General features: G+C 70.5%; 104 protein-coding genes (1 of these 104 running past the window's edge). 54 read left to right on the forward strand and 50 right to left on the reverse strand.

The window, feature by feature from the left end; all coding sequences use genetic code 11:
• Positions 1–149: 149 nt before the first annotated feature.
• Positions 150–1,793 (reverse strand): MFS transporter, encoded by a 1,644-nt coding sequence (locus ACIBK4_RS14890; RefSeq protein ID WP_398995065.1) that lies wholly within the window; start codon positions 1,791–1,793, stop codon positions 150–152.
• 156 nt (positions 1,794–1,949) lie between these two features.
• Here ACIBK4_RS14890 and ACIBK4_RS14895 point away from each other — a divergent pair, with 156 nt between their 5' ends.
• Positions 1,950–2,945: an Lrp/AsnC family transcriptional regulator gene (locus ACIBK4_RS14895; protein ID WP_398995066.1), complete on the forward strand. Its 996-nt coding sequence runs from the start codon at positions 1,950–1,952 to the stop codon at positions 2,943–2,945.
• Positions 2,946–3,048: 103 nt separating this feature from the next.
• Here the strand turns inward: ACIBK4_RS14895 and ACIBK4_RS14900 are convergent, their stop codons facing one another.
• The 3 genes from ACIBK4_RS14900 to ACIBK4_RS14910 form a co-directional block, all read right to left on the reverse strand.
• Entirely contained in the window at positions 3,049–4,389 is a 1,341-nt protein-coding gene (locus ACIBK4_RS14900) for a jacalin-like lectin (protein ID WP_398995067.1), read from the reverse strand.
• Positions 4,390–4,760: 371 nt separating this feature from the next.
• Positions 4,761–5,864, reverse strand: a complete 1,104-nt coding sequence (locus tag ACIBK4_RS14905) for a helix-turn-helix domain-containing protein (protein WP_398995068.1) — start codon at positions 5,862–5,864, stop codon at positions 4,761–4,763.
• Positions 5,865–6,331: 467 nt separating this feature from the next.
• Entirely contained in the window at positions 6,332–7,315 is a 984-nt protein-coding gene (locus ACIBK4_RS14910) for an alpha/beta hydrolase (protein WP_398995070.1), read from the reverse strand.
• Positions 7,316–7,614: 299 nt separating this feature from the next.
• Between ACIBK4_RS14910 and ACIBK4_RS14915 the strand changes: the two genes are divergently transcribed.
• Positions 7,615–8,580 (forward strand): TerC family protein, encoded by a 966-nt coding sequence (locus ACIBK4_RS14915; protein WP_398995071.1) that lies wholly within the window; start codon positions 7,615–7,617, stop codon positions 8,578–8,580.
• A 109-nt stretch (positions 8,581–8,689) separates the two neighbouring features.
• Positions 8,690–9,571 carry an LLM class F420-dependent oxidoreductase gene (locus ACIBK4_RS14920; RefSeq protein ID WP_398995072.1) on the forward strand — a complete coding sequence of 294 codons (882 nt, stop codon included), beginning with the start codon at positions 8,690–8,692 and terminating at the stop codon, positions 9,569–9,571.
• A gap of 105 nt (positions 9,572–9,676) precedes the next feature.
• Here the strand turns inward: ACIBK4_RS14920 and ACIBK4_RS14925 are convergent, their stop codons facing one another.
• On the reverse strand, positions 9,677–10,240 hold the full coding sequence (locus ACIBK4_RS14925) for an NAD(P)H-dependent oxidoreductase (protein ID WP_398995073.1): 564 nt from the start codon (positions 10,238–10,240) through the stop codon (positions 9,677–9,679).
• 103 nt (positions 10,241–10,343) lie between these two features.
• Between ACIBK4_RS14925 and ACIBK4_RS14930 the strand changes: the two genes are divergently transcribed.
• Positions 10,344–11,024 (forward strand): TetR/AcrR family transcriptional regulator, encoded by a 681-nt coding sequence (locus ACIBK4_RS14930; RefSeq protein ID WP_398995074.1) that lies wholly within the window; start codon positions 10,344–10,346, stop codon positions 11,022–11,024.
• A 669-nt stretch (positions 11,025–11,693) separates the two neighbouring features.
• Here ACIBK4_RS14930 and ACIBK4_RS14935 read toward each other — a convergent pair.
• Both ACIBK4_RS14935 and ACIBK4_RS14940 read right to left on the reverse strand, forming a co-directional pair.
• Entirely contained in the window at positions 11,694–12,845 is a 1,152-nt protein-coding gene (locus tag ACIBK4_RS14935; protein ID WP_398995075.1) for an FAD-dependent oxidoreductase, read from the reverse strand.
• A gap of 33 nt (positions 12,846–12,878) precedes the next feature.
• Positions 12,879–13,553, reverse strand: a complete 675-nt coding sequence (locus tag ACIBK4_RS14940; protein WP_398995076.1) for a TetR/AcrR family transcriptional regulator — start codon at positions 13,551–13,553, stop codon at positions 12,879–12,881.
• A gap of 140 nt (positions 13,554–13,693) precedes the next feature.
• Here ACIBK4_RS14940 and ACIBK4_RS14945 point away from each other — a divergent pair, with 140 nt between their 5' ends.
• Together ACIBK4_RS14945 and ACIBK4_RS14950 are read left to right on the forward strand one after the other, a co-directional pair.
• On the forward strand, positions 13,694–14,728 hold the full coding sequence (locus ACIBK4_RS14945; RefSeq protein WP_398995770.1) for a LacI family DNA-binding transcriptional regulator: 1,035 nt from the start codon (positions 13,694–13,696) through the stop codon (positions 14,726–14,728).
• 533 nt (positions 14,729–15,261) lie between these two features.
• The gene (locus tag ACIBK4_RS14950; protein ID WP_398995077.1) at positions 15,262–16,698 is read left to right on the forward strand and encodes a benzaldehyde dehydrogenase; all 1,437 of its coding nucleotides are present in this window, start codon (positions 15,262–15,264) and stop codon (positions 16,696–16,698) included.
• A 43-nt stretch (positions 16,699–16,741) separates the two neighbouring features.
• Here ACIBK4_RS14950 and trxA read toward each other — a convergent pair whose 3' ends face one another.
• On the reverse strand, positions 16,742–17,128 hold the full coding sequence (trxA, locus tag ACIBK4_RS14955) for a thioredoxin (protein WP_366433319.1): 387 nt from the start codon (positions 17,126–17,128) through the stop codon (positions 16,742–16,744).
• Between the two features lie 121 nt (positions 17,129–17,249).
• On the opposite strand from trxA, the gene ACIBK4_RS14960 reads away from it, so the two are divergent.
• Positions 17,250–18,680 (forward strand): dihydrolipoyl dehydrogenase family protein, encoded by a 1,431-nt coding sequence (locus tag ACIBK4_RS14960; protein ID WP_398995078.1) that lies wholly within the window; start codon positions 17,250–17,252, stop codon positions 18,678–18,680.
• Positions 18,681–18,718: 38 nt separating this feature from the next.
• Here the strand turns inward: ACIBK4_RS14960 and ACIBK4_RS14965 are convergent, their stop codons facing one another.
• Entirely contained in the window at positions 18,719–19,363 is a 645-nt protein-coding gene (locus ACIBK4_RS14965; RefSeq protein WP_398995079.1) for a peptide deformylase, read from the reverse strand.
• Between the two features lie 194 nt (positions 19,364–19,557).
• Here ACIBK4_RS14965 and ACIBK4_RS14970 point away from each other — a divergent pair, with 194 nt between their 5' ends.
• The gene (locus tag ACIBK4_RS14970) at positions 19,558–20,949 is read left to right on the forward strand and encodes a PepSY-associated TM helix domain-containing protein (protein ID WP_398995080.1); all 1,392 of its coding nucleotides are present in this window, start codon (positions 19,558–19,560) and stop codon (positions 20,947–20,949) included.
• A 69-nt stretch (positions 20,950–21,018) separates the two neighbouring features.
• On the opposite strand, the gene ACIBK4_RS14975 is transcribed toward ACIBK4_RS14970, so the two are convergent.
• The 3 genes from ACIBK4_RS14975 to ACIBK4_RS14985 form a co-directional block, all read right to left on the reverse strand.
• Positions 21,019–21,366, reverse strand: a complete 348-nt coding sequence (locus tag ACIBK4_RS14975; protein WP_366433315.1) for a tetratricopeptide repeat protein — start codon at positions 21,364–21,366, stop codon at positions 21,019–21,021.
• A gap of 83 nt (positions 21,367–21,449) precedes the next feature.
• A complete protein-coding gene (locus ACIBK4_RS14980) occupies positions 21,450–21,893 on the reverse strand; it encodes a MarR family transcriptional regulator (protein WP_398995081.1) in 444 nt (147 codons plus the stop codon).
• A complete protein-coding gene (locus ACIBK4_RS14985; RefSeq protein WP_398995082.1) occupies positions 21,890–22,372 on the reverse strand; it encodes a MarR family winged helix-turn-helix transcriptional regulator in 483 nt (160 codons plus the stop codon). The genes ACIBK4_RS14980 and ACIBK4_RS14985 overlap by 4 nt, the downstream gene beginning before the upstream one ends.
• 139 nt (positions 22,373–22,511) lie before the next feature.
• On the opposite strand from ACIBK4_RS14985, the gene ACIBK4_RS14990 reads away from it, so the two are divergent.
• The gene (locus tag ACIBK4_RS14990; RefSeq protein WP_393037580.1) at positions 22,512–23,477 is read left to right on the forward strand and encodes a pirin family protein; all 966 of its coding nucleotides are present in this window, start codon (positions 22,512–22,514) and stop codon (positions 23,475–23,477) included.
• Positions 23,478–23,498: 21 nt separating this feature from the next.
• Here the strand turns inward: ACIBK4_RS14990 and ACIBK4_RS14995 are convergent, their stop codons facing one another.
• Positions 23,499–24,308, reverse strand: a complete 810-nt coding sequence (locus ACIBK4_RS14995) for an alpha/beta fold hydrolase (protein WP_398995083.1) — start codon at positions 24,306–24,308, stop codon at positions 23,499–23,501.
• Between the two features lie 186 nt (positions 24,309–24,494).
• On the opposite strand from ACIBK4_RS14995, the gene ACIBK4_RS15000 reads away from it, so the two are divergent.
• The 3 genes from ACIBK4_RS15000 (at position 24,495) to ACIBK4_RS15010 (ending at position 26,787) form a co-directional block, all read left to right on the forward strand.
• On the forward strand, positions 24,495–25,223 hold the full coding sequence (locus ACIBK4_RS15000) for a transcriptional regulator (RefSeq protein WP_398995084.1): 729 nt from the start codon (positions 24,495–24,497) through the stop codon (positions 25,221–25,223).
• A complete protein-coding gene (locus ACIBK4_RS15005; protein ID WP_398995085.1) occupies positions 25,220–26,200 on the forward strand; it encodes a pyridoxal-phosphate dependent enzyme in 981 nt (326 codons plus the stop codon). The genes ACIBK4_RS15000 and ACIBK4_RS15005 overlap by 4 nt, the downstream gene beginning before the upstream one ends.
• Before the next feature lie 227 nt (positions 26,201–26,427).
• Positions 26,428–26,787, forward strand: a complete 360-nt coding sequence (locus ACIBK4_RS15010; RefSeq protein WP_318021902.1) for a cupin domain-containing protein — start codon at positions 26,428–26,430, stop codon at positions 26,785–26,787.
• Between the two features lie 46 nt (positions 26,788–26,833).
• On the opposite strand, the gene ACIBK4_RS15015 is transcribed toward ACIBK4_RS15010, so the two are convergent.
• Positions 26,834–27,805 (reverse strand): pyridoxal-phosphate dependent enzyme, encoded by a 972-nt coding sequence (locus tag ACIBK4_RS15015; RefSeq protein WP_398995087.1) that lies wholly within the window; start codon positions 27,803–27,805, stop codon positions 26,834–26,836.
• Between the two features lie 183 nt (positions 27,806–27,988).
• On the opposite strand from ACIBK4_RS15015, the gene ACIBK4_RS15020 reads away from it, so the two are divergent.
• Positions 27,989–28,690: an SDR family oxidoreductase gene (locus ACIBK4_RS15020; protein ID WP_398995089.1), complete on the forward strand. Its 702-nt coding sequence runs from the start codon at positions 27,989–27,991 to the stop codon at positions 28,688–28,690.
• Between the two features lie 15 nt (positions 28,691–28,705).
• Here ACIBK4_RS15020 and ACIBK4_RS15025 read toward each other — a convergent pair whose 3' ends face one another.
• Positions 28,706–30,064 carry a VWA domain-containing protein gene (locus tag ACIBK4_RS15025; protein ID WP_398995091.1) on the reverse strand — a complete coding sequence of 453 codons (1,359 nt, stop codon included), beginning with the start codon at positions 30,062–30,064 and terminating at the stop codon, positions 28,706–28,708.
• The gene (locus ACIBK4_RS15030; protein WP_398995092.1) at positions 30,061–30,918 is read right to left on the reverse strand and encodes an AAA family ATPase; all 858 of its coding nucleotides are present in this window, start codon (positions 30,916–30,918) and stop codon (positions 30,061–30,063) included. The genes ACIBK4_RS15025 and ACIBK4_RS15030 overlap by 4 nt, the downstream gene beginning before the upstream one ends.
• A gap of 150 nt (positions 30,919–31,068) precedes the next feature.
• On the opposite strand from ACIBK4_RS15030, the gene ACIBK4_RS15035 reads away from it, so the two are divergent.
• Complete coding sequence (locus ACIBK4_RS15035) at positions 31,069–31,638, forward strand: TetR/AcrR family transcriptional regulator (protein WP_398995093.1); 570 nt, start codon at positions 31,069–31,071, stop codon at positions 31,636–31,638.
• Between the two features lie 202 nt (positions 31,639–31,840).
• On the opposite strand, the gene ACIBK4_RS15040 is transcribed toward ACIBK4_RS15035, so the two are convergent.
• Together ACIBK4_RS15040 and ACIBK4_RS15045 are read right to left on the reverse strand one after the other, a co-directional pair.
• A complete protein-coding gene (locus ACIBK4_RS15040; protein WP_398995094.1) occupies positions 31,841–33,151 on the reverse strand; it encodes an FtsX-like permease family protein in 1,311 nt (436 codons plus the stop codon).
• A gap of 3 nt (positions 33,152–33,154) precedes the next feature.
• Complete coding sequence (locus ACIBK4_RS15045) at positions 33,155–33,937, reverse strand: ABC transporter ATP-binding protein (RefSeq protein WP_398995095.1); 783 nt, start codon at positions 33,935–33,937, stop codon at positions 33,155–33,157.
• A gap of 234 nt (positions 33,938–34,171) precedes the next feature.
• Between ACIBK4_RS15045 and ACIBK4_RS15050 the strand changes: the two genes are divergently transcribed.
• From ACIBK4_RS15050 to ACIBK4_RS15075, 6 genes are all read left to right on the forward strand, one after another.
• Complete coding sequence (locus ACIBK4_RS15050) at positions 34,172–34,741, forward strand: DUF4232 domain-containing protein (RefSeq protein WP_398995096.1); 570 nt, start codon at positions 34,172–34,174, stop codon at positions 34,739–34,741.
• Complete coding sequence (locus tag ACIBK4_RS15055; RefSeq protein WP_398995097.1) at positions 34,738–35,106, forward strand: hypothetical protein; 369 nt, start codon at positions 34,738–34,740, stop codon at positions 35,104–35,106. The genes ACIBK4_RS15050 and ACIBK4_RS15055 overlap by 4 nt, the downstream gene beginning before the upstream one ends.
• Before the next feature lie 62 nt (positions 35,107–35,168).
• A complete protein-coding gene (locus tag ACIBK4_RS15060; RefSeq protein WP_398995098.1) occupies positions 35,169–35,849 on the forward strand; it encodes an ABC transporter permease in 681 nt (226 codons plus the stop codon).
• Complete coding sequence (locus ACIBK4_RS15065) at positions 35,846–36,517, forward strand: ABC transporter permease (RefSeq protein ID WP_398995099.1); 672 nt, start codon at positions 35,846–35,848, stop codon at positions 36,515–36,517. Before ACIBK4_RS15060 ends, ACIBK4_RS15065 begins: the two co-directional genes overlap by 4 nt.
• The gene (locus ACIBK4_RS15070) at positions 36,514–37,488 is read left to right on the forward strand and encodes an ABC transporter substrate-binding protein (RefSeq protein ID WP_398995100.1); all 975 of its coding nucleotides are present in this window, start codon (positions 36,514–36,516) and stop codon (positions 37,486–37,488) included. Before ACIBK4_RS15065 ends, ACIBK4_RS15070 begins: the two co-directional genes overlap by 4 nt.
• Positions 37,489–37,527: 39 nt before the next feature.
• On the forward strand, positions 37,528–38,106 hold the full coding sequence (locus ACIBK4_RS15075) for a hypothetical protein (RefSeq protein WP_398995101.1): 579 nt from the start codon (positions 37,528–37,530) through the stop codon (positions 38,104–38,106).
• A gap of 38 nt (positions 38,107–38,144) precedes the next feature.
• Here ACIBK4_RS15075 and ACIBK4_RS15080 read toward each other — a convergent pair whose 3' ends face one another.
• Positions 38,145–39,299, reverse strand: coding sequence for a betaine/proline/choline family ABC transporter ATP-binding protein (locus ACIBK4_RS15080; RefSeq protein WP_398995102.1), 1,155 nt, complete (start codon positions 39,297–39,299; stop codon positions 38,145–38,147).
• A gap of 148 nt (positions 39,300–39,447) precedes the next feature.
• Here ACIBK4_RS15080 and ACIBK4_RS15085 point away from each other — a divergent pair, with 148 nt between their 5' ends.
• Positions 39,448–42,519 carry a family 78 glycoside hydrolase catalytic domain gene (locus ACIBK4_RS15085; RefSeq protein ID WP_398995103.1) on the forward strand — a complete coding sequence of 1,024 codons (3,072 nt, stop codon included), beginning with the start codon at positions 39,448–39,450 and terminating at the stop codon, positions 42,517–42,519.
• Here the strand turns inward: ACIBK4_RS15085 and ACIBK4_RS15090 are convergent.
• The 6 genes from ACIBK4_RS15090 to rhaI all read right to left on the reverse strand — a co-directional run bounded on the left by ACIBK4_RS15090 (position 42,492) and on the right by rhaI (position 50,339).
• Entirely contained in the window at positions 42,492–43,160 is a 669-nt protein-coding gene (locus tag ACIBK4_RS15090) for a lactate utilization protein C (RefSeq protein ID WP_398995104.1), read from the reverse strand. The two genes, ACIBK4_RS15085 and ACIBK4_RS15090, sit on opposite strands and share 28 nt — an antisense overlap.
• Positions 43,157–44,659: a LutB/LldF family L-lactate oxidation iron-sulfur protein gene (locus tag ACIBK4_RS15095; protein WP_398995105.1), complete on the reverse strand. Its 1,503-nt coding sequence runs from the start codon at positions 44,657–44,659 to the stop codon at positions 43,157–43,159. The genes ACIBK4_RS15090 and ACIBK4_RS15095 overlap by 4 nt, the downstream gene beginning before the upstream one ends.
• Positions 44,656–45,447 (reverse strand): (Fe-S)-binding protein, encoded by a 792-nt coding sequence (locus ACIBK4_RS15100; protein ID WP_398995106.1) that lies wholly within the window; start codon positions 45,445–45,447, stop codon positions 44,656–44,658. The genes ACIBK4_RS15095 and ACIBK4_RS15100 overlap by 4 nt, the downstream gene beginning before the upstream one ends.
• 108 nt (positions 45,448–45,555) lie before the next feature.
• Positions 45,556–47,019 carry a rhamnulokinase family protein gene (locus ACIBK4_RS15105; RefSeq protein WP_398995771.1) on the reverse strand — a complete coding sequence of 488 codons (1,464 nt, stop codon included), beginning with the start codon at positions 47,017–47,019 and terminating at the stop codon, positions 45,556–45,558.
• An 8-nt stretch (positions 47,020–47,027) separates the two neighbouring features.
• On the reverse strand, positions 47,028–49,067 hold the full coding sequence (locus ACIBK4_RS15110; RefSeq protein WP_398995107.1) for a bifunctional aldolase/short-chain dehydrogenase: 2,040 nt from the start codon (positions 49,065–49,067) through the stop codon (positions 47,028–47,030).
• Between the two features lie 111 nt (positions 49,068–49,178).
• Positions 49,179–50,339, reverse strand: a complete 1,161-nt coding sequence (rhaI, locus tag ACIBK4_RS15115) for an L-rhamnose isomerase (protein ID WP_398995108.1) — start codon at positions 50,337–50,339, stop codon at positions 49,179–49,181.
• 262 nt (positions 50,340–50,601) lie between these two features.
• Between rhaI and ACIBK4_RS15120 the strand changes: the two genes are divergently transcribed.
• The 9 genes from ACIBK4_RS15120 (at position 50,602) to ACIBK4_RS15160 (ending at position 60,333) form a co-directional block, all read left to right on the forward strand.
• The gene (locus tag ACIBK4_RS15120) at positions 50,602–52,119 is read left to right on the forward strand and encodes a sugar ABC transporter ATP-binding protein (RefSeq protein ID WP_398995110.1); all 1,518 of its coding nucleotides are present in this window, start codon (positions 50,602–50,604) and stop codon (positions 52,117–52,119) included.
• A 43-nt stretch (positions 52,120–52,162) separates the two neighbouring features.
• The gene (locus ACIBK4_RS15125) at positions 52,163–53,203 is read left to right on the forward strand and encodes an ABC transporter permease (RefSeq protein WP_366435264.1); all 1,041 of its coding nucleotides are present in this window, start codon (positions 52,163–52,165) and stop codon (positions 53,201–53,203) included.
• Positions 53,196–54,173: an ABC transporter permease gene (locus ACIBK4_RS15130; RefSeq protein WP_398995111.1), complete on the forward strand. Its 978-nt coding sequence runs from the start codon at positions 53,196–53,198 to the stop codon at positions 54,171–54,173. The genes ACIBK4_RS15125 and ACIBK4_RS15130 overlap by 8 nt, the downstream gene beginning before the upstream one ends.
• 98 nt (positions 54,174–54,271) lie before the next feature.
• Complete coding sequence (gene rhaS, locus ACIBK4_RS15135) at positions 54,272–55,354, forward strand: rhamnose ABC transporter substrate-binding protein (RefSeq protein WP_398995112.1); 1,083 nt, start codon at positions 54,272–54,274, stop codon at positions 55,352–55,354.
• Between the two features lie 17 nt (positions 55,355–55,371).
• On the forward strand, positions 55,372–55,692 hold the full coding sequence (locus ACIBK4_RS15140) for an L-rhamnose mutarotase (protein ID WP_033278944.1): 321 nt from the start codon (positions 55,372–55,374) through the stop codon (positions 55,690–55,692).
• Between the two features lie 19 nt (positions 55,693–55,711).
• Positions 55,712–57,124: a BNR repeat-containing protein gene (locus tag ACIBK4_RS15145; RefSeq protein ID WP_398995113.1), complete on the forward strand. Its 1,413-nt coding sequence runs from the start codon at positions 55,712–55,714 to the stop codon at positions 57,122–57,124.
• A gap of 88 nt (positions 57,125–57,212) precedes the next feature.
• Positions 57,213–58,238 (forward strand): LacI family DNA-binding transcriptional regulator, encoded by a 1,026-nt coding sequence (locus ACIBK4_RS15150; RefSeq protein WP_033278942.1) that lies wholly within the window; start codon positions 57,213–57,215, stop codon positions 58,236–58,238.
• A 111-nt stretch (positions 58,239–58,349) separates the two neighbouring features.
• Positions 58,350–59,654, forward strand: coding sequence for an alpha/beta fold hydrolase (locus ACIBK4_RS15155; protein ID WP_398995114.1), 1,305 nt, complete (start codon positions 58,350–58,352; stop codon positions 59,652–59,654).
• A 67-nt stretch (positions 59,655–59,721) separates the two neighbouring features.
• Entirely contained in the window at positions 59,722–60,333 is a 612-nt protein-coding gene (locus ACIBK4_RS15160; protein WP_398995115.1) for an FxLYD domain-containing protein, read from the forward strand.
• 24 nt (positions 60,334–60,357) lie between these two features.
• On the opposite strand, the gene ACIBK4_RS15165 is transcribed toward ACIBK4_RS15160, so the two are convergent.
• Positions 60,358–62,523, reverse strand: coding sequence for a PI-PLC domain-containing protein (locus ACIBK4_RS15165; protein ID WP_398995116.1), 2,166 nt, complete (start codon positions 62,521–62,523; stop codon positions 60,358–60,360).
• A gap of 106 nt (positions 62,524–62,629) precedes the next feature.
• Here ACIBK4_RS15165 and sigJ point away from each other — a divergent pair, with 106 nt between their 5' ends.
• On the forward strand, positions 62,630–63,535 hold the full coding sequence (gene sigJ, locus ACIBK4_RS15170) for an RNA polymerase sigma factor SigJ (RefSeq protein ID WP_398995118.1): 906 nt from the start codon (positions 62,630–62,632) through the stop codon (positions 63,533–63,535).
• 58 nt (positions 63,536–63,593) lie between these two features.
• Here the strand turns inward: sigJ and lspA are convergent, their stop codons facing one another.
• Positions 63,594–64,130 (reverse strand): signal peptidase II, encoded by a 537-nt coding sequence (gene lspA, locus ACIBK4_RS15175; RefSeq protein ID WP_398995119.1) that lies wholly within the window; start codon positions 64,128–64,130, stop codon positions 63,594–63,596.
• Between the two features lie 117 nt (positions 64,131–64,247).
• Here lspA and ACIBK4_RS15180 point away from each other — a divergent pair, with 117 nt between their 5' ends.
• The gene (locus ACIBK4_RS15180) at positions 64,248–65,078 is read left to right on the forward strand and encodes a pentapeptide repeat-containing protein (protein ID WP_398995120.1); all 831 of its coding nucleotides are present in this window, start codon (positions 64,248–64,250) and stop codon (positions 65,076–65,078) included.
• Here ACIBK4_RS15180 and ACIBK4_RS15185 read toward each other — a convergent pair.
• A complete protein-coding gene (locus ACIBK4_RS15185; RefSeq protein ID WP_398995121.1) occupies positions 65,040–66,566 on the reverse strand; it encodes a cytochrome P450 in 1,527 nt (508 codons plus the stop codon). The two genes, ACIBK4_RS15180 and ACIBK4_RS15185, sit on opposite strands and share 39 nt — an antisense overlap.
• A 108-nt stretch (positions 66,567–66,674) precedes the next feature.
• On the opposite strand from ACIBK4_RS15185, the gene ACIBK4_RS15190 reads away from it, so the two are divergent.
• Positions 66,675–67,283 carry a TetR/AcrR family transcriptional regulator gene (locus ACIBK4_RS15190; RefSeq protein WP_366435276.1) on the forward strand — a complete coding sequence of 203 codons (609 nt, stop codon included), beginning with the start codon at positions 66,675–66,677 and terminating at the stop codon, positions 67,281–67,283.
• Positions 67,284–67,382: 99 nt separating this feature from the next.
• Positions 67,383–68,108: a DUF2470 domain-containing protein gene (locus tag ACIBK4_RS15195; protein ID WP_398995122.1), complete on the forward strand. Its 726-nt coding sequence runs from the start codon at positions 67,383–67,385 to the stop codon at positions 68,106–68,108.
• Here the strand turns inward: ACIBK4_RS15195 and ACIBK4_RS15200 are convergent.
• The 3 genes from ACIBK4_RS15200 to ACIBK4_RS15210 all read right to left on the reverse strand — a co-directional run bounded on the left by ACIBK4_RS15200 (position 68,076) and on the right by ACIBK4_RS15210 (position 71,790).
• Positions 68,076–69,299, reverse strand: coding sequence for a lactonase family protein (locus ACIBK4_RS15200; protein WP_398995123.1), 1,224 nt, complete (start codon positions 69,297–69,299; stop codon positions 68,076–68,078). The genes ACIBK4_RS15195 and ACIBK4_RS15200 overlap by 33 nt on opposite strands.
• Before the next feature lie 137 nt (positions 69,300–69,436).
• Positions 69,437–70,477 carry a hypothetical protein gene (locus tag ACIBK4_RS15205; RefSeq protein ID WP_398995124.1) on the reverse strand — a complete coding sequence of 347 codons (1,041 nt, stop codon included), beginning with the start codon at positions 70,475–70,477 and terminating at the stop codon, positions 69,437–69,439.
• A gap of 59 nt (positions 70,478–70,536) precedes the next feature.
• Positions 70,537–71,790 (reverse strand): aromatic acid exporter family protein, encoded by a 1,254-nt coding sequence (locus tag ACIBK4_RS15210; protein WP_398995125.1) that lies wholly within the window; start codon positions 71,788–71,790, stop codon positions 70,537–70,539.
• Positions 71,791–71,905: 115 nt separating this feature from the next.
• Here ACIBK4_RS15210 and ACIBK4_RS15215 point away from each other — a divergent pair, with 115 nt between their 5' ends.
• Positions 71,906–72,499 carry a TIGR03086 family metal-binding protein gene (locus tag ACIBK4_RS15215; protein ID WP_398995126.1) on the forward strand — a complete coding sequence of 198 codons (594 nt, stop codon included), beginning with the start codon at positions 71,906–71,908 and terminating at the stop codon, positions 72,497–72,499.
• A gap of 7 nt (positions 72,500–72,506) precedes the next feature.
• On the opposite strand, the gene ACIBK4_RS15220 is transcribed toward ACIBK4_RS15215, so the two are convergent.
• Complete coding sequence (locus ACIBK4_RS15220) at positions 72,507–73,073, reverse strand: CGNR zinc finger domain-containing protein (protein WP_398995127.1); 567 nt, start codon at positions 73,071–73,073, stop codon at positions 72,507–72,509.
• Positions 73,074–73,256: 183 nt separating this feature from the next.
• Here ACIBK4_RS15220 and ACIBK4_RS15225 point away from each other — a divergent pair, with 183 nt between their 5' ends.
• Positions 73,257–74,258: a zinc-binding alcohol dehydrogenase family protein gene (locus tag ACIBK4_RS15225; protein ID WP_398995128.1), complete on the forward strand. Its 1,002-nt coding sequence runs from the start codon at positions 73,257–73,259 to the stop codon at positions 74,256–74,258.
• 2 nt (positions 74,259–74,260) lie between these two features.
• Here the strand turns inward: ACIBK4_RS15225 and ACIBK4_RS15230 are convergent, their stop codons facing one another.
• Positions 74,261–74,755, reverse strand: coding sequence for an FBP domain-containing protein (locus ACIBK4_RS15230; RefSeq protein ID WP_398995129.1), 495 nt, complete (start codon positions 74,753–74,755; stop codon positions 74,261–74,263).
• 119 nt (positions 74,756–74,874) lie between these two features.
• Here ACIBK4_RS15230 and ACIBK4_RS15235 point away from each other — a divergent pair, with 119 nt between their 5' ends.
• Positions 74,875–75,825 carry a DUF3626 domain-containing protein gene (locus ACIBK4_RS15235; RefSeq protein ID WP_398995130.1) on the forward strand — a complete coding sequence of 317 codons (951 nt, stop codon included), beginning with the start codon at positions 74,875–74,877 and terminating at the stop codon, positions 75,823–75,825.
• On the opposite strand, the gene ACIBK4_RS15240 is transcribed toward ACIBK4_RS15235, so the two are convergent.
• On the reverse strand, positions 75,756–76,397 hold the full coding sequence (locus tag ACIBK4_RS15240; protein ID WP_398995772.1) for a PAS domain S-box protein: 642 nt from the start codon (positions 76,395–76,397) through the stop codon (positions 75,756–75,758). The genes ACIBK4_RS15235 and ACIBK4_RS15240 overlap by 70 nt on opposite strands.
• Before the next feature lie 92 nt (positions 76,398–76,489).
• On the reverse strand, positions 76,490–76,921 hold the full coding sequence (locus ACIBK4_RS15245) for a DUF6234 family protein (RefSeq protein WP_398995131.1): 432 nt from the start codon (positions 76,919–76,921) through the stop codon (positions 76,490–76,492).
• A gap of 194 nt (positions 76,922–77,115) precedes the next feature.
• Here ACIBK4_RS15245 and ACIBK4_RS15250 point away from each other — a divergent pair, with 194 nt between their 5' ends.
• The 4 genes from ACIBK4_RS15250 (at position 77,116) to ACIBK4_RS15265 (ending at position 83,372) form a co-directional block, all read left to right on the forward strand.
• Entirely contained in the window at positions 77,116–80,292 is a 3,177-nt protein-coding gene (locus tag ACIBK4_RS15250) for a cytochrome P450 (protein ID WP_398995132.1), read from the forward strand.
• A gap of 24 nt (positions 80,293–80,316) precedes the next feature.
• Entirely contained in the window at positions 80,317–81,282 is a 966-nt protein-coding gene (locus ACIBK4_RS15255; protein ID WP_398995133.1) for a phosphotransferase family protein, read from the forward strand.
• Between the two features lie 110 nt (positions 81,283–81,392).
• Positions 81,393–82,682 carry an ROK family transcriptional regulator gene (locus tag ACIBK4_RS15260; RefSeq protein WP_329263081.1) on the forward strand — a complete coding sequence of 430 codons (1,290 nt, stop codon included), beginning with the start codon at positions 81,393–81,395 and terminating at the stop codon, positions 82,680–82,682.
• Between the two features lie 30 nt (positions 82,683–82,712).
• Positions 82,713–83,372, forward strand: a complete 660-nt coding sequence (locus ACIBK4_RS15265; protein ID WP_398995134.1) for a M15 family metallopeptidase — start codon at positions 82,713–82,715, stop codon at positions 83,370–83,372.
• Between the two features lie 14 nt (positions 83,373–83,386).
• On the opposite strand, the gene ACIBK4_RS15270 is transcribed toward ACIBK4_RS15265, so the two are convergent.
• Both ACIBK4_RS15270 and ACIBK4_RS15275 read right to left on the reverse strand, forming a co-directional pair.
• The gene (locus ACIBK4_RS15270) at positions 83,387–84,349 is read right to left on the reverse strand and encodes an SDR family NAD(P)-dependent oxidoreductase (RefSeq protein ID WP_398995135.1); all 963 of its coding nucleotides are present in this window, start codon (positions 84,347–84,349) and stop codon (positions 83,387–83,389) included.
• Positions 84,350–84,666: 317 nt separating this feature from the next.
• Positions 84,667–85,689, reverse strand: a complete 1,023-nt coding sequence (locus ACIBK4_RS15275; RefSeq protein WP_398995136.1) for a PHP domain-containing protein — start codon at positions 85,687–85,689, stop codon at positions 84,667–84,669.
• An 80-nt stretch (positions 85,690–85,769) separates the two neighbouring features.
• On the opposite strand from ACIBK4_RS15275, the gene ACIBK4_RS15280 reads away from it, so the two are divergent.
• A complete protein-coding gene (locus tag ACIBK4_RS15280; protein WP_398995137.1) occupies positions 85,770–86,006 on the forward strand; it encodes a hypothetical protein in 237 nt (78 codons plus the stop codon).
• Between the two features lie 11 nt (positions 86,007–86,017).
• Here ACIBK4_RS15280 and ACIBK4_RS15285 read toward each other — a convergent pair whose 3' ends face one another.
• The 4 genes from ACIBK4_RS15285 to otr(A) form a co-directional block, all read right to left on the reverse strand.
• Positions 86,018–87,259 carry a ricin-type beta-trefoil lectin domain protein gene (locus ACIBK4_RS15285; protein WP_398995138.1) on the reverse strand — a complete coding sequence of 414 codons (1,242 nt, stop codon included), beginning with the start codon at positions 87,257–87,259 and terminating at the stop codon, positions 86,018–86,020.
• 153 nt (positions 87,260–87,412) lie between these two features.
• Positions 87,413–88,009 (reverse strand): VanZ family protein, encoded by a 597-nt coding sequence (locus ACIBK4_RS15290; RefSeq protein ID WP_398995139.1) that lies wholly within the window; start codon positions 88,007–88,009, stop codon positions 87,413–87,415.
• A 40-nt stretch (positions 88,010–88,049) separates the two neighbouring features.
• Complete coding sequence (locus ACIBK4_RS15295; protein ID WP_398995140.1) at positions 88,050–88,712, reverse strand: DUF4230 domain-containing protein; 663 nt, start codon at positions 88,710–88,712, stop codon at positions 88,050–88,052.
• A gap of 288 nt (positions 88,713–89,000) precedes the next feature.
• Entirely contained in the window at positions 89,001–90,860 is a 1,860-nt protein-coding gene (gene otr(A), locus ACIBK4_RS15300) for a tetracycline resistance ribosomal protection protein Otr(A) (protein WP_398995141.1), read from the reverse strand.
• Positions 90,861–91,055: 195 nt separating this feature from the next.
• Here otr(A) and ACIBK4_RS15305 point away from each other — a divergent pair, with 195 nt between their 5' ends.
• The gene (locus ACIBK4_RS15305; RefSeq protein ID WP_398995142.1) at positions 91,056–92,009 is read left to right on the forward strand and encodes a ribose-phosphate diphosphokinase; all 954 of its coding nucleotides are present in this window, start codon (positions 91,056–91,058) and stop codon (positions 92,007–92,009) included.
• A 55-nt stretch (positions 92,010–92,064) separates the two neighbouring features.
• Positions 92,065–93,258, forward strand: coding sequence for an elongation factor Tu (gene tuf, locus ACIBK4_RS15310; RefSeq protein WP_366435298.1), 1,194 nt, complete (start codon positions 92,065–92,067; stop codon positions 93,256–93,258).
• Positions 93,259–93,303: 45 nt separating this feature from the next.
• On the opposite strand, the gene ACIBK4_RS15315 is transcribed toward tuf, so the two are convergent.
• Positions 93,304–93,684 carry an anti-sigma factor antagonist gene (locus ACIBK4_RS15315; protein WP_398995773.1) on the reverse strand — a complete coding sequence of 127 codons (381 nt, stop codon included), beginning with the start codon at positions 93,682–93,684 and terminating at the stop codon, positions 93,304–93,306.
• 223 nt (positions 93,685–93,907) lie between these two features.
• Positions 93,908–94,357 (reverse strand): MarR family winged helix-turn-helix transcriptional regulator, encoded by a 450-nt coding sequence (locus ACIBK4_RS15320; RefSeq protein ID WP_398995143.1) that lies wholly within the window; start codon positions 94,355–94,357, stop codon positions 93,908–93,910.
• Between the two features lie 130 nt (positions 94,358–94,487).
• On the opposite strand from ACIBK4_RS15320, the gene ACIBK4_RS15325 reads away from it, so the two are divergent.
• Positions 94,488–95,942 carry an aldehyde dehydrogenase family protein gene (locus ACIBK4_RS15325; protein ID WP_398995144.1) on the forward strand — a complete coding sequence of 485 codons (1,455 nt, stop codon included), beginning with the start codon at positions 94,488–94,490 and terminating at the stop codon, positions 95,940–95,942.
• Between the two features lie 25 nt (positions 95,943–95,967).
• Positions 95,968–97,074 carry an NAD(P)-dependent alcohol dehydrogenase gene (locus tag ACIBK4_RS15330; RefSeq protein ID WP_398995145.1) on the forward strand — a complete coding sequence of 369 codons (1,107 nt, stop codon included), beginning with the start codon at positions 95,968–95,970 and terminating at the stop codon, positions 97,072–97,074.
• 103 nt (positions 97,075–97,177) lie between these two features.
• Here ACIBK4_RS15330 and ACIBK4_RS15335 read toward each other — a convergent pair whose 3' ends face one another.
• Complete coding sequence (locus ACIBK4_RS15335; RefSeq protein ID WP_398995147.1) at positions 97,178–98,128, reverse strand: NADP-dependent oxidoreductase; 951 nt, start codon at positions 98,126–98,128, stop codon at positions 97,178–97,180.
• Between the two features lie 71 nt (positions 98,129–98,199).
• Here ACIBK4_RS15335 and ACIBK4_RS15340 point away from each other — a divergent pair, with 71 nt between their 5' ends.
• Positions 98,200–99,147, forward strand: a complete 948-nt coding sequence (locus ACIBK4_RS15340; RefSeq protein WP_398995149.1) for a GlxA family transcriptional regulator — start codon at positions 98,200–98,202, stop codon at positions 99,145–99,147.
• Positions 99,148–99,202: 55 nt separating this feature from the next.
• The gene (locus ACIBK4_RS15345; RefSeq protein WP_398995150.1) at positions 99,203–100,030 is read left to right on the forward strand and encodes a hypothetical protein; all 828 of its coding nucleotides are present in this window, start codon (positions 99,203–99,205) and stop codon (positions 100,028–100,030) included.
• Between the two features lie 7 nt (positions 100,031–100,037).
• Here ACIBK4_RS15345 and ACIBK4_RS15350 read toward each other — a convergent pair whose 3' ends face one another.
• Positions 100,038–100,601, reverse strand: coding sequence for a TetR/AcrR family transcriptional regulator (locus ACIBK4_RS15350; RefSeq protein WP_033278906.1), 564 nt, complete (start codon positions 100,599–100,601; stop codon positions 100,038–100,040).
• On the reverse strand, positions 100,598–100,960 hold the full coding sequence (locus tag ACIBK4_RS15355; RefSeq protein WP_398995151.1) for a DUF1304 domain-containing protein: 363 nt from the start codon (positions 100,958–100,960) through the stop codon (positions 100,598–100,600). The genes ACIBK4_RS15350 and ACIBK4_RS15355 overlap by 4 nt, the downstream gene beginning before the upstream one ends.
• Before the next feature lie 268 nt (positions 100,961–101,228).
• Between ACIBK4_RS15355 and ACIBK4_RS15360 the strand changes: the two genes are divergently transcribed.
• The 5 genes from ACIBK4_RS15360 to ACIBK4_RS15380 are packed head-to-tail and all read left to right on the forward strand — an operon-like array spanning position 101,229 to position 105,561.
• Positions 101,229–102,920 (forward strand): ATP-binding protein, encoded by a 1,692-nt coding sequence (locus tag ACIBK4_RS15360; RefSeq protein ID WP_398995152.1) that lies wholly within the window; start codon positions 101,229–101,231, stop codon positions 102,918–102,920.
• On the forward strand, positions 102,917–103,327 hold the full coding sequence (locus ACIBK4_RS15365) for a roadblock/LC7 domain-containing protein (protein WP_019057749.1): 411 nt from the start codon (positions 102,917–102,919) through the stop codon (positions 103,325–103,327). The genes ACIBK4_RS15360 and ACIBK4_RS15365 overlap by 4 nt, the downstream gene beginning before the upstream one ends.
• Entirely contained in the window at positions 103,324–103,695 is a 372-nt protein-coding gene (locus ACIBK4_RS15370) for a DUF742 domain-containing protein (RefSeq protein WP_398995153.1), read from the forward strand. The genes ACIBK4_RS15365 and ACIBK4_RS15370 overlap by 4 nt, the downstream gene beginning before the upstream one ends.
• Complete coding sequence (locus ACIBK4_RS15375; RefSeq protein WP_398995154.1) at positions 103,676–104,311, forward strand: GTP-binding protein; 636 nt, start codon at positions 103,676–103,678, stop codon at positions 104,309–104,311. Before ACIBK4_RS15370 ends, ACIBK4_RS15375 begins: the two co-directional genes overlap by 20 nt.
• The gene (locus ACIBK4_RS15380; protein ID WP_398995155.1) at positions 104,308–105,561 is read left to right on the forward strand and encodes a cytochrome P450; all 1,254 of its coding nucleotides are present in this window, start codon (positions 104,308–104,310) and stop codon (positions 105,559–105,561) included. Before ACIBK4_RS15375 ends, ACIBK4_RS15380 begins: the two co-directional genes overlap by 4 nt.
• A 106-nt stretch (positions 105,562–105,667) precedes the next feature.
• Here ACIBK4_RS15380 and ACIBK4_RS15385 read toward each other — a convergent pair whose 3' ends face one another.
• The 3 genes from ACIBK4_RS15385 to ACIBK4_RS15395 all read right to left on the reverse strand — a co-directional run bounded on the left by ACIBK4_RS15385 (position 105,668) and on the right by ACIBK4_RS15395 (position 110,001).
• A complete protein-coding gene (locus tag ACIBK4_RS15385; protein WP_398995156.1) occupies positions 105,668–106,681 on the reverse strand; it encodes a terpene cyclase in 1,014 nt (337 codons plus the stop codon).
• Positions 106,682–106,859: 178 nt separating this feature from the next.
• The gene (locus ACIBK4_RS15390) at positions 106,860–108,491 is read right to left on the reverse strand and encodes an amidohydrolase (protein ID WP_398995157.1); all 1,632 of its coding nucleotides are present in this window, start codon (positions 108,489–108,491) and stop codon (positions 106,860–106,862) included.
• Between the two features lie 19 nt (positions 108,492–108,510).
• The gene (locus ACIBK4_RS15395; protein ID WP_398995158.1) at positions 108,511–110,001 is read right to left on the reverse strand and encodes an APC family permease; all 1,491 of its coding nucleotides are present in this window, start codon (positions 109,999–110,001) and stop codon (positions 108,511–108,513) included.
• A gap of 135 nt (positions 110,002–110,136) precedes the next feature.
• Between ACIBK4_RS15395 and ACIBK4_RS15400 the strand changes: the two genes are divergently transcribed.
• A complete protein-coding gene (locus ACIBK4_RS15400) occupies positions 110,137–110,859 on the forward strand; it encodes a TetR/AcrR family transcriptional regulator (protein ID WP_398995159.1) in 723 nt (240 codons plus the stop codon).
• On the opposite strand, the gene ACIBK4_RS15405 is transcribed toward ACIBK4_RS15400, so the two are convergent.
• Positions 110,856–112,205 carry the 3' portion of an FG-GAP-like repeat-containing protein gene (locus ACIBK4_RS15405; RefSeq protein ID WP_398995160.1) on the reverse strand. 93 nt of this gene lie beyond the right edge of the window, so 1,350 of the gene's 1,443 nt are visible here — the last part of the coding sequence; the start codon falls outside the window, past its right edge; it ends in the stop codon at positions 110,856–110,858. The genes ACIBK4_RS15400 and ACIBK4_RS15405 overlap by 4 nt on opposite strands.

Genomic DNA, 112,205 nt, shown 5'->3' on the forward strand with positions numbered 1-112,205 from the left:
CACCCGCCTCAATCCCGACACCCCCCGCGCCACCCCCCCCCCCCCGCCGCACCCGAGGGGCCGGGGGGGGGGGGGGTGTGTGTGGGTGGGGGGGGGGGGGGCCCCCGGGCGGGGGGCCCGGGGCCCCACGCCCATGGGTACTTCGTGCCTCAGCGGTTCGGCGCCGGGTCAACTCCCGCTGCCACGGCCGCCGTTGGTGTCCCCGCGGTGGCGCCGGACGTGGCGGTGTTCCCGCCGGCCACCGGAGCCGCCGTGGACGAAGAGGACTGCTGCGGCCGGCGGAGCAGCAGCACGCACACCAGGGCGGCGAGGAGCGTCAGCGAGCCCGCGACCACCAGGCACAGTCGCATGCCGTCGAGGAAGGAGTCGCTCAGGGCGCCCAGGGCGCGGCCGGTGTCCGCGCCGAGGTTCATGTGGGCGACGGCGCCGAGACCGGCCGAGTCGGCGGTCGAGACGATGCTCCGCTGGGTCGCGCCGGTCACGCCCGCGTCGGTGAGGTGGCCGGGCAGCGTGTCGAGCGCCTTGGTGGAGAGCAGGGCGCCCAGGACGGCCGGGCCGAGCGCGCCGCCGACCTGGCGGAACGCGTTGTTGCCGGCCGCCGCCATCCCCGCCTGCTGATACGGCACCGAGGCCACGGCGGTCGCGGTCATCGGCGTGAGGACCGTGCCGATGCCCAGGCCCAGCAGCGCCAGCCGCCAGGCGATCGACGCGAACGAGGTGCCGGTGTCGACGCCGGTGAGCGAGAACAGCGCGCCGGAGATGACCAGCAGACCCCCGGTGATCAGGACGCGCGGCGCGACCCGGTGCATGAGCCGCCCGACCGGCTGGCCGACCGCGATCGCCGCCGCGGTGACCATGAGCAGCCGCCAGGCCGCCTGGAGCGTGTCGAGCTGCTGCACCAGACCGAAGTACAGGCTGAGCAGGAAGAAGAAGCCGATCAGCGCCAGGAAGGTGATCATCGCGACCAGCGTGGTGGCGGTGAACGCGGGGCTGCGGAACAGCGTCAGGTCCAGCATCGGGCTGTCGCTGCGCCTCTCGACGAGCACGAACGCGACCCCGCCGACCACCGCCATGAACAGGGCGACCATGACCTTGACGTCCGTGAAGGAACCCGCGCCGCCCTCGATCACGCCGTAGACGAGCGCGGTGATGGCGAGGGTCGCGGTGAGCTGGCCCGGCCAGTCGAGCTTGCGGCCGTGCGGGGCGCGGGAGTCGGGGAGCACGCGGGCCGCGACGCCCAGCGCGATCAGCGGGACGGGGACCGAGACGAGGTAGATCCAGCGCCAGGCGGCGTGGTCGAGGATGACGCCGGCGATCAGCGGGCCGATGGCGAGTGCGCCCATGAGGGCGGTCGCCCACAGGCCGATGAACTTGCCGCGCTCCCGGTGGTCGGGCACCGCGTGGCTGATCAGCGCCAGCGTGGTGGGCAGCAGGGTCGCCGCGCCGAGACCGGCGAACGCCTGGCCGATCCACAGCACGTGCACCGACTGCGCGGACAGCGCCACGGCGGCCCCGACGGCGGAGAACAGCAAGCCCGCCAGGAACACCTTCTTGCGGCCGTGCACATCGCCGAAGACACCGGCGGTGAGGATGAACGCGGCCATGGGCAGGACGAACGCGTCCTGGACCCAGGACAGTTGGGCGGTCGACGCGTTCAGCGCCGACTGGATGGCGGGCAGGCTCACGGCGACCGTGGTCACCGGCAAGTAGGCGACGAAGACGCCGAGGCAGGCCATGACGAGGGTGGCCGCCCGCCGGTCGGGCCGCCCGCTCGCCGGGGTCGTGACGTTCACGGGGAACTCTCCTTCTGGAACTTCCGGAATGCGGTGCCCTCGAACTCGAACAGGCACGCGCCCCAGGATCGGCTCCGCCCGGGCCGATCACCAACGTACGACCGAGAAGCGGACCAAAACCTCTATCCAGAGCCCTACTGATGTCACACTTCCCTCATGACAGACGAAGTCGACGGGAAAATCCTCCGCGCGCTGCAGTGCGCGCCGCGCGCCTCGTTCCGGGTGATCGGCGAGGTCGCCGGGGTCTCGGAGCAGACCGCAGCCCGCCGCTTCCACGCTCTGCGCCGCGCCGGGGTGATGCGGGTGGTCGGCCTCGTCGACCCCGCCGTCCAGGGCGATGCCCGCTGGGTGGCCCGCATCCGCTGCCGCCCCGACCGGGTCGGCCCGCTCGCCGACGCGCTCGCCCGCCGGCCCGACATCGCCTACGCGGGCCTCGCGTCCGGCGGTTCGGAGATCATCTGCATCATCAGCGCACCGGTGCACGTGACGCGCGACGACGTCCTGCTGCGTCAACTGCCCCAGTCCGCCTCGGTCCTCGACGTCAGCATCGACCTGCTCATCCATCCGTTCGGCACGTCGGGAGTGAGCGACTGGACGGGCTACGGCGGCCATCTGACGCCTGATCAGGTCCGTCAACTCGTAGGCGAACAGCCCGACTTCCTCACCGGGCCACCCGTACGCCTCACCGACGAGGACACCCCGCTGCTCGACGCCCTCGCGGAGGACGGCCGTGCCACCCACACCCAACTCGCCGACGTCACCGGCTGGTCCACCGCCCGCGTGGCCCGCCGCCTGGATGCCCTGGAGAGTTCGGGGGCTCTCGCCTACGACGTCGAACTGCTCTCCGCGCGGCTCGGGTTCGCGCTCAACGCCACCCTGTGGCTGCGTGTCGCCCCGGCTCGTCTCGAACGCGTCGGCGAGGAACTCGCGGACCACGACGAGGTCGCCTTCGCCGCCGCCATCAGCGGCGACTCCAACGTCATGGTCGTCGTCATCTGCCGCGACACGGAACACCTGTACCGCTACCTGACCACCAAGGTCGCCGCAGTCCCGGGCATCGACGGCTACGCCGTGAGCATCCACGTCCACCGCCTGAAGCAGGCCACCTCGCTGATCTCGCGCGGGCGACTGGTGCCTCCGGCATTCGCGTAGCGGGGGCGGAACGCACTGCGCCGGGTCACCCGCGGTGGCGGACGACCCGGCGCTCAACTGCCGTACGGTGCTTGCCGTTTCGGCGGCGTGTCAGTGCTGCGGGTCAGCGCTTGGTGTAGATGAAGCCGACCTTGTCGACCTCGTCGCCGGAGCGCCCGTGGAAGCCGGCGATCTGCCAGCCGGAGGGGGCGGTGCGGGTCACGCAGTCCGAGGTGGTGGTACCACCGGCCAGGGTGTTGCCCAGGTTGGTGGTGAACTTGGCGTAGAAGATCCGCGTGGTGTCGTTGTACTTGCCCTCGCACAGGTACGCCGACGTCACGTACTCGCCGCTGCCCAGGGTCAGCGAGGACGCGGTGCCGCCCGTGCCGCCGTGGGTGAGCGTGGTGCCGTTGGCGAGGGTGACGCCGACCTGGTCGACGCGCGAGCCGGAGCGCAGCGAGATCGCGGTGGCGCGGGCGGCCGCCGGGACGCTGTCGATGTCCTGGTAGTAGTCGCCGTGCGGGCCGCCGAACTGGTCGCTGAGCTGGAAGTCCGCGTTCTGCGACCAGGTGAAGCCGACCGTGATCGGGTCGTGGTCGGAGAGCATCAGCCCGTCCGAGGTCAGGAACTTCGCGTGCTCGTTGTTGTACGAGGTCGCGTTCAGCGTGACCAGCTTGCTGCTGCGGTAGAGGACCTTGTCCACGACCTCGCAGGTGTTGGGCACGGTGGCCCCGGTCTGGTCGCACACCAGCGCGTCGCTGCCCTTGACCGGCGCGACGCCGCCGCGGATCAACTTGACCCAGGCGTCGGTGAGTCCGTTGGCCGCGCCGAACTCCGCGATGGTGTCGGCGGAGCGGGTGTAGCGGGTGTTGGTGTCACCCATGACGACGACCGCGTTGCCCGCGGAGTGGGTGCTGATGAACGAGGTCAGCTGGCTGAGGTTGTCCGCGCGGGAGGCCTCGTCGCCGTCGTTCGTACCCGCGTTGGTGTGCAGGTTGTAGAAGTCGACGTACACCCCCTCGGACAGCCGCTCCCGCATGAAGGTGAAGCCCTTCGGCGTCAGGCAGTCGCCCGAGTCGATCTGGCAGGAGTTCCAGTGGACGCGCTCGAAGTCGTCGCCGTCCCAGGCGTAGTTGGAGACGGTGTTGAGCCCGCTGCCGATACCGGCGCCACCGCTGGTCGCGGTGCGGTAGGGGTGGGTGTCGGTGGAGTACAGGTAGGCGTGGTAGTTGAAGTCCTCCTGCACGTTCACGATGTCGTACGGGGCGATGCGCGTGCCAATCGCGGTGGTGCTCGTGTCCCGCGGCGTCGAGGCGCTGGACAACGACTCCGGGAGCCCGGCGACGTTGTAGGTGAGCACGCTGAAGCTGCCCGACGTTGCGGCGGCGGCCGGGGTCGCGGCGGCCACCGTGATCCCGCCCAGGGCCGCGGCTGCGGCCGCCAGACAGGCGAGAAGTCTGCGCATGGGGAAGTGCCTCCTGCGGAGTGACAGAGGGGGAGAGTGTTGCGGCGCTCATGTCAAAATGTAGCGACAAGCGCTTGCTATGACTCCCCTTCAGCCGCACCGAATCAGGAATTCCGCGTGGCGCGGAGATGGCCAAGTCCCGTTGTCTGCCCGTTTGTTGTCAGTGCGGGGGGATACGGTCCACAGGTGTGGGACATGAGATCCACATCATCCGGGGCGGGGGTGCGGGGACTGTGGGGTCGGCGAGGGCGGGCGCGGACCGGGGACGGCGGTCAGAAGCGCGGGGCGGGCGCGGCAAGGTGGCGGAGAGTGGGAACCCGGCTGCGCCCCGCGCCTCTGACCGCTACGTCCCCGCCCCGCACCCCTGACCGCTACGGCCGCGCCAAGTGCCGCATCGTCAGCGCCAGTTGGAGTCGTAGTCGCCCCTGAGGCGTGCGTACCGGCCAGCCCAGGAGGGACTCCGCGTGGGTCAACCGGTCCTGGAGCGTGGAGTGGTGGACGTTGATCTCGGCGGCCGCCGCGCGCAGGCTCGTGGTGGTGGCGACGGCGTTCAGTGTGGCCAGCAGCCAGGGCGCGTTGGCCGCCGCCGCTTCCAAGTCGTGTACGTCGGGCGGGGGTTCGGCGCCGGGTTCGACCAGTTCGGCGAGGAGGGCGATACCGCCGAGTTCGTCGGCGTGGACGACGCGTTGGCCGGGGTCCTGCGGGGTTCCGTCGGAGGTGAAGCGGAGGGCGGTGCGGGCGGCGGCCCAGGAACGGGGCAGGTCCAGTACGGGGACGGCGGGGCCGATACCGAGTCGGCCGGCGGGCAACTCGGCATCTGTGTGCGGGAGTTGGACGCCGGATCCTTCCAGGTGTGCGTGGGGATCACCGTCCGGATGCGGGGCGAAGGGCGCGGGCCGCGTGCCGGACGTACCGGTGTCCCGGGGTGCGGCGACGACCCGGGGCCGTCCGTCGAGCGGGGCGACGGCCCTGGCCCTGGTCGCCGGGTCGGCCGGGTCGAGGCCGAGGCGGCGGGCCGCGTGCAGCCGGGCCGCCTCGGGAGCGGTGGCGTCGAGCAGGGTCTCGACCAACTCCGGGTCGTCGGCGGGAACCCGACCCCGGGTGCGATCGAGCACGAGCCGTACGGCACCGGCGGCCCGCTCCAGGATCATCGCGTCGACGACGCTGGGTGCCGCGTCCGCCGCCCGCTCCAGCCAGAGCGCGGATTCCCCGCCCGGCGTCAGCGAGGCGGACGGCCAGGCGGGATCGGGCGGTTCCGCGCTGTCCCGGCGCGTACCGTCCGCCTCGACCCGCACCCGAACCCGCCGCTCGACATCGACCAGCCGCGCGGCACACCCGGCCAGCACCGCCGCCCCGCGCACCAGCGCCTCAAGCCCGGCCCGCGACTCGGCAAGCCGATCGAAGTACCCGATGACCCGCACGGCGGCCCCGGCGTCCGGATCCAGCGCGGTCAGCCGCCCGGCCAGCTCTTTCATAAGCCCATGGTGCGCCATGGAACGGGCGGAGAGGAGTGACGGGACGCGACGAGTACCGCGAACGAATAGCTCCGGCGACCGAGGAGCGTGCACGGCGTGCCCGCTCGCGCGTGGAACGCCGGTGTCACTGCGGCCGTACCCTCGCGGCGCTCAGGTCGCTGCCGGTTCCGATGCGCAGCCCGGGCTGCTTGTGACACCGCCGCCTGCGGAGGGGAAGCTGTCGAAGTAGGGGAAGCCGCTCGGCCAAGGTCGGGGTGTTGCGGCACGCCGGTGTCACCGCGGCCGTACCCCCGCGACACTCACGCCCCGGCTGGCTCACACGCGCAGCCCGCCTCCCCCCGCGAAGCGAAGCCGACGAGGTCAGCGAGGGCGTCCGGCCAGGCTGGAAGCACCGCAGCACACCGATGTCACCGCCGCCGTACCCCCACGACCCCCGACTCCCACGCCCCCACCCCCCGGAACCCCCCTCACGCCGTAGCGAACAACCTCCGCAGCCACCCCACATGCGCAGCCCGCGCCGCCTGTGAAACCGCTGCCTGCGGAGCGAAGCCGTCGAAGCCGTGGAAGCCGCCCGGCCAGACGTGGAGTTCGGCGATGCCGCCTGCCTGCCAGAGGCGGGACGCGTAGGTGACGACCTCGTCGCGGAAGGTTTCCGCCGAGCCGACGTCCAAGAAGGCCGGGGGCAGGCCCGTGAGGTCTTCCGCCCTCGCCGGGGCGGCGTACGGGGAGACGTCGGGGGTGCCGCGGCGGTCGCCGAGGAGAGCCGTCCAGCCGGTCTCGTTGGCCGTGCGGTCCCAGATGCCGAGGCCGGCCATCTGGTGGGCGGACGGGGTGTCGTTGCGGTCGTCGAGCATCGGGCAGAGGAGGAACTGGCCGATGGGGCGCGGGCCGCCTCGGTCCCGGGTCAGCAGGGCCAGCGCTGCGGACAGGCCGCCGCCCGCGCTCGCGCCCATGATGACGATTCGCTCGGGATTGCCGCCGATCTCCTTCGCGTGCTCCGCCGTCCACAGCAGACCGGCGTACACGTCCTCGATCGGCGCCGGATGCGGATGCTCGGGCGCCAGCCGGTACTCCACCGACACCACCACCGCGTCCAGTTCCCGCGCGTACTCCAGCGCCCCGATCACCCCGACCCGCCGATCGCCGAGCACCATCCCGCCGCCGTGCACGTGGTAGATCACGGGCAGCGCCCCTGCCGTCCCAGGCGCGGTCGGACGGCCGATGAGCAGTGTGATGTCGGGCTCGCCGACCGGGCCCGCCACCTCCCTGTCCTCGATGGCGAAGGCTCCGTCGAGCGTGAGGTCCATGTCCATCGACTGCGTGATCGCCGGGCCCTGGCGAATCTCGTCGATGTCGTCCATCGTCATCCCGGGCGAGATGAACTCCTTGATCAGCTCCAGCGCGGCGACGAGTTCCGGGTCGAACGGGGGCGGGGGCGGGACGGATGTCATGCGCTTCTCCTGACGCTGGGCGCGGCGGCTCGTACGGCCATGGTCCGCGTATCCACCCCCGGTGCGCCCACCGCCGTCCGGCGGAACCTCCCCGCCGTCCGGCGGGTGCCTTGCCGGGATGTGACCTGTTGTTCACCGGCGGGACGTGGAAGGGATCTCCCAGGCCAACAACGATGTCCACTCCGACAACGATGTCCAAACCCCCACGGACCACCCCACCTGACCACTCCACGGACCGCCCCGCCTGACCACCCCATGTGGCGCCCCTCGCGCCACCCCTCGCACCAGGAGCACCACCCGTGAACATCTCCCTGACTGCCTGGCTGGTGACGATCGCCGCCCTGTGCGCCCTCGTCGGCGTCGACTTCCTCATCGGCCGCAAACCGCACGACGTGTCCGTCAAGGAAGCCGGCATCTGGACCGTGGTCTGGGTCGTCCTGGCCTGCCTGTTCGGGCTCGGGCTGCTCGTCTACGGCGGGAGCGGACCGACGGGGGAGTTCTTCGCCGGGTACATCACGGAGAAGTCGCTGAGCGTCGACAACCTCTTCGTCTTCGTCCTGATCATGGGCAAGTTCGCGGTGCCCTCGCAGTACCAGCAACGGGTGTTGATGGTCGGCGTCCTCGTCGCCCTGGTGCTGCGCGCCGGCTTCATCGCGGCCGGCGCCGCCATCATCTCGACGTTCTCGTGGGTGTTCTACCTCTTCGGCGCGTTCCTGATCTGGACCGCCTGGAAGCTCGTCCAGGACGCCCGCAAGGGCCACGAGAACGAGGAGTACGAGGAGAACAAGCTCCTCAAGATCGCCGAGCGCCGCTTCGGAGTCGCCGACCGCTACCACGGCACCAAGCTGTTCATCACGGAGAACGGCAAGCGCATCATGACCCCGATGCTGGTCGTGATGCTCGCCATCGGCTCCACCGACGTGCTGTTCGCGCTCGACTCCATCCCCGCGATCTACGGCCTCACCCAGGACCCGTACATCGTCTTCACCGCCAACGCCTTCGCCCTGATGGGCCTGCGCCAGCTGTACTTCCTCATCGGCGGCCTGCTGAAGAAACTCGTCCACCTCAGCTACGGCCTGTCGATCATCCTCGGCTTCATCGGCGTCAAACTGGTGCTGCACGCCCTGCACGAGTCCGGCGTGCACGTCCCGGAGATCTCCATCCCCTTCTCCCTCGGTTTCATCGTGCTCGTGCTCGCGGTGACGACGTTCACCAGCCTGCGCGCCACGAGGACGCCGAAAGCCGAAGACGCCCTCAAGTCCTAGGCGCGGAGCTTGACTTCGAGAGCGCTCGAAGGCCTACCGTCGCGAGGGACGGGGAGGTCCGGGTGGACCGCGAAGCGCACTGCGAATGGACCGTGAAAGGGAGTCGGGCATGCGGGTCGGCGTACACATCAACCGGTTCAACCATCCCGGAGGGCCGGCGGCGATCGGGCCCGAGCTGGCCTCGGCGGCGGCCGCGGCCGAGGCGGCGGGCGTCAGCTGGCTCTCGGTGATGGACCACTACTTCCAGATGGAGTTCAACGGCGGTGCCGAGGACGCCATGCTGGAGGCCTACACCACGCTCGGCTTCCTGGCCGGCAACACCTCCACGGTCCGGCTCGGCGCGCTGGTGACCGGAGTGACGTACCGCAATCCGGGGCTCCTCGCGAAGATCGCCACCACGCTCGACGTGTTGTCGGGCGGCCGGGCCACGCTGGGTATCGGGGCGGCCTGGTACGACCGTGAGCACCACGGTCTCGGCGTGCACTACCCGCCGGTCGCGGAGCGGTTCGAGCGGCTGGAGGAGACGCTGCGGATCTGTCTGCAGATGTGGGACCCGGAGACGAACGGCCCCTTCGAGGGTCGGCACTACCAGCTCGCCGAGACCCTCTGCGTCCCGGCGCCGATCAGCAGCCCGCACCCCGAGATCATGATCGGCGGCGGTGGGGAGAAGAAGACCCTGCGGCTGGTCGCGCAGTACGCCGACGCCTGCAACCTGATCGTGTCGACCCCGGACGAGCTGCGGCACAAGCTCGACGTGCTGCGCGGTCACTGCGACAACCTGGGGCGCGACTACGACCGTATCCGCAAGACGATCGTGCACGGCGGCGAGTCGGTCACCGCGGGCGACCTCGACGCGTTCCTGCGGGAGATCAGCGGCTTCACGAAGCTCGGCGTCGACACGGTGATCCTGGGCCCGCGCACCGGCGAACCGGCCGAGTGGATCGAGCGGTTCGTGGCCCCGGCGGTGCCGCGCCTGGCCGAACTGGACTGACGTGAAATCGCATGAACTGACATGAACTGCCATGAAAGGGGCCGGAGTTCCTGTGGACTCCGGCCCCTTTCGGCGGTCGAGCAATGGTCGAGCGGTGTGCCTCGATCAGGCGGCGACGGCCTCGCCCGCGTGGCCCTTCAGCTGGGCGAGGACCTCGGTCAGCTGGGCCACGACCTCGGCGTCCTCGGACGGGTGGGTCTCGGCGAAGCGGACCACGGAGCTCGGGATGGAGAGCTTGATCTCCTCGATGACCTTGCCGCCGGCGATGCCGACAGCCTTGCGGGCCTCGTCCTGCGCCCACACGCCGCCGAACTGGCCGTACGCGGTGCCGACCACGACGACCGGCTTTCCGCCGAAGCCGCTGGCGCCGTAGGGGCGGGACAGCCAGTCGATGGCGTTCTTCAGGACGGCCGGGATGGTGCCGTTGTACTCGGGGGAGAAGAAGAGGAACGCGTCGGCGGAGCCGGCGGCCTCGCGGAGCTTGGCGGCGGCGGCCGGGACGTTGCCCTCGACGTCGATGTCCTCGTTGTAGAACGGGATGTCGGCGAGACCCTCGAAGATCTCGATGTCGGAGCCCTCGGGCGCGAACTTCACGGCGGCCTCGGCGAGCTGGCGGTTGTGCGAGCCGGCACGCAGGCTGCCGACGAGCGCGAGGATACGAACAGACATGGGGGACTCCAAGGGGGGCTGAAACACTGCCGTTACGATCCGGACCGAGGTCCGTTTAAAAGTTGTACCAGGCTAAGCGGACCGCGGTCCAGTTTTGTTCCCGGTGCTTTACGCTGTCTTCATGTCCAGCGCCCTGCCGCCCTTTCCGAAGCCCGAGGAGTCCATGAGCGAACCCCAGTTGCTGGAGGTCCGCTCCTACGCCGACGAGCCCTGCCTGCGCGCCGACGCGGCCCGGAATCGTGCCAAGCTGCTGGAGGCCGCCGCACGGCTGATCGCCGAGCACGGGGTGGCCGGCGTCACCATGGAGGCGGTGGCCACCGCCGCCCAGGTCGGCAAGGGAACCGTCTTCCGCCGCTTCGGCGACCGCACCGGCCTGCTGATGGCGCTGCTCGACCACTCCGCGCAGACACTCCAGGCCGACTTCCTCGGCGGGCCGCCCCCGCTGGGCCCCGGAGCCCCGCCGGTCGAACGGCTGCGGGCGTTCGGTGTGGCCGTGCTGTACCGCCACGCCGAGCAGCTGGACCTGCAACTGGCCGCGCAGCCGGAACCCACCCGCCGGTTCGCCCACTCCGCACTCCGCGCACTGCGCACCCACGTCACGGTGCTGCTCCGACAGATCGCGCCGGACGCCGATTGCGAGCTCCTCTCCCACACGCTCATGGCATATCTGGATCCCGCCCTGATCCACCATCTGACGAGGCAGTGCGGGATGCCCATGGAGCGCCTGGAGATCGGCTGGATCGACCTGGTCAACCGGGTGACGGGGGCTCAGACGACTTCCTGAGGCGGTCAGTTGGGCTGAGCCTGGCTCAACCGTCCGGCTGGGCGGCTTGTTTGGGCTGCGCCCGGCTCAACCACCTGCCCGGGTGCACCAGTTGGGCAGCGCCTGGCTCAATGGCCACGCCCGGAGTGGCTGTCCGCTCGCCTCAATCAGTGTGCTCGGCTCAACTGTCCGGGTGGGTGGGTGAGCGGGTTGAGCTGTGCCCGATTCAACGGCCGTGCCTGGCGCGGCCGTCGCGCTCGGCGGAAGCGAGCTGCTCGACTCAATCATCCTGCTGGGTAGGTTAGTTGAGCTGCGCTCGACACGGCCGCCGCGCCCGGTTCGGCTGGTGGGCCGGCTCAACGGCCAGGCCAGGAGCGGCTGTCGCGCTCGGCGCAACCACGGTGCTCGCCTCAGCCGTCCGGCTGGGGAGGCCAGTTGGGCTCTGCTCGGCACAGCCGTCGTGCCGGTTCGGCTGGTAGGCCCGGCTCAACCGTGCTGCCCGTCTCAACCGCCTGCGTGTGCGCCAGTTGGGCTGCCCCGGCTCAACGGCCGTGCCCGGAGCAGCTGTCGAGCCCGGCTCAATCACCGTGCTCGGATCAACCCCCCGGCAGAGTCGCCCAGTTGGGCTGCGCCCGGCTCGTCCGCCGCACCCGGCACTCGCCCCGCCCGGTTCAACCCGCCCCGCCCGCCTCAGCCACCGTGGCTCGCGAAGAAGTCCAGCATGCCCTGTGGCGCGTCCTCGCCGAACATCAGGATTCCGTTCGCTGCGGATTCCGCCGCCGACTCCTCGCTGCGCGGGAACAGCTTTGCCTCGTAGGCGGTCAGCGCGGTCTCGGTGTCGCCCGGGTGTGCGGCCAGCGCTTCGCCCAGTTCGGCGCCGTCGAGCATGGCCAGGTTGGCGCCCACGCCTGCGAACGGTGACATGACGTGGGCCGCGTCGCCCAGCAGCGTGACTCCGGGGACCCGGTCCCAGCGGTGCCCGATCGGCAGGGCGTGGATCCGGCGCGGGGTCAGTGGGCCGGCCGCGTCGGCGAGCAGGGCGCGCAGGCTCTTGTCCCAGTCGGGGAAGTGCGCCAGCGTGTACGCCTTGGCCGCCTCGGTGTCCGTGAAGTCGACGCCGTCGAACGCGTCCTCGGGGACCGCCAGCGCCACGTAGATGTGCAGGCTGCCGTCGGTCTCGCGGTGGGCCAGGAAACCCTTGCCCGCGCCGAGCGCCATCATCATGCCGTTGCCGACGACCTCGGCGCTCACGGGATGCCGTACGTCGGCGTCCGGCAGGTCCACCTCGACGAACGAGATGCCGACGTACGCGGGCTTCGCGTCCGAGAGCAGGGGCCGCACCCGGGACCACGCGCCGTCCGCGCCGATCAGCAGATCGGTGGTGAACGAGGTGCCGTCCGAGAGCGTCACCTCGTGTCGACCGTCGCCGCCGCCGCCGTCGAGCGGGCGGGCGTCGGTGACCTTCGCGCCCCAGCGGACGGTGTTCTCCGGCAGGGAGCCGAGCAGCAGGTCGCGCAGTTGACCGCGGTCGACCTCGGGGCGCCCGCCGGTGCCGTCGTCGGGGTCGTCCAGGAGGACCGTGCCGGTCCGGTCGAGGACGCGGGTGGCCTCGCCGCCCGGGTTGACCAGCGCACGGAACTCGTCGTACAGACCCGCCGCACGCAGCGCCGGCTGGCCCGAGTCCTCGTGGATGTCGAGCATCCCGCCCTGGGTGCGCGCGGCGGGGGAGTCGTCCAGTTCGAGGACGGCGGCCTCGATGCCGTTCACGTGCAGGACCCGGGCGAGCGTGAGCCCGCCGAGTCCGCCGCCGACGATCGCGATCGGGTGATGGGGGGTGGTCATGACGGGCCTCCGTGAAGTGGGCGGGAAACAGGGTCAGTTGGGTACGGCGGTCCGCTCGATACCGGCGATCAGCGCCTGGAACCGCCACGACAGACGGGCCTCGTGCGCGCCCGAGAGCAGATCGCCGGAGAGCGCGGCGATGTGCGGGTGGGTCCGGTCGGACACGGTGCGCAGCGCGTCCGTCAGGGCGTCCCAGTCGTCCTGGGTGGTGCCCCCGGCCGAGTGCTCGGCGGCGGTTGCCGTGGCCTGCTGGAGCAGCAGGTCCACACCCCACGCGGCCTGCGCGGGCGGGACGCCTCCCTCGTCGAGCAGGGTCAGCAGGGTCTCGATCAGGTTCAGGTAGTGCGGGCCGCTGGGCCAGGCGGTCAGTGCCGAACGGGCGAGGCTCGGGTGCTCGAAGAGCATCCCGGTGTACGCCGTGAGCACCTGCTCCAACCGCTCGCGCCAGGAACCCTCGGCGGGCGCCGGCCCGATCGTGCCGAGCAGTTCGTCCAGGACCGCCGCGTGCAGCTCCGCGGTGTTGCGGACGTACACGTACAACGAGGCCGGACCGGTGTCGAGCTCCTGGGCCAGGCGCCGCATGGTCACCTTCTGCAGACCTTCGGCGCGCAGCACCGCCACCGCGGCGGCGACGATGCCCTCCCTGCTCAGGGGGGGTTTCGCCGGTCGTTCGCGGCGGCTGCGGGGGGAGTCGGGGCGTGCTGTCATGCCTCCACCGTAACGAACACGTTCGCTCCGAACAAGTTCGTGACGAACATGTTCGTAAAATCCCGGACCATGTTGCCCTCGTGACGACCGTTCCCCCGCCGCACTCCGAGCCCCCGGCTTCTGCCAAGATGCCGTACGTCATGGTGCAGATACCGAAAACGCCCGCAGCCCCGTCGCCCGCACCGCGCTCCGTTCCCACGAGTGCCGATGTGGCCCGCCTGGCCGGCGTCTCACGCGCGACCGTCTCCTACGTCCTCAACAACACCAGCGCCGTACGGATCAGCGAACCCACCCGCCGCCGTGTCCACGAGGCCGCCAAGGAACTCGGGTACGTCCCGCACGCGGCGGCCCGCAGCCTGCGCGCCGGACACAGCCGCATGGTGCTGATGCCGGCGCCGACCGTCCCGGTGGGCCTGCTCTACAGCCAGTTCATCAACGAACTGCAGTGGGCGCTGGGCCGCCTCGACTACACGGTCGTCCAGCACGGCTCCGTCGGACTGCACGGCGACGAGGCCGCCCGCGCCTGGGCCGAACTCCGCCCGGTCGCCGTCCTGGTGCCCGGCGCCGGACTCGGCCCCGAGGGCGTCGCGGTCCTCAAGCGCTCCGGCGCCCGGGCCGTCCTCACCCTCGGCCCCGAGCGGGTCGAGGGCGCCCACGCCCTCCTCCTGGACCACGAGGCCGTCGGCCACCAAGCGGGCACGCACCTCTACGGCCGCGGCCGGCGCCGTATCGGCGTGGTCGTCCCCGAGGAACCCGGCCTGGAGGCGTTCTCCCGCCCCCGAGTCGAAGGCGTGCGCCGCGCCCTGCTCGACACGGACGCGACGGCGACCGAACTCCCGCTCGCCTACAGCGAGGAGAGCGCCGCCCGCCTCGCCGCCCGCTGGCGCACTCTCGACCTCGACGCCGTGTTCACGTACAACGACGAGTACGCGATGCTGCTGATGCGCGCCCTCCAGGACGAAGGCGTCCGCATCCCCGACGACACGGCCGTGATCGGCGCCGACGACCTCATGATCGGCCGCTTGCTCCGCCCACGCCTGAGCACGGTCCGCATCCAACTCCCCTCCGGCCGCGACCTCGCCGAACTGGTCGACAACGCGGTACGCGACCCCACCGGGGCTCCGGGCACACATGAACTCCTCGGCGCGTCGCTGGTGCACCGCGAGTCCAGCTGACCGGAGGCGAGTGACCGGGTCCGGGGTGATCCGGGCTGGGGCCTGTCCGGCGGAGAAGAGCGGTGGTGTCTTGCCGGCGCAGCGGGGTGGGGCGCGCGCGATCGCGCGGCGGGGGAGTGACGCCGGTAGTGGGGCAGTTGATGACCCCGTCCGGTGCGACCCAGCCGTACGGCGGGTGAAGCGAAGCCGAGGGTGGGAGCGCGGTGACTGTGCCCTCCCAGGCCCGGACACCGCGCGGGGCGATCCGGCCGTAGACGACCCGGGCCGGGGCCTGTCCGGCGGAGCGCAGCCGGGAGCGCGGGAGTCTGCGGCCGCGTCCACCCAGGCCCCAGTAACCGCGCCCGGAGCGAAACGGTCGTACGCGACTAGGATGTTGTGCGCTCAACCAGACGGGGATGCGGGCGGCCGTCGGACGCGGCGTGTACGTCTGGGCCGGATTGCCGCATCCCGTCGCGCGGTCGCGAACCGGCCGTGCACGTAAGGGACTTGCGCTGTCGGTGTGGGTCCCGTCGGTGACGGATCGGAGAATCGCCATGACTCTGCTCGACTCCAAGACCTGGCAGCCTCGCCCCCTCTCGGGCCCCGAGTACCCGGTCACCGAGCCCGCCACCGGCGACACGCTCGGTACCGTCACGCTCGCCGCCGTCGAGGACGTGCGGCCGGCCGTCGACGCGGCCCGTGCCGCGCAGGCCGAGTGGGCGCGCGTTCCGCACTTCGTCCGGGCCGGTGTGCTGCGCAGGGCCGGTGACCTGTTCGCCGCGCACGCCGAGGAGTTGCGGGAGTGGCTCGTGCGGGAGTCCGGGTCGATCCCCGGCAAGGCGGACTTCGAACTGCACGTCGCCGCCCAGGAGTGCTACGAGGCCGCCGCCCTCGCCTCCCGCCCCGCCGGCCAGGTCCTCCCCACCGAGGCGCCCCGGCTGTCGTACACCCGACGCATCCCGGTCGGAGTCGTCGGCGTGATCGCGCCCTTCAACGCCCCGCTGATCCTCTCCATCCGCTCGGTCGCCCCGGCGCTCGCACTCGGCAATGCGGTCGTCCTCAAGCCGGACCCGCGCACCGCGGTCTGCGGGGGACTGTCCCTCGCGGCGGTCTTCGCGGAGGCGGGCCTGCCGGATGAATTGCTGCAAGTCCTGCCGGGAGGGGCCGAGTTGGGGGCGGCCCTGGTCGCCGACCCGCACGTGCCCGTGATCTCCTTCACCGGATCAACCGCCGCCGGACGCGCGGTCGGTGAGGCGGCGGGGCGTCATCTCAAGCGCGCACACCTGGAGTTGGGCGGGAACTCGGCCCTGATCGTGCTGGCGGACGCCGACCTGGACGCCGTGATCTCGACGGCGGCCTGGGGTTCGTTCTTCCACCAGGGCCAGATCTGCATGACGACCGGCCGTCATCTCGTCCACGAGTCGCTCTACGAGGAGTACGTCGAACGCCTCGCCGCCAAGGCCGACTTGCTCGCCGTGGGCGACCCGCACCGCGCGCAGGTCCACCTCGGCCCGATCATCGACACGGCCCAACTGGCCAAGGTGCACGGACTGGTTGAGGCAAGCACGGCAAGCGGCGCGAGGCTGGCGGCCGGCGGTACCCACGAAAATCTCTTCTACCGGCCGACCGTCCTCGCCGGCGTCGACGACGACACCCCCGCCTACGCGGAGGAGGTCTTCGGCCCGGTCGCGCCGGTACGGTCCTTCGCCACCGTCGATGAGGCCGCGGCGCTGGCCTCGGCGGGGCCGTACGGGCTGTCGCTCGGCATCGTCACGCGCGACAGCGCCCGCGGCCTGGACCTGGCGGAACGCATCCCGACCGGCATCGTCCACATCAACGACCAGACCGTGAACGACGAGGCCGTGGCGCCCTTCGGCGGGGTCGCCGCGTCCGGCACCGGCGCCCGCTTCGGCGGTGAGGCCAACCTGGAGGCCTTCACCGACGTGCGCTGGACGACGGTGCGCGGAGACGTGGCGTCGTACCCGTTCTGAAAAACGAGGGTCTGAAAAACCGGGGAAGCGAGCCCCTCGGCGCTTACTGACCGTTCTGCTCGGCCTGTGCCTGCTGCTCGGCGACCGACTTGCGGACCTCGTCCATGTCGAGCTTGCGGGCCTGGCCGATGACGTCCGTCAGGGCGGCCTCCGGCAGGGCGCCGGGCTGGGCGAACACGGCCACGCGGTCGCGGACGATCATCAGCGTCGGGATCGACTGGATGCCGAAGGCCTGCGCCAGCTCGGGCTGGGCCTCGGTGTCGATCTTGCCGAAGACGAGGTCCGGGTTCTCGTCGGCCGCCTTCTCGTAGACCGGCGCGAACTGACGGCACGGGCCGCACCAGGACGCCCAGAAGTCGATCAGGACGAAATCGTTCTCCGTGACCGTCTGGTCGAAGTTGTCCTTGGTGAGCTCCACGGTGCTGCTCATGACGTAAATCCCTCTTCCTCGATGGGGGGCGAAGCCGTCCCGGACAACACGGTCGTCCGGTCCCGTATTCCGCGCCCCTACCCGTGTGGCCACAGCGCACACCACCCAGCAGACTGGCCCCATGACGGAAACGGAATCCATCGCGTACGACGTCGTGGTGCTCGGGGCCGGGCCCGTGGGGGAGAACGTCGCCGACCGCACCCGTGCGGCCGGTCTCTCCACCGCGATCGTGGAGAGCGAACTGGTCGGCGGCGAGTGCTCGTACTGGGCGTGCATGCCCAGCAAGGCCCTGCTGCGCCCGGTCATCGCCCGCGCCGACGCCCGCCGCGTACCCGGCCTCGGCCACCTCGTCCAAGGCCCCCTCGACACCGCCGCGGTCCTCGCCCACCGCGACTACGAGACCTCGGGCTGGAAGGACGACGGCCAGGTCCAGTGGCTCGACGGCATCGCCGCCGACCTCTACCGAGGCCACGGCCGCCTCGACGGCCCCCGCAAGGTGACGGTGACGGGCCCCGACGGCGTACGGCACGTCCTCACCGCCCGGCACGCCGTCGCGGTCTGCACCGGCACCCGCGCCCTCCTCCCCGACCTGCCCGCCCTCGCCGACGTCAAGCCGTGGACCAGCCGCGAGGCCACCAGCGCCAAGGCCGCACCCGGCCGGCTGATCGTGGTCGGTGGCGGAGTCGTAGCCGTAGAAATGGCCACTGCCTGGCAGGCCCTCGGCTCCCGCGTGACCCTCCTAGTCCGCGGCAAGGGCCTGCTGCCCCGCATGGAACCCTTCGCCGGCGAACTGGTCGCCGACGCCCTGACCGAGGCGGGCGTAGACCTGCGCACGGGCACGTCAGTGGCATCGGTGACCCGCGAGAACGGCACCGTCGTCGCCGTCACCGACAGCGGCGACCGCATAGAGGCCGACGAGATCCTCTTCGCCACCGGACGCGCCCCGCAGACCGACGACATCGGCCTCGACACGATCGGCCTGGCACCGGGCTCCTGGCTGTCGGTGGACGACACCCTGCGCGTCCAGGACAGCGACTGGCTGTACGCGGTCGGCGACGTCAACCACCGCGCCCTCCTCACCCACCAGGGCAAGTACCAGGCCCGGATCGCCGGCGCCGCGATCGCCGCCCGAGCCGAGGGCGTCCCCCTCCTGGAGACCGACCCGTGGGGCGCCCACGCGGCCACCGCCGACCACGACGCCGTCCCCCAGGTCGTCTTCACCGACCCGGAGGCAGCGTCCGTAGGCCTCTCCCTCGCCGAGGCCGAAGCGGCCGGCCACCGCGTCCGCGCGGTCGACGTCGAGTTCTCCTCGGTAGCAGGCGCCGGCCTCTACGCCGACGGCTACCGAGGCCGAGCCCGCATGATCGTCGACCTCGACGACGAAACCCTGCGAGGCGTGACCTTCGTAGGCCCCGGCGTAGGCGAACTGATCCACTCGGCCACGATCGCGGTCGCGGGCCAGGTCCCGATCAACAGGCTGTGGCATGCGGTGCCGTCGTACCCGACGATCAGCGAGGTGTGGCTGCGGTTGCTGGAGGCGTACCGAGGCTGAACACGCCTGATGCCATGGGGTAGTTGACCGCCGATTTCCTACGGCAACTCGAAGCCCAGCGCAGCCGACGCCTCGCCCGGTGTCGGCTGCGCCCAGCGCTCCGCCATCGCCTCGTTCGACGACAGCGACCGCAGCTCGGCCCGGTCCAGATACAGCAGCCCGTCGAGGTGGTCCGTCTCGTGCTGGACGATTCGCGCGGGCCACCCGGTGAAGACCTCGTCCACCGCGTGCCCGTGCTCGTCCTGTCCGGTCAGCCGTACCGAGGCGTGCCGTGCGACCACGGCCTGCCAGCCCGGGACGCTCAGGCACCCCTCGAAGAACGCGGCCCGCTCCCGACCGACTGGTTCGTAGGACGGATTGACCAGCACCCGGAACGGCTGCGGCACCCGCCCCCGCGCCACCCGCACCTCGTCCGGCACCGGCGCCGGATCCTCGATCACCGCGATCCGTAGCCCCACCCCGACCTGTGGTGCCGCTACGCCCACGCCTGGCGCCGCGTGCATGGTCACGCGCAGCGCCTCGACGAACCGGGCCAGCAGTGCGGGCTCCAACTGCCCGTCGAACGGCTCGGTTTCGCGCCTGAGCACCGGGTCACCGGCCGAGACGATGGGCAACGGGCCGCCGGCGGCGAGGAGTTCCTCGACGCGCTCGGCCAGGGGTACGCGATCACTGGGAAGTGCCATCGCGCCAGGATGCCATGGCCTCCGGCGGCACCCGACGCGACCCACGCAACCCGGTGTGACCCACACCACTCGCATCCGCGGGAACTCCCGGCCATCACACCCCGACTACTGGACCGCTACGGCTACGACACATCACCACCCGCCCGATCCCTTGCCCTCGTCCCCCTCCTCCTCGCCCCCGGAGAAGCCCGCCCATGTCCACCGCTCCCTCGACCGCCACGGCCGAGGTCCCGCAAGAGCCCGTCCCGGCGCCGTCCCCCAGCCGCTGGGCCCCGCTGCGCCCCCTGGTCCTGCGTCTGCACTTCTACGCCGGCGTGCTCGTCGCCCCGTTCCTGCTCGTCGCCGCGACCACCGGGTTCCTGTACGCCGGTGCCTTCCAGGCCGAACGGATCGTGTACGCCCATGAGTTGAGGGTGTCCGTGGGCGACCGTGAGCTGCCGATCTCGCAGCAGGTCACCGCCGCCCGCACGGCGCACCCCGAGGGCACGGTCTCGGCGGTACGGCCCTCACCGGAGGCCGGTGCCACCACCCGGGTCATGCTGTCCGGCGTCAAGGGCATAGCCGCCGACCACACCCTCGCGGTGTTCGTCGACCCGTACACCGGCAAGGTCCGCGGGGCGCTCGAACAGTACGGTTCGACCGGCGCGCTCCCGCTGCGCACCTGGATCGACGAACTCCACCGCGATCTCCACCTCGGTCAAACCGGGCGTCTGTACAGCGAGTTCGCCGCGAGCTGGCTGTGGGTGATCGCGGGCGGTGGCCTGGTGCTGTGGTTCTCCCGGCGCCGCGCCCTGCGCAAGGTGCGTGGCACGAGCGGCCGGCGTCGCACCCTCGGCCTGCACGGCACGGTGGGTGTCTGGACGGCCGTAGGCTTCATCTTCCTGTCGGCGACCGGACTGACCTGGTCGACCTACGCGGGCGCCAACATCGACCAACTCCGCACCTCCCTGGGCCAGTCGACCCCCTCGGTGTCGGCCGCGGCGAGCGGTGAGCACGCGGGCCACGGCGGGTCCGCCGCGACCGGCGATGCCCAGCACGGCGTAGGACTCGACAAGATCCTCGCCGCCGCGCGTGCCGAAGGGCTGGGCAATCCGGTCGAGATCGTGCCGCCCGGCGATGCCAAGTCGGCGTACGTCGTTCGGCAGGTGCAGCGCAGTTGGCCCGAGAAACAGGACGCCGTCGCCGTGGACCCCGCCACCGGCAAGGTGACCGACGAACTCCGGTTCGCTGACTACCCGTTGCTCGCCAAACTGACCCGCTGGGGCATCGACCTGCACACCGGCGTCCTCTTCGGTCTCGTCAACCAGACAGCCCTGATGCTGCTCGCCGGGTCCCTGGTCCTGCTGATCGTGTGGGGCTACCGCATGTGGTGGCAGCGCGGCCGGGGTTCCTCCTTCGGCCGCCCGATACCGCGCGGCGCCTGGGCCCAGATGTCCCCGCTGCTCCTCGTCCCGTGCCTGGCGGCGATCGCCGTACTCGGTTATTTCGTACCGCTGTTGGGGATCCCGCTGGCCGCGTTCATCGTCGTGGACGTGGTGCTGGGCGAGATCGCGCACCGGCGCGGGCAGCGGTCGTACGCGAAGTAGGGACGCACGCGAAGGGGCCCGGTTCCGTGACGGAACCGGGCCTCTTCTCTGCTTGAACTCCGCTGTGTCTCAGACGCTCTCGAAGTCACCCGCGAGCGCCGAGGCGATCCGCAGATGCGAACCCGCCTCCTCGTGCCGCCCCTGGCGCTCCAGCGTGCGGCCCAGCATCAGCCGCGCGTAGTGCTCCACCGGGTCACGCTCCACGAGGACGCGCAACTCGGCCTCGGCGCGCCGGAGTTGGGCCGAGTGGTAGTAGGAGCGCGCCAGCAGCAGGCGCGGCCCGGTCTGCTCGGGCACCTCCTCGACCAGCCCGCCCAACACCCGCGCCGCCGCGGCGTAGTCCTTGGCGTCGAAGAACATCTGCGCGCGCTCCCAGCGCTCCGCCGGTGTTCCGTGGTCGTAGTACGTCATGTCCACTTGACCTCCTTCGACCTGCACAACGGACCGTGTTGGTTGAATATTCCACTACCGATGTTCCATTACCGACGCGGCCGCCTTTCTCACCTTGCTACGGCGGCCAGTTCGGCGTCGGCCCGCTCGGCGACCAGGGTCAGCACGCGGCCGGCGGCCAGCAGATCCTGCTCCGGTATGTCGCCCCAGATCCTGCCGCTCGCCGCGCTCGTCTCCTTCGTGATCCGCTCGTACAGGGCCCGGCCCGCTTCCGTGATCCGCACTTCGGACACGTCCGTCGCCACCAGCCCGGCCGCGATCAGTCCGTCGACGGTGCCCCGTACGGAGTCCTCGTCGACCTTCAGGGCCGCGACGGTGTCCGCGGTGAGCCGGTCGCGGTCGACGGGCCCGGCGGCGAGAGCGAGCGGCCGTAGGACGATCTGCTGCTGGAAGCCGAGGTCGTGGCGGGTGAGGACGCTCTCCAGGACGGCACGGGCGGCGTAGTGGGCCAGGCCGAGCATGCGGGCGTTCGCGGGGGTCGTGGTGGTGGTCATGACTGCTCCTTCTCGTGCTCACTCGTGTGGTCAAGAGGGGTGTCGAGCAAGGTCGCCAGGTCCCGGCCGAACTCCCGGGCCCGTGCGCTGTCGAGCCCGCCGAGCGGCTCCAGCAACTGCTCCAGGAGGCCGTGTACGACCTTGATCGCCCGCCGGGTCACGTCACGGCCCTCCTCGGTGAGGGCGAGCTGGACGGCTCGGGGGTCCCTGGGGTCCCGGGTGCGCTCGACGAGGCCGGCCGTTTCCAGGGCGCGGGCCAGCTTCGAGACGTAGAGGGCTTCGAGTCCGGTGTGGTCGGCGAGGTGCCGCTGGCTGGGGCGCAGCCCGGAGCGCCGCATGCCGTACAGCGACGCCACCAGGGAGTACTGCGCATGGGTCAGTCCCAGGGGGGCCACCGCGCGGTCGACCGCCACGCGCCACTTCATCGACAGTCGCCAGACCAGGAAACCGGGCGTCGCGCCCTCGGATGCCGTACTCATGAGTCGATACAGTACATGGCTATTATGTCCATGGCTACTATTTTCCGACGGGAGAACGGCGCCCGAGAGCACGGGGCATGGGAACCGGCGGGGGGCTCACGGACTGACGGAACGGGCTCGGCGGGACTAGGTTGTCGCCATGAGCAATCTTGATCGCGAAGCGGTTCCGGCCCTGTGCGGCGGCCGCGGTTTCGTGGTGGCGGAGCCCGTCCGTGAACTCCTCAGCCCGCGCCGGGTACAGCTCGGCGAGTCCACCGAAGTCCGCCGGCTGCTGCCCAACCTGGGCCGCCGTATGGTCGGCGCCTGGTGCTTCGTGGATCACTACGGCCCCGACGACATCGCCGACGAGCCCGGGATGCAGGTGCCCCCGCACCCCCACATGGGCCTCCAGACGGTGAGCTGGCTGCACGAGGGCGAGGTGCTGCACCGCGACTCGACCGGCAGCGTCGCGACGATCCGCCCGCGCGAACTCGGCCTCATGACCTCCGGCCGCGCGATCAGCCACGCCGAGCAGAGTCCCAAGACGCACGCCCGCTTCCTGCACGGCGCGCAGCTCTGGGTCGCCCTCCCCGACAGCGACCGGCACGTCGAGCCGCACTTCGAGCACCACGCCGAACTGCCCGTCGTCACCGCGCCGGGCCTGCGCGCCACGATCGTCCTCGGCGACGTCGACGGCGCGGCCTCGCCCGGCACGACGTACACCCCGATCGTCGGCGCGGACCTGGCCCTCGCCGCCGGCGCGGACGTACGCCTGCCGCTGGAACCGGACTTCGAGTACGCCGTCCTCGCCATGTCCGGCGAGGCCCACGTCGACGGCGTCCCGGTCCTCCCGGGCTCGATGCTCTACCTCGGCTGCGGCCGCACCGAACTCCCGCTGCGCGCCGCGTCGGACGCGGGGCTGATGCTGCTCGGGGGCGAGCCGTTCGACGAGGAACTGATCATGTTCTGGAACTGGATCGGCCGCACCCAGGAGGAGATCCAACAGGCCCGCACGGACTGGATGACCGGCACCCGCTTCGGCGAGGTGAAGGGGTACGACGGTGATCCGCTGCCGGCGCCGGAACTGCCGCCGGTGGGATTGAAGCCGCGGGGGCGGGTGCGGTGACCTGACGGGGAGGTGTGAGTCTCACCGGGCGACGCGGAGTGTCTGTCCGATGTGGTGCGCCAGCCCCCGCGGATCCTGCGCGTGGGCGAGATGCCCCTGGCCCGCCATGGTGACGACACGGGCGCGGGGCAGGGCCGACGCGAACCGGGCGAAGGCCTCGCCGTAGGGGGCGGTGCCTTCGTTCAGGGCGCCGAGCAGCAGGGTGACCGGGAGGTCGAGGGCGGCGAACGCCCGCAGGTCGGTGACGTGTTCGTCGAGGGCCGTCAGTTCCCGGGCAAGCGGTGCGGCCAGTGGGCGGAGGATCTCCCAGGCGGAGCTGCGGCGCAGTTGTGCCACGTCGTCCTCGGAGAATCCGGACACGTCCAGGTTCACGATCTCCACGGCGCGGTCCAGGTCGTCGGCCTCGGCGGCTTCCCGGAGAGCGGCGAGCGCTCCGCGGCCGAAGGGACGTACGACCGGTTCGTAGAGGGTGAGGGAGCGGACCGTGTCGGTGTGCCGTGCCGTCGCCTCCAGTGCGACGAGGCCGCCGAAGCTCCAGCCGAACAGGTCCACCCCCTGCTCCGCGCCCTCGGCGGTGACGATCTCGGTGAGGACGTGGTCCAGGTCGTCGATCTCGGTGCGCACCGAGTAGTCCGGACCGAGCGCACCGCTGGGCTCGCGACCGCGCCGGTTCAGCACATAGACCGGTCCGGGAACGTCCAGCGCGGCCACGACCGGCTGCCAGGCGGCGGCGTCCGCCATGACCCCCGGCACGATCAGCAACGGCCTGCCCGAACCGTCGCGCCGGGTGAGAGCGAGCCGGACGCCCTCGCGTTCCACGTACCTCAGCATGCGGGCCGTACCTCCTGAACTGGTTGCTTGTCGCAGCGTCACGCTACCTGGCAACTCGGCGCAGGGGTCCGGGGGTTGGGTGGGTGACCGGCCGTGGCGCCCGTCGTCGGGCCTCCGGCGACGACCTGGACGGGTTTGGACTGTTGGTATGGTGCTTGGACGTACAGTCTGAATCGAGGGGTGGGAATGGCGGACCGCAACCCGGCCCCGGACGCCGAACGCGACGCGATCATCGCCGCGCTGGTGCCCTTGGTCGACGGGATCGCGGCGACCTTCGGGCCGGTGTGCGAGGTGGTGCTGCACGACTACCGGCACCCGGAGGCGTCGGTGGTCGCCGTCGCCGGAACCGTCACCGGGCGGGCCGCGGGCGGGGCGATGAGCGAGATCGGGCTTCGGATGCTGGCGCGCGGGGACGAGGCGGTCGACGAGCTGAACTACGTCACCCGGACCAAGGGCGGCCAACAGCTCAAGTCGTCCACGATGGTCCTGCGGGACTCCGCGGGCGCGGTGTTCGGCGCGCTGTGCGTCAACGTCGACGTCACCGCCGTACAGCAGGCGCAGGCGCTGCTGGCCGGGATCGGCGGGGGCGTGAGCGAGGCGGCGGCGACCACGACCTTCGGTAACGACATCGACTCCGTCGTCGAGGCCATCGTCGACGCCCATCGGCTACGGCGGAGCAGGACCTGGGTCCAACTCGACCGCGCGCAGCGGCTGGAGCTGTTCCGCAGTCTCGACGAGCACGGGGTCTTCGCCGTGCGCCGGGCGATCGAGCAGGTCGCCGCCCGGCTGGGCATCTCCCGCGCCTCCGCCTACAGCTACCTCTCGCAGGCCCGCGCGGCGACGGGCACATCGTCCGACTCCGCCACCGATACGGCTCCAGCCTCTGACTTCGCTTCCCCTGGAGGAGACGCGTGACGACCGGCACCCTGCCCATCACCCTCGACGACGTCCTCGACGCCGCCGCCCGGATCAAGGGCGTCGCCCACCGCACGCCGGTGCTGCGGTCGCGCACCCTCGATCAACTCGTGGGCGCCGAGGTGTACTTGAAGTGCGAGAACTTCCAGCGGATCGGCGCCTTCAAGTTCCGCGGCGCCTACAACGCGGCCTCCCGGCTGACGTCCGAGCAGCTCGCGTGCGGCATCGCCGCCTACTCGTCCGGCAACCACGCCCAGGCCGTCGCCCTCGCCGCCCGCGAACTCGGCAGCACCGCGGTGATCCTCATGCCCGAGGACGTCCCCGCCTCCAAGCGGGCCGCCACCGAGGGATACGGCGCCGAGGTCGTCACCTACGACCGCTACACCGGCGACCGGGTCGCCATCGGCGAGGCCCTGGCCGCCGAGCGCGGACTCGCCCTCATCCCGCCCTACGAGCACCCGCACATCATGGCGGGGCAGGGCACCGCGGCACTCGAACTCGTCGAGGAAGTGGGGGAGTTGGACGCCGTACTGGTGCCCGTGGGCGGCGGCGGGCTGATCGCAGGGACGGCCACCGCCGTCAAGGGGCTGCACCCGCGCACCCGTGTGATCGGCGTCGAACCGGAGGCCGGGGACGACACCAAGCGCTCGCTGGAAGCGGGCCGTCGCGTGTCCATCCCGGTGCCCCGTACCATCGCCGACGGCCAAGCGGCCGATACGCCGGGGGAGTTGACCTTCTCGGTGAACCAACGGCTGGTCGACGAGATCGCGTTGGTCACCGACGAGGAGATCAAGGACGCGATGCGGTTCGCCTTCGAGCGGCTGAAGATCGTCGTCGAGCCCAGCGGCGCCACCCCGCTGGCCGCGCTCCTCGCCGGGCGCGCGGGACAACTGCCGAACCGGGTGGGGATGATCGTGTCGGGCGGCAACATCGACAGCGAGCGGTTCGCCGCGCTGTGTGCGAGCCGTCCGTCCTGAACGTGCCCAAGTCGGCCTGTGTGTCCCGGCGTTGACGTGCCTACGGTGTGTGAACGCCGGGGACGGACCGCACCCGGCGGTTCCCCCGAATGGCGCTCCCGGGTGGACAGGCAGAGGATGGAGTGGTGGGGCACGGCCCCCGCCGGAGCATCGGTGCCGTTGTGGCCGCCGGGAGACGGAGACCGGCCCCGGCCGTGCTGTGCACGGCCGGAACGGAGGCAGCCGTCATGCTGGAAGTGAAGACGGTCGACAAGCCGGACGAGCGACGGGACTTCCCCCGCGGCCACCTCGAAGCCGTTCACCTCAGCGGACTCGACTTCGCCGTGGGCACCTTCGAACCGGGCTGGCGCTGGTCCGAGTCGGTGGCTCCGATCGCGGGCACCGAGAGTTGCCAGATCCACCACAACGGTTATGTGGTCCAAGGGCGGATGCATCTCCGCATGGACGACGGCGGCGAGGGTGAGGTCGGCCCCGGCGACGTCTTCGTGTGCCCGCCCGGACACGACGCGTGGGTCGTCGGCGACGAGCAAGTGATCGTGTACGACTTCGCCGGTGCCATGGCGACGGACTACGCGAAGGCCAAGTGACCGACCCGTATGCGCCCGGCGGCACCGCACCCGCCGGGCGCCTTCGTCATGCCTCGTACGAGGCGACCTGTCCCTCGGCATACGCGACCGCCTCCGCGTGTCCGAACAGCCCGGGCAGCCCGCCGGTGTGCACGAACACCGTCCGCTCGCCCGGCCCGATGTCGCCGTCCCGGACGGCCGCGATCAGGCCGGCCATCGCGCGTCCCGTGTAGGTCGGGTCGAGGACGAGCCCGGCGGTGCGGGCGGCGAGGGTGAGCGCTTCGGCGGTGGCGGCGGTGAGGGAGCCGTAGCCGCCGCCGATCTGGTCGCGTCGTACCCGCAGTCCCTCCGATGAGGTCAGACCGGCGAACTCCCTTACGGCGAGGGCCGGTTCGGGCAGTGCGCCCACGTCGATCCCGAGGACCGCGTCCTGCCCCAGCGAGGTGACCAGCCCCGCCATCGTGCCGCCCGAGCCGAGCGCGACGACGGCGGTACGGAGATCGGGGAGCTGTCGGCGCAACTCCTCGCCGCAGCGCGCGTAGCCGCGTGCGCCGAGCACGCTCGAACCACCGAACGGGATCAGCGCGGGCCGGGCGCCCGTCGCGCGCAGCTGCTCGCACACCCCGGACGCCGCCCGGTCCAGTCCGGCCTGGTCGACCTCGCCGGCCCAGGCGATCCGGGCGCCGAACAGGCCGTCGAGGGCGAGGTTCCCGGAGCGTGACGCGCCCGGTGTTCCGCGCAGGACCAGCACCACGTCCAGGCCCAGGCGGGCTCCGGCGGCCGCGGTCAGACGGGCGTGGTTGCTCTGCGGGGCGCCGGTCGTGACCAGGGCGTCCGCGCCCTCGGCGAGCGCCGCGCCCACGGTCCACTCCAGCTTGCGGATCTTGTTGCCGCCGCCTCCGAGGCCGGTCAGGTCGTCGCGCTTGATCCACAGATCGTCCGGGCCGAGCCCGATCGCGGTGGCGAGTCTCGGGGCCGGTTCGACGGGGGTGGGGAAGGTGGCCAGTGCCACGGGCGGGGCGTTGTGCGGGGCGCTCATGGCGTCCATCATCGCGCGCCGCGGTGGCCGGTTCGGTGGCCGGTCCGGCGGTGGGCATGTGGCGGGCTTGCGGCGGGCTTGCCCATGGAAACCGATCGGTTTACTGTGGTCGATATGAGGAAACCGATCGGTTTCCTTGCATCTCCGCATCTCCGCATCTCCGCCTCACCCCGGGAGTTCCCCATGACGAACATCGAAGGCGCCGTAGTCCTCGTCACCGGCGGCAGCCGCGGCATCGGCCGGGCGCTGGTCTCGGCCCTGTACGAGCGCGGTGCGAAGAAGGTCTACGCCACCGCCCGCGACCCGAAGACCGTCACACACCCGGACGCCGTGCCGCTGGCACTGGAGGTCAGCGACCCCGCGTCCGTCGCGGCGGCGGCCGAACAGGCGCAGGACGTCACCATCCTCATCAACAACGCGGGCGCGTCCGTGAACGCCAACTTCCTCGACTCGCCCGTCGAGGACGTACGCCGCGAGTTCGAGACCAACTTCTACGGCCCCCTCCTCGTCACCCGCGCCTTCGTGCCGATCATCGAGCGCAACGGCGGCGGCCACCTCCTCAACGTCCACTCGGTGCTGTCGTGGGTCGGCGTCCTGGGCTCCTACAGCGCGTCCAAGGCGGCCCTCTGGTCGCAGACCAACTCCCTGCGCCTGGACCTGAAGCCGCGCGGAATCGACGTCACCGGACTGCATGTCGGCTACGTCGACACCGACATGGCCGCACACGTCGACGGACCCAAGTCCACTCCCGAGAGTGTGGCCGCACAGGCCCTCGACGGCATCGAGTCCGGTGCCTTCGAGGTACTGGCCGACGAACTGACCCGCCAGGTCAAGGCCGGGCTCTCCGCCGAAGGAGCCGCCCTGTACCCGCAGTTGGCGTCCTGACCCGATCGGCAGTGCTCAGATCGGCAGCAACCGGCCGACCAGCGCGCTGAGTTGCTGCGCGTTCCGGCACTCGTGCATCTCGACCAGCTCCGCGTATTCGGGTGCGGCCGAGTCACCGGTGCCCCACTGCGTGCGCTGCTCGGGGTTCAACCAGTAGACACGGCGGGCCCGTTGGGTGATCTGTCGGACGGCCGGGAGGTTCGGGTCGCTCATGTTGGTGCGGGCGTCGCCGAGCACGAACACCGTCGTACGCGGGCCCACCGCGTCGCCGTAGCGCTCCGCGAACTCGCCCAGGGCGACGCCGTAGTCGCTGCTGCCGTGCCAGCCGGTGAGGGTGGCCTCGTCGCGGATGCGGGTGCCGAGGCCCTCGGGGTCGGCCGTGCCGTGCACGAGGAGCGGGGTCACCTCGTCGAGGCGGTTGACGAAGGCGAACACGCGCACCTTGCTGAACTGGTCGTGCAGCGCCTGCACGAGCAGCATCGTGAAGTCGGAGAAGCCCGACACCGAGCCCGACACATCGCACAGCAGCACCAGTTCGGGCCGGACCGGCCGGCGTCGGCGCAGCACGGGCCGCATGGGCACCCCGCCCGTGGACAACGAGCCGCGCAGGGTGCGGCGCAGGTCGATCGTGCCCCGGGAAGCACGGCGGCGGCGCGCGGCGAGCCGCGTGGCCAGCTTCCGGGCCAGCGGCTGAACCGCCCTGCGCAGCTCGGCCAGTTGGGCCCGTCCGGCGAACAGGAAATCGACGCGATCGGCCGTCGGCGCGATCGCCCGCCGCGCGATCTCGTCCCGCCCGCGCCGCTCGGCGACCCGGCGCCGCGCCTCCACGGCGACCTGCCGCCGGAACCCCTCGATGCGCTGCCGGATCTCGTCGTCCAGCAGCCGATCGGTGAACCCCGACTGCCCGCCCTGCTCCCGGATGCTCGTCCGCACCCGCGCCAGCAGCGTCTGCGGACGCAGCCGGTCCAGCGTCTGGTACGACGACCAGCCGTCCGACGAGGGCGAGTTGCCGTATCCGCCGAAACCGTCGACGGCCTCGGCGGCCAACTGCCCCATCAGTGCTTGGTCGTTGGCGGCGAGCGCCGCAGCGAGCCGGTCGCGGAGGTCCTCGCGATCGGCTGCCGGCTCACCCTGCGGTGCGCCGACGCCGCGCGGGAAGTAGAGGTCGAAGACCGGGTCGAACACCGGGCGTTGGCCCGTGCCGTGCAGCAGGGTCGCGGCCAGTCCCTCGCGCAGCAGTTCACGGTCGGCGAGTCCGAGTGCCTCCATGGCCTGCGCCGCGTCCACGGTCTCGCCGGTGCCGATACGCAGGCCGTGTGTGCGCAGCGCCCCGACGAGGCCCGTCAGCCGTTCGGTGACACCGGCGGTGCTCACACCGCGTCCAGGTCGAGCTTCGCCGCCGCCCTGAGGATGTCGTCCTGATGCTTGAGGAGGACGCCGAGGGTGTCTCGTACGACCGTCTCGTCGAGGGTGTCGGCGCCGAGGGCCAGGAGGGTGCGGGCCCAGTCGATGGTCTCGGCCACCGACGGCACCTTCCGCAGCTCCATCTCGCGCAGTGCCCCGACCACCCGGACCACCGACTCGGCCAGCGCGCCGCTGAGGCCCGGCACCTTCAGCCGTACGATCCGGCGCTCCAACTCCTCGTCGGGGAAGCCGATATGGAGGAACAGGCAGCGGCGGCGCAGGGCCTCGGAGAGTTCGCGGCTGGCGTTCGAGGTGAGGACCACGAAGGGGCGGCGGGTCGCGGTGATCGTGCCCAGCTCCGGGACGGTGACCTGGAAGTCGCTCAGCACCTCCAGCAGCAGACCCTCCACCTCGACGTCGGCCTTGTCGGTCTCGTCGATCAGCAGGACCTTCGGGTCGTCGCCGCGGATCGCCGTGAGCAGCGGGCGGGGGAGCAGGAACTCCTCGCTGAAGATGTCGGTGCGGGTCTCGTCCCAGCTCTCGTCGCGGCCCGCGCTGATGCGCAGCAACTGCTTGGCGTGGTTCCACTCGTACAGCGCCCGGGACTCGTCGACGCCCTCGTAGCACTGGAGCCGGACCAGCCGGGCGCCGGCGACCTCGGCGACCGCCTTGGCCAGTTCCGTCTTGCCGACGCCGGCCGGGCCCTCGACGAGGAGCGGCTTGCCGAGGCGGTCGGCGAGGAACACGGTCGTGGCGACCGCCGGCGAGGCCAGATAGCCGGTCTCGGCGAGGCGGGCGGCGACGTCGTCGACGGAACGGAACACGGTGCCTCCGGCGGATCGCGGGTGGTGCGTGGGCGCGCAGCGAGATATCTAAGCGCTTGTTCAGCTCTACTGTCACCCGGGATCCCGCGCCTGCGCAAGCTCGTACACCGATCGGTTTCCTCTTGGTCTGCGGCGCGGTAGCCTCGGTGTATGGCCACGACAGACAAAGCGTCCCCCCGCGACCGGCTGCTCGATGCGGCGGCCGAGTTGTTCTATCGCGACGGCGTTTCCATCGGTGTGGAGGCGTTGTGCAAGTCCGCCGGGGTCTCCAAGCGGTCGATGTATCAGCTCTTCGACAGCAAGGACGAGGTGCTCGCCGCGAGTCTGGAGCGGCGCGCGCCCGGATATGTGGCGCGGCTGGCGCCCGGCGCGGACGATGCGGGTACGCCTCGTGAGCGCATCCTGTACATCTTCGAGCAGGTGGAGAAGGCGTCTGCCGAGCCTGGGTTCATGGGGTGTCCCTATCTCGCCGCGCTGGTTGAGCTGAAGGATCCCGAGCATCCGGCGAGTGTGGTGGCGCGGGCGTCCAAGGAGCGGATGCAGGAGGCGTTTCGGGTTCAGGGGGAGTTGGGTGGGGCGCGTGAACCGGAGTTGTTGGCGCGGCAGTTGATGTTGGTCTTTGACGGTGCGAATGCTCGGGCCGGGGCGAAGTTGGAGTCTCTGGACGGGTTGACTGTCGAAACTGTGCGGACGTTGTTGGATGCGGCGGGGGTTGCCTGAAGGGGTGGCTCTGTCGTTGTTCGGCTGCGGGGGCGTTGTGGCTGGCCGCGCAGTTCCCCGCGCCCCTTAGGGGGTGGCCGGACCCGGTGGAATTGGCGCAGCCTGGTTAGACGAGAGGAAGGGGCAGCCGCCGTAGCGACTGCCCCGAACCCAGCTCAACCGGATCCGGCTCAACCGGAGCCAACCGGAACGTACGTCGTGCTCACGCGGCCAGTGCCACCGACTCCACCGCCGGTGTGCGGAGCACGCGTCGTGCTGTCAGCAGGCTTGTCCCCAGGGTCACCGTCGTCGCCACCGCTACGACCGTCAGCCAGATTCCCAGCCCCTGGTGGGGGAGTACCGCGTCCGTGCGGACCATCGTGAACGGGATGATCCCCGCCAGCGCTGCCGCCGTGCCGGACAGGATGCCGGTGATCGTCAGAATCGCCGTTTCCGTGCCGACCGTGCGGAGTACCTGACCCGGAGTCGCGCCGGCCAGGCGTTGGCCGCCGAACTCGCGGGCGCGGTAAGTCGTCGCCGCGTACAGGGAGTTGACCAGCATCACGCAGACGAAGACGACGATGATGCCGACGACCGTGAAGTTGAGGGTCTCCAGGTTCTTCGCGTCGACCGACTTCGTCAGGCCCGAGGACTTCACCGCGTCGCTCTCCACCGCCTGCATGTACAGCGTCGCCGTGGACACCGCCGTGAAGAGGATCAGCGACATCAGGATCCCGGCGAGTTGGTCGGTGCGCTCGCGCAGGTTGCGGACGGCCAACCAGCCGCTCGCGCCGGTCAGTTGGAGCCGGTCGAGCAGGCCCTTCAGCAGGCGTGGTGAGAGGAGGGCGAGGCCGACCGAGAGCAGGATCGCGCCGTACGCCGGGGCCGCCATCAGGGCCGCGTCCGTGGCGGAGAACGCGAAGGTTGCCGTCACCGACACCACACCCGCGACCAGTGCGCCGTAGGCGAGGAAGGTCCGCGCCCGGCTCTGTCGCCGCTGCCCGCGTGTTGCCCGGCGTACGGCCAGGAACGCGGCGCCCGCCGACGCCAACAGCGTGATGCCCAGGCCGGATTGGAGGGCGAAGGGGCCGAAGGAGTAGTCGACGGAGCGGGCGACCTGGCCGCTGTCCTTGAACGCTTCGAGCAGGGCTCGGCCGCCGAGCATCGCGGGGGCGACGGCGAGGATCGCGCCCAGCAGGGCGACGGCCACCGCCTCACCCACGACCATTCGTTTGAGCTGTGCCGGGGTCGCGCCCGAGCAGCGCAGGGTCTCCAACTCCCTTGAGCGTTGGCGGACGTTGACCGTCAGCGTCGAGGCGACGGCGAAGAACACCAGCAGGGTGCCGTAGCCGCCGACGACACTCGCCGACGTAGAAAGCGTGTCGGCGCTGACCGAGTCGATGCCGTGCCGATTTGCCGTGTCCTGAAGGGAGTTGAAGGTCATGATGATTGCCGCGCCGAGGAATGCGGCCAGGAGGGTGGCCAGGAAGCGGCCCGGGCGTTGTCGGATCGAGCGCATCGCCAGTACGAACATCGCTCACACCCCCACCGTCACGTCGTCGCCCAGGTGAGCAAGCCGCTCGGCGACCGCGTCGACGGTCGGGGCGTGCATCCGGCCGGCGAGTCGGCCGTCCGCGAGGAACACCACCGAGTCGGCGTACGAGGCGGCGACCGGGTCGTGGGTGACCATCACCACGGTCCGGCCGTGTACTCGTACCGCCTCCTGCAACAGCAGCAGCACACCCCGTGCGCTGCGCGTGTCCAGGGCGCCGGTCGGCTCGTCCGCGAAGATCACCCGGGGTTCGGTGACCAGCGCGCGGGCGATGGCGACCCGCTGGCGCTGACCGCCGGAGAGCTGGTCGGGGCGGTGGCCGAGCCGGTCGCCGAGACCGACCGCGGTCAGGACCTGCTCGGCCCGCGCGCGGTCGACGCGCCGCCCCGCGAGCTTCAGCGGCAGCACGGTGTTCTGCGCGACGGTGAGCGTGTCCAGGAGGTTGTACTGCTGGAACACGAACCCGATCCGACTCCGCCGGAACCGCGTCAGCTCGGCCTCGCTCCCGCCCGTCATCTCCGCGCCGTCGACCATCACGATCCCGCTGTCCGGCCGGTCGAGCCCCGCCGCACACTGCAACAGCGTCGACTTGCCGGACCCCGACGGCCCCATCACCGCCGTGAAGGTGCCGCGCTCCAGGCTCAGCGTGACGCCGTCCAGAGCGGTCACCGCGCTGTCGTCACGGCCGTAGGTCCTGCTCACCTTGACCAGCCGCAGCGCCTCGGCGGCGGGTCCCTTGTCGTGCGTGCGTCGTGCGGTGCGAAACATCGCCCTCACCCTCCGTGCGGCACGCCCTGTGCCTCGTCAACGACGTTACGGAGAGCGCCGGTTACGCACATTGGGCGCAGAACCCGTATCCCGGGGTGTACTCAGCGACACCCCCGGGGTCTGGTTCGCGGGGGAGGCTGTGACAGGGCTGTGACCGGAGGTATGGCTTCCGCCACAGCGGTCCCGCCCCCGTCTTGATCGACTCTGCGGATGCTGAGAAGGATGCCGAGACGGGTGCCGAGAAGCGTGTACGACACCGTGCTGATCGCGGCGGTGGGGCTCCTCGCCGGGGTCGTCATCTGGACGGTCGCGGACGTGGCGTACGACGATCCCGCCGCCGGACTGTCGAAGCCGGGCCCCGTCTGCCCGCAGGAGGGCATCCGGGTCACGGCCGGACCGGTGAACCCCGCGCTGGGCCTGCGCGCCATGGACCTCACCCTGGAGAACTGCGGCACCCGCGCCTACCGCGTCCAGGGCTACCCCGAGATCCGGCTCCTCGACCGGGACCAGCAGACCCTGTCCGGCGTGTCGGTGATCCACGGCAGCGGCGGTATCGCCAAGGTGACCGGGTTCGACGACCCGCCGGGCGCGGTGACGCTGGCACCCGGCGAACGAGCCCTTGCCGGCCTGCTGTGGCGCAACACCACCACCGGCTCGGCCGAGGCGGCCTACGTTCCGTATCTGACGGTCGCGGCGCGGTCCGGATCGGCTCCGGCCCTCCTGACACCGCAGAGCGGAATCGACCTCGGGACCACAGGCAGACTCGGCGTCGGACCGTGGCGCACCACCGGAGGCACCCGATGACGGACCAGGCCACCCCCGCGGCCGGCTTCCCGCAGCGTGTCCTGCGCCGCCGCCCCGGACACCGGCGAACCGACGGAGTCCTCTGCGCGCTGCTCGTCGGCCTGGACGTCCTCCTCGTCGCCGCGATCCTCGCGCTGGGCGGCGACGGCGTCTTCACGGAGGACTGGATGGGCTACCCCGGCCCGGCGGACTCCACCGCCCTCTCCTACCAGTACGACTGCGTCATGTTCCTCTGCCGGGTCGAGGCCGTGACCGTGGCCCTGGCCATCGCCTGCCGCCTCTGGACCACGGCCGTCACCCAACTCGTGGTGCTCACCTCCGCCGCGGCCTTCATCGCCTCCCTCTCCACCTACTGGAACCCCTGACCGGCTGCCCGTACGGGTCACCAGAACGCGCCACCCCCGGCCCCGCCCGATGCAATGGACCTGTGACCGCGCCCCCGGACGACTGCCTCGCCCGCAACGAGTGGATCTGCGGCGAGTACCTGAGCACCCGCCGCCACATCCTCGTCGACGCGGTCGTCCAGCATCTCCAGCTGACCGCGATCTCGGTGCTCATCGGCCTGGCGATCGCATTGCCGCTCGCGGTGGTGGCCCGCCGCTGGGGCTGGGCAGCCGGACCGGTGCTCGGGGTGACGACGATCCTCTACACGATCCCGTCCCTCGCGATGTTCTCCCTGCTCCTGCCCGTCTACGGCCTCTCGGCCACCTTCGTCGTCGCCGGACTCGTCCTCTACTCGCTCACTCTGCTCGTCCGCAACATCCTCGCGGGCCTGCGCGCCGTCCCCGAGGAAACCCGACAGGCCGCACGCGGCATGGGCTACGGCCCGATCCGCCTCCTTCTCACCGTGGAACTGCCCCTCGCGCTGCCCGCCGCGATGGCCGGCCTGCGCATCGCCACCGTCTCGGCGGTCTCGCTGGTCACGGTCGGTGCGATCGTCGGCTTCGGAGGACTCGGCAACCTCATCTACGCGGGCATGAACACCTACTTCAAGGCACAGGTGCTCACCGCGTCCGTGCTGTGCGTGGTGATCGCGATCGCCGCCGACCTGCTTCTCCTGCTCGTGCAACGGCTCATCACCCCCTGGACGAGGGCGGTCCGCGGATGAACACCCTTACCGACGCCTGGCATTGGCTCACCGACTCCGCCCACTGGTCCGGCGACGACGGCATCTGGCACCGGCTCGCGCAGCACCTCGTCCTCACGGTCGTCTGCCTGGTCATCAGCTGTCTGATCGCGCTGCCGATCGCCCTCGTCCTCGGCCACCTCGGCAAGGGCGGCGCACTCGCCGTGAACATCTCCAACATCGGCCGCGCGGTACCCACCTTCGCCGTCCTGGTCCTGCTGCTCCTGACCCCGATCGGCAAGTGGGGCGAGGGGCCGACGGTCGTCGCCCTGGTCCTGTTCGCCGTACCGCCGCTGCTCACCAACGCCTACGTCGGCATGCGCGAGGTCGACCGCGATGTGGTGCGGGCCGCGCGCGGGATGGGGATGACGGGACGTCAGATGCTGTTCCGCGTCGAACTTCCGCTCTCGCTCCCGCTGTTGATGAACGGCGTCCGGATCGCGGCCGTCCAACTTGTCGCCACCGCCACCATCGCCGCGCTCGCGGGCGGCGGCGGACTCGGCCGCATCATCACCGCCGGCTTCAACCTCGCCAACACCGCGCAGGTGGTGGCAGGGGCGGTGCTCGTCGCCGTGTTCGCGCTGCTCGTCGAGGGCGCCTTCGAGGTCGCCGAACGACTGGCGCCCCGATGGGCGGGGAGAGCGCGATGAAGCGACCACGACTGCGACTACGACTACGACTGACAGTGCGACGCGTGGCCGTGGCCGGTCTCCTCCTCCTGGTCACCGGCTGCTCGACCGGGCCGTCCCTGGAGAACAAGGGCGCCGTCACCGCGCCACCCGGCGACAGTCACCACCTCACCATCGGCTCGGCCGGCTTCACCGAGAGCGATCTGCTCGCCCAGATGTACGCGCTCCTGCTGAACCAGGCCGGCTACAAGACGTCCCTGCTCACCGTCGCCAACCGCGAACTCTACGAACCCGCCCTGGAATCAGGGCAGATCGACGTCGTCCCCGAGTACGCGGCCACCTTCGCCGACTGGCTCAACGCCAAGACCAACGGCCCGGACGCCCCGGCCGTCGGCTCACCCGACCTCGCCACCACGATGAGGGCACTCCGCCGACTGGCCACGCCCCGCGGCCTCACGGTCCTCGACCCCGGCAAGGCCGTCGACCAGAACGCCTTCGCCGTGGCCCGCTCCTACGCCACGCAACACCACCTCAAGACCCTCAGCGACCTCGGCGCCTCGGGACTGAAGGTGCGGCTCGCGGCGGGCGACGAATGTGTGCAACGGCCGTACTGCGAACCGGGGTTGAAGAAGGTCTACGGCATCGACATCACCGCCGTCGACCCGAAGGGCGTCGGCACGACCCAGGCGAAGAGCGCGGTCCAGAACGGCCAGGACCAGATGGTGCTGACGACGACCACCGACGCCACCCTCGACCAGTTCGGCCTGGTCCTCCTCGCCGACGACAAGCATCTCCAGAACGCCGACTACGTCGTCCCGGTCGTGAACCGTTCCCGGGCGGGGAGCGAGGGCGTGACCAAGGCGCTGGGGAAGCTCAATGAAGTTCTCACTACGGCGGACCTGGCCTCCATGAACCAACAGGTGGACAGCTGGCGGCGGTTGGCGCAGGACGTGGCCCGGACGTATCTGAAGGACAAGGGGCTGTTGAAGTGAGGCCCGGGGATTGTCAGTGGTGGCTTGTACGGTGCGGGCATGGGTGTTTATCTCGTCGATGTCGACGCACAGGAGTGGTTCAGTGAGGACACGGGGGAAGGGGGCATGGGGGCCATCGCGAAGGGGCTCGACGCGGAGTTGGCGCGACGCGGGCTGCCGCCGTACGTGTCCGTGCCCGAGCGGGACTTCGGGGCGGCGTTCGAGGAGAAGCTGAGCCCGTCCATGTACGGCTTCGACGCGCTGTGCCGCGCCCAACTGACGCCTGCGGAAAGAGCGTTCCTCGGCGACTGGTCCGTGCTGGTGCCGTTCTCGCTCGACGAGGAGATACGGCTGCCGATCGGCTCCGCGTACACGGACGAGACGGTGATCGTCGGCGCACCCCAGGTGCTCGCCCTCGCCGAGCGGCTCGCGGCGGCACTCGAACTGCCCGTCGGGATACCGGAGGTGACGGGAAACCTCTCCCTCACCTTCTGGTTCCTTGAGGGGGAGGCAGAGGAGTTCGCCGCCCGTCGGCCCGGCCGCTGGGGCGAGGACCTGGACACGGCCTTCTACGTGTCCCTGTATCTGCGCGCGGCCCAGCACGCCATACGGCGGGGCTGCCCGCTCACCTTCAGCTGAACCGCCGGTCCACCTTCAGCTGAACCGCCGATCGATCCTCACGCATCCGCCACCGAGTCGAACTCCACCTGCCCCCGGGGCACTCCGAGCGCGTCCGCGTCCACGGACCGCCGTAGCGCCTCGTGCAGTTTCGCCGGAGTCAGGACTCCCAGGAAGCGCGCCCCGTCCAGCACGGCCACCCACCCGGCGTCGTGCTGGAGCATCACACCGAACGCCTGCTTCAAGGGCGCGCCCACCGGCACCCACGCGTTCATCCGGTGGGCGAGTTCACCGACCGTGCCGCCCGCGGTGAGCTCGTCGGCCTTGACCCACCCCTGCAACTCGCCCTGCTCGTCGAGGACCACGGCCCACCTGGCCCCCTCCACCCGCAACCGCTCGGCAGCCCGCTGCGCCTGCTCGTCCACCCGGGCGACGGGCGGTTGCTCCAGATCGTCGGGCTCGATCTCCGTCACCGACAGCCGCTTCAGACCCCGGTCCGCGCCCACGAACTCGGCGACATACGGCGTCGCCGGCGTGCCGAGCACCGCGCCGGGGGTGTCGTACTGCTCGATACGCCCCTGCCCGTACACGGCGATCCGGTCACCGAGCCGTACCGCCTCCTCGATGTCGTGCGTGACCAGGAGCACCGTCTTGCGCACGGCGGCCTGCATCCGCAGGAACTCGTCCTGCAACTGCTCCCGCACCACCGGGTCGACCGCGCCGAACGGTTCGTCCATCAGCAGCACCGGAGGATCGGCGGCGAGCGCCCGCGCCACCCCGACGCGCTGCCGCTGCCCGCCCGAGAGTTGCTCCGGGTAGCGCGGTCCGTACGTCTTCGGATCCAGGCCCACCAGATCGAGTAGTTCGGCGGCCCGCTCCCGCGCCTTCGCCCGCTTCCAGCCGACCAGGGACGGCACGGTCGCCGTGTTGTCGAGGACCGTGCGGTGCGGGAAGAGCCCGACCTGCTGGATGACGTATCCGATGCGGCGGCGCAGTTGCACGGGGTCGACGGTCGCGATGTCCTCGCCGTTCACGAAGATCCGGCCGGAGGTGGGTTCGATGAGCCGGTTGACCATCATCATGGTCGTCGTCTTGCCGCAGCCGGACGGACCCACGAGCGTGACGAGTTCACCCTCGTTCACCTCGAAGGACAGCCCGTCCACGGCCGTCGTACCGTCCGGGTACCGCTTGCTGACCTGCTCGAACCGGATCATGTCCTCACGCTAACGGCGCCGGTCCGACGCCGCCCATCAGCGGGGGCCTACTGGCTGGTGACGGGGGCATGCCGACCTTGAAATGATGCGAAGCCACTCCAGCGCAGCGGTACACCTCCACCTCCCGGCAGGGCGAAGGGACAGCGGCATGAAGCACGGAGTCGACGGAACGGCCCACACCGAAGGAACCCCCTCGGCCGGCACCGCGGTGTCGGGCCTGACCGTGGAACACCGCACCGACCCGCTCGGCGTCGACGCGGCACCCCCGCGATTCGGCTGGCGCATGGCGTCCACCGAGCGGGGCCGGCACCAGACGGCGTACCGGATCAAGGTCGCCACCTCGCCCCCGCACTTGACCCACGGCACGGCCGACGTCTGGGACAGCGGTCGCGTTGAGGCGTCGGACTCGGTCGCCGTGCGCTACTCCGGCCCCGAACTGCGCGCCTCGACCCGCTACCACTGGACGGTGACGGTATGGGACGAGCACGACCGCGCCGTCACCGCCACACAGGCCGCCCACTTCGAGACCGGTCTGCTCGGCACAGACGGAGTCACCGGCTGGGACGGCGCGCAGTGGATCGGCATGGCGGGCAAGCGCCCGAACACGGCCGGCGCACCACTCCTGCGCCGCCAGGCGGAACTGACAGGCGGGCGGGTGAGCGAGGCCCGGCTGTACGTGTCCGCGCTCGGCGTGTACGACGCCTACGTCAATGGCCGGCGCGTCCCGGTGCCGCAGGGCGACGGCACGACCCACGAGTTGCTGACCCCCGGCTGGACCAACTACGACACCACCGTCAACTACTTCACCTACGACGTCACGGACTTGGTCGCGGATCAGGCCACGGACCCGTCGCAAGTCACCCTCGCCGCCGTGCTCGGCAACGGCTGGTACAACGGTCGCATCTCCGAGAACAGCGTCTACTGGTCGGCCGACTGCGGGAACTCCCTTGCCCTCAAGGCGAAACTACTCGTCCGGTACACCGACGGCTCGACCCAGTCGATCGTCACAACCCCCGGTGACGACTGGCGAGCCACCGACACCGGTCCCTACCGCACCGACGACATCTACGACGGCCAGCTCTACGACGCCCGCAAGGAACTCCCGGGTTGGGCGGCGAACGGCTTCGACGTCTCGGAGTGGTCGGCTGTCGAGGCTCAAGACCCTTTCCCCGAAGCCCAGTTGGTCGCCTATCCCGGTGAGAGCGCCCGCCTGATGCCCGAGTGGGACCGCAAGCCGCAGTCCGTCACCGTCTATACGGGAGTCACGGGAGCCGTCGGCGCTACAGGAGTCACGGGCCAGGGCGGCAGCGCGAACGGCAAGGGCCGGATCCTCGTCGACCCCGCCCGCACGGTCACCGACCCCACGCGGGCATCCACCGCCTCCGTCACCCTGCACCCCGGAGACACCGCCGTCATCGACTTCGGCCAGAACCTGGTCGGCGTCCCCCGCTACACCCTGCGCGGCCCTGCGGGCGCCCAAGTCGCCTTCAAACCGGGGGAGATGCTCAACGACGACAGCGCGGGCGCCGACGGACCGGCGGGCTCGGTGTACCGCGCGAACCTGCGTACCGCCGAAGCCACCAGCACCTACATCCTCAAGGGCGACCCGGCAGGCGAGACCCATCAGGACTCGCTGACGTTCTACGGCTTCCGGTACGTCTCCGTCACCACGACCGAGACCGTCACCCTCGTCGAACTCACGGGCCGCGTCGCCACCTCCGCCCTCCACGACATCGGCACCGTCACCACCGACGACGCGGACGTCAACCAGCTGATCGGCAACGTCCGTTGGGGCCAGCGCGGCAACTACCTCTGGATCCCCACCGACTGCCCGCAACGCGACGAACGCCTCGGCTGGACCGGCGACACCCAACTCTTCGCGGGCACAGGCCTGTACAACTCCGCCACCGTCCCCTTCCTGAGCCACTTCCAGGACACACTGATCGACTCGCAGCACAACTACGGTGCGGAGAAAGCCCAGTTCCCCTGGGTCGCCCCCGGCCATCGCTACAGCCAGGCGCTCCCGGCCAGCGGTTGGGCGGACTGCGGGGTGGTCGTGCCGTGGACGGTGTGGCAGATGTCCGGTGACACCACGATCATCGACCGCAGTTGGCCGGCGATGACCAAGTACCTCGACTGGATCCGACAGCGCACCGGCGACACCTACGCCGGCCAGGGCGCGATCTTCGGCGACTGGCTCGCCTTCCAGATCACCAGCACCCAGCTCATCAGCGACATCTACTACGGCTACAGCGCCCGCCTCATGGCGGACATGGCCCGCGCCACCGGCCGTACCGCCGAAGTGGCCACCTACGAGCGGCTGTTCACCCACATCAAACGGGCCTTCATCACCAAGTACTTCGCGACCGACGTCCTCACCGGACAGCTGACCGTCCGCTCCAGCCTCGGCGACCCACCGCCCCACACCCCCGGCAACAGCGCCGGCAAGACCGAGGACGACACCCAGACCGCCCTGCTCTGGATCCTCAAACTCGGCTTCTACGACACCGACTTGCAGCACCGCCAACTGGTCACCCTGCTCACCGACAACATCGGCAACAGCCCCGCGTACAAGGCAAATCACCCCGACAGCACCCGCGTCGATTACCCGGAGAACACTCTCGCCGTGGGCTTCCTCGGCGTGAACGTCATCGCCCCCGTCCTCACCGACGAGGGCCGCGTCGACCTCGCGTACCGCCTCCTCCACCAGAACGCGATGCCGTCCTGGCTGTACTCGGTGGCCAACGGCGCCACCACGGTCTGGGAGCGCTGGAACTCGTACGCGAAGGACGACGGGTTCGGCCCGGTCGACATGAACTCCTTCAACCACTACGCCTACGGCGCGATCATGGAGTGGATGTACGAGAGCATGGCCGGCATCGCCAAGGACCCCGAACACCCGGGCTTCAAGCACTTCTTCCTCCGGCCGCACCTCGACCCGACCGGCAGGATCACGAAGGTCCGCGGCTCACACGTCTCTCCCTACGGCGAGATCGTCAGCGAATGGACCGCGCGGGAAGGGAAGTTGACGTACCGGGCGGTCGTCCCCGCCAACAGCACGGCGACCCTTCGCATCCCCACCGCCGACCCGTCTACCGTCCGCGAGGACAACAGGCCCCTGGCGGAGGCGTCGGGCGTGGAGTTCCTCGGCTTCACGGACGGCACCGCCTCCTATCAACTGCCATCCGGCAGCTACGAGTTGACCTCCACGCTCGCCTGACCGCTCACCAGCACCACCTCAAGGGTGCGCGGACCGTGCACCCCCTCGACCCGGTCCAGCTCGATGTCACTGGTCGCGGACGGACCCGAGATCCAGGTCAACGGGCGTGCCGGGTCGAGGCGTTGGAGGGCCTGCGGCACAGAGGACACCACCTGGTCCGGCACCCGTACGACACAGATGTGGTGGTCGGGGACGAGCGTGATCCGGCGACGGCCCTGGTCCGGGCCGCCGTCCAGGACGATGGTGCCGGTCTCGGCGATGGCGATCGCGCACGCCGTGACCACACTGTCGACCCGGTCCAGTTCGGCCGGGGTGCTCTCGGGCCGGTCCGTGACCCGTTCGGCACCGGCCGCCGCGAGCCAGGACGGCTCCAGGCCCGGCGGTACGACGACCGTCCTGGCGCCCCGCTCGGCGAGCAACCCGCCGATCACAGCGGCGAGTTCGGCATCCGTGCACCGGTGTACGAGCGCCCGGTAGTCGGCCAGGTTCTCCGCCAGCAGCTCCACCGTCTGCTCGACATTCCGGTCCCCGTGCTCGCGCAGATAGCCACGCTCGAAGGCCTGCCCATAGGGCGTGTCGTCTCGCGGTACGTCCGCGAGCGCGCGCTCCACGCGGCCCAAGATCCGTTCCCTGCTGCTCACTTGGCGCCGTCCTTTCCACCATTTGTGCGCTGCCACCAGTCGCGGAACGGCTCCGCCGGTACGGCGGGCAGGTCCCGGGTGCCGCTCCATGCCTTGCCGGGTCCTGGCAGCGTCCGTGGATGGAAGCGGCGGGTGCGGGAGGCGAGCCGTTGGCCGGTGCGCAGGGCGCCGGGGTGGGTGAAGGTCCAGCGGGCCGCGCGCATGGCCGCGCGCTCGGCGGCGTGGCCCTTGGCGGGTTGCAGGACGACCTTGTTGCCCTCGCGGGTCACCGGCCCGCCCTCCACGACCCGTTCACGCAGATGCACCAGCACCTCGGGGATGTCGATGGCGACCGGGCACACCTCGTAGCAGGCGCCGCACAGGGAGGAGGCGTACGGCAGTGAGGCGTCGATCTCGCTTGCGGTGCCCCGGAGTTGGGGGCTGAGGATCGCGCCGATCGGGCCGGGGTAGACCGAGCCGTAGGCGTGTCCGCCGGCTCGCTCGTACACCGGGCAGACGTTGAGGCAGGCCGAGCAGCGGATGCAGCGCAGGGCCTGGCGGCCGACCTCGTCGGCGAGGGTGTCGGTGCGGCCGTTGTCGAGCAGGACCAGGTGGAAGGTGCGCGGGCCGTCGCCGTCGGTCGTGCCCGTCCAGGTGCTGGTGTACGGGTTCATGCGCTCGGCGGTCGAGGAGCGGGGGAGGGTCTGGAGGAACACCTCCAGGTCCTGCCAGGTGGGCACGATCTTCTCGATGCCGACGACCGAGATCAGCGTCTCGGGGAGGGTGAGGCACATGCGGCCGTTGCCCTCGGACTCGACGACGACGAGTGTGCCGGTGTCCGCGACCATGAAGTTGGCGCCGGAGACGCCGACTTTGGCCCGCAGGAACTTCTCCCGGAGGTGGAGGCGGGCGGCCTCGGCGAGTTCGGCGGGCGTGTCGGTCAGTCCGTCGGGGGCCGGGCGGCCCCACTCGCTCATCTCGCGGGCGAAGATCTCCCGGATCTCACCGCGGTTGCGGTGGATCGCCGGGACCAGGATGTGCGAGGGGCGGTCCTTGCCCAACTGCACGATCAGCTCGGCGAGATCGGTCTCGTAGGCGCGGATGCCCGCCGCCTCCAGGGCCTCGTTGAGCCCGATCTCCTGCGTGGCCATCGACTTGACCTTCACGACCTCCGACTCGCCCGTCTCCTTGACGAGTTGGGTGACGATCCGGTTGGCCTCGTCCGCGTCGGCGGCCCAGTGGACGATGCTACCGGCCGCCGTCACCGACTCCTCCAACTGGACCAGATACCGGTCGAGATGACGGAGGGTGTGGTCCTTGATCTGCTTGCCCGCCTCACGCAGGGCGGCCCAATCGGACAGCTCCGCCACGGCCTTGGCCCGCTTGGCGCGGATCGTGTGGGTGGCGTGGCGCAGATTTCCGCGCAAGGTCTGGTTGTTGACGGCCTCGTGCGCGGCGACGGGGAAGGCCGGATAGACGGGCGGGGGAAACGCGGGCATCCCGACGAACGTCTCGCTCATGCGCCCGCCTCCTCTTCCGTGACGGCTCCGGTGCCGACTTCCGTGGTGTCTTCGGTCGCGGCCAGAATCTCGGCGATGTGCACGGGCCGCATGTCGGTGTGGAGCCGGGCCATCGTCCCGCCGATGTGCATGAGACAGGAGTTGTCCGCCGCGCACAGCACCCCGGCGCCCGTCGACTCGGCATTGCGCACCTTGTCGGTGCCCATCGCGGCCGAGACATCGGCGTTCTTCACGGCGAACGTCCCGCCGAACCCGCAGCACTCGTCGGCACCCGGCAACTCGACCAACTCCAGCCCCTTGACGGCCTGGAGGAGCTTGAGCGGCCGGTCACCGAGCCCGAGGCTGCGCAGCCCGTGGCAGGTGGGGTGGTAGGTCACCTTGTGCGGGTAGTAGGCGCCGACGTCCGTCACGCCGAGCACGTCCACGAGGAACTCGGTCAGCTCGTACGTCTTCGGCACCACCGGCGCCAGCGTGGCCGCGAGGGTGTCCCCGCGCCCTTCGGCCCGTGCCCTTTCCCCCATCCGCGGATACAGCTCCCGCACCATCGCCCCGCACGACCCGGACGGCGTGACGATCGCCTCGTACTCTCCGAAGACATCGGAGAAATGCCGGGCGAGCGGCTCGGCCTCATGGCGGTAACCGGTGTTGTAGTGCGCCTGCCCGCAGCACGTCTGCGCCATCGGGAACTCGACCTCGACGCCCAGCCTGGTCAGCAGTTTCACCACGGCGCGCCCGGTGTCCGGATAGAGCGTGTCGTTGACGCAAGTCAGGAACAGGGCGACACGCATCGCGGCTCCTTAGTGGTCGATCATCGGATGGATGCAGCGTAGTCGGAGGTCACGGTCTCGGGGAGCCCCCGGTTCATCGCGCGGCGAGCCGGGGGTCCGAGCCGGAAGTCAGCCACCGGGTTGGCGCGCGGCGAGCCGGGCCTCCGCCGCGCGCCACCGGGCGGTGTCCCCCTGAGGTTCATAGCGGGTCGACGGCTGAGTACGGGCGAGCAGCCTCCGCATCCCGGACAGGTCACCCACGAGCCCATGGGCCCGCGCCTGAACCAGCACATTGCCAAGGGCCGCAGCCTCCGTGGGCCCCGCCACCACCGGCAACCCACAGGCATCGGCGGTCAGTTGGCACAACAGCGCGTTGCGGGTACCGCCCCCGACGATGTGCACGACGTCGACAGGATGCCCGACGAGCTCCTGGGCGTCGCCGACCGCCCGCCGATGGGCAAGTGCAAGGGAGTCGAGAATGCACCGCGTGATCTCCGCCCGGGACTCCGGCACCGGCTGCCCGGACCCCCGACACGCGTCGGCGATCCGCTCCGGCATCCGCCCCGGCGCCAGAAACGCCGCGTCCCCCGCATCCACGACCGACCGCAGCGCCGGAACCCGCGCCGCCCCGCGCAGCAACTCTCCCAACTCCGGCTCGCCCCAGGCCCGTACACACTCCTGAAGCAGCCACAGCCCCATGATGTTGCGCAGATACCGGACCGTACCGTCGAGCCCCAACTCATTGGTGAAGTTGGCGGCCCTGCTGGCCTCGCCGAGCACGGGCGCGTCGAGCTCCAGCCCGGCCAGGGACCAGGTCCCGGTACAGATATAGGCGAACCGCTCCTCAACTGCCGGAACAGCGGCGACAGCTGACGCCGTGTCATGCGATCCGACCGCAGTCACCGGCACAGGCCCCCGAAGCCCCGTGTCCTCAACCACCTCATCCCGCAACACCCCCGCAGGATCGCCCGGTTGACGCAGCGACGCGAACAGCCCGAGGTCGATGCCGAGACGGGAGGCGATGTCGTACGCCCAGTCACGCGTCCGGGGATCGATGAGTTGGGTGGTGGAAGCGTTGGTCAGCTCGGTGCCCTGCTCACCGGTGAGCCAGTAGGACAGCAGGTCGGGGACGAGCAACAGCCGCTCTGCGTGCGCCAGTTGGGCAGAGTCACGAGCGGCCGTCAGCTGGTACAGCGTGTTGAACGGGGCATACTGCAACCCGGTCGACGCGTACAACTCACTCGCCGGCACGGTCGCCCACACCTTCTCGGCGACCCCCTCCGTGCGGGCGTCCCGATAGTGCACGGGATTGCCCAGCAAGGCCCCGTCCGCGTCCAACAGCCCGTAGTCCACGGCCCAGCTGTCGATGCCGACCGAGTCGAGCCGCCCGCCGGTGAGCGCGCCGGCCGCGCGGAGCCCGTCCAGGACACCCGCGTACAGCGAGAGGATGTCCCAGCGCAGCCCTTCAGGCGTACGAACGGGCCGGTTGGGAAAGCGGTGCGCCTCCGTCAACTCCAGGGAGTCGGGACCGACCCGGCCGACCATGACGCGCCCACTGGACGCGCCGAGGTCGACCGCGGCGTACACGTTCACGTCTGCGCTCACCGAAGGAAGGCGGCCGCAACGCCGGCGTCGACCGGGACGTGCAGCCCGGTGGTGTGCGTCAAGTCCCCGCCGGTGAGGGCGAAGACGGCGTTGGCGACATGCTCCGGCAGCACCTCGCGCTTGAGGATGGTCCGCTGGGCGTAGAACTCGCCGAGCTTCTCCTCCTCGATCCCATAGGTCGCCGCCCGCTGCGCCCCCCAACCCCCCGCGAAGATGCCCGAACCACGCACGACACCGTCCGGGTTGATCCCGTTGACCCGGATACCGTGCTCACCCAACTCGGCGGCGAGCAGCCGTACTTGATGGGCCTGGTCGGCTTTGGTGGCCGAATATGCGATGTTGTTGGGCCCGGCGAACACGGCGTTCTTGGACGCGATGTAGAGGATGTCGCCCCCGAGCCCCTGCGCGATCATCGCCCGCGCAGCCTCACGCGAGACGAGGAACGACCCGCGGGCCATGATGTCGTGCTGCAGATCCCAGTCCCGGGCCGAAGTCTCCAACAGGGGCTTGGAGATGGAGATCCCGGCGTTGTTGACGACGAGATCGACCCCACCGAAGGCGAGCAGGGCAGCTTTGAAGGCATCGGCGATCTGACCTTCGTCCGTCACGTCAACGGTGACGGCGACGGCCTTGTCGGGCCCACCCAGTTCCTCCGAAACGGCCTGCGCACTGTCGGAGTTGAGATCGGCGACGACAACACAAGCCCCTTCGTCGACCAACCGCCGGGCAATGGCCTTCCCGATCCCGCTCCCCGCACCGGTGACGAGCGCGACCCGAGTGGCAAGCGGCTTGGGCTTGGGCATCCGCTGAAGCTTGGCCTCCTCCAACGCCCAGTACTCGATACGGAACTTCTCCGACTCCTCGATCGGCGCGTACGTGGACACGGCCTCGGCCCCACGCATCACGTTGATGGCGTTGACGTAGAACTCGCCGGCCACGCGCGCCGTTTGCTTGTCCTTGCCGAAGGAGAACATCCCCACGCCCGGAATCAACACGATCGCCGGATCGGCACCACGCATAGCGGGGGAGTCGGGCAGAGCGTGCCGCTGGTAGTAGGCGGCGTACTCCTCGCGATAGGCGGAGTGCAGCTCCTTCAGCCGAGCGATGGCCTCGTCCAGCGGAGCGGTGGGCGGCAGATCGAGAACAAGCGGCCTGACCTTGGTCCGCAGAAAGTGATCGGGGCAGGAGGTACCGAGCGCGGCAAGCCGGGGATGCTCGGCCCGCGCAAGAAAATCGAGCACGACCTCGGAATCGGTGAAGTGCCCCACCTGCGCCCGGTCTTGAGAGGCGACAGCACGAACATACGGCGCAAGCGCGGCCCCCCGCTCCCGCCGCTCGGCCTCGGCCAGCGCACCGTACCCCTCGACGACGGGCCCGAAGGGCTCAGGCTTCCCTCGCTCGACGAGAAACGCCTCGGCGGTACGGATGATGTGCAGCGAGTTCCGCTCGCACTCCTCGGAGGTGTCACCCCACGCGGTGATCCCATGCCCCCCGAGCACACAGCCGATGGCCTGGGGATTGGCGGTCTTGACGGCGGCGATGTCGAGCCCCAGCTGAAACCCGGGCCGCCGCCAGGGCACCCACACCACGGTGTCCCCGAAACACTCGGCGGTCAGCTTCTCCCCGTCGGCGGCACAGGCGAGCGCGATCCCCGAGTCCGGGTGCAGATGATCGACATGAGCGGCGTCCACCAGCCCATGCATGGCGGTGTCGATGGAAGGCGCCGCACCCCCCTTGCCGTGCAGGCAGTAGTCGAACGCGGCCACCATCTCGTCCTCGCGGTCCACACCCGGGTACACGTCGACAAGCGCGCGCATCCGGTCCAGCCGCAACACGGCGAGCCCACCCTCGGTGAGCGTCCCAAGGTCCCCTCCGGACCCCTTGACCCACATCAACTCGACATCCCCGCCGGTGACGGGATCAGTGTCGGTGCCCTTCGCGGACGTATTCCCGCCGGCGTAGTTGGTATTACGAGGATCGGAGCCAAGCAGATTGGAACGAGCGAGGAGAGCGGCAGCTTCGGGGTGCGGTGCCATGACTTTCAGTTCCTTACGAGAGAGGTGGGTTTACTTCCTTAGGGGCGCGGGGAACTGCGCGACCAGCCACAACGGACCCGCACCCGCAAACGACAGATACCCGGCAGATGATTAGGCGCCCCAACCCGCCTGCTGCCCACCCACCCGCTCAGCAACAATCCGCTCCTGCCACCCGCTGGAGCGATACGCCGAAATCGGGTCAGGATCAAGCCCCTGCTCCTCCCGCAACTCCCTCAACAACGGCCGCACATCAGTGTTGTACGCGTCCATCACCACGGCATTCGCCTCCAGCACATCTCCCGCCCCCTGGGCTGCAGCCAGCGCCACCCGATCCACCAGCAACGCCTTCGCCGTAGCCTCCTGCACATTCATCACCGACCGAATGATCGCCGGAATCTTCGCCTCGATGTTGTGACACTGATCCAGCATGAACGCCACATCCGCAGTGAACCCCCCACCCCGAATCACCTCATACATGATCCGGAACAACTGAAACGGATCAGCCGCCCCCACCATCAGGTCATCGTCCGCATAGAACCGAGAGTTGAAGTCGAACGCCCCGAGCTTCCCCTCCCGCAACAACGTGGCGACGATGAACTCGATGTTGGTACCAGGCGCATGATGCCCGGTATCCACCACAACCTGAGCCTTGGGCCCGAGCTTCAGGCAATGCGCGTACGCAGTACCCCAATCAGGCACATCCGTCGAATAAAACGCCGGCTCGAAGAACTTGTACTCCAGCAACATCCGCTGTCCGTCCCCCAGCCGCTCATACACAGCCGCGAGCGCCTCACCCAACCGATCCTGCCGAGCGGAAAGATCATCCTGCCCGGGATAGTTCGTGCCGTCGGCGAACCACAACTTCAGATCGGCGGAGCCCGTCGCATCCATGATGTCGACACACTCCAGCAGATGATCAAGCGCCTTGCGCCGCACCACCGCATCGGGATGACACACACTCCCGAGCCGATAGTCGTCGTCCTGGAACGTGTTCGAGTTGATCGCCCCGAGCTTCAGCCCGTGATCCTGCGCGAACTTCCCCAGCGCCCCGAAGTCGTCGACCCGGTCCCAGGGGATGTGCAGGGCCACGGTCGGCGCCACGCCGGTGAACTCGTGGACCTTCGCCGCGTCCTCCAGCTTCTCCTGCGGAGTCCGGGGAACGCCCTCCTGGGCGAAGACCTTGAACCGGGTCCCCGAGTTCCCGTACGCCCACGACGGCGTCTCGACTGCCTGGGTCTTGAGAGCGGACTTCACCGCGGCGAGATCGGTCACTTGAGGACTCCTGTGACGTGCGACGGAACGACGTATGTATGAAACGATTCAGAGAGGGAAGCTATGAGCCTCCCGAAGGGGTGTCAAGCCCTACGGCGAAGCCTGTGCTCCGTGACTCCAATGTGACCTTTGGCTATCGAAAGTTTTTCGACGCGGACCCATTGACGTGACAAGGCTGGCGCGCCTAACGTCCCGGCAACCCAGTTGAAACCTTTCACGACGCTGTGACGGACTACCCGCCGACGTCGTCGAGGAGCCCCTCATGACCCACCCGTCAGACGCGGGTCCGGCCCCGGTGCTCGCGCTCAAGGGCATCTCCAAGTCCTTCGGCGCGGTGCGCGCCCTGCGGGACGTGTCCCTCGAACTCTTCCCCGGTGAGGTGCACGCACTCGCCGGTGAGAACGGCGCGGGCAAGTCCACTCTCATCAAGACCCTCGCCGGTGTGCACCGGCCCGACGCCGGCCAGGTGCTGCTCGACGGCGCGCCCGTCCTCTTCCACGGCCCCGGCGACGCCCGCGACGCGGGGATCGCCGTGATCTACCAGGAACCGACCCTGTTCCCCGACCTGTCGATCGCCGAGAACATCTTCATGGGCCGCCAGCCCCGCCGCGCGCTGGGCCGTATCGATCACAAGGCCACCTACGCGGCGACCGCCGACCTGATGAAGCGGCTCGGCGTCGAGCTCGACCCCGACCGCCCGGCGCGTGGCCTGTCCATCGCCGACCAGCAGATCGTGGAGATCGCCAAGGCGCTCTCCTTCGACGCCCGCGTCCTGATCATGGACGAGCCGACGGCCGCCCTCACCGGCAGCGAGGTCGCCCGCCTCTTCGGCGTCGTGCGCACCCTGCGCGAACAGGGCGCCGCCGTCCTGTTCATCTCGCACCGCCTGGAGGAGATCTTCCAGATCTGCCAACGCGTCACCACCCTGCGCGACGGCGCGCTCATTTCCAGCGAGCCCATCGACGGCATGACCGAGGACGATCTCGTACGGCGCATGGTCGGCCGCGATCTCGACGAGCTGTACCCCAAGCAGGACGTCGAACCCGGTGAAGTCGCCCTGAGCGTCAAGCGGTTGACCCGCGAGGGCGTCTTCACCGACGTCTCCTTCGACGTACGGCGTGGCGAGATCGTCGGTCTCGCCGGGCTGGTCGGCGCCGGCCGTACCGAAGTCGCGCGGGCCGTCTTCGGCATCGACCGGTGGGACGCCGGCGGTGTCGAGGTCGACGGCAAGTCGCTGACGAACGGCGCCCCTTCGACCGCGATGGCCGCGGGCCTCGCCCTGGTCCCCGAGGACCGGCGCGCCCAGGGCCTGGTGATGGACATGTCGATCGAGCGCAACATCGGACTGACCGGCCTGCGTACGACCGTCAAGGCCGGCCTCGTCGACCGGGGCGCCGAGCGCAGCCGTTCCCTCGACTGGGCGGTGAAGCTGCACGTCAAGTACGCGCGGATCGCCGACACCGTCAACACCCTCTCCGGCGGCAACCAGCAGAAGGTCGTCCTCGCCAAGTGGCTCGCCACCGGCCCCAAGGTGCTGATCGTCGACGAGCCGACCCGTGGCATCGACGTCGGCACCAAGGCCGAAGTGCACCGGCTGCTCAGCGAGTTGGCCGCCGACGGCGTCGCCGTCCTGATGATCTCCTCCGATCTGCCCGAGATCCTCGGCATGGCCGACCGCGTGCTGGTGATGCACGAGGGCCGCCTCACCGCCGAGATCCCCCGTTCCGAAGCCACCGAGGAAACCGTGATGGCCGCAGCCACCGGGAGGGTCGCCGCATGAACAGGCCCTTCATGACGTTCGGACTCTTCGGGAGGGCCGCCGTATGACGGTCACCGCGCCCAATCCCGCGCCCGCCGCCGAGGTGCCCGAGTCGAGCAGCACGCGGCTCGTCGACCGGGTCTTCAAGATGCGCGAACTCGCCATCCTGGTCGTCTTCTTGGTGATGATCGGCATCACGCAGGCGGGCAACAGTCAGTTCCTGTCCGAGCAGGGCATCAAGGACCTGCTCCTCAACGCGACGATCCTCGTGCTCGTCGCCACCGGTCAGTCGCTGGTCGTCATCACCCGCAACGTCGACCTGTCCGTCGGCTCGACGCTGGGCATCACCGCCTTCGCCACCGGCAACTATCTCCAGGGCGGTGGCAACGCTGTCATCGCGATCCTGCTGGCGGTCCTGCTCGGTGTCGGACTCGGCCTGGTGAACGGGCTGTTGGTGAGTCTGGGGCAGGTGCCGGCCCTGGTCGTCACGCTCGGGACGCTCTACATCATCCGGGGTGTCGACTCCATCTGGGTCGGCTCACGACAGATCACCGCCGCCGATCTCCCGGGCGGATTCGTGGACTTCGGCTCCGGCGGACTGTCGGCCGTGCCCTGGCTCGCGATGATCGCGCTCGTTGTTCTCATCGCCACCGCCTACTACCTCAAACACTTCGGCAGCGGACGGGAGTTGTACGCGCTCGGCTCCAACCCCGAGGCCGCCCGGCTCGCCGGCATCCCCGTCCGCAAGCGGACCCTCGCCGCGTACACCTTCTGCGGCGGGCTCGCCGGACTCGCCGGCGCGATGTATCTCGCCCGCTTCGGCAACGTCGACTCCGGCACCGGCACCGGGTACGAACTCACCGTGGTCAGCGCGGTAGTTGTCGGCGGTGTGGTCTTCACCGGCGGCTCCGGCAGCGTCTACGGCGCGGCCCTCGGCGCACTCCTGCTGACCTCCATCAACAGTGTGCTGCCCGCCCTCGGCGTCAGCTCCGTCTGGGTGCTGGCCATCAACGGCATCCTGCTCATCCTCGCCATCGCCGTCGACCGGATCGTCGCCCTGCGTGTGGCCACCGCACTGAAGAAGAGGAACGCCCGCCATGCCTGAGTCGTTGACGCGTGCGATCCGCTGGGACACGGTCGTCGGCGCGCTGCTCATCGTCCTGCTGTTGTTCTCCTTCTCCTTCGTGGACGGCTTCGGCAACGCGCTGAACCTGTCGTTCCTGATCGGCAACACGCTTCCCATCGCGCTGATCGCCCTTCCCATGACCCTGCTGGTCGTCGCCGGCGAGATCGATCTGTCGGTCGCCTCCACGGCGGGGCTGTCGGGCGCGGTGATGGGCAAACTGTGGAACGACGGCATGACCATCGAGACGATCATCCCGATCTGCCTGCTGCTGGGCGTGGTCTGCGGGTTGATCAACGGGCTGCTCGTCACTCGGCTGGGGCTGCCGTCCCTCGCCGTCACGATCGGTACGCTCGCCGCGTATCGGGGGATCGCGCAGATCGTGCTCGGCTCCGACGCCGTGACCGATTTCCCTACGCAGTATCTGGACTTCGCGTCCGGGCGGCTTGGGGGGACGTTCCTGCCGCAGGCGTTTCTACCCTTCCTGGTGCTGCTTGCCATCGCCGTGGTTGTGCTGCATGCCACGCCGTTCGGGCGGTCGTTGTTCGCGATCGGGGCGAATGTGGAAGCGGCGCGGTTTGCTGGTATTCGGGTGCGGAGGCAGAAGCTGATCCTGTTCACGGTGACGGGGTTGATGGCCTCGTTGACCGGGGTCTTCTGGGCGCTGCATTACGCCAGTGCGCGCTATGACAATGCCACCGGGCTTGAACTCTCCGTCGTAGCCGCTGTGTTGCTCGGTGGGATCGACTTCGACGGTGGGAAGGGGACGTTGGGAGGTGCGGTTGCCGGGGTCTTTCTGCTCGGGGCGTTGCAGAACGTGATGAGTCTGGTGAATGTTTCCGCGCAGTCGCAGATTGTCGTCACCGGTGTGTTGCTAGTCGTCTCTGTACTCGGCCCTCGGGTCGCACGCCAGATTGCCATCGCGAGGGCCGCTGCACGAGCCGTCGGATAGGTCGTTCGAAAGCTGCCGGCCGGTTGTGGCTGGTCGCGCAGTTCCCCGCGCCCCTTACGGGGCGCTCCACTCACCCTCCTGACAAAGGAACCCCTGCCATGCGTAAAACATCCCTTCGTCGTGCCCTTGCGGCCCTCGTCGCCGTTACCTCACTCACCCTCGTTGCCACCGCCTGCGGTGGTACCACCAAGAAGGACGTGAAGGACGAGAACACCGGGTCGGCCGTCACCGGTGGTAAGGCGGATCCGAATGCCGCGCTCAAGAAGGGGCTCACCGTCGGGTTCCTGCCGAAGGCGGTCAACAACCCGTACTTCACCACCTCCGACAAGGGCGGCGAGAAGGCGCTCACCGAACTGGGGGAGAAGTACAAGGAGGTGGGCACGACCAGCGCCACCGACACCTCCGGGCAGGTCTCCTACGTCAACACGCTCACCCAGCAGCAGGTGAACGCGATCGCCGTGTCCGCGCAGGACCCGGGTGCCCTGTGCACCGCGCTCAAGCAGGCGATGAGCAACAAGATCAAGGTCGTCACCTACGACTCCGACACCAACCCGGAGTGCCGCAACGCCTTCGTCTCGCAGGCCAGCGCCGAGGACCTCGGCCGTACCGAGGTGCAGCTGCTCGCCCAACAGATCGGCTACAAGGGCGAGATCGCGATCCTGTCGGCCGCGCAGACCGCGACGAACCAGAACACCTGGATCGGCTTCATGAAGGACGAGTTGAAGGACCCGAAGTACAAGAACATCAAGCTGGTCAAGGTCGCCTACGGCAACGACGACGCCCAGCAGTCCTTCCAGCAGACCCAGGGTCTCCTCCAGGAACACCCGAACCTGAAGGGGATCATCTCCCCGACCACCGTCGGCATCAAGGCCGCCGCCCAGTACCTGTCCGGCTCGAAGTACAAGGGCAAGGTCAAGCTGACCGGCCTCGGCACCCCCAACGACCTGCGCAAGTACGTCAAGAACGGCACCGTCGACGGCTTCGAGCTGTGGGACCCGGCGAAGCTCGGCGCCCTCGCGGCGCAGACCGCGGTGGCGCTGGTGTCGGGGCAGATCACCGGCAAGGAGGGCGAGACCTTCAAGGCCGGCGGGACGTCGTACACCATCGGCAAGGACGGCGTGATCAACCTCGGCAAGCCGACCGTGTTCGACGCGAAGAACATCGACCAGTTCAACTTCTAGTAGATACAGGGGTGTTGATGCAACGCGTGTGCTTCCTGCTCAAGGTCCGGGCGGACCGCCTCGACGAGTACCGCGAGCGGCACGCCGCCGTGTGGCCCGAGATGCTCGACGCGCTCTCGGCCACCGGCTGGCACAACTACTCGCTCTTCCTGCGCGAAGACGGCCTGCTGGTCGGCTACTTGGAGACCGAGGACTTCGCCGCCGCCCAGGCCGGCATGGAAGCCACCGACATCAACTCCCGCTGGCAGGCGGAGATGGCGCCGTTCTTCGAGTCCCTGGACGGCGCCCGTCCCGACGAAGCGATGAAGCCCCTCACCGAGGTCTTCCACCTCGCGTGATCCCCCACAGGAGCCGCTCATGAGAAGACGCGCCGTGCTCACCACCGCCATACTTGCGGCCGTGGCAACGCCGGGCATCGCACGGGCGGCCGACCCCGGCCCGTCCGTCACCAAGAAGAGCACCACCCAACTCGACGCCCAAGCCGTCTACTTCGTCTCGTACGACGGCCTGGTCAACAACAACTCGTTCCAGAAGAACGGCCTGTTGACCTACAAGGGCTATCAGTACGCGGTCTGGTACACGGCCACGAGGAACGCCGTCGTCGGCCGGCGCGCCCTCGGCGGGTCCACCTGGTCCACGGTCACCCTCTCCCACACCCTCAAGAGCGACGACTCCCACAACGTCATCTCCATGGGCGTGTCCAAGGTCGACGGGCGTCTTCACATCAACCTGGACTCCCACAGCGACGGCTTCTTCTACGTCAAGTCGGTCGCCGGTCTTCTCGACAACCCGGCGTCCACCGCCTGGACTTCGGCCGTCCTCGGCGCCGTACAGACATCGCTGGACGGCACCGCGCTCACCACCCAGTTCACCTACCCCCAGTTCATCGCCACCCCCGAAGGCAAGCTGCAGCTCAGCTACCGCGTCGGGATATCCGGCAACGGCCGCAACGCCCTTGCGGAGTACGACGGTTCGCAGTGGACCGCGCTGGGGGAGTGGAGCAGTTCGACCGGCACCTACACCAGCGCCCACGGCTCCAGCACCGCCCGCAACATGTACCTGCACGGCATCGACTACGACGTCAACGGTCGGCTGCACTCCTTCTTCACCTGGCGCGAGCAGTCCGCCGCCGTGATGTGCAGTAGTGGGGGCATCACCAACCACGACACCGGCTACGTCTACTCGACCGACCGGGGCCGTAGTTGGCGCAACGACGCCGGAACTGTCGTAGGAACAACGGGGAGTTCGAACACCGTGGCCGTCACGGATGCGGGCCTGGTCGTCGACCCGCTCGACCCCGACCACTCCCTGATGAACCAGGAGAGCCAGTCCACCGACTCCACCGGCCTCCCGCACGCGATCATCAGCTACGTCCCCGGCCGCTTCGGCCAGTGCACCACCAACTACGTGACCGACCGCACCGCCAACGGGCGCGCCTTCCACGTCCGCAAGAACGCGGCCGGCACCTGGCAGAAGACCGAGATCCCGATCGCCCTCAACTCCAGCCAGCGCACCAAGCTGGTCCTGGACAAGTACGACAACGCCTATGCCGTACTGCCCTACGGCCGGATCGCGGGCGCTTCGAAGTCCTCGGGCTACACCGACTGGGCGCTGCTGTACGACGGCAGCGGTCTGAACGCGTTCGGCGAGGTCGTCGTCGACGAGCCGCGGGTGCGGGCGGACAACGTGCTGTCGTTCATGTACCAGGAGAAGTCGAGCGGTACGACCCCCTCGGCACTCCACGTCGTCGACTTCGCCCTGCCCGCGTGAGCGGCACCGCCGCAGGAGTCGGCACAGGTCATGGCGGTAATGTGAAGACCTGCCCGCCGTCCCACGTCACCCTGGAGGTCTCCGCCTGATGGCCCAGCCGGTGGGTATCAAGGACGTCGCCCGCGCCGCCGGAGTCTCCGTCGGCACGGTCTCGAACGTCATCAACCGCCCGGACACCGTCGCCACGGAGACCCGGGCCCGGGTGCTGTCCGCGATCGACCGCCTCGGTTACGTCCGCAGCGAGTCCGCGCGCCAGTTGCGCGCCGGGCGCAGCCGGATCATGGGGCTGCTCGTCCTCGACATGGGCAACCCGTTCTTCGTGGACGTGGCCCGGGGCGCCGAGCGGGCCGCGCGGGAATCGGGGCTGGGCGTGATGGTCTGCAACAGCGCGCAGAGCCCCGTCGAGGAGGCCGACTACCTCTCGCTCTTCGCCGAACAGCGGGTGCGGGGCGTGCTGTTGACCCCGGCCGACGCGACCGGGCGGAACATCGAGTCGTTCCGCCGGCACGGCATCCCCTTCGTGCTCGTCGACCGCGTCGCCGAGGGCACCACCGAGTGCTCGGTCTCCGTCGACGACGTCGCCGGCGGCGCGCTCGCCGTGCGGCACCTGGTCGACGCCGGGCACCGCTCCATCGCGTACGTCAGCGGCCCGCCCGGCTTCAACCAGGTGCGGGACCGCCGTACGGGCGCGAAGAACGCGCTCGCCGAGGCCGGGCTCGACCCCGACGCGCTGCGCGAGCTGCCCACCGACCGGCTCGACGTGGCCGCCGGCCGGGACGCCGGAGCACGGCTGCTCGGCCTCGCCGACCGGCCGACGGCCGTCTTCTGCGCCAACGACCTCCTCGCCCTCGGCGTGCTCCAGGCGATGTACGCGGCCGGGGTCGGTGTCCCGGACGACCTCGCGATCGTCGGCTACGACGACATCGAGTTCGCCGCGGCAGCCGCCGTACCGCTCACCTCGGTGCGCCAACCCGCCGTCACCATGGGCGCGTTGGCCGCCGAGCTGCTTCTGGAGGAGACGGAGGCGGAGACCGCAGCGCGTCCGCACGAGCATCGGCGGGTCGTGCTCCAGCCGGAACTGGTGGTGCGCCGCTCCAGCCTGGCCGCGCGCTGACCCGTCGGTCAGTAGTGATCGACAGGATTTCATGATCCAGGGGGTCGGATATCGGACGCGCATGTGCTGAGATGTGACGCGGCCCGTAAATCGTCCGTCCCAGGAGCCCCGTTGTCCGTCAGCTACCGCCAGCCCGGCGTCGTCCTCACCGACCGCCACTTCACCGTGCCCCTCGACCACGAGGACCCCACGGGCGGGACCATCGAGCTCTACGCCCGTGAGGTCGTCGCGAGCGACAAGGCGCACCGTGAGGACCTGCCGTGGCTGCTCTACCTCCAGGGCGGACCCGGTTTCGGGGCGAATCGTTTCGTCGGACGACAGGCCTGGCTCGGCCGCGCGCTGGACGACTACCGCGTCCTCCTCCTCGACCAGCGCGGCACTGGTCACTCCACCCCGCTCACCCGCCAGACGCTCCCGCTGTACGGCGGTCCCGCCGAGCAGGCCGAGCGCCTCACGCACTTCCGCGCCGACTCGATCGTCCGGGACTGCGAGGCGATCCGTCCCTCGCTCACCGGCGGCGCCCCCTGGACCGTCCTCGGCCAGAGCTTCGGCGGCTTCTGCACGGTGAACTACCTGTCCACCGCCCCCGAAGGCCTGCGCGCCGCGATCCTCACCGGCGGCCTGCCGTCCCTCGACGCCCACGCGGACGACGTCTACCGCGCCGCCTACCCGCGCATCGAAGGCAAGGTCGCCGCCCACTACGACCGCTACCCGCAGGACGTGGAACGCGCCCGCCGCATCGCCGAACACCTGATGCAGCACGAGCCGATCCTCCCCAACGGCTACCGGCTCACCGCCGAGGCCTTCCAGTCCCTGGGCATCATGCTCGGCGGCAGCGAGGGCAGCCACCGCCTCCACTTCCTCCTGGAGAACGCCTTCGTCCGCACCCCGAGCGGCCACGAACTCTCCGACGCGTTCCAGGAAGAGGTCCAGAACTCCCTCTCCTTCGCCGGGCACCCCCTCTACGCCCTCGTCCACGAGGCGTGCTACGGCCAGGACAGCCGCCCCACCGCCTGGTCGGCGGAGCGCGTCCGCGCCGAGTTCCCGCAGTTCGACGCCGCCAAGACCCTCGCGGGCGACAGCCCCCTCCTCTTCACCGGCGAGTCCATCCACCCCTGGATGTTCGACTGCGACCCCGCCCTGCGCCCGCTCCGCGAGACCGCCGAACTCCTCGCCGCCCACACCGACTGGCAGCCGCTCTACGACCCCGCGCGCCTCGCCGTCAACGAGGTCCCGGTCGCCGCGGCCGTCTATCACGACGACATGTACGTCGACGCGACCCACTCCCTGCGGACCGCCCGCGCGATCCGCGGCCTGCGCACCTGGGTCACCGACGAGTTCGAGCACGACGGGGTACGGGCGGGCGGGCCGAGGGTCCTGGACCGGCTGATCGGCCTCACGCGGGACGAGGTCTGAGGGAGGGTCCACCGGGTGGCCGTCGAGGACATGCCGGGTCGAAAATTCCGGCATAGGGTTCATTTCGATGAATACCAAGTCACTTCGCCGGGCCCGCCCGGCCGCCCTGGTCCTCGCCGTCGTAGCGGCGAGCACGGTCGCGCTGGTGTCGTGCGGCGACGACAACGACAGCGGTAGCGGCAGCTCACAGGCCTCGACCCCGGACACGGCCTCCTTCTCGGGCATGACACCGTCGGCCCTGAAGTCGGCCGCGTCCTCGGCGGTCGCGTCCGCCCGCGCCCAGGCTTCCGCCGCGGCATCCTCCGCATCGGCCGCCGCGTCCTCCTTCGAGGCTTCCGTGTCCTCAGAGGTGGCCCGCGCGAGCAAGGACGCCCAGAACCAGCTCAAGGACGTCATGGGCCAGGGCAACGCGATGTCCGAAGTCGCGATGACCGGCAAACCGCGCGCCCAGACCAGCGGGTTGCTCGCCGTCGTCGTCACCATCACCAACAAGACCGACAAGAAGGCGTCCTACGCCGTCCAGGTCGACTTCCTCGACTCCTCGGGGAAGGTGGTGGAGACCCGTTACGTCGGCGCCGAGAACCTCGCACCCGGCGCGAAGGCCCAGCCGGTCGCCATCAGCGCCGAGCCGCCGGAGCCGGTACTGACCCCCAAGCTGGCCAAGGCGCAACGCTATTGAGCGAGCTGGTGGGCAACGGACGCCTCAGCGCTCGGAGTTGAGCACGTCCACCGCTCCACCCGCGTCGCCGATCGTCGTGTAGTCGACGGCGACGAAGTTCACCGGCCGACCGCGTTCCCGCTCGCAGCGGTGGACGCGGTCGAGCACGTACTGGCGGGAGTTGACCTTCCCCGCGTCCAGGCGGCTGCCGCCGTCGATGGTGATGAAGTGGTTGAGCAGGAAGAGCCGTTTGTCGGTGCCGCCGCGATATGGCACGCAACTCATCGCGTCCGGCGTGCGGAACGCGAACGGTGTCTCCATCCCGTAGTCGTAGAAGTTCCGGTACCAGGGCGCCGGGCCGTCGGCCTTCTCCGCGAAGACGACGAGCCGGCGCCCGCTGTCGATCAGTTCGCCCAGGGTCGGCCACGGCTTCGCGGGATCGGCGTCCGGGGTGTGCACGAGGTCGCTCAACCCGGCCTGCGCGAAGGCCTGTTGGGTGTCCTCACCGCTGATCGCGTCCTGCACGATCAGCGTGACGACCTCGGTCGGATGGGCCCGCATCCAGTCACCGATCTCACGCAGCACGGGCACCAGCGCGAGGGCGCCGGCCCGGCACACGGAGTGGCACAACCACAGCCCGTCACGCGGCGGGTTGAACCTGTCCACGGCCGAGGCGATGAACTTCCGCTGCTCCGGGGTGAAGTCGGACTCGGCGAGCCGCTGCGTGATCTCGTCCGGCCGTTCCCAGCGATACGTGTCGATCTGCAGGGCGCGCACCCCGTCGTCCAACTGGGTTGATATACCCGGGTCTTGGAGCGGGCCGATGAACCGGTCGACGGTCGTGGACATCGCGTTGTGCGAGGTGAGGTAGGCGACCTCGTCGTAGGACCGGTCGCACAGTGCCGCGCTGCCCTCGCAGGTACGGGACGCGGCGGGCGTGATGGCGTACGGCACGAGCAGGACGCCGGCGACGGCGGCACCGCCCGTGGCCAGGGCCAGCCAGCGGACGCGGGGCAGTGCGGGGATGTGCGGTCGGACCTGAAGGGCCCAGCCCACGCCGGTCAGGAGGGCGCCGGCCAGTACCGGGACGAGGGCGGTCGTGAGGGCCGTGGTCGTGAGCCGGTCCAGGGCGGTGCGCTGTACGTCGTCGACCAGTCGGGCCAGGCTCGGCGGCCAGGAGCCCGGTGGATCGATCACCCGCCCACCGCTGACCAGGCGGAACAGGACGGTGACGAGTCCGGCCAGTACCCCACCGGCGGCGAGCGACCAGCCCAGCGGCAGCAGCCGGCGGCCAGGGGACGCGGAGCCCCCGGCGATCCACAGCACCACCAGCGCCACGGCGAGAAGAGCTGCGGCGAGTGTCTCCGCCAGGCCGAGGCCGACGGCGGTGTAGGTGCGGGCGTGGTGGAGGGGCGCCAGGTCGTTGCCGGAGGCGGCGAGGGTGTCGGTGAGGTTCCAGGTGCCGCCGTCCACGGTCGCCCGGAGCCGGTCGGCGGCCGTACGGGTGCGGTCCGTCACGACGGCGGGGGCGACGGTCGCGAGCGCGGTGGCGACATCGCCGTCCCGCAGTGCCGTCTCGACGGCAGGGCGCAGGGCGTCCCGTTCGGCGGCGGGCAGACCGCTCACCAGCGTCCCGGCCGCCTGGTCCGCCTGCGCCCCGGTCAGCGGTAGCGCGGGCAGCCCGGCGGGCACGTGCCCCGCGACCACGGCACCCAGGGCGGCGGTCAGGTCGGTCGAGAAGCGCTGGAAGTCGGGCTCGGGCCGGTCCTGGACCGAGGCGACGAGATCGCCGAAGTAGATCTGGGCCAGGTCGTTGAGGTTGGCCAGCACCGGCCGCAGATCGACCGTGAGGACCAGCGCGTCGCGCTTGCCGCCCAGATAGCCCACCACGGCGTCGATCTGCCGTTCGGTGAGATCCCGGACCGTCTCCGGCGGCAGCACCAGCTTCAGATTGGAGGTGACCTGGGCCTCCGGAACGGGCAGCCGGGCCAGCAGCCCCCGGGTGACCGCAGCGGTCCTCGGATCGACCAGCACCTGGTTGTAGAGGCGGTCGTAGGCCTTCTGCTCGTTCAGTGCGGACCGGTAGAAACCGGGGGAGACCACGGTCGAGCGGGCCGTGGCGGTGAGGGTGAGGACCGCGGTGGCGAGGACGGCGAGGATCAGGGCCGCGATGCGCGGCAGCCTGCGGGACGCGACGCCGAGCGGGTCCATGCCTCACATCGTCGTCCCGCCCCACCGGCCCCGCAAACGCATGGGCGAGGCGGTCGCGGACGTGTTTTGATCACCCCGGCTTTTCACGACGGGGAACGGGGACGGTATGAACGACGAGGATCTGCTGGCGGACCGCTTCGAGGAACACCGGGGCCGGCTGCGCGCGGTCGCCTACCGCATGCTCGGCTCGCTGCCGGAGGCGGAGGACGCCGTCCAGGAGACGTGGCTCAAGCTCAGCCGCACCGACGTGGACGACATCAGGAACCTCGGCGGCTGGCTGACCACGGTCGTCGGCCGGGTCTGCCTCGACCTGCTGCGCTCCCGCGCGTCGCGCCGCGAGGACCCCATGGACGACGTCTTCACCGAGACCTTCGTCCCCGACCCCGTGGTCAGACCCCTGACGGACCTGGACCCCGAGGAGGAAGTCCTCCACGCCGACTCGGTGGGCCTCGCGCTCCTCGTCGTCCTGGAGACCCTGGAACCCGCCGAACGGCTCGCGTTCGTCCTGCACGACCTGTTCGCCGTGCCCTTCGACGACATCGCCCCGATCGTGGAACGCAGTTCGGCCGCGACCCGCCAACTGGCCAGCAGAGCACGCCGTCGGGTGCAGGGCGCGAGTCCGTCGACCGACCCGGACCTCGCCCGCCAACGCGAGATCGTCGAGGCTTTCCTCGCCGCCGCCCGCGAGGGCGACTTCGACGCCCTCGTCGCCCTCCTCCACCCGGACGTGGCCCTGCGCGCCGACTCCGGAGCCCTCGTACGGGGGGCGGCTGCCTCGAAGGCGCTGCGCGGCGCACACGCGGTCGCCGAACAGGCCCTGTTCTTCGCCCCGTTCGCCCACCAGGCCCAACTCGCCCTGGTCAACGGCTCGGTGGGTGTCGTCAACGCGCCCGGGGGACAGCTGCTCTCGGTCATGGGCGTCACCGTCGCCGACGGCCGGATCACCGAGATCCACATCCTGTCGGACCCGGACCGGCTGGCCCGCCTCGACGTCGGCGGCTTGGGGGAGTGAGCACGGGGCGTGGTGAACGGCCTTTGTGCGCGAGGGAGTTGTGCGACGGCTGACGTCCTCAGACGAGCTGTTTGCGCGGGGTGCGCGCCTCCCCCAACTCCCGCCCACGGAAGGACAGCAGGACGATCAGGGCGCCGCCGCAGGTGATCGCCCAGTCGGCGAGGTTCATGACGCTGAAGTCGCGGACCTCGATGAAGTCGACCACCGCGCCCTGCATACCGCCCGGGGAGCGGAACAGACGGTCCGTCAGATTCCCCAGCGCTCCGCCCAGCAGCAGCCCCAGCGCGAGAGCCCACGACGTGCTGGACAGCCGGCGCGACACCCGGACGATGACGACGGCCGCTGCCGCCGCGATCACCGTGAACAGGACGGTGGTCGTCGCACCGAGCCCGAACGCGGCACCGGGATTGCGCTGCACCCGCAGCTCCATCCATGTCCCGATCACCGGAACCGGGTTTCGCCCCTCCAGCTTCGCGACCACCAACAGCTTGCTTCCCAGGTCGACGGCATAGGCGACCGAGGCCACCAACCACAGCACCCACACCCGGCGTCTTCCGACGGGTGCACCACTCCCGGTCGCGTCGCTCGTCGTCACGTTCGGCCTCCTCCGTCCCGGCGCGGCCCAGCCTACGGGCAGCCCAAGGAGGTCACGGAGCGGCCCTGTCGACGACGTGGTCCAGCCGGTTCGCGGCAGGTCAGTACGCTGGACGCCATGGAAGATCACATAGCGGCCCGGTCCGACCTCCGCGGCGACTGCGAGCGCTGCTTCGGGCTGTGCTGTGTGGCGTTGCCCTTCGCCCGATCGACCGACTTCGCGATCGACAAGGGCGCAGGCACGCCGTGCCCGAATCTCCAGGGCGACCACCGCTGCGGAATCCACGCGAAGCTCCGGCCCAGCGGGTTCACCGGCTGCACGGTCTACGACTGCTTCGGCGCCGGGCAGCAGGTCTCGCAGGTCACCTTCGCCGGGGAGGACTGGCGTACGGCGCCCCGGGAGCAGGCCCGGCGGATGTTCGACGTGTTCCCCGTCGTACGGCAGCTTCATGAGCTGCTCTGGTACCTGACCGAGGCGCTCACCCTGCCCGCCGCCGGGCCGGTCCACCCCGATCTGCGCCGGGCCCTCGCCCGTACCGAGGAACTCACGCGCGGGACCCCCGAAGAACTCGCCGCGCTCGACGTGGGCGCGCATCGGCAGGAGGTCAACGTGCTGCTGCTCCGGACCAGCGAGCTCGTGCGGGCCGGGGCGCGCGGCAAGAAGAAGGAGCGGCGGGGCGCCGACCTCATGGGCGCCCGCCTCAAGGGCGCCGATCTGAGCCGGGCCAACCTGCGCGGCGCCTACCTCATCGCCGCCGATCTCACCGGGGCCGACCTGCGCGGCGCGGATCTGATCGGTGCCGATCTGCGGGACGCCGATCTCACGGACGCGGACCTGACCGGCGCGTTCTTCCTCACCCAGCCGCAGGTCAACGCGGCCCGGGGGAGTGCCGGGACGAAGCTGCCGGAGTCAGTCGTCCGTCCCGTGCACTGGACAGCGGGGCTCTGAGCGGCCGTTGTCGGGGATGGACACGGATTCTGCGGCCGCTGGAGCGGTGCGGCGGTCCAAGTGCAGGCGCAGGCCCTCCGGCATCAGCGTCAGGCGTTCGGTCACGCGCAACTGGTACCCCGGCTCGGGGCGCAGCTCGTAGCGGCGCAGCAGGAGGCCGAGGACCAACGTCGCCTCGTGCAGGGCGAATTGGCGGCCGATGCACGCCCGCGCCCCCGTCCCGAACGGCTTGAAGGTGTGCGGGGCGCGGGAGCGTACGGCCTTGGCGTCGAAGCGGTCCGGGTCGAACTCCTCGGCGTCCGCGCCCCACACCTCGGGGTCGCGGTGCAGCATCGGCGTGAGGATCAGCGCCCAGGCGCCCCGTCGCATCGGGTGGACGCCGGTCAGCTCGGTGTCCCGGGTGGCCTCGCGGGCGTACGCGGGGGCCGTCGGCCAGAGCCGTAGCGACTCGTCGAGGACCCGGCGGACGTAGCGCAGCTTGGCGACCTGCTCGTAGCCCGGGGTCTGCGTGTCACCCCAGACCTGGTCCACCTCAGCGCGGGCGCGGGCCGCGATCTCCGGGTGGCGGGCGAGGTAGTGCAGCGCGAAGGACAGGGAACCCGAGGTCGTCTCGTGGCCGGCGACGAGGAAGGTGATGACCTGGCGGCGGACGTTCTCGGGGGAGAGGCGTTCGCCGGTGTCGGGGTGGGTGGTGTCGAGCATGCGGTCGAGCAGGTCGCCGTCGCCGCCCCCGCTCTTGCGGCGGGCCTGCACCATCTCGTCCACCGTGCGGTTGAGGTAGGCGATGTCCGCCTCGTTGCGGCGAGTTGCGGTGCGAAGGAGGAACGGGGCCAGCGGCGACGGTACGGAGTTGAGGCGCTGCGCGTAGCTCAGCGTGCCGACCATCGCCGTCACGAAGGGGTGCGGGCGGTCGCGTTCGAACGAGCCGAAGTCGTGGCCGAAGCCGGTGCGCGAGATCGTCTCCAGGGTCAGCTTGGTCATGTCGCCGGGGACGTCCACCGCGCGTCCGGCGGTCAGTTCGCGGTCCCAGTGGTCCGTCAATCGTGCGGCCACGGACAGCATCATCGGGTGGTAGCCCGCCATGGCCTCGCGGCTGAAGCCGGGGGCCAACACATCATGCGCCAACTGCCAGTTGGGCTCGTGGTTGTACGCCGTGAAGAGGCCGTCCCCGGCCACCGGCCGCAGGTTCGCGACGCCCAGACCGACATGCTTGGCGAACCGCGACTCGTCCGCCATGTCGGCGACCAGGTCCGCGCCCCACACGAACACGAACTCCTTGCCGAAAGCCTTCCGCCGGAAGATCGGACCCAGTTGCCGGGCGAAGCGCAGCGAGTCCTGGAGGGGAGTGCGGCGGTCGGCGCCGAGGACGTCGCCGAGCAGCGGGACCCGGCGCGGGGGATGCGGGATGCGGTCGAGATGGGGCCAGCCCTGCTCGGCGTCCCGGAACCCCTTCGGCAGCGCGGTCGGCGTAGTCGTCGTCTCCGCCATGACGCGATCTCCCTTGATCCTGCGGCAGGTTGAGCCTGTTGTACGTGGGTTCAATAACGGGTTTCAGTCTGATCCCGCTGTTGAACCCACGTCAAGTAAAGTGCGGGAATGGCCGCCAATCAGGGTGAGCGCACGCGCCGCCGGCTCAGCACCGAGGAGCGCCGGGAGCAACTCCTCACGGTGGGCGCGCGGCTGTTCTCGGAGGATCCCTACGACGACGTGTGGATCGAGCAGGTCGCCGAGATCGCCGGGGTCTCGCGCGGGCTGCTCTACCACTACTTCCCGACCAAGCGGGACTTCTTCGCGGCCGTCGTCGAGCGCGAGAGCGAGCGGATGCTGCGGATGACGGCGGCCGTGCCGGGCGTACCGGCCCGCGAGCAACTCGCCGTCGCCCTCGACACGTATCTGGAGTACGTGCACACCCATGCGCACGGCTACCGCGCCTTTCACCGCGCCGACGCGGCGGGCGATCAGACCGTACGGCGGGTCTATCAGCGGGCGTTGGCCGCGCAGGAGCGGCAGATCCTGGCCGCGCTCGCCGCGGATCCCGAGTTCGGGCCGACCGTGGCGGAGCGGCCCGAGGCGAAGCTCGCGGTGCGCGGGTGGCTGGCGTTCACCACCGCCGTCTGTCTGGAGTGGCTGCGCGGGCCGGAGTTGAGCCGCGAGCAGGTGCGCGATCTGTGCGCGCGGGCGCTGTTGGGTGTCCTCTCGCCCTGAACTTGCCCTGGGTGACTTGGTGGAGTTATTGCGTGGCGTAGTTGGCGTGCGCCCCGATCTTCGGTAAGTTAGGCAAGGCTTACCTAAGGAGGTTCAGGGATGGGTGACAGCCAGACGTGGACGGCCGCGCCTGCCGCGGCCGAGCGGGCCCGCTCGGTGCTCGCCGCCGCATGGTCCTGCGCGGTGACCGCGGAGGGCGGTCGCGAGGAGTTCGTCGGAGCGCACAGCGTGGATGACGACGGCCGGGTACTTCTCCAAGTGCCCGAGGACAGCGCCCTGTTGGCGGCCGCGATCTGCGCGCCGCGCGGAGAGCCGTCCGCCGTTCTGGAGTTCGCGGACGTCGCACCCGTCCCCGTGCGCAATCGTATCCGGGCCCGGCTGTGGCTGGCCGGGTGGTTCGTGCCCGAGGAGGGTCAACTCGCCTTCCGGGCAACGCGCGTGGTGCTGCGCCCGCCGACCGGCGCGGTGGTCGTCGACCTCGACGAATTCGCCGCCGCCGAACCCGACCCGCTGGCCCTGGCCGAAGCCCAGCTGCTGACCCACCTCGCCGACTGCCACTCCGACGCGGTCGAGCGGCTCACCCGGCTCGTCGAACCGGACAGCCTGCACGGGGCGGTTCGCGTCCAGCCCCTCGCCGTCGACCGGCACGGACTGACCCTGCGCATCGAGCGCGCCCGCGCCCACGGCGACGTACGCCTGCCGTTCCACACGCCCGCCGACACGGTCTCCCACCTCACCGAGCGCATGCATGTCCTGCTCACCCAGGCCAGCGCCGCGTCCTGCCCGCGGCCCCTACAGCGGCAGCGCACAGACGGCGACCGGTGACGCGAACGGCTCGCCCGCGAGGGTGAGTTGACCCGTGCCGTCGTCCACGTGGAACACGCTGACCGTGCTCGACCTCTGGTTCGCCGTGAACAGCAGCGTGCCGTCCGGCGAGAGGGCGATCTGCCGCGGGAAGTCACCGGACACCGGCACCGTGTCGAGCAGCTTGAGCCGGGCGCCGTCCGCCTCGACGGCGTACCGGGCAAGGGTGTTGTCGCCCCGGTTGGCGAGATAGGCGTACGCGCCGTTCGACGTCACCAGGATCTGCGCCGGGTAGTTGGTGGTGCTTCCCGTGCTGCCGCTGGACTGCGGGGCGCCGATCGAGAGGGCGCCCGTGGCCGGGTCGTAGGCGCAGACCGCGATGGTGTCGTCGACCTCGCTGGCCAGGTAGGCGTACCGGCCGCCGGGGTGGAAGGTGAGGCTGCGCGGTCCCGCGCCCGCGCGGGTGTGCGCCTGCGAGACCTCGGTGAGTGTGCCCTTCGTGGTGTCCAGGCGGTAGGTGTAGACCGTGTCGGTGCCCAGGTCGACGGCGAGGACATGGCCGCCGTCGGGACTGGTCACGAACTGGTGCGCGTGCGGGCCGTCCTGGCCGGGGCCCGGCTGCGGACTGGAGTGCTTGGCCAGCGCGGTGCGCTCGCCGAGCGCACCCGAGGCGTCGATCGGGTGCACGGCCACACTGCCGGACGTGTAGTTGGCGCTCAGCAGCCAGCGTCCGGAGGGGTGCACGGACAGATGGCAGGGGCCCGCGCCGCCGGTGCTCCGCGCGCCGAGGACCGTGCGGTCCGCCAGGCGTACGGCGGTCACCGCGCCGGCCGTCTGCTCGTCGACCGCGTACAGCGTGCGGCCGTCGGGGTGCAGGGCGAGGAACGACGGGTCGGGGACGCCGGTGATGGTGCCCGCGCCGGTGATCCGACCGGTCGACGTGTCGTAGGTGGCCAGGCCGATGCCCGTGCCGCCGCCGTCGACCGAGGTGTAGGTGCCGAGGTAGAGGGGGCGGGGGCCGTCGTCCTTGCCCTTGCGGTGTGCCGGTGCCTTCGCGGCCGACGATTCCGGTGGGGTCGTACGGGACGATTCGGGGTCCGCCGGTGCCGCGGCCGGTGCGGGGACCGCGATCACCGCCGCCGTTCCGCCCAGGGCGCCGATGAAACGGCGCCTGCTCCAGCCCTCGCGTGACGCCTCCGCACCACTCGTCATGCCCACACCCTCAGGTCGTCGCTCGCCTCGGTCGTCACAGCAACCTTGGCGTGCGAGGGCTGTTGAGCGCAAGACCGGCAACGGGTGTTGCATTCTGTGCAACGGATGTCGGGCGGGCGCCCTTCCCGGTGAACGGCTTACCAGTCGCCGTCCTCCACCGGCTTGCCCTGCGCGTCCTTGAGGGGCTGCACCTGGCCGGGGGTGGGCTCCTGCCAGGGCTCGTGGTCGTCGCCCAGCCAGTCGCCGACCGGTTGCACCGCGCCCAGGGTGTCGGTCGGGGCGAGATCCTCGGCGTCCTGGTCGTAGTAGTCGAACCAGGGGAGCCCCGCCCGGGTGTACGCGGCCCGGTCCACCGGTGACGGCGGCGGGGCCTCGCCGGTGATGCGGCGCCACTCCGGGGGCGTCACCAGGTGCACGAAGACCCTCCCGGCGGGCGCGTCGGCCCAGGACGTCAGCGGGCGGTCGTCCTCGTAGACCTCCTGGTGCATCGAACCGCCGACGCCGAGTCCCATGGCGGTGGCCCGGGGGCTCGGTGCCGGGGGAGCGCCGGGCGCGGACATCATCGGCATGGCGGGCATCCCGTAGCCCCCGGTCGGCAGGCCTGTCGCACGCGCGCGTGACTGCTGCGACCGGCGTCGCTCCGCCTCGCGCCACTTGGTCAACTCCCGTTCGTTGAGCGGGAAGGACTGGAGCTGGACGCCGCCCCACACCTCCTCGCCCGTGACCTGCCCCTCGACGGTCGCGCCGAGGCCGAGCGGGACCGCGACGAACTGACGGACCGTGCCCTTCCCGGAGTTGATGCCGTCGAGCCACGGCTGGCGGGGCAGCACCACGTAGTTCTGCGGATCCCGGGACAGCCGGTCGCTCCACGGCTCGCCCGAGACCGCGCACACCTTGCCCACCCCGACCTGGAGAGCGGCCGGCTGTCGGGTGCCCGCGAAGCTCAGCCACATCGCCTCGCGCAGATACACCGGGAGCATCACCCCGCCCCGCGCCCGCCACTCCGCGGGCGCCGTGTCCGGGAAGTCCGCGACCCGGCGGACCGGGAACTCGCCGAGTCCCGGCGGCAACGGATGCGTGCCCGTCTCCGGCAGCCGCAGCGTGCGGATGAACCGCACCGCCACACCACCGGGCAGCTGCAAGGTGTTCCCGTCGATCCGTACGGTGCTGTCGGTCATGCGCCCGCCCCCCTCGTTCCACCGCGGGAGACCGGTCGGCCCGCCCCCAGGTGACTTCGTCACCTAGAACGATCGGTGCCCTCGCCCCGGTTCCTGCGCAGCCGATCCGGCACGCCGACCCGCTCGCGCAGCCAGGTCAGCCACGGCAGGCGTTCCCGCTGTTCGGCGGTGCACCGGTCGAGTTCCTCAAGGAGCCGGCGCGAACGGTGCTCGGTGTCCAGCTCGTCCAGCATGCGGTTGACCTCGGTCAGCATGGCACCCAGCAGCTGCCACTGCGAGGCATCGCGCTGGACCTCCTCCAGGAGCAGCTGGGCCAGCTTGTCCCGGGTCGCGGCGGCCGTGTGCAGCTCGGCGGTGAGCCGCGACTCCGCGGACTCGGCGCTCACCGTCACATCGGTGGTCACCAGCACCGCGAAACTGACCACGGCGTCCCCGATCTCGGACAACAGCTGTTCTACGGCGGCGCCCGTCGGCGGTGCGAACAGTGGCTCGGGGTCGCGCTGTTTCGCCAGGTCGGTGAAGGTGCGGGCGAGGACACGGAGCACGACCGTGCAGATCTCCAGCGTGTCCAGGCCGGTCCGCAGCACGACCCGGTGCAGCAGTCCCTCCCGTACGCGCGGATTGAGCCGCAGGCTGTCCTCGGCCTGCCGCAGGGCCGCGTCCACCTCGACGATGTCGTGGTCGAGCCGGCGCGCCTCGTGCAGCCGAGCGGTGGCGTGGTCGACGGGCGTACGGCCCGCCGCCTCCTCGCCCATGCGCCGCATCAGCCGCCGTAGCCGACGGGCCAGGCCCTCGATCGACTCGCCGGCCTCGTCCACCCACACCGGGGGAGCGAGCAGCAGATTGCAGCCGAGTCCGACGACCGCGCCGATCAGTGTCTCGACGACCCGTGCCCAGGCGGTGTTCCCGACCGTGGTGACCCCGAGGACCAGCATCGCGCTGATCGCCACCTCGGGCACGTACTCGTCGACCTTCACCAGCCGCCCGACGACCAGCGCGGCCACGATCAGCAGCGCCAGGCTCCACCAGGTCAGACCGACCAGCAGGCTGAAGGCGATGGCGACGAGGACACCCGCGACCACGGCGTTGACGCGGCGGATGCCGTTGGTGAGGGTGGCGTAGAGGGTGACCTGGACGACGAGGAGCGCGGTCAGGGGAGCGGTCAGCGGCGCGGGCTCCGGGCTCAGGCGCAGCGCGACGACGTACGCGACCGTCGCCGCGGCCGCCGACCGCAGCGTCTGGACGACCACCGGGTCCCGGTGCCGCCCCACGAACCGCACCAGCGGCGCCGTCCACTCCCGGACATCTCGCATCCTTGGCCTATTCCCTCTCACCAGATGCGCCGAACGTTTCTCTTGAGGACAGTAACTGTCCGCAAGCGGTCCTAGATTGTCGGTACCGGACAGAACAACGGGGAGGGGAACGTTCATGACGAACATCCAGGGCATCGAGGTACTGACCCGCTCGCACGACTATCTGCGCGAGGTGGTCGCCGCCGTGCCCGAGGCGGCCTGGGCGGCGCCGACGCCGTGCACCGAGTGGACGGTACGGCAGGTGCTCAACCACGCGCGCATCGACCAGCAGGCCTACGGCCTCGTCCTCACCGGCGGCCGGCCCGACTCCGACCCCTTCCACCCGGCCGACGCCCTGGACGGCGACCCGGTCGCCGAACTCGACAAGGTGCTCCGCATGGTGGCGGACGCGTACGCGGACCTGCCCGCCGACGCCGAGCAGGTGCCGACGCCGCTGGGCCCGATGCCCCTCCCGTTCGCCGCGGCGACGGCCGCCATGGACGCGGCCGTGCACGCCTGGGACATCGCGGTGGCGACGGGCCGGAACCGGCCACTGAGCACGGAGCTTGCCGAGGGCATCTGGCCGGCCGCGGAACGGATCGTCGACCAACTCCGCGACGCCTACCGGGTGTTCGCCCCCGCACGCGAGGTGGCGGAGGGCTACGACAGGGCCGAGACGCTCCTCGCCTTCCTCGGCCGCGACCCGCACTGGACGCCCGCCGCGTCCTGATCCCTCTTCACTCGGTCACGGCGGCCCGGCTGCGCGACCGGTAGCCCGCGATCTTCGCGAGGTTGCCGCAGCGGTCCATCGAGCACCAACGGCGGCGGCGGGCCTGGGAGTCGTCGAGGAACAGCAGTGAACACTCCGGGTTTTCGCACTCCTTGACCCGCTCCAACAGCGAACTGCCCACCAGCAGAACGCCGTCCCGGGCCACCGTCGCCAGCGCCGCGCGCGCCGGATGCGCCGACTTCCAACGCCGGTCGCCCAGTTGAGGCGCGAGATCCGGACGCGCGGCGGCCTCGTTGACCCGCTCGACATCGCCCGCCGCCGGTTCCCGACCGGCCATCGCGTCCCGTACGACACGGTAGAGCGCCTCGCGCAGGGTGCGCGCGTCCGTCAGCTCCCGGGCCGTGACCCGTACCGGTTCCGTACCCGCCGACAGCTCCGCCTCCGTGATCCACGCGGCCAGGGACGCCGGATCGGGGAGGCGCTCCACGGGGGTGCCGTGCCGTTTGCCGAGCGTCGCCACGAAGTTCAGGCAGGGGCGACCGCCGATGAACGGAAAGGCGAGCGGGAGGGGCATGCCGGTGAGCTTACCTCGCGTACACCGGTTCATGCGGTGTACGCCAGGGGTGGCCGGTCGGCGGTCGACGGCACCCCACGAGCCTTGACACCGGTTCGTGCGGTGTCGCATGGTGACACCAGTTCAACAGGTGTCGGTCGGATCGGTCCGGGTTCGGCGGCCGTGACAGGGAGCGGGTGCGGTATGCGTGCGGTGCGGATCGACGAGTTCGGCGGGCCCGAGGTGCTGGTACCGGTCGAGGTGCCCGACCCGGTCGCGGGGCCCGGGCAGGTGCTGGTGCGGGTCGCCGCAGCGGGCGTGAACCGCGCCGACGCCCTGATCAGGTCCGGGAACTATCACCGGGCCGGGAAGCCGCCGTTGATCCCCGGAGTGGAGGGAGCAGGGACGGTCGCCGCGCTGGGGGAGGGCGTCACCGGCTTCACGGTCGGACAACGGGTCGTGGCCCTCGACGGCATCAACTCACCCGGTTTCTACGCCGAGTTGGCGGCCGTACCGGCCACGCAGGTCGCCGCCCTGCCCGACGGGATCGAGCTCACGCACGCCGCCGCGCTGCCCGTCGCCTGGCTGTCGGCCTGGTACTGCCTGCGGCACCTCGCCCGGGTCACCAAGGAGGACACGGTGGTCGTGAAGGCCGCGGCGAGCGGGGTCGGCAGCGCGGCCGTACAGATCGCAGCCGAGACCGGTGCCCGGGTCGTCGCCCTCGCCGGATCACCGGAAAAGGCAGCCTGGGCAGGGGAGTTCGGCGCCCACGCCACCCTCGACACGTCCTCCTGCCCCGACGACGCCGAGGTCGACGAGGTGCTGCGGCTCACCGGCGGCCGGGGCGCGGACGTCATCCTCGACACCGTCGGAGGCCCGGCCTTCGGGCGCAGCCTGCGCGAGATCGGACACGGCGGCCGGGTCGTCGCGCTCGCCAATGTCGCCCTGGAGCCGAGCACCGTCGACACCCGCGACTTCTACCCGAAGAACGCGTCGATCCTCGGCTTCCAGCTCACCAACCTCCAGATCCACGGCGGCTACGACCCCCGCCCGGACCTGCGTGAACTCGCCGAGCGGGTGGCCGCGGGCACCTACAGGGTGCCGATCGAGACCGTCGTACCGCTTGCCGAGGCCCGCGCCGCCCACGAGCGACTGGAGCGCCGGGACAACCGGGGGAAGATCGTGATCGCGGTACCCGGGGCCTGACCTCAGACGTACAGCTTGTCCAGGAACGCGGTCAGATTGCCCACCGTCCGGTCGATCTGCTGCTCCACGGTAAGGCTCTCCTCGATGCGGATGCCCGACTCGGGGATCTTCTTCCCGCGCACATAGAGGGAGCAGGCGAGGTCGGTGCACATGTACAGGCCGACGGAGTTGCCCTCGCGGCCCGCCGGGCCCGCCTTGCGCGCGGTCATCAGGGAGACGCCGCCGCCCGGGTGGGTCGTCACGCACAGGGAGCACATGCTCCGGTGCAGAAAGCCGCGCTGCGAGGACGGGAAGCGGAGCGTGACGCCGATCAGCCCGTCCGGCCGCTCGGTGACGAGGTAGCTGCGGTCCGGTGCCCCGGGATCTCGCCAGCCCAGGAAGTCGAGGTCGGCCCAGGGGCGGGTGTCGAGATCGCGGGGGATCGCGAGCCGCTTGGCTTCGCCCTTCGAGCAGTTGACAAAGGAGTTGCGGATGTCCTGCTCGGCGAGTGATCTCATGGGGGAGTCTCCTGGGGCGGTGCCCGTGGGGGCGATGTCCGTTGGGGTGGTGCCTGTTTCCGAAACCTAGGGGCTCTAGGTTTCGGTCCAGGGTAGTGAGGCGAGCGGCGGAGGAGCCAATGGATTTCGGAGGCGTCGAGGGTGACGATGGCGTCGGGGCACGGCAGGCGCGGGCGCTGCGGCATGTGGCCGAGGGGTCGTCGGGTCCGCCCGTCGACCCGCGCCTGCGCATCACGCTCAACTTCCATCCCGACCGTACGGCGACGCCGACCGGCCGCCCGATCCTCGACGCGCTGGCCCAAGACGGCACGTACCACTCGCAGTTCGTCACCGGCACCAGCAACGGCGGCCTCACCGCGCACCCCGGCGGCGACCGTTGGCGCTGGGAGAGCCGGATCTTCGCGGGTGCCTACGACGGGGCGCCCGCGCCCGAGCGGCCGGTGTACGGTGCGTTGAACTTCCGGCGCCAAGTGGTCGGCGCCGCACCGCGGTTCGGCTCCTCGCACTTCCGGCTGACCGGTGCGACCCTCGCCCGTGCGACCTTCTGCTACCCCGACAGCGCGGCCGAACCGACGGACTTCGGCGTCGCCTCCGGCATGTCCCTCATCGCGCTCGCCGAAGCCGACGCGGACGAACAGGACGCCCTGAACGACTACATCGAGACACAGGTGCACGGAAGCGTCGTCCTCGCCCGCGACGCGGAGGCCCTCGTCCTGGACGCCTGCTACCGCGGCACCCCCGTCGAGACCGCCGCCCGCCGTCTGCCCTGCCCCGTCGAATGGCACCCCGGATACCGGCTCACCGTGGGGGAGTTGCACCGGCACGCGGACTACCGGGGCCAGGAGTACGCCGACCTCGGCGCCCGGATCGCCGAGCGCGGGATCGTCGACCCGAGGGTCATCGGCGACGCGGCCCGCACCGGCCGCTACGAACTCCAGGACCTGAAGATGGTGTGGCACACCCTCGCCCGCTTCGGGGCACCGGAGGGTGCGGGAACGGCCTACCGCTCGCCGGTGTCCGCGACGGGCACCGGCGGCCACACTCCCGGCGTGAGCACCCCAAGTGCATAGGCGCGGGCGACCAGTTCGGTACGGTTCGCCGCGTTCCAGCGGGCCGACAGGCGCCGTAGGTGATAGGTCACGCCGTCCGTCGTGAGGCCGGTCTCGCGGGCCGCGTGGGCCGTGGTGGCGCCGCCGGCGAGGAGCGCCAGGATGCGGGCCTCGATCGGGGTGACCTGCGCGGGGGTGTCCTCGCCGGGTCCGCCGTCGCGGGGTTCGCCCTCGCCGGGTCCGCCGTCGCGGGGTTCGCCCTCGCCCTGTACGCGCAGCATGACCAGCAGCGCCGGTGTCTCCTCGACCGTGTCGCTGACCGGGTCGGCGGTCAACTCCCCATAGCGTTCGGCGCCGTTGGGGGCCCGCCACCGTACCGACACCTGGTAGCGCGACCGGTGTCGCAGCCGCAGCGCCTGCGCGATCCGGTCCACCTGTCCCGACTCCTGCGGCCGGAACAGGTCGAGCACGTCCCGGCCGCGCAGCCGCCCCGGCGTCGTACCGCACTCCGCCGCCATCGCGGGATTCGCCGCCTGCACCGAGCCGTACACGTCACACACCGCGACCGGCACCGCCACCCGGTCGAAGAGCATCAGGGCACGGTTGCGCCACACCACGCCCTCTCTGCGGGTCCAGTCCACCCGTACCTCCTGCCACGTCCTCGCGCACTACATCATCATGCGGCTCAGTGGCACGTCCCACTGCCGCTGAGGCACGGCGTGTGAAGGACGGTCGGGGTGGGTGTGGGGTCCGGATGCGCGCGGTCGTAGTCCTGCTGCGAGCCCGTGAGCAGGGCGCCCAGGAGCAGGGCGAAGAGGAGGTGCGACACCAGCGTCCACGGTGCGCGCGACAGCGCCGCGAGAACGGCCAGGGCGAGTACGACGTAGAGGAGGACGGCCATCTCGGCGATCTCCGCGCGCGCCGCGGCGTCGATCTCGTCCGCGTTGTCCTGCGCGGCCCAGCCCTTCATGCCGTAGCTGAAAATGATCCATGCCAGGACGACGGCTTCGCCGACGAACAGGGTGACGGCGGCGATGACGTCCGAGGCGGTGGACGTCCTGCTGGACCAGGGTCGTCTGCTGCGCGGAAGCGGGCGTTCGGGCAGTGCCTGAGTCATGGGCCCACCCTGCCGGGGCGGTCGCGGGGTGCGCATGAGTACGCGCACTCAGTTAGCCGGACCGTGCCGTCCGCGCAAGACGCCATCCGTGCTTTTCACTACACGATCGTGTAGTCCCGTGGCGCGGGTCGCCGGGGTGGGGCGAGCACGCTGGAGTGCAGTACTTCCGTACCGCGAAAGGCAGTTGTCGCGCCATGCCCCCCACCGCGCCGCACCCCCAGCCCGTCGACGCCCTCCCGGGTGTCCCCGTCGTCGACATCACCGCGACCGGTCCCGGCCGCACCCCGATGCAGCAGATCATGGAGCTGATGCGCCGTCACGGACCCGTGTTCGTACGGCGGTTGCACGGCAGGGACGCGCTGTTCGTGAGCGATCTGGACCTGGTGACCGAGCTCGCCGACGAGCGGCGGTTCGCCAAGCACGTCGGGCCCGCCCTGGAGAACGTCCGGGCCTTCGCCGCCGACGGACTCTTCACGGCGTACAACGACGAGCCCAACTGGGCCAAGGCGCACGACATTCTGATGCCCGCGTTCGCGCTCGGCTCGATGCGCACCTACCACCCCGTGATGCTGAAGGTGGCCCGCCGGCTCGTCGAGGCCTGGGACCGCGGCGCCCGTGACGGGCAGCCCGTCAACGTGCCCGACGACATGACCCGGATGACCCTCGACACCATCGGACTCGCCGGATTCGACTACGACTTCGGGTCGTTCGAGCGGGCCGAGCCGCACCCCTTCGTCGAGTCCATGGTCCGCTGCCTGGAGTGGAGCATGACCCGGCTGGCGCGCGTCCCGGGCGAGGACCACTCGGCGGCCGACGCGGCCTTCCGCGCCGACGCCGACTACCTCGCGCAGGTCGTCGACGAGGTCATCACCGCCCGCACCGGCACCGACCAGGGCGACGCCGAGGACCTCCTCGGGCTCATGCTCAGCGCCGAGCACCCGGTCGACGGCACGACGCTCGACACAGCCAACATCCGCAACCAGGTGATCACGTTCCTGATCGCGGGCCACGAGACGACCTCCGGCGCGATGTCGTTCGCGCTGTACTACCTGGCCAAGCACCCGGCCGTGCTCCAGCTCGTGCAGCGCGAGGTGGACGCGCTGTGGGGCGACACGGCGGACCCGGAACCGACGTACGACGAGGTCGGCCGGCTCACCTACACGCGCCAAGTCCTCAACGAGGCACTGCGGTTGTGGCCCACGGCCGCCGCGTTCAGCCGGCACGCGCTGGAGGACACGGTGCTCGGCGGACGCATTCCGCTCAGCGCCGGGCAGGCCGTCACCGTGATCGCCCCGATGCTGCACCGGCAGCCCGGCTGGGGCGACAACCCCGAGCTGTTCGACCCCTCGCGCTTCACCCCCGAGGCGGAGGCGACCCGCTCCGTGCACGCCTTCAAGCCGTTCGGCACCGGTGAACGCGCCTGCATCGGACGGCAGTTCGCGCTGCACGAGGCGACCATGCTGCTCGCGATGCTCGTCCACCGCTACCGGCTCCACGACCACGCGGACTACCAACTCACGGTGAAGGAGACCCTCACCCTCAAGCCCGACGGCTTCACGCTCACCCTCACCCCGCGCACCCCCGCCGACCGCGTGCACACTCCGCTGCCCGGCGCCTTTGAGACCCCCGTGACTCCTACGGCCGACACGGCGACCCTGCCCGCCCGCGTCCGCCCCGGCACCTCGGCCCTCTTCCTGCACGGGAGCAATTACGGCACGTGCCGTGAGTTCGCCGCCCAACTCGCCGACGAGGCAGCCGTGTTGGGCTGCTCGGTGGAGGTGGCGCCGCTGGACGCGTACGCCGACGGTCTGCCCACCGACCGGCCCGTCGTCATCGCCGCCGCCTCGTACAACGGCCGCCCCACCGACGACGCCCTCGCCTTCGTCGCCTGGCTGGAGGAGACCCACGACCTCGACGGCGTGATGTACGCCGTCCTCGGCGTCGGCGACCGCAACTGGGCCGCCACCTACCAGCACCTGCCGACCCGCATCGACACCCGCCTCGCCGAACTCGGCGCCACCCGCCTGACCGACCGCGCCGCCGCCGACGCCTCAGGCGATCTCACCGGCGCCGTACGGGAGTTCACGACCCGGCTGCGCACGGCACTTCTGGAGACGTACGGCGATCCGGACGCCACGGAGGTCCAACCCGTGGAGGAGATCTCTGCCTACGAGGTCCGCACCCTCACCGGCGGCCACCTGGACGCCCTCGCCGAACGGCACGGCCTCGTCCCGATGACCGTCACGGAGGCCCACGACCTCACCGCCCCCGGCCACCCGCGCCGCAAGCGCTTCGTCCGCGTCGCCCTGCCGGACGGCACCACCTACCGCACCGCCGACCACCTCACCGTCCTGCCCACGAACGCGCCGGCCCTCGTCGAACGCGCCGCCACCGCCCTCGGCGTCGACCTCGACACCGTGCTCGACATCCGTCCGGCCCGCCCGCGCCGCGACGGCCTGGCGGTCGACCGCCCCGTGACGGCACGTCAACTCCTCACTCACTACGTCGAGTTGCAGGACCGCCCGACCGCCGGCCAACTGGTCGCGCTGGCCGCCGCCAACCCCTGCCCGCCCGAGCGCACCGCCCTGGCCGCCCTCACCGACGACCCGCGCACATTCGTCGAACTCGTCGAGGACCACCCGGCGTTGCGCGGCGCCCTGGACTGGCCCACGCTCCTGGAACTCCTCACCCCGCTGCGCCCCCGGCACTACTCGATCTCGTCCTCGCCCGCCGTCGACCCCGGCCACGCGGACCTCATGGTCTCCCTGTTGGAGGCCCCGGCCCGCTCGGGCAAGGGCGTCTACCGGGGCACGGGTTCCGGCCACCTCAACACCGTCGCACCCGGCGACACGATCTACGCCCGCGTCCAGCCGTGCCGCGAGGCCTTCCGGGTCGACGACTCCACCCCGGTCGTGATGATCGCGGCGGGCACCGGCCTCGCCCCGTTCCGCGGCACCATCGCCGACCGTACGGCGGCCCTCGCGGCCGGGGTCCAACTCGCCCCGGCTCTTTGCTACTTCGGCTGTGACGCACCGAACGCCGACTATCTCCACGCCGACGAACTCCGCACCGCCGAGAGCGCCGGAGCGGTCTCACTCCGCCCCGCCTTCAGTTCGGCCCCGGAGGGCGGAGTGACCTTCGTCCAGCACCGCGTCGCCGCCGAGGCCGACGAGGTGTGGGCCCTGTTGGCCGCGGGCGCCCGGGTGTTCGTCTGCGGCGACGGCTCGCGGATGGCACCTGGCGTGCGGGAGGCGTTCCGTACCCTGTACCGGGACCGCACGCCCGGCGCCGACGACACCGCCGCCGAGCAGTGGCTCAACACGCTGATGGCGGACGGGCGTTACGTCGAGGACGTGTACGCCGCCGGCTGACCGAGAGGGAGAGGTGGGCGCACGGTGACGGACTCCGCGGAGCGAGCCCGAGAGGTACTCCGAGCGGCGGGCATCCCGCCCGGCGACCTCGCCCACCTCCGCCCCCTCGGCGGCGGCACGTACAACACCGTCGAGGAACTCACCCTCACCGACGGCACCCGCTACGTCCTCAAGACCGCGCCCACCGCCCCCGGCCTCGCCCATGAGCGCCAACTCCTCATCTCCGAGGCCGACTTCTACGGCGCCGCCGCCAAGGCCGGGGTGGCGGCGCCGCGTGTCGTGGTCCTCGACGGCGACACCCTCCTGATGACGCTCTGCCCCGGCGAACCCTGGGACGACACCCTCACCGAGCCCGAAGTCACCGACCTGCGCGGGGAGTTGGGCCGCCAGCTGGCCCGCCTGCACGAGATCACCGGCCCCGGCTTCGGCTACCCCTCCGGCGCCCTGGGCCCCCTCGCCCCCGACTGGCGCACCGCGTTCACCACGCTCTACGACGCGGTCCTCGACGACACCCGCCGCTACGCGGCCTGGCTGCCCCTGCCCGCCGACGACATCGCCCGCACGGCCCGGTCGGCGTACGACGCCCTGGACGAGGTCACCGTCCCCTGTGCCGTCCACTTCGACCTGTGGCAGGGCAACATCCTGGTCGACCGTACGACCGGAACGCCCCGGATCGGCGGCCTCATCGACGGCGAGCGCATGTTCTGGGGCGACCCGCTGGCCGACTTCGTCTCCCTGGCGCTGCTCGGCGACATCAGGACGGACGAGGCGTTCCTCGCGGGCTACCGGGAGGCGGGCGGCCGGGCCGAGTTCGACCGGTCGGCCCGGCTCCGCTACGCCCTCTACCGCAGCTACCTCTACCTGATCATGCTCGCGGAGACGGTCCCCAGGGAGTTCGGCGAGGAAGACAACCGTTGGCGCCGGGAGCGGGTCGCCCCCGAGCTGCTCGCCGCCCTGCGAGAGATCGACGAGACGGCTTCCACCCCGTAGTGTGCATTCCGCCCCTTAGTTCAGGGCGTGAATTAAGAGGGCGGGGAAAGTCGCGCCCGGCGGGGCCGCAGGAGTATCTTGCAGGTCGGGCAGGGTTCGGAGGGAGCCACATGGCGGGGCGGAACGGGCGCACGGTACGCGACCTCAGGCGGGCCAACCGCACGGCCGTGCTGCAACGGCTGTACTTCGACGGACCCCTCAGCCGCTTCGAACTGGGCCCGGCGACCGGACTGAGCTCCGGCTCGGTGAGCAACGTCGTCGCGGACCTCGTCGCCGACGGACTGGTCGAGGAGGCCGGCAGCGTCGACTCCGACGGCGGCCGCCCGCGCACCCTGCTCCAAGTCGCCCCGCACAGCGGCCACATGATCGGCGTCGACGTCGGCGAGACCCGCGTCCGCGTCGAGCTCTTCGACCTCACCCTCACCGAACTCGCCCGCGCCGAACGCCCGTTGGAGCAGCAGCGCTACGAGGTCGAGGTCATCGTCGGCCACATCCGCGACGGCATAGCCGAGGTCCTCGCCGCCGCCGACATCGCACCGGAACAGCTCCTCGGCGTCGGCATCGGCGTCCCCGGCATAGTCGAGCACACCCCGGACCACGGCGCCGTCGTACACGGCCAGACGATCGGCTGGGACGCCGTCCCCCTCGAAGAACTGCTCCGCTCCACCTCCCAACTCCCCGACGCCGTCCCGTACTTCATCGACAACGGCGCGAAGACCCTCGGCCAGGCGGAGATGTGGTTCGGCGGCGGGCGCGGCGCGCGCAACGCGATCGTCGTCCTCTTCGGTTCCGGCGTCGGCGCCTGCCTGGTGACCCCCGAGGTGGAGCACGGCCGGGCGGTCGAGTGGGGCCATCTGACCGTACGGGTCCGCGGCCGCCGTTGCCGCTGCGGCGCCCTCGGCTGCCTGGAGGCGTACGCGGGCGCCGAGTCGCTGCTCGACCGCTGGCGCGAGCAGGGCGGCCGCCCGCCCGAGGGCACCGACGAGGAGACCGCGATGACCGCGCTGCTGGTCGCGGCCTATCCGCCCGAGGGCACCGAGGCCGACCCCGTCGCGCTCGCCGTCCTGGAGGAGACCGCCGAATACCTGGGCGCCGGCCTGTCCGACCTGATCAACCTCTTCCAGCCCGAACGCATCCTCATCGGCGGCTGGGCCGGACTCCAGCTCGGCTCCCGCTTCCTGCCCGCCGTCCGCCACCACGCCACCGCGTACGCGCTGCGCCACCCCGCCGGCCGCGTGACCATCGAGCTGGGCCGCCTCGGCCCCGACGCGGTCACCGTCGGCGCCGCGATCCTCCCGCTCGCCGACTTCTTCGCCCGCGGTGGCCGCCGCGCCGAACCCGAACCCGAGGGCCCACCCCCCGCCTGGCGGACGGCACTTGAGGAACGCGCCCCGCACTGAGCGGACGCGCGGCTGGGGGATGATCACCCCATGACCGAGATCATCCTGATGTCCGACGCCCGCGTCGCCGCCGTCCCCGTCGAGGAGTGCGGGGAGCCCCTCGTCGACGTGAGTGACGTCCTGCTGGTCGACGACCGCAAGAACAAGGACTCCGACAGCGGCGCGGAACTCCTGCTGCGCCGGGGCGTGTTGGACCGACTTCTCCAAGCGCAGACCCTGCTGCCCGGCGGCCTGCGCCTGCTGTTCGTCGAGGGATACCGGCCGCCGGCCCTGCAACGCCGCTACTTCGAGAGCTACGGCGACGAGCTGCGCGCCGCCCACCCGGACTGGTCCGCCGACCGCGTCCGGTCCGCCGCCAGCCGGTATGTGTCCCCGCCCGAGATCGCCCCGCACTCCGCCGGAGCGGCCGTGGATCTGACTCTCGCCGATGAGGACGGCCGCGAGCTCGACATGGGTACGCCGATGAACGCCAACCCCGAGCAGAGCGACGGGGCTTGCTACACCGGCGCCGACAACATCACCGCGGAGGCCAGGGCCAACCGCAGCGTGCTGGGTGCGGCGCTCGGTGCGGTCGGCCTGGTCAACTACCCGACGGAGTGGTGGCATTGGTCGTACGGGGACCGCTACTGGGCGTTGATGAGCGGTGCGCCCGCCGCCCTGTATGGGCCGAAGGATCTCGACCCTTCGTGAGGCCGTGCCCGGAACTATCCGGCGAACGCGTCCACACCGGTTAGATCGGCGGACAGCTTCCACAGCCGGGCGGCCTGCTCGGGGTCGATCGCCCACTCCTTGACGCCGGTGCGCCCGCCGTCCGAGGGAGCGGGCTCGGCGATGTCGCAGTCCTCCAGGTAGACGCCGCCGAGGCCGTCCAGCTGGGGCGAGGTCGCGGCCCAGACCTGCGTCGCCGCGCCCTGCTCCGGGGTCTTGAAGAGATCCGGGTGCAGCAGGTTGCCGTCCTCGTCGATCCAGCCGCGCTCCACCATCTCCTCCGTGGCCAGGTGGCGTTGGAGCGGCGTGAGGATGCCGCCCGGGTGGAGCGCGAAGGCCCGTACGCCCTGGTCGGCGCCCAGCCGGTCGAGATGGACGGCGAACAGGACGTTCGCGGTCTTCGCCTGCCCGTAGGCCTCCCACTTGTCGTAGCCGTGGCTCCAGTGGACGTCGTCCCAGCGGATACCGGAGGCGTGGTGGCCGGTCGAGGACACCGAGACCACCCGCGCGCCGCCCGCCGCGATCGCCGGCCACAGCCGGTTGACGAGGGCGAAGTGGCCGAGGTGGTTGGTGGCGAACTGCGCCTCCCAGCCGGGCCCGACCCGGGTCTCGGGGCACGCCATGATCCCGGCGTTGTCGATCATGTAGTCGACGGTGCGGCCGGAGGCGAGGAAGCGGTCGGTGAAGCCGCGCACGCTCTCCAGGTCGCCGAGGTCCAGCTCGTCCACCTCGACGCCGGGCAGTCCGGCCACGGCTTCCCGGGCGGCATCGGGGCGCCGGGCGGGGACGACCACCCGGGCGCCGGCCTTGGTGAGCGCGCGGGTGGTCTCCAGGCCGAGGCCCGAGTAGCCGCCGGTGACGATCGCGAGCCTGCCGCTCAGATCGAGGCCCTCCAGGACGTCGTCGGCCGTGCTCTTCGCGTCGTATCCCGAACCGATCTTGTGCTGTGCAGTGGTCATGAAAGGAACGCTACGAATTGAAGTGCGCTCGAAGTCAAGCGGAGGAAGCCCGAAGCCAAGCGCGGGAAGGGACGCGCGAACCCGGACATGGGGAAGCCCCGACCGCGACGGGGGAATCACGGCCGGGGCGGCCAAAGGGGTGGGCACGGAAGGCGGTCGCCTCGCGGCGAAAGGCTCCACAGGGCTTCAGCCGAACGATCTTCCCTGTGGGCGGAGGTTGAGGCCCGGGGACTCTGTTCCCTCCGCACCCACGGTCTGTTCAACGGGGAACCACCTGCGAGTGTTCCTGTGTACGCCGCCGCGAGCGGTGATGTGCATCACGTGCCATTGGTCCAGTCCAGTAGCGCGTCCGCCGGCCACGTCGTCACCACCCGTTCGGCGGTGACCCCGCACTCCTCCGCCCGCGCACAGCCGTTGATCTGCCAGTCGAGCTGCCCGGGAGCGTGCGCGTCGGTGTCGATCGAGAACAGCACCCCGGCATCCACGGCCTTCCGCAGCAGCCGCTTCGGCGGGTCCAGCCGCTCCGGACGGCTGTTGATCTCCACGGCCGTGTTCGACTCGGCACACGCGGCGAACACCTCGTCCGCGTCGAAGACGGACTCCGGCCGCGCGGCACCGCCGTTCCGTCCGATCAGCAGCCGTCCTGTGCAGTGCCCGAGGATGTCCGCGTGCGGATTCCGTACGGCGGCCACCATGCGGCGGGTCATGGCACGGGACTCCATGCGCAGCTTGGAGTGCACGGAGACCACGACGACGTCGAGCCGCTCCAGCAGCTCCTCCTCCTGGTCCAGCGAGCCGTCGTCGAGGATGTCGCACTCGATGCCGGTGAGGAGCCGGAAGGGCGCCCAGGTCTCGTTCAGCGCCGCCACCACGTCCAGCTGCTCGCGCAGCCGCTCCGGGGACAGTCCGCGGGCCACGGTCAGCCGGGGGGAGTGGTCGGTCAGCACGGCCCACTCGTGGCCGAGCCGGGCCGCCGTACGGCCCATCTCCTCGATCGGGCTGCCGCCGTCCGACCAGTCGGAGTGGAGGTGGCAGTCGCCGCGCAGCAGCGCCCGCAGTCTCTCGCCGCCGGGGCCGGGCGGGGCGGGGGCCTCCGCCTCCAGTTGCTCCAAATAGGCGGGGACCTGCCCGTCCAGGGCCTCGCGGGCCACCTGTGCGGTCTTCGGGCCGATGCCCTTGAGCGACTCCAGGGTCCCGGCCGCCGCGCGTTCGGCGACCTCGCCCTCGGGGAGCGCCGCCAGGATCCTGGCCGCCGTACGGAAGGCGCGGACGCGGTAGGTGGGGGCCAGGGAGCGTTCCAGGAGGAAGGCGATCCGGTCCAGTGCCTGCACGGGATCCATCGAGCCTCCTCCCGCGAGGGGGCCCCGGCCGGGAACCGTGGACCGCTCGCGTCCGCGTGATGCGTTCTAGGCTCTATTGCATGACCGAAATGTCCAGCCCGCACATCTCCAGCCCGCGGATCATGGTGCTCAAGGTGCAGCCCGGTGCCCCGCCGTTCCGCATCGTGGAGATCGACGGGGAGATGGTCGCCGAGGCCACCGGGATCACGGACGTTCTGCAGGTCGCGGCCGTGTGCGGCATCACGGTCCGCGACCTGGACGACCCGGACGTGGTGCGCTGGGTCGGTGGGGACAAATTCACCTGGTTGCCGCACTAGCCCTTACGGAGTCAGCCGACGGTCCACTTCTGGTTCGCGCCGCCCGAGCAGGTCCAGATCTGCAGCGGGGTGCCGTTGGCGGAGGTGTTGCCGGTGACGTCCAGGCACTTGTTGGCCTGTGGGTTGACGATGTCGTTCGCCGAGCTGACGACCCACTGCTGGGCCGCGGAACCGTTGCAGTCGTAGAGCTGCACCTTGGTGCCGTCCGCGGTGCCACCGGCGTTCACGTCCAGGCACTTGCCGAGCGCGCGGATCGTGCCGTCGGAGCCCACGGTCCACTGCTGGGCGGCCGAGCCGTTGCAGTCGTAGAGCTGCACGGCGGTCCCGTTGGCGGAGTTCGCGCCGTTGACGTCGACGCACTTGCCGGCCAGGCCCTTGATCGCCACCCCGGTGGCCGTGTCACTCGTGGTGACCGACACCGAATCCACCACCAGCTTGGCCGGGAAGGCCGTGGCGCTGTTCGGGTCGCCCGGCCAGTCGCCGCCGACCGCCAGGTTGAGGATCAGGAAGAACGGCTTGTTGAACGCCCAGGTGTTGCCGCCCACGTCTGCGGGCGTGCGCGTCTCGTAGACGACACCGTCGACCGACCACTTGATCGAGTTGGGCGCCCAGTCGACGGCGAAGGTGTGGAAGGCGTCCGCGAAGGCCGCGCCGTTCGCCAGTGTGTAGGCGGCGCCTATCCCGTTGGCGCCGGAGTAGCCGGGGCCGTGGATGGTGCCGTGGATCGTGGAGGGCTCGAAGCCGACGTTCTCCATGACGTCGATCTCGCCCGAGTTGGGCCAGCCGACCGACCCGATGTCGGTGCCGAGCATCCAGAACGCGGGCCACATGCCCTGCCCGCGCGGGATCTGCATCCGGGCCTCGACGTGCCCGTACTGTGCGCTGAACTTGCCCGAGGTGTTCATCCGGGCCGAGGTGTACTGGCAAGTGCCGTACCAGCACTGGTAGTTGGCCGGGTTCTCCTTCTTGGCCGTGATCACCAGATGGCCCTGGCCGTCCAGGGCCGCGTTGTTGGTGCCGGACGTGTAGTACTCGCGCTCGTGGTTGTTGACGTTGTCGCCGGTCTCCTGCGTCCACTTCGAGGAGTTGACCGCCGAACCGGCGGCCCCGTCGAAGGTGTCGGAGAACGTGACGGCGTCGGCCTGGTCGGCCGACGTGGAAGCCGCCCGCGCCGGACCGATCGCGGCGGACGCGACCAGTGCGGCGGACAGGGCGGCGAAAAGACATCTGCGGAGCATGCGTGGGGAGGCCACGGCATTCCCTTCTGTACGGCGGACGTGGGGACCGACACGCCGACTGAGGTGGGGGGTGAAAGCGTCGCCTCTTGATTTAAGGGATGAGATAAGGAGAGCGTCAATACCTTGGTACGGACCAGTAGTTGAATGTTACGGACCGGTAGTCAAAGGTCATGACGTGGCCTTCGGCGCTTTGGACGCCTTCGATGCCTTTGGTGTCCTTGCCGCCTTCTCGACGGGCTTCCGCGCGTGCACCGCCCGGCCCAGCCGGCGCCCCAGCAGGACCCAGCCGATCAGCGCGCCCGAGGTGTTGAGGATGACGTCGTCGATGTCGAAGGCCCGCCCGGTGATCAGCGCGCCCTGCGCGAACTCCACCAGGAGCATGACGGTCGCCGTCAGCAGCAACACCTTCAGGATGCCGCGTGCCCGTGGCGCGAACACGGGCACCAGCACACCGAAGGGGATACCGAGGACGACGTTCCCGCCGATCTGCTTGATGGCGTCGCGCATGGCCGGCTGGTCGAGATAGGCCTTCAGGGAGCGGCCCGGGTGCAGATTGGTGTGCACGAGGGCCTTGGACGCGGGGGACGGCTCCAGCGTGAGCTTGGCCAGTACGACGGCGAACGCCACCATGAAGACGAAGCCGATCAGCATCGCCAACAGACGCACGGGGAGGGACAGTTGATGGCGTCCGCGGTCGGGTCGGGTCGGCTTCGGGTCGGGCTCCGTCTTCTTGGTGGAACGTAGGCGCGGGACGGTACGGGCCATGCGGTGGGCCTCCAGCTTTCGATGGTTCAGCAGCGTCAGGTCAGGCGCTGTAGGAGATGTTCACGGTCGTGAAGCCGAGCGAGCCGAGGAGACCCTTGAGCATGCTGGTGGTGTTCGTCTCGGCACGCGTGGTCAGCCCGCTGGTCTTCGCCGCCTCGGCGATGTGCTTGGACGCGAGCTTCTGCACGGCCTGCTCGCTGTTGGGGTTGTCGGAGAAGATGTCGCCCAGCCGGTCCAGCAGACCCCGCTGCTTGGAGACCGTGTAGGAGTGGTCCGGGTCCAGCGCCGGCTTGCCGAGCGTCGCCTTCGGCAGCTTGATGCTGGCCGTCGTGCGGTCGGCGTTGACCGTCACGTCCTGCTTGCCGAGCTTGCCGAGGTCGACGTAGCCCTCCACGGTGCCCGCGCCGACGTACAGCGTGCGGGTGCCGCGGATCGCGTCGGGCAGGAACTTGGCGTCCTTCTCCAGGTCCACGACGACCTGGAAGTTGCCGGAGGCCGCGTCGTAGCGGCTCATGTCCTGGATGGACTTGAGCAGCGCCGGACCCGAGTTGTCGTGGGTCTCGGTGCCGAAGATGTCCCGCAGGCCCGGGAGCACGGCCAGCCGGAGCCCGGCGAACAGCACGGCGATCACAACGACGACGGCGGTGAGCACCTTCGCCCAGCCCGGCATGCGCCGGGGTATACGGCTGATGGAAGTCGTCATGGGGACGGCCCTCCCTTCCTCGGTATGCGCATGCCCCCCAAATGCCTTGTCAGACAGACCTGTTGGTCGAATGGTCCATCTGACGGAGGCACGGAGGGCGCACAGGGGTGAAAAGTCACTGTTCCGGCCCGCCGGGAGTCCCGGCGGGCCGCAGACAGCATTTCCCGGTGGCCTCGCCCCATGCGTCCCGTGACCTTTCCGGAGCACGGTCCGTTCCATGTCGTGACACTGGCCACGGGTGCCCCGGCCGTGTCGTCCGTTTTCCGCTCCCGCGCTGGTGAACAGCCCTCAGTGCGGCCGCAGTTCACGGTCCCCCGACGGCCGCGACCACCACACCCCCTCGCCGTGCGTGAGCCCGGGAAGCGCCCGTTCCACTTCGCGCACCCGCCGGGCCGGCAGCTCCCCGGTGATCACCCAGGAGGCGGCACCACCCGTCGTCCCCGCGAACTCGGCGCGGCAGGACGCGAGATGAGCGGTCACCGGCGCGAGTGCCTCCGGCGGGACCTCCGTCTCGAACGTGACGTACGGCTCGTACAGCCGCGTCCGCGCCAGCCGCAGCGCCCGGCGCAGCACGATCGGGGTGAGCCCGCGGAAGTCCGCCGCCGTGCTGAGGGGGCCGACGAACCCGGAGCGGGTGAGCGTGACCCGGTAGTCCGTCACCGGTGCGCCGTTCAGCCCGCTGAGCAGAGTCGCGTGGACCGTGTCCTCGACGGCCTGGTGGAACGCCCGCGGGAGCGCGCCGAGTTCGGTCTCGTAGCCGAAGATCCCGCCGGAGCCGCGCTCCGCCGGTTCGACGCGGAGCCCGATCGTGGCCCAGTAACGGATGCCGTCGTGCCACGGCCGTTCCTCGCAGGCCTCACCGATCCCGGCCGGGCGCTCCAGGAACCGCACCCGGCTCGGCTCGAAGTCGGCCTCAACTCCGAAGTCCTGCAACAGAGTTGCCGCGATGACCTCCTTCTGGACCTCTCCGTACAGGAGCAGCACGGTCGCCCCGGACGCGGTCGGCCGCGCGTGCAGCAACGGGTCCTGGTCGGCCAGCGACAGAAGTGCCGAGCGCAGCGCCGCCGCCTGCTCGGGCCGCCGCGCCCGTACGACCGTCTCCAGCGTCGGCGGTGCGAACTGCGGTGCCCGCTCGGTGAGTTCACCGAGCCGGTCGCCCACCCGGATGTCCTTCGGGCCGGTCAGCGCTCCGATGTTCCCGGCGGTGAGCGGGCCCGAGCTGCCGATGACCTCAAGACGCGTGACCCGTCCGGAGACCTCGACCGTCCGGCCGTCGGCCCCTTGGCGGTGGAACGTGAGCCGCTGCCGCGCGGCCACCTCACCGTCGTAGAGCCGCAGATACGCCGTCCGTTCGCGGCCCGGGCCGGGGCGTACCGCGAAGACCGTGCCCCTCGGGGGGCCCGAGCCGGCCGGTGCGGGTGGGATCAACCGGACCATGGTCTCGACGAGTTCGGGGATTCCCTGGCCGCCGAGGGCCGAGCCGAACAGGAGGGGGTGGATCGAGCCGTCGGCGGTGTGGGTGGCCAGAGACGTGCGCAGGTCGTCCGGGGTGGGGCTGGGGCCGTCCACGACGGCCGCGAGGACGGACGGGTCGACGTCGGCGAGCGCCTCGGCCAGGTCCGGGTCGGCGGGTGGGCGGGGGCGTACGCGTGCCGCTGGGGTGCCGAGGGACGTCACGTCCGCGAGCGGTACGACGTGCGGGGTCAGGCGGCGGCGGATGTCCGTGACCAGGTCCTCGGAGCGGGCGCCCGCTCGGTCGATCTTGTTGACGAAGACCAGCGTGGGCAGCCGTAGCCGACGCAGGGTCCGCATCAGGACCCGGGTCTGGGCCTGGACGCCCTCCACGGCGGAGAGGAGCAGGACCGCGCCGTCGAGCACCTCCAGGGCGCGCTCCACCTCCGCGACGAAGTCCGAGTGGCCGGGGGTGTCGATCAGGTTGATCCTGGTGTCGCCGGACGTGAACGCGGCGACGGCCGAGCGGACGGTGATCCCGCGCTGCCGCTCGATCGTGCCGTCGTCCGTACGGGTGTCGCCCGCGTCGACGCTGCCGAGCCGGTCGATCGCGCCGTGGTCGAACAGCAGCCGCTCGGTGAGGCTGGTCTTACCGGCGTCGACGTGGGCCAGAATTCCGATGTTCAGGGTGTGCATGCGTGGTCGAGTCCTCAAGAATCGTCGTCCGGTGGGAAGGGCGGTGGATTCCGAGGAGTCGGCGCATCTGGGGCTTCCTAACGGGAGGGGGCACGGACGCGGCCATCATGGCGCCCGTCGACGGGGCGTCCGCAACCGGTTTTCCGGGTCAGTAGCATGAGGCACGGCCGGGAATGATCATGCGAGGAGCAGATCGTGCGAGACATCGCCGTGTTCAGCGGGAGTGCCCATCCCGAGTTGGCCAGGGAGGTCTGCGCGCATCTCGGTGTTCCGCTCAGCCCGACCCGGGTCAGCCGGTTCGCCAACGACTGCCTGGAGGTACAGCTCCAGGCCAACTGCCGGGAACGGGACGTCTTCCTGATCCAGCCGCTCGTCAAGCCGGTCCAGGAGAACCTCGTCGAGCTGCTGCTGATGTGCGACGCGGCGCGCGGTGCCTCCGCCGGGCGGATCACCGTCGTCATGCCGCACTACTCCTACGCCCGCTCCGACAAGAAGGACGCCCCGCGCATCTCGCTCGGCGGCCGGCTGGTCGCCGACCTGATGGTGGCGGCGGGCGCAAGCCGCGTGCTGGCGATGACCCTGCACTCGCCGCAGGTGCACGGCTTCTTCTCGGTGCCGGTCGACCATCTGCACGCGCTGCGTGAACTGGCCGCGCATTTCCGGCAGTACGACCTCTCGCGCACCACCGTCGTCTCCCCGGACCTCGGCAACGCCAAGGAGGCCGCCGCGTTCGCCCGGCTGATCGGCGCCCAGGTGGCCGCCGGCGCCAAGCAGCGGTACGCCGACGACCGGGTGGTGATCAGCTCCGTCATCGGTGACATCGCCGACCGGGACGTCATCGTCCTGGACGACGAGATCGCCAAGGGCAGCACCGTGCTCGAACTCCTGGACCGGCTGCGGGAGTTGGGGCCGCGCTCGATCCGAGTGGCCTGTACGCACGGCCTGTTCGCGGCCGGTGCGCTGAAGCGGATCGGTGAGCAGCCCGACGTACTGGAGATCGTCTGCACCAACACGGTGCCGGTGCCGGAGGAGGAGCGCACCGAGAAGCTGCGCATTCTGTCCATCGCCCCGGCGCTCGCCGAGGCCGTACGCCGCATTCACAACGGCGAGTCCGTCAGCGCCCTGTTCGACGCGCCGCCGAACGAATAGACATGAGGGGACGGAGCAACGCTCGGCAGCACCGAGGTGATCAGGAGGACTCGCCGTGGCGAAGGCGAAGTTCGAGCGGACGAAACCCCATGTGAACGTCGGCACCATCGGTCACATCGACCACGGCAAGACCACCCTCACAGCGGCCATCACGAAGGTGCTGCACGACCGGTTCCCCGACCTCAACCCCTTCACGCCGTTCGACCAGATCGACAAGGCGCCCGAGGAACGGCAGCGCGGCATCACCATCTCGATCGCCCACGTCGAGTACCAGACGGAACACCGGCACTACGCGCACGTCGACTGCCCCGGGCACGCCGACTACATCAAGAACATGATCACCGGCGCCGCCCAGATGGACGGCGCGATCCTCGTCGTCGCGGCCACCGACGGACCCATGCCGCAGACCAAGGAACACGTCCTGCTGGCCCGGCAGGTCGGGGTGCCGTACATCGTCGTCGCCCTCAACAAGACGGACATGGTCGACGACGAGGAGATCCTGGAACTGGTCGAGCTGGAGGTGCGGGAGCTGCTCACCGAGTACGAGTTCCCCGGCGACGACCTCCCGGTGGTCAAGGTGTCCGCGCTCAAGGCCCTCGAAGGGGACCCGGAGTGGACCGCCTCGGTGCTCGAACTCCTCGCCGCCGTCGACGAGTTCGTGCCCCAGCCGGTACGGGACGTGGACCGGCCCTTCCTGCTGCCGATCGAGGACGTCTTCACCATCACCGGGCGCGGCACGGTCGTCACCGGCCGGATCGAGCGCGGGATCCTCAAGGTCAACAACGAGGTCGAGATCATCGGCATCCACCCGCAGAAGACCCGGACCACCGTCACCGGCATCGAGATGTTCCGCAAACTCCTCGACGAGGGCCGGGCCGGGGAGAACGTAGGACTGCTGCTGCGGGGCGTGAAGCGGGAGGACGTGGAGCGCGGCCAGGTCGTCATCAAGCCCGGATCGGTCACCCCGCACGTGGAGTTCGAGGCCCGCGCCTACATCCTGTCCAAGGACGAGGGCGGCCGGCACACGCCCTTCTTCCACAACTACCGCCCGCAGTTCTACTTCCGCACGACCGACGTGACCGGTGTGGTGACCCTGCCGAAGGGCACCGAGATGGTCATGCCGGGCGACAACACGACCATGCACGTCGAGCTGATCCAACCCATCGCCATGGAGGAGGGGTTGAAGTTCGCGATCCGTGAGGGCGGGCGGACCGTGGGCGCAGGTCAGGTCACGAAGATCCTCAAGTAGCCCTGCCCACAAGGGAGTTCGCGGAAGAGTTCGGCAGAGCGCGGGTCACAACGTGCCGGACGTGGCCTCCGGCTGCTCCAGGGCCGCGTCCAGCGTCGGCAGCGGTGGCAACAGCCGGTTGAGGCCGGTGACCCGCAGGATGCGCAACGTCAGCGGGTGGGTGCAGACGAGATGCAGCCGCCCGTCCCGCTCCACCACCCGTTGCCGGGCCCGGAAGAGCAGGCGCAGCCCCGAGCAGTCGAAGAACTCGACCTGCCTCAGGTCGATCACGATTCGCGCACGGGGCCGCGCCGTCACCCGGTCCAGGTACGGCAGGATCTCCGTCGCCGCGGCGATGTCGATCTCCCCCCGGAACTCCAGCACCGTGAACCCGCGATCCCGGTGGATCCGCAGATGCCGGGTCAGCGGCGCGGGGTCCTGCTGCACGTCCACTTCGCCTCCAACCGGCCCTCGGTGAAGCGGGGTTGAGCGTAGAAGCGCTCCCCGCCCTGCAAGTTACCCTCGATGGAGTGAATTTGAGCATGTTCGATTGACATATGTCTTCGAATCTAGCCAGAGCTTTCTGTGATGTGCGCGGCAGCCACGGACCGGCGCACGCCCGGGTTCACCGGACGGCGGGCGTCAGGACCCGGGCCGACGGCCCCCGGACCTACGACAGTGCGTGCCAGGCCTTGGACAGCGCCTGCCGGAACTGCTCGCTCTGATGCGCCGTGAGCTGCGCGACCATCCGCTCCTCCAGCTCCCGCACCGGCCCGGCGCACCCCGCCAGCAGCTCGCGCCCCTCCTCGGTCAGCAGGATCAGCAGCTCGCGCCGATTGCGCGGATTGCGCTCCCGGCCGATCAGCCCGCGCCCCTCCAGCGAGCGCACCAGATCGGCGATGGACTGCGCGGTGACGAAGGAGTCCCGGGCGAGCTGCGCCGCGGACAGGCCGTCGTGTCGCTCCAGCACCGTGAGCGCGGTGTACTGGAGTGCGGTGATCCCGTACGGCCTGACCAGCTCGTCCAGGCGTGAGCGGACGACCAGCTCCACCTGCTTGACCATGTACAGCAGGGACGGGGGTGCCTTTGTCGCTTGGACGCCAACCAGGGATTCAGCCATGGATTCACCCTAGAGCATTGACAGGAAACCTGTCTGTAATGAGACTGCGGACCAGACGCAAAACCAACAGGAATCCTGTTGGTTGAAATCTTGGCAACGATAGTCCTGGCAACGATGCTGAGGAGTGGCGATGACCGCCTTCGAGATCGAACCCGGCCGCCTGTTCGTCGGGGGCCAGTGGCGCGAGGCCGCCGACGGAGCGCGCACCGAGGTGGTCGACCCGTCCCGGGGCCGGGTCGTCACCACGGTCGCGGAGGCGGGCCCCGCCGATGTGGACGCCGCCGTCCGCGCCGCCCGCGAAGCCTTCGACAGCGGACGCTGGTCCGGGCTCAGCGGCCGTGAACGCGGCCGGGTCCTGCACCGCGTCGCCGAGCTGATCCGCGAGAACGCCGACGAACTGGCCGAGTTGGAGAGCCTGGACGTAGGCAAACCCATCACCCTGTGCCACGCCGTCGACGTGACCAACGCGGCCAACGACTACGAGCACTACGCCGCCCTCGCCTTCTCCCTGGACGGCTCGACCCGCGACACCCCGCTCAACGCGCTCGCCTACACCAAGCGCGAGCCGCTCGGCGTGGTGGCCGCGATCACTCCCTTCAACTTCCCGCTGATTCTGGCCGGTTCGAAACTCGCCCCCGCCCTCGCGGCCGGCAACACCGTGGTCCACAAGCCCGCCGACGAGACCCCGCTCAGCGCCCTCTACATGGCCGGGCTGCTCCAGCGGGCCGGCGTCCCGGACGGTGTCGTCAACGTCGTCACCGGCGCGGGCCCGGTCGCCGGGGAGGCCCTGCTGCGGCACGCGGGCGTCGACAAGATCGCCTTCACCGGCTCCACCGCCGTCGGCCGGCACGCCGCGAGCGTCGCCGGCGAGAACCTCGTACCCGTGACCATGGAACTCGGCGGCAACGCGGCCCATCTCGTCTTCGAGGACGCCGACCTGGAGAAGGCCGTCGGCGCGGTCATCAAGGGGTTCGTCTTCAACACCGGCCAGTTCTGCATGGGCGGCCCCCGCCTGCTGGTCGCGCGCCCCGTCTACAGCACCCTCCTCAACATCCTCGCCGACGCCGTCCCCGGCGTACCCCTCGGCGACCCCCGGCTGCCCGAGACCGTCGTAGGGCCGATGGCGGGGGAGAAGCATCTGCGGAAGGTCGAGGAGTACGTCGACCTCGCCCGCAAGGAGGGCGCCCGCATCGTCTGCGGCGGCGAACGCCTCGACCTGGACGGCGGCTACTACTACAAACCCACCGTCATCGCCGACCTCGCCAACGACTCCCGGGTGATCCAGGAGGAGATCTTCGGCCCGGTCCTCACCGTGCAGCCCTTCGACACCGAGGACGAGGCCGTCGAACTCGCCAACTCCACGCCCTACGGCCTGGCTTCGGGCATCCAGACCGGCAACCTCGGCCGCGCCCACCGCATCGCCGACCGGCTCCAGGCGGGCATCGTCTGGATCAACGACTGGGCGATGCTCGACCCCAACGTCCCCTTCGGCGGCGTGAAGGACTCCGGCTTCGGCCGCGAGTACGGCCCCGAGGGCCTCGCCGCGTACACCCGGACCAAGTCCGTCGTCGTCTCCCTCGACTGACCTATCCCACCTAGGAGTTCGTACGATGTCCACCACCACGCGCGCGGCCGTCGTCGAGTCGGGCGGCGCGCCCTTCACCCTCGCCGCCGTCGAACTGGCCGAACCCGGACCGCACGAGGCGCTCGTCCGGGTCGTCGCAACAGGCCTGTGCCACACGGATCTCGGCGCGGCGAGCGGCGGACTGCCCTTTCCGCTTCCGGGAGTTCTCGGTCATGAGGGCGCCGGTGTGGTCGAGGAGGTCGGCTCGGCCGTCACCGGTGTCGTTCCCGGCGACCATGTCGTCCTGTCCTTCACGTCCTGCGGCGACTGCCGCAACTGCCAGGGCGGACACCCGGCTTACTGCGCGACCTGGCTTCCACTGAACCTCATCGGCGGTCGCCGTGCCGACGGCAGCAGCACCATCAGCCGCGACGGTGAGCCCCTCGGCGGGCACTTCTTCGGTCAATCCTCGTTCGCCGAACGGGCGTTGGTCGACGAGCGCAGCCTGGTGAAGGTCGACCCGGATGTGCCGCTGGAGTCGATCGCCCCGCTCGGCTGCGGAGTTCAGACCGGGGTCGGCGCGGTCTGGAACGTCCTCAAACCCCGGCTCGGCGACACGATCGTGGTGCTCGGCGCCGGAGCGGTCGGGCTGTCCGCGGTGATGGCGGCCGCGCTCACCCCGGCCACCACGATCATCGCCGTCGACCGGGTAGCCGAACGCCTTTCGCTGGCAAAGGAGTTGGGCGCCACCCACACCGTCAACGCGGGCGAGGCCGACCTGGGTGAGACCCTCGCGGTACTGACCGACGGCCAGGGTGCCGACGGCGTTGTCGAGACGACCGGCAATGTCGGCGTCCTCCGCCAGGGCGCCGACGCGCTGGCCGCCCGGGGCACGCTGGTCGTCGTAGGGGCGCCGCCGTTCGGCAGTGAAGTCGCCCTGGACGTCAACGGGTTGCTCCCCGGGAGGCGGATCGTGGGTCTGACGCTCGGCGACAGCGAGACGCAGAGTTTCATCCCCGCGCTGGTGCGTCTGGTCAAGACGGGGCGGCTGCCGCTGCACCGCCTGATCACCACGTATCCGTTCGCGGACATCGACCAGGCGGTGCGGGACATGAGCGCGGGCAAGGCGATCAAGCCGGTGTTGACCTTCTGACCACGGGCCGGTACTGACCTACTGGCTCACCAGCCGGTACTCACCGTCTGACCACCGGCCCGTGCTCAACTCCCGGCTCGCCAACCGGTGTTGACCCTTCGACTCAGTCGACCGTCAGCACCAGCTTGCCCGCGGTGCGGCCGGTGGCGCCGAGTGCGTGTGCCTCGGCGGCATCGGCCAGCGGGAACGTCTTGGCGACCGTCGCGCGCAGCTTGCCCGTCTCGACGAGGTCCGCGATCGACTCCATGTCGGCGCGGTCGGCGTCGACGAGCATCCGGACCGCCCGTACGCCGAGCCGCTCGGCCTCCTCGTAGAAGTCCGGCTTGCCCATCGGCACGATGGAGACCACGATCCCGCCCGGTCGCAGCACCCGCAGCGACTTCAGCGCGGTCTCGCCGCCGAGCATGTCGAGGACGACGTCGACGTCCTTCACGGCCTCGGCGAAGTCGCTCTCCCGGTAGTCGATCGCCTCGTCGACGCCGAGCTCGCGCAGGAAGTCGTGCTTGGCCGCGCTCGCCGTGCCGATCACATAGGCGCCGCGCGCCTTGGCGATCTGGACGGCCACGTGCCCGACCCCGCCGGCCGCGGCGTGGATCAACACCCGCTGTCCGGGCTGGAGTTCGGCGTTCTCGACGAGCGCCTGCCACGCGGTCAGCGAGACCAGGGGCAGGGCGCCCGCCTGGACGTGGTCGATCCCGGCAGGCTTGTGGACGAAGGCGCGGGCAGGGGCGGCGACGTACTCCGCGTGCGAGCCGTGGCCCCACGGGTAGGACAGCATCCCGAAGACCTCGTCGCCGGGGGCGAAGCGGGCGACGCCGACGCCGACGGCCTCGACGACGCCGGAGACGTCCCAGCCGAGGGTGAACGGCGGCTCGCCGAGGAAGCCGCCGGTGGCCCGGTGCTTCCAGTCCGTGGGGTTGACCCCGGCGGCGCGGACCCGGATCAGGATCTCGTTGGCGCGCGGCTCGGGGCGCTCGACCTGTACTTCTTCCAGGACCTCGGGACCGCCGAGGGCGTTCTGCGTGATGACGCGCATGGTGTTCACAGTGCTCATGGTCAGTCAGCCTGCCGGGTCCGGCACGACAAGGAAATGGCATGATGGCCAACCTTCGATAGAATCGTGCCATGCAGCATGTGGAACGGGTCGTGGTCCTGGCGCTCGACGGCGTCTACCCCTTCGAGCTGGGCATCCCCAGCCGTATCTTCGGCGCGGCCGACGGCCGCTACGAGGTGCTGACCTGCACGGTCGACGGCCGTCCGGTGCGCACCAACTCCGACTTCTCGGTCGCGGTCGAGCACGGACCCGAGATCCTCGAAACGGCGGACACGGTCGTGGTCGCCTCGATGGCGACCCCGCGCATCCCCACCGGGCTGCCCGACGAGATCGCCGCCGCCCTCACCCGGATCCGCCCGGACGCGCGGATCGTCTCGATCTGCACGGCCGCCTTCGTGCTCGCGGCCGCCGGTCTCCTGGACGGCCGCCGCGCGACCACCCACTGGCAGGTGGTCGACCGCTTCCGGGCCCTGTATCCGCAGGTCGACCTGGATCCGGACGTGCTCTTCGTCCAGGACGGCCGCATCCTCACCTCCGCCGGCGCGGCCTCCGGAGTCGACATCTGCCTGCACATCGTGCGCACGGACCACGGCAGCGAACTCGCCAACGCGGTCGCTCGCAGCTGTGTCGTCCCGCCGTTCCGCGACGGCGGCCAGGCCCAGTACATCCAGCAGCCGGTGCCGGACTCCGGGGTCACCAGCACGGCCGCCACCCGCGACTGGGCCCTCACCCGCCTCGACGAGCCCCTCGCCCTGACCGACCTGGCCCGGCACGCCGGCATGAGCCTGCGCACCTTCGCCCGCCGCTTCAACGACGAGGTGGGCCTCAGCCCCGGTCGCTGGCTCATCCAGCAGCGGGTCGCCCGCGCCCGCGACCTCCTGGAGGCCAGCGACCTCTCGGTCGACCAGATCGCCGGCCGCGTCGGCTTCGCGACGGGCGCGTCCCTGCGACAGCACCTGCACGCGGCGATCGGGGTCTCCCCTCAGGCGTACCGACGCACGTTCCAGGAAGCCCGCTGACCCCAACGTTTCGGCCCGCCCGTGCGTCGTAGGAACAAGACGTGAGGGGGCAGGTATGCGCAGAGGGCTCGCAGGGGTCGCCGCGCTGGTGGCGGTGACGGCGCTGGGTTGCGGCAGCGAGGACGGGGAGGCCGTCGTGGTCGCGGGCACACCACCGGCCACGTCCTACGCCGGACCGCTGTACGTACGGGCCACCGGCTCCGACAAGTCGGGCGCGGCCGGCCGGGCGCTGGAGTGCACGGGGACGATGTACGAGGGCGCCGGCGCCGAGAATTGGAGCAAGGGCGACGGCGGCAAGACCCCCGAGGGCGGCCTGCGGGCCTACTTCGACATGGAGCAGCCGGACGTGCCGCGCACGGGCTACCGCGTCGAGCGCGAGGAGGGCGGGCGCGTCCTGTTCTCCTACGACGTCGGCGGCCGGACGAAGGTGGCCGTCGTCGTCGCCAAGGACCGTAAGAACAGGCCGGGTTGGGGCCCGGAGACCAGCGCCTCCTGCGACCCGGCCGAACTCCCGGCGAGCTTCACCAAGGCACACGGGTACGAGATCTGGACCGACCAGGACGGACACCGCGTGCCCACCACCGTCGTGACCAGCTCGGCCGGCGCCGCGCACTGCGACTGGCAGAAGGCGCACTTCCTGCAGACCGGCAAAGGCCAGAAGGACAGGCTGTACGCCCGCGACCCGGACAAGGTGCTCCCGTCCGAGATGCTCACCGCCCCCTACGACGGTGACGTCCGGATGCCCGCGAGCGCTCGCGACACCGGATACCGTTACCACGACTGGCATTTGTGGTTCGCGGCCGACGCGTCCAAAGCGTACGTCCGCACGCCGGACGGCGTCGAGGCGTGGCCCCTGGTGAAGCACGGCATGGCGTGCGCCTGAGCGCCCGTCACCGGCTCATGTGCAGCGCGACCAGCAACTGCCATACCTGGTCGGCGATTTCCTCCGGCGTGCCCTCCAACAGCCCGTGCAGCCAGTCCGCGAGGACCCCGCCGAAGGTCCCGGCGACGGCCGAGGCGACCAGCGGGGCGTCCGCAGCGCCCGCGAGTTCGCGCTCGCGGAGGCTGTAGGCGCGCAGGTCCCGGTGCAGGACCCGGCCGAGCGGTCCACCGCCGCCCGGGCTCAACAGGGCGCGGTACAGGGCCGCGTGGGGGAGCAGCCCGGCGAAGAACTCCGGCAGCGCGGGCGGCGCGTGCACCGGATCGGGCCGGCCGCGCCACGCGTGCAGGGCCTCCACCGCCTCCCGTACGACATCCGCGCAGGCGTCGACCGCAAGCGCTTCCAAGCCGTCGTAGTGGACGTAGAAGGTGGCCCGGCCGACCCCCGCCCGGCGCGCGAGGGCGGCGACGCCGACCTCCTCCAGGGGGTGTTCGGCGCACTCGTCGAGGAGGGCCTGGCGCAGCCGTGCCCGGGTGCGGGCGGCCCGCCGGTCCTCGGGCTCGGCGCGGCTCACCGGGCGATCAGGACGGCCGCCAGGGCCAGCGCGCCGGGCAGCGCCTGGGCGAACAGGATGCGCCGGTTCGCCGTCACCGTGCCGTAGACCCCCGCGATCACGACGCAGCTCAGGAAGAACACCTGGGCGCGGAAGCCGGTCGGGTCGGCGGCGATCAGGCCCCAGATCAGACCCGCGGCGAGGAAGCCGTTGTACAGACCCTGGTTCGCCGCCAGCGGCGCGGTGGCTCTGGCCATGTCGGGGTCGAAGCCGTGCAGACCGCGCCCGGGCTTCTTCTCCCACAGGAACATTTCCAGCACCAGGATGTACAGATGCAGCGCGGCCACCAGCCCGACCAGCACATTCGCGAGCGTTTCCATGATCGATCGACTCCTCGTCGTCCCGGATCGTCCACTTGGACATGTGTCCACTGTAACTGGACACATGTCCATGTTCAGACTTTTCGGAGAGTGACGGAACCCTCACTTCCGCACCACCTCGAGGTTGATCTTTTACGGTTCAAACCCGATAAGCTCCCCTGCGGCGCAGCGAGTTGACGTGATCCGACCGGTCGGCTCGTGGTGCGTCCTCCTGAGTGCGGTCTGTCATCGCACCCCCTGTTCGTTCGTGTCGCTTCGAAGGATGCAGATGGAACTCGCCACTCCGCCACCGGCGGCGCGGGCCCCTGTCGCCTGGTACGGCTGGTGGCTCATGCCGCTGGCCGCGGGGAGCGGGACCGTCGCCGCCACGTTCCTGAGCCCGGAGCGCATAGCCGTGACCGCGGCCGGAGCGACGGCCACGGTGGCCAGTGCCGTGTGCGTACGACTGCTCGTCCGTACCCAGGCCCGACTGCGTCGTTCCGAAAGCGGTTTCCGTACGGCGCAGGCCGAGCACTCCCAGCAGTGGCAGCAGCATGTGGCGGGCCTGGAACGGAAGTTCAGCGCCGAGCGTGACACGCTGGAGGCGCAGCTCACCGAGCACTCCGATGCGTACGAGGCCCAGCTCGTCGAACGGTCCGGCGCCTACGAGGCCCAACTCGCCGAGCAGGCACGGGCGTACGAGGAGCGGCTGACCGAGCAGGCCGCGTCCTACGAGGCGCAGCTCGACGCCCGGGCCGAGGTGTGGCAGGAGCAGCTGGCCCACCAGACCGCCGCCGTGGCCAGGCTCGCCGATGAGCAACTCCCCGAGGCACTCCGGCAGTTGCGCGCGGGCGACGCCATCGACGACCTGCTGCCGGCCGCGAGCCAGTGCGCGAAGGTCAGCGCCGAGCTCCAGGCCGAACTGCGCAAGGTGCTGCGGATCTCGCTCATCGGTGTCGAGGAGGAGTTCAACCGCTCCACCGCCGCCGAGCAGGCCGTCATCAGCATCGGCAACCGCATCCACGTACTGACCAGCAAACTCCGCGGCCGACTGCACGAACTCCAGGGCGAGCACGGGCGGTTGCCGTCCGTCGCGAGCGGTCTGATGGAGCTGGACCAGGAGATCGGCCCCGCCGACTGTCTCGCCGCCAGCGTCGGCGTGCTCGGCGGCTCGGACCGCCCCGGCCGGCAGTGGCAGGAACCGCAGCGTCTGCTCAGCGTGGTGCGCGGCGGCATCGGCCGGATCAAGGACTTCCACCGCGTCGAGGTACGCCAGCTGCCCGAACTCGGCGTCGACGGCGGCCTGGTGGACCACCTCACCCTGATCTTCGCCCACCTCCTGGACAACGCGGCCCGCTACTCGCCGCCCACCGAGCCGGTGATCGTCTCCGGCAAGGAGGTCCCGAACGGCGTCGGCATCGAGATCCAGGACTCCGGCAAGGGCCTGAGCGAGGACTCCAAGCGCGAGGCCGAACACGCCCTCGCCGGCACCGCCGCGGGCCCCGGACTCGGCGGTGTCTCGGAGGACGCCAGCATCGGCCTGCGGGTCGTCGGCACCCTCGCCCGCCGCTACGGCATCCGCGTCACCTTCGCGGACTCGCCCTGGCTCGGCACCTCGGTGGTCGTCGTCGTACCGCACAAGTACTTCAGCCAACTGCCCGCGGCGGCTGCCACCGGCACCCCCTCGTTCCAGGCCGCCGCGACCGCGGCGACGACCGGCACCCCGGACGCGGACGCCGAGGCGCGGGACACCACACCCGGCGGGCTGCCCCGGCGCCGTAGCAAGCGCGGCGAGACGGCACGGCCCCAACCGGCCGGGCGGACCGGGGAGATGGCCGTCTCCGTCGTTCCGCCCGACGCCTCCTTCGCCGGTCTGGCGGCCTTCGCCGCCGCCGGACGGGAGACCCCGGGGGAGGAACAGGCGTCCGCGGGCCGCGAGTTCACCGAGCACAGCACGGAAGAGAGCGACGAGTCCACATGACGCAACAGGGAACCGACGTGAGCTGGGCGCTCCGCGATCTGGTGGAGAGCATCCCGGAGATCCGCTTCGCCCTCGTGGCCTCCAGCGACGGCAAGGCGATCACCTCCTTCGGCGCGGAGGACCCCGACGACGTGGACCGCTTCGCCGCCGTAGTGGCCGGACTGCAGGCGCTGGCCCAGCCGGTCGCCGAGCAATTCCCCAAGTACGCGGGGCAGTTGCGGCTGGCGATGATCGAGGTCGACGGCGGCCATCTCTTCGTCGTCCGCGCGGGTGTGGAGACGTATCTCGGCGTACTGGCCCGCGAGGGCCTCGACCAGGGCCTGCTCGGACACCAGATGCGGGACCTGGCCCGCAGGATGGGTGAACTCCTCGGCACCACCGCGCGCCTGGAGGAGCACTCTGGATGAGTGCTCCCCGCCGGCCGGCCGATCCCTCCGGTCTGGAGCGTTACTACGTCCTCACCGGAGGGCGCAGTGGACCGGCCGGTTCGGCGTCGAGCCTTGACGTGGCGACCCTCGTCGTCGCCCGCGCGGCGCCCGTACCGGGCATGCAGCCCGAGCACGAGGAGATCCTCAGGCGCTGCCGCCGGCCGCTGTCGGTGGCCGAACTCTGCGCCCACCTCGGACTGCCCTTCAACATTCTCGCGGTGCTGCTGACGGATCTGCTGGAGGCGGACCGCGTCGAAGCCCGCGACCCCATCCCGGCGCACGGCACCGGTCGCGGGCCCGACCTCGCGCTCCTTGAGGAGGTACTCAGTGGACTTCAACGGCTTTGACCATCCCGGCGACCTCGGCTTCGGCGCCCTGGAGACAAGCGTCGGGAAAGGCGTCACCCGCTCGGTGAAGGTGATGATCGCCGGCGGGTTCGGCACCGGGAAGACCACGATGGTCCGCTCGGTCAGCGACATCAAGCCGCTCACCACCGAGGAGACCCTCACCGAGGCGACCGCCGGCGTCGACCACCTCATCGGGGTGACCGACAAGACGGAGACCACCGTCAGCCTCGACTTCGGCAAGATCGGCATCAACGACGAACTGGTCCTCTACCTGTTCGGGACGCCGGGCCAGGAGCGGTTCTGGTTCCTGTGGAACGGCCTGTTCAAGGGCGCGCTCGGCGCGGTCGTCCTCGTCGACACCCGCCGACTCGCCTCCAGCTTCCGGGCGATCGAGGAGATGGAGCGGCAGAACGTCCCGTTCGTCATCGCGCTGAACGTCTTCCCCGACTCACCCGAGTTCCCGGTCGACGAGATCCGGGACGCGCTCGACATCTCCGCGGACATCCCGGTCGTGGCCTTCGACGCCCGCGAGCGCTCCTCCAGCCGTGACGTACTGGTCGCGCTGATACGGCACTTGAAGGAACGCTCGGCCGTCGTCGCGCTGGAGTCCCGATGACCGACCAGACGCCGAACGGCCCCGATGCGCCGAGGGGTTGCCCGGTCGCCCATGGCTCGGGCGACGACCTCACGCGCCTGTACGGTCCCGACGCGGCGACCGATCCGCGTGCCATCTACGAGCGGCTGCGCGAGCAACACGGGTCCGTGGCACCGGTGTTGCTCGAAGGTGACGTGCCCGCCTGGCTGGTTCTCGGGTACCGCGACAACCGGCGGGTGCTCGACAACCCCCGGCAGTTCTCCCGGGACGCGCGGATCTGGCGGGACTGGCGGGAAGGTCGGGTGGCGGAGACCTCGCCGATCATGCCGATGGTCGGGTGGCGGCCGGACTGCGTCTCCCAGGACGGGGAGCCGCACCGGCGGCTGCGGGGCGCGGTGACCGACGGGCTGTTGGCGGCGTCCGGGCGGGGGGTTCGGCGGCATGCGACGTACTTCGCCAACAAGCAGATCGACGCGTTCGTGGATACCGGCCGCGCCGATCTGGTGGCGGACTATGCCGAGTTTCTGCCGATGCTTGTCCTCACCCGGATTCTGGGGCTTCCCGCGGGGGACGGGAATCGGCTGGTCGAATCCAGCGCGCAGGTTCTCAAAGGGGGCGAGGACGCGTTGCTGCACAACGACCGCATCATCGAGATCCTCGCCGAACTCGCGGAGCGTAAGCGGGTCGAGCCGGGGTCCGATTTCACCACCGCGCTTCTTGGGCATCCGGCGGGGCTCGATGCGGAAGAGGTCGTGATGCATTTGCGGCTTGTGCTGATCGCCGCGCACACGACTACCAGTAATTTGCTGGCTCGGGTGTTGCAGCGGATTCTCACCGATGCGTCTCAGTTGTCCGGGCTGGTCAGTGGGCAGTTGACTGTCTCGGCCGTGGTTGAGGAAGTCATGTGGGACAGTCCGCCGCTCGCCGTTCTGCCGGGGCGGTTCGCTACGGCGGATCTTGAGCTCGGGGGGCATCGGATCGGGGAGGGGGATCTGCTGGTGCTGGGGCTTGCCGCGGGGAATGGTGATCCTGAGGTTCGACCTGATGCGGGGGTTTCCGTGCAGGGTAACCACTCGCATTTGGCGTTCAGTTCAGGGCCGCATGAATGTCCGGGGCAGAGTATTGGGCAGGCGATTCTTGAGGTGGGGGTGGATGTTTTGCTGCATCGGCTGCCGGGGTTGCGGTTGGGGGTGGCTGTGGAGGAGCTGACTTCTACGGCTTCTACGTGGGAGTCTCGATTGGATCGTCTGCCGGTTGAGTTTGCGGTGTAGTCGGTAGTGCTTCGTCTGCGGGTGCGTGGGGGCTGGTCGCGCAGTTCCCCGCGCCCCTGAAAACAGGCATGCTGCCCAGCCGTTGGCCAAGCAGCATGCCTGCGAGTCAGACGGCCAAGAGGTCGTCCACCGAGCCCTTGACCGCCGACTCGGCTTTGGCTGCCTCGTACCTGCCCGACACCAGCGCCCACTCGTAGTTGCCGTTGATCCAGTGCTGGATGGCCTCCACGCCCTGGTGGACCCGGAGGCGCTCGGTGTCGTTCAAGGCCAACTCGTCGCACATCTGGGGGACTTGGGCTTCCAGGTCCAGGTACTCGGTGAGGCGGGCGGTTGTCATGCGGTACGCCTCGTCCGCCGCCGCTTCCCAGGACAGGCCGCGGTCCCGGTGGAGTACGGCTATGAGGTTGTGGCCGTCGCCCCGGCGGCGTTCGCGTTCGAAGGAGTGGATGTCGTTCATGAAGGCGATGGTGTCGGCGGCCAGGTCGCGCATGCGCTCCATCAGGGGGTGGGCCTGAACCTGGGCCGGGACCTCGAAGCCCCGGCTGCGTTCGCCGGCGTCGATGCTGTGGTGGATGCCGACCGTACGGCGCCGGAACTCGGTGTACTCGTCGAGGTCCAGCGTGCCCGCGATGCCCCGGGCCGCCAGGTCGACCTCCTCGCAGTGCGCCACCAGGAACCGGCCCCAGGACGCGGCGAACCGGGTCCTCCAGGTCAGGGACATGCCATCCGAAAGGTGGTCCCACACCTCTGCCCAGGCCACGGTGATCGGACACACCACCCGGGGCCTGCTGCCCGCCGGACGCAGGGGGGTGACGATCAACTCCCTTGCCACGTCCAGTATTCGGTCGGCGCGGTCCGGTTGGCTCGCGTCGAACTGGTCGTCGAAGAGGAACGCCAGCGAGAACCAGTTCATCAGGACGACCATGTCCGCGGCCGACGCGTACGGATAGGTGCGGGCCGCGGCCTGCGGGAGATCCCACGAGCGGTACTCCTCGAACCCGGCCTGGCTGCGGACCAGGCCCATGTCCCAGATCCAGCGCAGATGGCGGGCGCGGGCGTACTCTAGGTGCTCGCTGACGGGAGTGTCGAAGGGGAGGTCGAAGGTGACGTCCTGAGGCATGCGCTTCCTTTCGGGAGACGGAACACTGAGTCCCCCCACCGCGAGCGGGCGGTCCGTTCGACCGCCCGCACCCTCGAACTGCGCTGTGTGGTACGAAAGTTGGTCCCATCAGCGGTTACGAGGCTGCCCAGAGCCTAGATGATCTACGCCGCGCCGCGATCGTGATCCCCGTTACTGTTCACGCATCCGGGGCTGCGTAGACTCCCGTGCCTCCCACATAAGTAAGCGCTACCTGCGTGTCCGCGATCTCCTCCGGCGGAGCGGCGAACGGGTCGCGGTCCAGGATCACCAGATCCGCCAACGCCCCCGCCGTGATGCGGCCCGTGTCGTCCAGGTGGTTCGCGTACGCCGAACCCGCCGTGTACGCCGTGATCGCCGCCGCGAGGTCGAGGCGCTCGCCCGGCAGGAACACCGGCCCGGTGCCTCCGGGTTCGACCCGGTTCACCGCGACATGGATGCCCTGGAGCGGATCGGGACTGCTCACCGGCCAGTCGCTGCCCGCCGCGAGCGTCGCCCCGGAGCGGAGGAGTGCCCCGAACGGGTACTGCCACAAAGCCCGTTGGGGCCCTAGGAACGGAATCGTCAGCTCGTCCATCTGCGGTTCGTGCGCGGCCCACAGTGGCTGGATGTTTGCCACCGCGCCGAGTCGTGCGAAGCGCGCCACGTCGTCCGGGTGCACCACCTGGAGGTGCGCGAGGTGCGGTCGGGTGTCGTTCCGCCCGTTCGTGGCCCTTGCCGCCTCCACCGCGTCCAGCGCGTCGCGTACGGCCCTGTCGCCCAGCGCGTGGAAGTGGCACTGGAAGCCGAGTGCGTCCAACTCGGTTACGTACTTGGGCAGTTGGTCCGGGTCGATGAAGCTGGTGCCCCGGTTGGCCGTCGCGCAGCCGCACTTGTCGAGGTACGGGTCGAGCAGGGCGGCCGTGCCGGTCTCGGCGACGCCGTCCAGCATCAGCTTCACGCTGCCCGCGCTGAACCGGCCGTGGCTCAACTCGGCCCGCCGCTCGACCAGTTCGGGGATCTGCTCGGCCCCGCGCTCCCGGTCCCACCACAGCGCGCCGACCACGCGTGCGGTGAGCGAGCCGTCCCGGGCAGCCGCGAGATACGCGTCCGACGGGTCGTCCATTCCCAGGAACTCGCCGACCAGCGCGTCCTGCCAGGCCGTGATGCCGAGCGCGTGGAGATGTCGCTGGGCGTGCAGCAGGGCCGCGAGGCGGTCGGCCCGGGTGGCCGGTGGCGTGAGCCGGCCGACCAGCTGCATCGCGCCCTCCTGGAGCGTTCCGGCCGGTTCGCCCGACGCGGTCCGCTCGATGCGGCCGTCCACCGGGTCGGGCATCTCCCTTGTGATGCCCGCGAGTTGGAGGGCCCGGCTGTTCACCCAGGCGCCGTGATGGTCCCGGTTGGGCAGGTACACCGGGCGGTCCGGCACGACCGCGTCCAGCAGTTCCTTCGTCGGCGTACCGCCCTCGAACGCCTCCATCGACCACCCGCCCCCGGTGATCCACTCCCGCTCGGGATGAGCGTCGGCGTAGGCCCGTACGGCGGCGATCGTGTCCTCGGCCGTCTTGGCCCGCGTCAGATCGCACTGGGTCAGCTCCAGCCCCGCCGGTACCGGATGCACATGCGCGTCCTGGAACCCGGGCAGCAGCAACCGCCCGGCCAGATCGACGACTTGAGTGCGCGGCCCGGCGAGCTCGTGCACCTCGGCACGGCCCACGGCGGTGATCCGGTCGCCGGTGACGGCCACGGCGGTCGCGGTGCGGCCCTCGGGGGTGAGGACAGGGCCGTTGGTGAAGAGGAGGTCTGCGTGCATGGTTCGTATCCTTGCGGGGTCAGCGAGAGGTGGCGAGGAGCTGCGGCGCGTCGGCGTCGGTGCCTCGGCCCGAGTGGAAGTACGGCGATCTGCGTACCCACTTGGCCCACGCGGCGGCCAGGAAGCCGGACGCGATCATCGCCAGCGGGGTCAGCAGCAGGAACCAGCCGTTGTCCGCGCTGACTTCGAGGTGATCGGTGGACGTGTAGAAGGACCAGCCGAGGTAACCGCCCAGTGCCAGAAGGGAGATGGCGCTCAGCGTGGGCAGGACGACCGCGCGTATGCCCTGCCGCCAGTCCTCCCGGAGGAGGGCGCGGAAGCGGACGGCTGCGGCCAGGGCGGTGAGCGCGTAGGAGAGCGCCACGACGATTCCTACGGCGTTCACCGTGGCCATGATCATGTCGGCCAGGCGGGGGATCACGAGTGACAGTGCCGCAACTGCCGTTGCCAGCGCGCCGATCAGCAGGGTGCCGAGGGCCGGAGTGCCGTAGCGGGAGCTGACCTTGCCCCAGATTGGGCCGAGGGTGCGGTCGCGGCTCATCGCGAACATGCCTCGGGCGGTGGGGATGACGCCCGCCTGGAGGGAGGCGACCGCCGAGAACATCAAGGCGACCAGGGGGAGTGCGGCCAGGGGCTGGGAGGCGAGGCGGTCGCCGAAGTACGCCAGGCCCTGGGCGCCGTGGCCCGCCAACTCGCCCTCGGACAAAACCCGTTGGAAGGCGATCGAGCCGAGCAGGAACAGGCCCAGCATCGTCACCAGGGTGATGAGCCCGGCCCGGGACGCGTCGCGTGGGTCGCGGACCTCCTCGTTCACGGTGAACGCGGCCTCGAATCCCCAGTAGCAGAACACCGACAGGAGGAGGCCCTGTGCGAGCGCCGACGCCGAAGGGATCGCGAACGGGTCGAACCAGCTGAGGCTGAAGGCGTGCGGGCCGGTCACGATGCCGTAGCCGCAGAAGCCGAGGAGGACGACGTACTCGAAGATCAGCAGTCCGGTCTGGAGGCGGGCCGCCGTGCGGACGCCGGTGACTGCGGTGAGGGTGACGGCTACGAGGATCAGGATGCCCACGGCGGTCGTCTGGGCCGTCGAGTCCGGATCGAGGGTGAGGCCGCCGACTTGGTGCACTCCGGCTTCTCCGGCCAGCTGGATCATCGCCGAGCCGGTGACCGCCGTGGTGTACGCGAGGAAGGCGATCGTCGCGACGATGTTCACCCAGCCGACCAGGAAGCCGAGCCACGGAGTGAGTGAACGGCCCACCCAGACATAGCCGTTGCCCGCGTTCGGCTCGACCCGGTTGAGGCGGGAGTAGGCGCCCGCGATGCCCAGGATCGGCAGGAACGCGAGCAGCATGATGGCCGGCAGATGCAGCCCGACCACCCCGGCCGTCACGCCCAGGCCGATGCCGATGCTGGTGGTCGCGGCCGTGCTGGACGCGGCGATGGCGACGCCGTCCAGCAGACCGAGGGACTTGCGCAGTGCGGGCCCCGACGGGGGTGGCAGGTCGTTCATGGCGTGCTCTCCGCTCGCACCGGGGGGCCCGAACGGCCCCGGTGAACGCACATGAAACTGCCCGCGCACTTAACAGGTCAACGGTGTTGTCGTAAGGTGCGGACACCCGGACCCGAGCAGCGAGGAGGTCGTCGTATGAGCGAGCGTGTCGTCCCGGCCGCCGCCCGGCAGCGCAGGCGCCCCACCAAGCAGGGCGTCGTCCTGTCCGAGGAACTGATCGTCGAGACCGCCTTGAGGTTGATCGAGGAGCATGGCGCCGAGGCGCTGTCCGTGCGTCGGCTAGGGCGTGCTCTCGGCGCCGATCCCAGCTCCCTGTACCGGTACTTCCGGCACACCGACGACCTGATGCTCGCCGTCGCGGACGAGCTGATCGGCCGGACCTTGCGCACCTGGCGGCCCAGCGGCGACTGGCGGGCCGACCTGCGGGACCTGGGGCTGCGGGTGCATGCCGGGGCGCTCGCGCATCCTCGGGCCGCGGTGCTCAGCTCTTACCGGGTGACCGGGCGGGTGTACGAGATCCAGGCCGTGGAGGCGATCCTCGGGGTGCTGCGCGGGGCCGGGTTCCCGGACGTGGAGGCGGTGCGGATCTACCACGCCTATGTCGACCAGGCGCTCGCCTTCGGTGCCCTCGACTCCGCGAACACGGCGTTGCCGAAGCCGGCCCGTGAGGCGGAGGCCGCCGTATGGCAGGCGACGTACGCGCGGCTGCCCGCCGATACGCACCCGCACATCGCGGCGACGGCCCGGCATCTCATCGCCACCATGCGGCACAGTTCCTACCCGGCCGCCCTGGATCTGCTGCTGAGCGCGGCGGCGGCGCGGCTCGCCGAGATCCGTGCGGCGGGCGAGGCTTCCTAGGAGGTGCGCGGGGCGAAGTTCGTCGTCGTGAACGTCGCCTTGTTCGCGGCCGTCGTGCCGTCGGTGATCCACCAGCGCGTGGCGCGCTCACCGTAGAAGCCGAACCTGGGGTCGGCGCCCCAGCTCAGGATCAGCTCGTCCTTGCCGTCGCCGTCGAAGTCGGCGGCCCCCTCGGGCCGGGCGTGCCGCCACTTCGCCGGGATCTTCCTGCCGCCCTCCTCGGCGGGTCCGGTGCGCAGGACCGTGGTCCGCCGGGCGGCGTCGATGAGGGTGGCGCCCTCGTACGTGGAGACGAGGATGCCGTCCCGGCCGTCGCCGTCCGGGTCGGCGGACACGTATCCGCCGGGCCCGTAGTCGGTGCGCGCGGACTTGGGCGCCTCGGGGAGGCGGTACGTCACCGGTGTGCCGCCGGCGCCCGGATACACGGCGAGCGAACCGTCGACGTCGGCCGGCTCGGTCTCGTAGCCGGGTTCGTCGTTACGGCTGCCGTCGTCGCCCACGGCCACATCGCGCTGCCCGTCGCCGTCGAAGTCACCGAACGCGTGGGCGTTGCCGCTCCGCAACTGGCGTCCGGTGGAGGGCAGTCGGGAACCTCGGCGGGCCGTGTAGAGCGTGTTGCCGGACTGTTCGCCGTCGCTCACCGCGTGCATCAGGAGCGAGGTAGCACGGGGTTTTCCGGTCGGGTCGATCGCGTCGGCGACGAGCTCTACGTCCGCCCAGGGGAGGCTCGTGTCGGTGCGGGCGGGGGTGCCCGAGCGGGTGAACGGGCCGTACATCACCACCATGGACGACTGGTTGTACGCGAACCCGGCGAGATCGTGGTGCCCGTCGCCGTCGAAGTCACCGCGCACCACGGACCGGACGCCCAACTTCCTCGCGCTCTGCGGGAGTTGGACCGGTGTGGCGGAGGTCTTCCCGGTCGGTCCCCCGGGGCCGCCCCACGCTATGTACGGGACAGTGCGCGGGGCGGTGACGTTGCCGTCCGACGTCATCGCGCCCTGGACGGTCGTGACGAAGTCCGGGAAGCCGTCGCCGTCCAGATCGGCGGTGGTGAGGTCGGCGGCGGACAACGAGCCCTTCGGGGCGAGGAGTTGCCTGCCGGGTTCGGGCAGGCCCAGGTCGTCGCGGCCGTAGACCCCGCGGGTCGACGGGTCGAGGCCCTTGGCCGATCCGTACACCACGGCGACCCGTTCGTCCGTGGCGTCCTCGCCCCCGCCGCCGACGACGATCGGCACCACCAGGTCGCGGTGACCGTCGCCGTTGATGTCGTCGGGATCCTTGGAACCCTTGCCCGGAGCGGGAGTTCGGCTCGCGCCCGCTGTCGTCGGCTCTCCCGGGGAGGGCGA

The organism is Streptomyces sp. NPDC050528, from assembly GCF_044457795.1.
In the GTDB taxonomy this organism is placed as follows: Bacteria; Actinomycetota; Actinomycetes; order Streptomycetales; family Streptomycetaceae; genus Streptomyces.

Bases quoted from the DNA above. Each gene is read 5' to 3' on its own strand.
- ACIBK4_RS14895 (WP_398995066.1), top strand. From the start codon at position 1,950: ATGACAGACGAAGTCGACGGGAAAATCCTCCGCGCGCTGCAGTGCGCG.
- ACIBK4_RS14900 (WP_398995067.1), bottom strand. From the start codon at position 4,389: ATGCGCAGACTTCTCGCCTGTCTGGCGGCCGCAGCCGCGGCCCTGGGC.
- ACIBK4_RS14905 (WP_398995068.1), bottom strand. From the start codon at position 5,864: ATGAAAGAGCTGGCCGGGCGGCTGACCGCGCTGGATCCGGACGCCGGG.
- ACIBK4_RS14910 (WP_398995070.1), bottom strand. From the start codon at position 7,315: ATGACATCCGTCCCGCCCCCGCCCCCGTTCGACCCGGAACTCGTCGCC.
- ACIBK4_RS14920 (WP_398995072.1), top strand. From the start codon at position 8,690: ATGCGGGTCGGCGTACACATCAACCGGTTCAACCATCCCGGAGGGCCG.
- ACIBK4_RS14925 (WP_398995073.1), bottom strand. From the start codon at position 10,240: ATGTCTGTTCGTATCCTCGCGCTCGTCGGCAGCCTGCGTGCCGGCTCG.
- ACIBK4_RS14935 (WP_398995075.1), bottom strand. From the start codon at position 12,845: ATGACCACCCCCCATCACCCGATCGCGATCGTCGGCGGCGGACTCGGC.
- ACIBK4_RS14940 (WP_398995076.1), bottom strand. From the start codon at position 13,553: ATGACAGCACGCCCCGACTCCCCCCGCAGCCGCCGCGAACGACCGGCG.
- ACIBK4_RS14945 (WP_398995770.1), top strand. From the start codon at position 13,694: ATGGTGCAGATACCGAAAACGCCCGCAGCCCCGTCGCCCGCACCGCGC.
- ACIBK4_RS14950 (WP_398995077.1), top strand. From the start codon at position 15,262: ATGACTCTGCTCGACTCCAAGACCTGGCAGCCTCGCCCCCTCTCGGGC.
- trxA (WP_366433319.1), bottom strand. From the start codon at position 17,128: ATGAGCAGCACCGTGGAGCTCACCAAGGACAACTTCGACCAGACGGTC.
- ACIBK4_RS14960 (WP_398995078.1), top strand. From the start codon at position 17,250: ATGACGGAAACGGAATCCATCGCGTACGACGTCGTGGTGCTCGGGGCC.
- ACIBK4_RS14965 (WP_398995079.1), bottom strand. From the start codon at position 19,363: ATGGCACTTCCCAGTGATCGCGTACCCCTGGCCGAGCGCGTCGAGGAA.
- ACIBK4_RS14970 (WP_398995080.1), top strand. From the start codon at position 19,558: ATGTCCACCGCTCCCTCGACCGCCACGGCCGAGGTCCCGCAAGAGCCC.
- ACIBK4_RS14980 (WP_398995081.1), bottom strand. From the start codon at position 21,893: ATGACCACCACCACGACCCCCGCGAACGCCCGCATGCTCGGCCTGGCC.
- ACIBK4_RS14985 (WP_398995082.1), bottom strand. From the start codon at position 22,372: ATGAGTACGGCATCCGAGGGCGCGACGCCCGGTTTCCTGGTCTGGCGA.
- ACIBK4_RS14990 (WP_393037580.1), top strand. From the start codon at position 22,512: ATGAGCAATCTTGATCGCGAAGCGGTTCCGGCCCTGTGCGGCGGCCGC.
- ACIBK4_RS14995 (WP_398995083.1), bottom strand. From the start codon at position 24,308: ATGCTGAGGTACGTGGAACGCGAGGGCGTCCGGCTCGCTCTCACCCGG.
- ACIBK4_RS15000 (WP_398995084.1), top strand. From the start codon at position 24,495: ATGGCGGACCGCAACCCGGCCCCGGACGCCGAACGCGACGCGATCATC.
- ACIBK4_RS15010 (WP_318021902.1), top strand. From the start codon at position 26,428: ATGCTGGAAGTGAAGACGGTCGACAAGCCGGACGAGCGACGGGACTTC.
- ACIBK4_RS15015 (WP_398995087.1), bottom strand. From the start codon at position 27,805: ATGAGCGCCCCGCACAACGCCCCGCCCGTGGCACTGGCCACCTTCCCC.
- ACIBK4_RS15020 (WP_398995089.1), top strand. From the start codon at position 27,989: ATGACGAACATCGAAGGCGCCGTAGTCCTCGTCACCGGCGGCAGCCGC.
- ACIBK4_RS15035 (WP_398995093.1), top strand. From the start codon at position 31,069: ATGGCCACGACAGACAAAGCGTCCCCCCGCGACCGGCTGCTCGATGCG.
- ACIBK4_RS15040 (WP_398995094.1), bottom strand. From the start codon at position 33,151: ATGTTCGTACTGGCGATGCGCTCGATCCGACAACGCCCGGGCCGCTTC.
- ACIBK4_RS15045 (WP_398995095.1), bottom strand. From the start codon at position 33,937: ATGTTTCGCACCGCACGACGCACGCACGACAAGGGACCCGCCGCCGAG.
- ACIBK4_RS15055 (WP_398995097.1), top strand. From the start codon at position 34,738: ATGACGGACCAGGCCACCCCCGCGGCCGGCTTCCCGCAGCGTGTCCTG.
- ACIBK4_RS15065 (WP_398995099.1), top strand. From the start codon at position 35,846: ATGAACACCCTTACCGACGCCTGGCATTGGCTCACCGACTCCGCCCAC.
- ACIBK4_RS15070 (WP_398995100.1), top strand. From the start codon at position 36,514: ATGAAGCGACCACGACTGCGACTACGACTACGACTGACAGTGCGACGC.
- ACIBK4_RS15075 (WP_398995101.1), top strand. From the start codon at position 37,528: ATGGGTGTTTATCTCGTCGATGTCGACGCACAGGAGTGGTTCAGTGAG.
- ACIBK4_RS15080 (WP_398995102.1), bottom strand. From the start codon at position 39,299: ATGATCCGGTTCGAGCAGGTCAGCAAGCGGTACCCGGACGGTACGACG.
- ACIBK4_RS15085 (WP_398995103.1), top strand. From the start codon at position 39,448: ATGAAGCACGGAGTCGACGGAACGGCCCACACCGAAGGAACCCCCTCG.
- ACIBK4_RS15095 (WP_398995105.1), bottom strand. From the start codon at position 44,659: ATGAGCGAGACGTTCGTCGGGATGCCCGCGTTTCCCCCGCCCGTCTAT.
- ACIBK4_RS15100 (WP_398995106.1), bottom strand. From the start codon at position 45,447: ATGCGTGTCGCCCTGTTCCTGACTTGCGTCAACGACACGCTCTATCCG.
- ACIBK4_RS15110 (WP_398995107.1), bottom strand. From the start codon at position 49,067: ATGGCACCGCACCCCGAAGCTGCCGCTCTCCTCGCTCGTTCCAATCTG.
- ACIBK4_RS15120 (WP_398995110.1), top strand. From the start codon at position 50,602: ATGACCCACCCGTCAGACGCGGGTCCGGCCCCGGTGCTCGCGCTCAAG.
- ACIBK4_RS15125 (WP_366435264.1), top strand. From the start codon at position 52,163: ATGACGGTCACCGCGCCCAATCCCGCGCCCGCCGCCGAGGTGCCCGAG.
- ACIBK4_RS15130 (WP_398995111.1), top strand. From the start codon at position 53,196: ATGCCTGAGTCGTTGACGCGTGCGATCCGCTGGGACACGGTCGTCGGC.
- rhaS (WP_398995112.1), top strand. From the start codon at position 54,272: ATGCGTAAAACATCCCTTCGTCGTGCCCTTGCGGCCCTCGTCGCCGTT.
- ACIBK4_RS15140 (WP_033278944.1), top strand. From the start codon at position 55,372: ATGCAACGCGTGTGCTTCCTGCTCAAGGTCCGGGCGGACCGCCTCGAC.
- ACIBK4_RS15145 (WP_398995113.1), top strand. From the start codon at position 55,712: ATGAGAAGACGCGCCGTGCTCACCACCGCCATACTTGCGGCCGTGGCA.
- ACIBK4_RS15150 (WP_033278942.1), top strand. From the start codon at position 57,213: ATGGCCCAGCCGGTGGGTATCAAGGACGTCGCCCGCGCCGCCGGAGTC.
- ACIBK4_RS15160 (WP_398995115.1), top strand. From the start codon at position 59,722: ATGAATACCAAGTCACTTCGCCGGGCCCGCCCGGCCGCCCTGGTCCTC.
- ACIBK4_RS15165 (WP_398995116.1), bottom strand. From the start codon at position 62,523: ATGGACCCGCTCGGCGTCGCGTCCCGCAGGCTGCCGCGCATCGCGGCC.
- sigJ (WP_398995118.1), top strand. From the start codon at position 62,630: ATGAACGACGAGGATCTGCTGGCGGACCGCTTCGAGGAACACCGGGGC.
- ACIBK4_RS15180 (WP_398995120.1), top strand. From the start codon at position 64,248: ATGGAAGATCACATAGCGGCCCGGTCCGACCTCCGCGGCGACTGCGAG.
- ACIBK4_RS15185 (WP_398995121.1), bottom strand. From the start codon at position 66,566: ATGGCGGAGACGACGACTACGCCGACCGCGCTGCCGAAGGGGTTCCGG.
- ACIBK4_RS15190 (WP_366435276.1), top strand. From the start codon at position 66,675: ATGGCCGCCAATCAGGGTGAGCGCACGCGCCGCCGGCTCAGCACCGAG.
- ACIBK4_RS15195 (WP_398995122.1), top strand. From the start codon at position 67,383: ATGGGTGACAGCCAGACGTGGACGGCCGCGCCTGCCGCGGCCGAGCGG.
- ACIBK4_RS15200 (WP_398995123.1), bottom strand. From the start codon at position 69,299: ATGACGAGTGGTGCGGAGGCGTCACGCGAGGGCTGGAGCAGGCGCCGT.
- ACIBK4_RS15205 (WP_398995124.1), bottom strand. From the start codon at position 70,477: ATGACCGACAGCACCGTACGGATCGACGGGAACACCTTGCAGCTGCCC.
- ACIBK4_RS15210 (WP_398995125.1), bottom strand. From the start codon at position 71,790: ATGCGAGATGTCCGGGAGTGGACGGCGCCGCTGGTGCGGTTCGTGGGG.
- ACIBK4_RS15215 (WP_398995126.1), top strand. From the start codon at position 71,906: ATGACGAACATCCAGGGCATCGAGGTACTGACCCGCTCGCACGACTAT.
- ACIBK4_RS15220 (WP_398995127.1), bottom strand. From the start codon at position 73,073: ATGCCCCTCCCGCTCGCCTTTCCGTTCATCGGCGGTCGCCCCTGCCTG.
- ACIBK4_RS15225 (WP_398995128.1), top strand. From the start codon at position 73,257: ATGCGTGCGGTGCGGATCGACGAGTTCGGCGGGCCCGAGGTGCTGGTA.
- ACIBK4_RS15230 (WP_398995129.1), bottom strand. From the start codon at position 74,755: ATGAGATCACTCGCCGAGCAGGACATCCGCAACTCCTTTGTCAACTGC.
- ACIBK4_RS15235 (WP_398995130.1), top strand. From the start codon at position 74,875: ATGGATTTCGGAGGCGTCGAGGGTGACGATGGCGTCGGGGCACGGCAG.
- ACIBK4_RS15240 (WP_398995772.1), bottom strand. From the start codon at position 76,397: ATGCTCTTCGACCGGGTGGCGGTGCCGGTCGCGGTGTGTGACGTGTAC.
- ACIBK4_RS15245 (WP_398995131.1), bottom strand. From the start codon at position 76,921: ATGACTCAGGCACTGCCCGAACGCCCGCTTCCGCGCAGCAGACGACCC.
- ACIBK4_RS15250 (WP_398995132.1), top strand. From the start codon at position 77,116: ATGCCCCCCACCGCGCCGCACCCCCAGCCCGTCGACGCCCTCCCGGGT.
- ACIBK4_RS15260 (WP_329263081.1), top strand. From the start codon at position 81,393: ATGGCGGGGCGGAACGGGCGCACGGTACGCGACCTCAGGCGGGCCAAC.
- ACIBK4_RS15265 (WP_398995134.1), top strand. From the start codon at position 82,713: ATGACCGAGATCATCCTGATGTCCGACGCCCGCGTCGCCGCCGTCCCC.
- ACIBK4_RS15270 (WP_398995135.1), bottom strand. From the start codon at position 84,349: ATGACCACTGCACAGCACAAGATCGGTTCGGGATACGACGCGAAGAGC.
- ACIBK4_RS15275 (WP_398995136.1), bottom strand. From the start codon at position 85,689: ATGGATCCCGTGCAGGCACTGGACCGGATCGCCTTCCTCCTGGAACGC.
- ACIBK4_RS15280 (WP_398995137.1), top strand. From the start codon at position 85,770: ATGACCGAAATGTCCAGCCCGCACATCTCCAGCCCGCGGATCATGGTG.
- ACIBK4_RS15290 (WP_398995139.1), bottom strand. From the start codon at position 88,009: ATGGCCCGTACCGTCCCGCGCCTACGTTCCACCAAGAAGACGGAGCCC.
- ACIBK4_RS15295 (WP_398995140.1), bottom strand. From the start codon at position 88,712: ATGACGACTTCCATCAGCCGTATACCCCGGCGCATGCCGGGCTGGGCG.
- ACIBK4_RS15320 (WP_398995143.1), bottom strand. From the start codon at position 94,357: ATGGCTGAATCCCTGGTTGGCGTCCAAGCGACAAAGGCACCCCCGTCC.
- ACIBK4_RS15325 (WP_398995144.1), top strand. From the start codon at position 94,488: ATGACCGCCTTCGAGATCGAACCCGGCCGCCTGTTCGTCGGGGGCCAG.
- ACIBK4_RS15330 (WP_398995145.1), top strand. From the start codon at position 95,968: ATGTCCACCACCACGCGCGCGGCCGTCGTCGAGTCGGGCGGCGCGCCC.
- ACIBK4_RS15335 (WP_398995147.1), bottom strand. From the start codon at position 98,128: ATGAGCACTGTGAACACCATGCGCGTCATCACGCAGAACGCCCTCGGC.
- ACIBK4_RS15340 (WP_398995149.1), top strand. From the start codon at position 98,200: ATGCAGCATGTGGAACGGGTCGTGGTCCTGGCGCTCGACGGCGTCTAC.
- ACIBK4_RS15345 (WP_398995150.1), top strand. From the start codon at position 99,203: ATGCGCAGAGGGCTCGCAGGGGTCGCCGCGCTGGTGGCGGTGACGGCG.
- ACIBK4_RS15355 (WP_398995151.1), bottom strand. From the start codon at position 100,960: ATGGAAACGCTCGCGAATGTGCTGGTCGGGCTGGTGGCCGCGCTGCAT.
- ACIBK4_RS15360 (WP_398995152.1), top strand. From the start codon at position 101,229: ATGGAACTCGCCACTCCGCCACCGGCGGCGCGGGCCCCTGTCGCCTGG.
- ACIBK4_RS15365 (WP_019057749.1), top strand. From the start codon at position 102,917: ATGACGCAACAGGGAACCGACGTGAGCTGGGCGCTCCGCGATCTGGTG.
- ACIBK4_RS15370 (WP_398995153.1), top strand. From the start codon at position 103,324: ATGAGTGCTCCCCGCCGGCCGGCCGATCCCTCCGGTCTGGAGCGTTAC.
- ACIBK4_RS15380 (WP_398995155.1), top strand. From the start codon at position 104,308: ATGACCGACCAGACGCCGAACGGCCCCGATGCGCCGAGGGGTTGCCCG.
- ACIBK4_RS15385 (WP_398995156.1), bottom strand. From the start codon at position 106,681: ATGCCTCAGGACGTCACCTTCGACCTCCCCTTCGACACTCCCGTCAGC.
- ACIBK4_RS15390 (WP_398995157.1), bottom strand. From the start codon at position 108,491: ATGCACGCAGACCTCCTCTTCACCAACGGCCCTGTCCTCACCCCCGAG.
- ACIBK4_RS15395 (WP_398995158.1), bottom strand. From the start codon at position 110,001: ATGAACGACCTGCCACCCCCGTCGGGGCCCGCACTGCGCAAGTCCCTC.
- ACIBK4_RS15400 (WP_398995159.1), top strand. From the start codon at position 110,137: ATGAGCGAGCGTGTCGTCCCGGCCGCCGCCCGGCAGCGCAGGCGCCCC.